Annotated in this window: 105 protein-coding genes, 9 tRNA genes, 2 rRNA genes, 2 pseudogenes and 2 riboswitches (1 of these 120 only partly in view); of the genes and pseudogenes, 84 read left to right on the forward strand and 34 right to left on the reverse strand. The window is 46.4% G+C overall.

Annotated features, from left to right (window positions below; translation table 11 throughout):
* The 18 genes from MKY22_RS00905 to glmS form a co-directional block, all read left to right on the forward strand.
* Window positions 1-5, forward strand: a tRNA-Ile gene (locus MKY22_RS00905); it begins 72 nt to the left of the window's first position.
* A gap of 22 nt (window positions 6-27) precedes the next feature.
* Window positions 28-100: transfer RNA gene (locus MKY22_RS00910), tRNA-Ala, on the forward strand.
* Between the two features lie 117 nt (window positions 101-217).
* Window positions 218-3,131: ribosomal RNA gene (locus MKY22_RS00915) — 23S ribosomal RNA — on the forward strand.
* Window positions 3,132-3,178: 47 nt separating this feature from the next.
* Window positions 3,179-3,294: ribosomal RNA gene (gene rrf / locus MKY22_RS00920) — 5S ribosomal RNA — on the forward strand.
* 8 nt (window positions 3,295-3,302) lie between these two features.
* Window positions 3,303-3,377, forward strand: a tRNA-Asn gene (locus MKY22_RS00925).
* Window positions 3,378-3,379: 2 nt separating this feature from the next.
* Window positions 3,380-3,454 (forward strand) — tRNA-Glu (locus tag MKY22_RS00930).
* A 13-nt stretch (window positions 3,455-3,467) separates the two neighbouring features.
* Window positions 3,468-3,540: transfer RNA gene (locus tag MKY22_RS00935), tRNA-Thr, on the forward strand.
* 37 nt (window positions 3,541-3,577) lie between these two features.
* Window positions 3,578-3,661, forward strand: a tRNA-Tyr gene (locus MKY22_RS00940).
* 4 nt (window positions 3,662-3,665) lie between these two features.
* A tRNA-Lys gene (locus MKY22_RS00945) sits at window positions 3,666-3,738 on the forward strand.
* Between the two features lie 6 nt (window positions 3,739-3,744).
* Window positions 3,745-3,816, forward strand: a tRNA-Gly gene (locus MKY22_RS00950).
* A 9-nt stretch (window positions 3,817-3,825) separates the two neighbouring features.
* Window positions 3,826-3,901: transfer RNA gene (locus MKY22_RS00955), tRNA-Ala, on the forward strand.
* 211 nt (window positions 3,902-4,112) lie between these two features.
* The gene (gene rocF / locus MKY22_RS00960; protein WP_290776600.1) at window positions 4,113-5,021 is read left to right on the forward strand and encodes an arginase; all 909 of its coding nucleotides are present in this window, start codon (window positions 4,113-4,115) and stop codon (window positions 5,019-5,021) included.
* Between the two features lie 125 nt (window positions 5,022-5,146).
* Window positions 5,147-5,710, forward strand: a complete 564-nt coding sequence (sigW, locus tag MKY22_RS00965; RefSeq protein WP_023466660.1) for an RNA polymerase sigma factor SigW — start codon at window positions 5,147-5,149, stop codon at window positions 5,708-5,710.
* A 16-nt stretch (window positions 5,711-5,726) separates the two neighbouring features.
* A complete protein-coding gene (locus tag MKY22_RS00970; RefSeq protein WP_023466661.1) occupies window positions 5,727-6,347 on the forward strand; it encodes an anti-sigma factor in 621 nt (206 codons plus the stop codon).
* A 79-nt stretch (window positions 6,348-6,426) separates the two neighbouring features.
* Window positions 6,427-7,287 (forward strand): diadenylate cyclase CdaA, encoded by an 861-nt coding sequence (gene cdaA, locus MKY22_RS00975; protein ID WP_290776603.1) that lies wholly within the window; start codon window positions 6,427-6,429, stop codon window positions 7,285-7,287.
* Entirely contained in the window at window positions 7,287-8,573 is a 1,287-nt protein-coding gene (locus MKY22_RS00980; protein ID WP_290776606.1) for a CdaR family protein, read from the forward strand. The genes cdaA and MKY22_RS00980 overlap by 1 nt, the downstream gene beginning before the upstream one ends.
* A gap of 29 nt (window positions 8,574-8,602) precedes the next feature.
* Complete coding sequence (gene glmM, locus MKY22_RS00985; protein WP_029343107.1) at window positions 8,603-9,958, forward strand: phosphoglucosamine mutase; 1,356 nt, start codon at window positions 8,603-8,605, stop codon at window positions 9,956-9,958.
* Between the two features lie 412 nt (window positions 9,959-10,370).
* Window positions 10,371-12,167, forward strand: a complete 1,797-nt coding sequence (gene glmS, locus MKY22_RS00990) for a glutamine--fructose-6-phosphate transaminase (isomerizing) (RefSeq protein WP_341085900.1) — start codon at window positions 10,371-10,373, stop codon at window positions 12,165-12,167.
* Window positions 12,168-12,312: 145 nt separating this feature from the next.
* On the opposite strand, the pseudogene MKY22_RS00995 reads toward glmS, so the two are convergent.
* Window positions 12,313-13,268, reverse strand: a pseudogene (locus MKY22_RS00995) (IS30 family transposase).
* A 143-nt stretch (window positions 13,269-13,411) separates the two neighbouring features.
* Between MKY22_RS00995 and MKY22_RS01000 the strand changes: the two are divergent.
* Window positions 13,412-14,782, forward strand: coding sequence for a Tn7-like element transposition protein TnsE (locus MKY22_RS01000; protein WP_341085901.1), 1,371 nt, complete (start codon window positions 13,412-13,414; stop codon window positions 14,780-14,782).
* 63 nt (window positions 14,783-14,845) lie between these two features.
* On the opposite strand, the gene istB is transcribed toward MKY22_RS01000, so the two are convergent.
* On the reverse strand, window positions 14,846-15,604 hold the full coding sequence (gene istB, locus MKY22_RS01005; protein ID WP_341085887.1) for an IS21-like element helper ATPase IstB: 759 nt from the start codon (window positions 15,602-15,604) through the stop codon (window positions 14,846-14,848).
* Window positions 15,604-17,139, reverse strand: coding sequence for an IS21 family transposase (gene istA, locus MKY22_RS01010; RefSeq protein WP_341085885.1), 1,536 nt, complete (start codon window positions 17,137-17,139; stop codon window positions 15,604-15,606). The genes istB and istA overlap by 1 nt, the downstream gene beginning before the upstream one ends.
* A gap of 214 nt (window positions 17,140-17,353) precedes the next feature.
* On the opposite strand from istA, the gene MKY22_RS01015 reads away from it, so the two are divergent.
* From MKY22_RS01015 to MKY22_RS01060, 10 genes are all read left to right on the forward strand, one after another.
* Window positions 17,354-18,874, forward strand: coding sequence for a class I SAM-dependent DNA methyltransferase (locus MKY22_RS01015; protein WP_341085902.1), 1,521 nt, complete (start codon window positions 17,354-17,356; stop codon window positions 18,872-18,874).
* The gene (locus MKY22_RS01020; protein WP_341085903.1) at window positions 18,864-20,060 is read left to right on the forward strand and encodes a restriction endonuclease subunit S; all 1,197 of its coding nucleotides are present in this window, start codon (window positions 18,864-18,866) and stop codon (window positions 20,058-20,060) included. Before MKY22_RS01015 ends, MKY22_RS01020 begins: the two co-directional genes overlap by 11 nt.
* Before the next feature lie 3 nt (window positions 20,061-20,063).
* Window positions 20,064-23,174 (forward strand): type I restriction endonuclease subunit R, encoded by a 3,111-nt coding sequence (locus MKY22_RS01025; RefSeq protein WP_341085904.1) that lies wholly within the window; start codon window positions 20,064-20,066, stop codon window positions 23,172-23,174.
* 66 nt (window positions 23,175-23,240) lie between these two features.
* A complete protein-coding gene (locus MKY22_RS01030) occupies window positions 23,241-24,011 on the forward strand; it encodes a DUF6414 family protein (RefSeq protein WP_341085905.1) in 771 nt (256 codons plus the stop codon).
* Entirely contained in the window at window positions 24,001-25,086 is a 1,086-nt protein-coding gene (locus MKY22_RS01035) for an AAA family ATPase (RefSeq protein ID WP_341085907.1), read from the forward strand. Before MKY22_RS01030 ends, MKY22_RS01035 begins: the two co-directional genes overlap by 11 nt.
* A 47-nt stretch (window positions 25,087-25,133) precedes the next feature.
* Window positions 25,134-25,883 carry a phospholipase D-like domain-containing protein gene (locus MKY22_RS01040; RefSeq protein ID WP_341085909.1) on the forward strand — a complete coding sequence of 250 codons (750 nt, stop codon included), beginning with the start codon at window positions 25,134-25,136 and terminating at the stop codon, window positions 25,881-25,883.
* Between the two features lie 227 nt (window positions 25,884-26,110).
* Window positions 26,111-26,677, forward strand: a complete 567-nt coding sequence (locus tag MKY22_RS01045; protein WP_341085910.1) for a hypothetical protein — start codon at window positions 26,111-26,113, stop codon at window positions 26,675-26,677.
* A 23-nt stretch (window positions 26,678-26,700) separates the two neighbouring features.
* Window positions 26,701-27,468: an alpha/beta hydrolase gene (locus tag MKY22_RS01050; RefSeq protein ID WP_214728930.1), complete on the forward strand. Its 768-nt coding sequence runs from the start codon at window positions 26,701-26,703 to the stop codon at window positions 27,466-27,468.
* A 38-nt stretch (window positions 27,469-27,506) separates the two neighbouring features.
* A complete protein-coding gene (locus MKY22_RS01055) occupies window positions 27,507-28,106 on the forward strand; it encodes a short chain dehydrogenase (RefSeq protein ID WP_341085915.1) in 600 nt (199 codons plus the stop codon).
* Between the two features lie 115 nt (window positions 28,107-28,221).
* A protein-coding gene (locus tag MKY22_RS01060) for an IS3 family transposase (protein ID WP_341085916.1) occupies window positions 28,222-29,549 on the forward strand; the annotation gives its coding sequence in 2 pieces (ribosomal slippage) (window positions 28,222-28,621 and window positions 28,621-29,549; 1,329 coding nt in all).
* Between the two features lie 59 nt (window positions 29,550-29,608).
* Here MKY22_RS01060 and MKY22_RS01065 read toward each other — a convergent pair.
* Window positions 29,609-29,782 carry a hypothetical protein gene (locus MKY22_RS01065; RefSeq protein ID WP_023466676.1) on the reverse strand — a complete coding sequence of 58 codons (174 nt, stop codon included), beginning with the start codon at window positions 29,780-29,782 and terminating at the stop codon, window positions 29,609-29,611.
* A gap of 129 nt (window positions 29,783-29,911) precedes the next feature.
* Here MKY22_RS01065 and MKY22_RS01070 point away from each other — a divergent pair, with 129 nt between their 5' ends.
* From MKY22_RS01070 to MKY22_RS01085, 4 genes are all read left to right on the forward strand, one after another.
* Window positions 29,912-30,472 carry an isochorismatase family protein gene (locus MKY22_RS01070; RefSeq protein ID WP_341090043.1) on the forward strand — a complete coding sequence of 187 codons (561 nt, stop codon included), beginning with the start codon at window positions 29,912-29,914 and terminating at the stop codon, window positions 30,470-30,472.
* Between the two features lie 13 nt (window positions 30,473-30,485).
* Window positions 30,486-30,968, forward strand: a complete 483-nt coding sequence (locus MKY22_RS01075) for a GNAT family N-acetyltransferase (RefSeq protein ID WP_214856328.1) — start codon at window positions 30,486-30,488, stop codon at window positions 30,966-30,968.
* Window positions 30,965-31,858 carry a phosphotransferase family protein gene (locus MKY22_RS01080; RefSeq protein ID WP_341085920.1) on the forward strand — a complete coding sequence of 298 codons (894 nt, stop codon included), beginning with the start codon at window positions 30,965-30,967 and terminating at the stop codon, window positions 31,856-31,858. The genes MKY22_RS01075 and MKY22_RS01080 overlap by 4 nt, the downstream gene beginning before the upstream one ends.
* Before the next feature lie 64 nt (window positions 31,859-31,922).
* Window positions 31,923-32,915 carry an NAD(P)/FAD-dependent oxidoreductase gene (locus MKY22_RS01085; protein WP_341085921.1) on the forward strand — a complete coding sequence of 331 codons (993 nt, stop codon included), beginning with the start codon at window positions 31,923-31,925 and terminating at the stop codon, window positions 32,913-32,915.
* Window positions 32,916-32,978: 63 nt separating this feature from the next.
* Here the strand turns inward: MKY22_RS01085 and MKY22_RS01090 are convergent, their stop codons facing one another.
* Window positions 32,979-33,311, reverse strand: a complete 333-nt coding sequence (locus MKY22_RS01090; RefSeq protein WP_369814222.1) for a winged helix-turn-helix transcriptional regulator — start codon at window positions 33,309-33,311, stop codon at window positions 32,979-32,981.
* Window positions 33,312-33,433: 122 nt separating this feature from the next.
* Here MKY22_RS01090 and MKY22_RS01095 point away from each other — a divergent pair, with 122 nt between their 5' ends.
* From MKY22_RS01095 to MKY22_RS01140, 10 genes are all read left to right on the forward strand, one after another.
* A complete protein-coding gene (locus MKY22_RS01095) occupies window positions 33,434-34,288 on the forward strand; it encodes an SDR family oxidoreductase (RefSeq protein ID WP_341085922.1) in 855 nt (284 codons plus the stop codon).
* A gap of 74 nt (window positions 34,289-34,362) precedes the next feature.
* Entirely contained in the window at window positions 34,363-35,217 is an 855-nt protein-coding gene (locus MKY22_RS01100; protein WP_341085925.1) for a PPK2 family polyphosphate kinase, read from the forward strand.
* A 194-nt stretch (window positions 35,218-35,411) separates the two neighbouring features.
* Window positions 35,412-35,837, forward strand: coding sequence for a DMT family transporter (locus MKY22_RS01105; protein ID WP_214856320.1), 426 nt, complete (start codon window positions 35,412-35,414; stop codon window positions 35,835-35,837).
* A gap of 12 nt (window positions 35,838-35,849) precedes the next feature.
* A complete protein-coding gene (locus MKY22_RS01110; protein WP_341085926.1) occupies window positions 35,850-36,512 on the forward strand; it encodes a Crp/Fnr family transcriptional regulator in 663 nt (220 codons plus the stop codon).
* Between the two features lie 12 nt (window positions 36,513-36,524).
* A complete protein-coding gene (locus MKY22_RS01115; RefSeq protein ID WP_290748479.1) occupies window positions 36,525-36,995 on the forward strand; it encodes a DMT family transporter in 471 nt (156 codons plus the stop codon).
* 2 nt (window positions 36,996-36,997) lie between these two features.
* Window positions 36,998-37,699, forward strand: a complete 702-nt coding sequence (locus MKY22_RS01120; protein ID WP_341085930.1) for a YjjG family noncanonical pyrimidine nucleotidase — start codon at window positions 36,998-37,000, stop codon at window positions 37,697-37,699.
* Between the two features lie 107 nt (window positions 37,700-37,806).
* Window positions 37,807-38,244 (forward strand): GNAT family N-acetyltransferase, encoded by a 438-nt coding sequence (locus MKY22_RS01125; protein WP_290776650.1) that lies wholly within the window; start codon window positions 37,807-37,809, stop codon window positions 38,242-38,244.
* Window positions 38,245-38,331: 87 nt separating this feature from the next.
* Complete coding sequence (locus MKY22_RS01130) at window positions 38,332-38,814, forward strand: GNAT family N-acetyltransferase (RefSeq protein ID WP_313351487.1); 483 nt, start codon at window positions 38,332-38,334, stop codon at window positions 38,812-38,814.
* A 98-nt stretch (window positions 38,815-38,912) separates the two neighbouring features.
* Complete coding sequence (locus MKY22_RS01135) at window positions 38,913-39,980, forward strand: YcjF family protein (RefSeq protein WP_290776655.1); 1,068 nt, start codon at window positions 38,913-38,915, stop codon at window positions 39,978-39,980.
* 40 nt (window positions 39,981-40,020) lie between these two features.
* Window positions 40,021-40,665 carry a peroxiredoxin-like family protein gene (locus MKY22_RS01140; protein WP_290776658.1) on the forward strand — a complete coding sequence of 215 codons (645 nt, stop codon included), beginning with the start codon at window positions 40,021-40,023 and terminating at the stop codon, window positions 40,663-40,665.
* A 75-nt stretch (window positions 40,666-40,740) separates the two neighbouring features.
* Here the strand turns inward: MKY22_RS01140 and MKY22_RS01145 are convergent, their stop codons facing one another.
* Window positions 40,741-41,859 (reverse strand): glycosyltransferase family 4 protein, encoded by a 1,119-nt coding sequence (locus MKY22_RS01145; protein WP_341085933.1) that lies wholly within the window; start codon window positions 41,857-41,859, stop codon window positions 40,741-40,743.
* A gap of 193 nt (window positions 41,860-42,052) precedes the next feature.
* Between MKY22_RS01145 and ypfJ the strand changes: the two genes are divergently transcribed.
* Both ypfJ and MKY22_RS01155 read left to right on the forward strand, forming a co-directional pair.
* A complete protein-coding gene (ypfJ, locus tag MKY22_RS01150) occupies window positions 42,053-42,895 on the forward strand; it encodes a KPN_02809 family neutral zinc metallopeptidase (protein WP_056064528.1) in 843 nt (280 codons plus the stop codon).
* An 83-nt stretch (window positions 42,896-42,978) separates the two neighbouring features.
* Window positions 42,979-43,146: a hypothetical protein gene (locus tag MKY22_RS01155; RefSeq protein WP_290776663.1), complete on the forward strand. Its 168-nt coding sequence runs from the start codon at window positions 42,979-42,981 to the stop codon at window positions 43,144-43,146.
* A 63-nt stretch (window positions 43,147-43,209) separates the two neighbouring features.
* On the opposite strand, the gene MKY22_RS01160 is transcribed toward MKY22_RS01155, so the two are convergent.
* From MKY22_RS01160 to MKY22_RS01170, 3 genes are all read right to left on the reverse strand, one after another.
* Window positions 43,210-44,372 (reverse strand): IS3 family transposase gene (locus MKY22_RS01160; protein ID WP_341085934.1). Its coding sequence is split into 2 segments (ribosomal slippage): window positions 43,210-44,096 and window positions 44,096-44,372, totalling 1,164 coding nucleotides; the frame shifts between segments, so codons are not numbered across the junction.
* 132 nt (window positions 44,373-44,504) lie between these two features.
* Complete coding sequence (locus MKY22_RS01165) at window positions 44,505-44,873, reverse strand: nuclear transport factor 2 family protein (RefSeq protein WP_029343141.1); 369 nt, start codon at window positions 44,871-44,873, stop codon at window positions 44,505-44,507.
* Window positions 44,874-44,895: 22 nt separating this feature from the next.
* A complete protein-coding gene (locus MKY22_RS01170) occupies window positions 44,896-45,378 on the reverse strand; it encodes an Rrf2 family transcriptional regulator (RefSeq protein WP_341085937.1) in 483 nt (160 codons plus the stop codon).
* Window positions 45,379-45,586: 208 nt separating this feature from the next.
* Here MKY22_RS01170 and cydD point away from each other — a divergent pair, with 208 nt between their 5' ends.
* The 3 genes from cydD (at window position 45,587) to MKY22_RS01185 (ending at window position 49,786) form a co-directional block, all read left to right on the forward strand.
* Window positions 45,587-47,317, forward strand: a complete 1,731-nt coding sequence (gene cydD, locus MKY22_RS01175) for a thiol reductant ABC exporter subunit CydD (RefSeq protein WP_341085938.1) — start codon at window positions 45,587-45,589, stop codon at window positions 47,315-47,317.
* Window positions 47,314-49,023 (forward strand): thiol reductant ABC exporter subunit CydC, encoded by a 1,710-nt coding sequence (gene cydC / locus MKY22_RS01180; protein WP_341085939.1) that lies wholly within the window; start codon window positions 47,314-47,316, stop codon window positions 49,021-49,023. Before cydD ends, cydC begins: the two co-directional genes overlap by 4 nt.
* A gap of 124 nt (window positions 49,024-49,147) precedes the next feature.
* Complete coding sequence (locus MKY22_RS01185) at window positions 49,148-49,786, forward strand: cyclase (protein ID WP_341085940.1); 639 nt, start codon at window positions 49,148-49,150, stop codon at window positions 49,784-49,786.
* A gap of 40 nt (window positions 49,787-49,826) precedes the next feature.
* Here the strand turns inward: MKY22_RS01185 and kynB are convergent, their stop codons facing one another.
* From kynB to kynU, 4 genes and pseudogenes are all read right to left on the reverse strand, one after another.
* On the reverse strand, window positions 49,827-50,450 hold the full coding sequence (gene kynB / locus MKY22_RS01190) for an arylformamidase (RefSeq protein ID WP_290776677.1): 624 nt from the start codon (window positions 50,448-50,450) through the stop codon (window positions 49,827-49,829).
* Between the two features lie 13 nt (window positions 50,451-50,463).
* Window positions 50,464-51,304, reverse strand: a pseudogene (gene kynA / locus MKY22_RS01195) (tryptophan 2,3-dioxygenase).
* A 23-nt stretch (window positions 51,305-51,327) separates the two neighbouring features.
* On the reverse strand, window positions 51,328-52,707 hold the full coding sequence (locus tag MKY22_RS01200) for an amino acid permease (protein WP_152995538.1): 1,380 nt from the start codon (window positions 52,705-52,707) through the stop codon (window positions 51,328-51,330).
* Between the two features lie 10 nt (window positions 52,708-52,717).
* Complete coding sequence (gene kynU, locus MKY22_RS01205) at window positions 52,718-53,995, reverse strand: kynureninase (RefSeq protein ID WP_341085944.1); 1,278 nt, start codon at window positions 53,993-53,995, stop codon at window positions 52,718-52,720.
* Window positions 53,996-54,103: 108 nt separating this feature from the next.
* On the opposite strand from kynU, the gene MKY22_RS01210 reads away from it, so the two are divergent.
* The 3 genes from MKY22_RS01210 (at window position 54,104) to MKY22_RS01220 (ending at window position 55,602) form a co-directional block, all read left to right on the forward strand.
* Window positions 54,104-54,733, forward strand: coding sequence for a TetR/AcrR family transcriptional regulator (locus MKY22_RS01210; RefSeq protein WP_341085945.1), 630 nt, complete (start codon window positions 54,104-54,106; stop codon window positions 54,731-54,733).
* 49 nt (window positions 54,734-54,782) lie between these two features.
* Entirely contained in the window at window positions 54,783-55,235 is a 453-nt protein-coding gene (locus MKY22_RS01215) for a DUF4385 domain-containing protein (protein ID WP_056064504.1), read from the forward strand.
* Between the two features lie 67 nt (window positions 55,236-55,302).
* Window positions 55,303-55,602, forward strand: coding sequence for a hypothetical protein (locus MKY22_RS01220; protein ID WP_290776688.1), 300 nt, complete (start codon window positions 55,303-55,305; stop codon window positions 55,600-55,602).
* Between the two features lie 79 nt (window positions 55,603-55,681).
* Here the strand turns inward: MKY22_RS01220 and MKY22_RS01225 are convergent, their stop codons facing one another.
* From MKY22_RS01225 to MKY22_RS01235, 3 genes are all read right to left on the reverse strand, one after another.
* Window positions 55,682-56,878 carry an MFS transporter gene (locus MKY22_RS01225; protein ID WP_341085949.1) on the reverse strand — a complete coding sequence of 399 codons (1,197 nt, stop codon included), beginning with the start codon at window positions 56,876-56,878 and terminating at the stop codon, window positions 55,682-55,684.
* Window positions 56,879-57,240: 362 nt separating this feature from the next.
* The gene (locus MKY22_RS01230; protein ID WP_290776331.1) at window positions 57,241-58,302 is read right to left on the reverse strand and encodes an acyltransferase family protein; all 1,062 of its coding nucleotides are present in this window, start codon (window positions 58,300-58,302) and stop codon (window positions 57,241-57,243) included.
* On the reverse strand, window positions 58,299-60,065 hold the full coding sequence (locus MKY22_RS01235) for a CDP-glycerol glycerophosphotransferase family protein (protein WP_341085952.1): 1,767 nt from the start codon (window positions 60,063-60,065) through the stop codon (window positions 58,299-58,301). Before MKY22_RS01235 ends, MKY22_RS01230 begins: the two co-directional genes overlap by 4 nt.
* Before the next feature lie 298 nt (window positions 60,066-60,363).
* On the opposite strand from MKY22_RS01235, the gene MKY22_RS01240 reads away from it, so the two are divergent.
* The 3 genes from MKY22_RS01240 to MKY22_RS01250 are packed head-to-tail and all read left to right on the forward strand — an operon-like array spanning window position 60,364 to window position 63,333.
* Window positions 60,364-61,077 (forward strand): IspD/TarI family cytidylyltransferase, encoded by a 714-nt coding sequence (locus MKY22_RS01240; RefSeq protein WP_056064491.1) that lies wholly within the window; start codon window positions 60,364-60,366, stop codon window positions 61,075-61,077.
* Complete coding sequence (locus MKY22_RS01245) at window positions 61,074-62,099, forward strand: ribitol-5-phosphate dehydrogenase (RefSeq protein ID WP_214728876.1); 1,026 nt, start codon at window positions 61,074-61,076, stop codon at window positions 62,097-62,099. Before MKY22_RS01240 ends, MKY22_RS01245 begins: the two co-directional genes overlap by 4 nt.
* 31 nt (window positions 62,100-62,130) lie before the next feature.
* Entirely contained in the window at window positions 62,131-63,333 is a 1,203-nt protein-coding gene (locus tag MKY22_RS01250) for a CDP-glycerol glycerophosphotransferase family protein (RefSeq protein ID WP_214728874.1), read from the forward strand.
* A gap of 120 nt (window positions 63,334-63,453) precedes the next feature.
* Here MKY22_RS01250 and MKY22_RS01255 read toward each other — a convergent pair whose 3' ends face one another.
* The 4 genes from MKY22_RS01255 to MKY22_RS01270 form a co-directional block, all read right to left on the reverse strand.
* Window positions 63,454-64,011 carry a nitroreductase family protein gene (locus tag MKY22_RS01255; RefSeq protein WP_341085957.1) on the reverse strand — a complete coding sequence of 186 codons (558 nt, stop codon included), beginning with the start codon at window positions 64,009-64,011 and terminating at the stop codon, window positions 63,454-63,456.
* Between the two features lie 125 nt (window positions 64,012-64,136).
* A complete protein-coding gene (locus MKY22_RS01260) occupies window positions 64,137-64,694 on the reverse strand; it encodes a hypothetical protein (RefSeq protein ID WP_023466728.1) in 558 nt (185 codons plus the stop codon).
* A gap of 130 nt (window positions 64,695-64,824) precedes the next feature.
* Window positions 64,825-66,516: a DHA2 family efflux MFS transporter permease subunit gene (locus tag MKY22_RS01265; protein WP_341085958.1), complete on the reverse strand. Its 1,692-nt coding sequence runs from the start codon at window positions 66,514-66,516 to the stop codon at window positions 64,825-64,827.
* 12 nt (window positions 66,517-66,528) lie between these two features.
* On the reverse strand, window positions 66,529-67,185 hold the full coding sequence (locus MKY22_RS01270) for an HlyD family secretion protein (RefSeq protein WP_056064483.1): 657 nt from the start codon (window positions 67,183-67,185) through the stop codon (window positions 66,529-66,531).
* A 192-nt stretch (window positions 67,186-67,377) separates the two neighbouring features.
* Here MKY22_RS01270 and MKY22_RS01275 point away from each other — a divergent pair, with 192 nt between their 5' ends.
* Window positions 67,378-67,983: a TetR/AcrR family transcriptional regulator gene (locus MKY22_RS01275; protein ID WP_214856276.1), complete on the forward strand. Its 606-nt coding sequence runs from the start codon at window positions 67,378-67,380 to the stop codon at window positions 67,981-67,983.
* A 42-nt stretch (window positions 67,984-68,025) separates the two neighbouring features.
* On the opposite strand, the gene MKY22_RS01280 is transcribed toward MKY22_RS01275, so the two are convergent.
* The gene (locus MKY22_RS01280) at window positions 68,026-69,117 is read right to left on the reverse strand and encodes a diguanylate cyclase (protein WP_341085959.1); all 1,092 of its coding nucleotides are present in this window, start codon (window positions 69,115-69,117) and stop codon (window positions 68,026-68,028) included.
* A 213-nt stretch (window positions 69,118-69,330) separates the two neighbouring features.
* Here MKY22_RS01280 and MKY22_RS01285 point away from each other — a divergent pair.
* A protein-coding gene (locus MKY22_RS01285; protein ID WP_341085934.1) for an IS3 family transposase occupies window positions 69,331-70,493 on the forward strand; the annotation gives its coding sequence in 2 pieces (ribosomal slippage) (window positions 69,331-69,607 and window positions 69,607-70,493; 1,164 coding nt in all).
* Between the two features lie 54 nt (window positions 70,494-70,547).
* Here the strand turns inward: MKY22_RS01285 and MKY22_RS01290 are convergent.
* The gene (locus MKY22_RS01290; protein ID WP_290748404.1) at window positions 70,548-71,003 is read right to left on the reverse strand and encodes a MarR family winged helix-turn-helix transcriptional regulator; all 456 of its coding nucleotides are present in this window, start codon (window positions 71,001-71,003) and stop codon (window positions 70,548-70,550) included.
* A 165-nt stretch (window positions 71,004-71,168) separates the two neighbouring features.
* A riboswitch (Lysine riboswitch) is annotated at window positions 71,169-71,357 on the forward strand.
* A 131-nt stretch (window positions 71,358-71,488) separates the two neighbouring features.
* Here MKY22_RS01290 and MKY22_RS01295 point away from each other — a divergent pair.
* The 6 genes from MKY22_RS01295 (at window position 71,489) to MKY22_RS01320 (ending at window position 79,568) form a co-directional block, all read left to right on the forward strand.
* Window positions 71,489-72,970, forward strand: coding sequence for an amino acid permease (locus tag MKY22_RS01295; RefSeq protein WP_341085961.1), 1,482 nt, complete (start codon window positions 71,489-71,491; stop codon window positions 72,968-72,970).
* 552 nt (window positions 72,971-73,522) lie between these two features.
* Window positions 73,523-75,283 carry a solute:sodium symporter family transporter gene (locus MKY22_RS01300; RefSeq protein ID WP_341085962.1) on the forward strand — a complete coding sequence of 587 codons (1,761 nt, stop codon included), beginning with the start codon at window positions 73,523-73,525 and terminating at the stop codon, window positions 75,281-75,283.
* Between the two features lie 33 nt (window positions 75,284-75,316).
* A complete protein-coding gene (locus MKY22_RS01305; RefSeq protein WP_251136740.1) occupies window positions 75,317-75,526 on the forward strand; it encodes a hypothetical protein in 210 nt (69 codons plus the stop codon).
* 69 nt (window positions 75,527-75,595) lie between these two features.
* Entirely contained in the window at window positions 75,596-76,543 is a 948-nt protein-coding gene (gene msrA, locus MKY22_RS01310; protein ID WP_341085966.1) for a peptide-methionine (S)-S-oxide reductase MsrA, read from the forward strand.
* A 67-nt stretch (window positions 76,544-76,610) separates the two neighbouring features.
* Window positions 76,611-77,906, forward strand: a complete 1,296-nt coding sequence (locus tag MKY22_RS01315; RefSeq protein WP_341085967.1) for a DUF2252 domain-containing protein — start codon at window positions 76,611-76,613, stop codon at window positions 77,904-77,906.
* 225 nt (window positions 77,907-78,131) lie between these two features.
* Window positions 78,132-79,568, forward strand: coding sequence for an amino acid permease (locus MKY22_RS01320; protein ID WP_214856267.1), 1,437 nt, complete (start codon window positions 78,132-78,134; stop codon window positions 79,566-79,568).
* 47 nt (window positions 79,569-79,615) lie between these two features.
* On the opposite strand, the gene MKY22_RS01325 is transcribed toward MKY22_RS01320, so the two are convergent.
* Both MKY22_RS01325 and MKY22_RS01330 read right to left on the reverse strand, forming a co-directional pair.
* Window positions 79,616-81,277, reverse strand: coding sequence for a glycerol-3-phosphate dehydrogenase/oxidase (locus MKY22_RS01325; protein WP_035411477.1), 1,662 nt, complete (start codon window positions 81,275-81,277; stop codon window positions 79,616-79,618).
* 33 nt (window positions 81,278-81,310) lie between these two features.
* Complete coding sequence (locus MKY22_RS01330; RefSeq protein ID WP_290776350.1) at window positions 81,311-82,279, reverse strand: Gfo/Idh/MocA family oxidoreductase; 969 nt, start codon at window positions 82,277-82,279, stop codon at window positions 81,311-81,313.
* 57 nt (window positions 82,280-82,336) lie between these two features.
* On the opposite strand from MKY22_RS01330, the gene MKY22_RS01335 reads away from it, so the two are divergent.
* The 3 genes from MKY22_RS01335 (at window position 82,337) to MKY22_RS01345 (ending at window position 84,100) form a co-directional block, all read left to right on the forward strand.
* Window positions 82,337-82,603: a DUF5327 family protein gene (locus MKY22_RS01335; RefSeq protein ID WP_214856262.1), complete on the forward strand. Its 267-nt coding sequence runs from the start codon at window positions 82,337-82,339 to the stop codon at window positions 82,601-82,603.
* A 60-nt stretch (window positions 82,604-82,663) separates the two neighbouring features.
* Window positions 82,664-83,314, forward strand: coding sequence for an SDR family NAD(P)-dependent oxidoreductase (locus MKY22_RS01340; protein WP_341085973.1), 651 nt, complete (start codon window positions 82,664-82,666; stop codon window positions 83,312-83,314).
* A 93-nt stretch (window positions 83,315-83,407) separates the two neighbouring features.
* Window positions 83,408-84,100 carry a thermonuclease family protein gene (locus MKY22_RS01345; RefSeq protein WP_341085975.1) on the forward strand — a complete coding sequence of 231 codons (693 nt, stop codon included), beginning with the start codon at window positions 83,408-83,410 and terminating at the stop codon, window positions 84,098-84,100.
* 39 nt (window positions 84,101-84,139) lie between these two features.
* On the opposite strand, the gene MKY22_RS01350 is transcribed toward MKY22_RS01345, so the two are convergent.
* From MKY22_RS01350 to MKY22_RS01365, 4 genes are all read right to left on the reverse strand, one after another.
* On the reverse strand, window positions 84,140-85,117 hold the full coding sequence (locus tag MKY22_RS01350; protein ID WP_341085978.1) for a cation diffusion facilitator family transporter: 978 nt from the start codon (window positions 85,115-85,117) through the stop codon (window positions 84,140-84,142).
* Window positions 85,118-85,149: 32 nt separating this feature from the next.
* Window positions 85,150-85,935, reverse strand: coding sequence for an SDR family oxidoreductase (locus MKY22_RS01355; RefSeq protein WP_214728855.1), 786 nt, complete (start codon window positions 85,933-85,935; stop codon window positions 85,150-85,152).
* Between the two features lie 17 nt (window positions 85,936-85,952).
* Window positions 85,953-86,804, reverse strand: coding sequence for a GRP family sugar transporter (locus MKY22_RS01360; protein ID WP_174514744.1), 852 nt, complete (start codon window positions 86,802-86,804; stop codon window positions 85,953-85,955).
* 142 nt (window positions 86,805-86,946) lie between these two features.
* Window positions 86,947-88,575, reverse strand: a complete 1,629-nt coding sequence (locus MKY22_RS01365; protein ID WP_341085980.1) for an ABC1 kinase family protein — start codon at window positions 88,573-88,575, stop codon at window positions 86,947-86,949.
* 165 nt (window positions 88,576-88,740) lie between these two features.
* Between MKY22_RS01365 and MKY22_RS01370 the strand changes: the two genes are divergently transcribed.
* Window positions 88,741-89,346 (forward strand): trimeric intracellular cation channel family protein, encoded by a 606-nt coding sequence (locus tag MKY22_RS01370; RefSeq protein ID WP_023466752.1) that lies wholly within the window; start codon window positions 88,741-88,743, stop codon window positions 89,344-89,346.
* Between the two features lie 2 nt (window positions 89,347-89,348).
* Window positions 89,349-89,717 carry a DUF423 domain-containing protein gene (locus tag MKY22_RS01375; RefSeq protein ID WP_029343179.1) on the forward strand — a complete coding sequence of 123 codons (369 nt, stop codon included), beginning with the start codon at window positions 89,349-89,351 and terminating at the stop codon, window positions 89,715-89,717.
* 95 nt (window positions 89,718-89,812) lie between these two features.
* Here the strand turns inward: MKY22_RS01375 and MKY22_RS01380 are convergent, their stop codons facing one another.
* Complete coding sequence (locus MKY22_RS01380) at window positions 89,813-89,962, reverse strand: hypothetical protein (RefSeq protein ID WP_023466754.1); 150 nt, start codon at window positions 89,960-89,962, stop codon at window positions 89,813-89,815.
* A 92-nt stretch (window positions 89,963-90,054) separates the two neighbouring features.
* Window positions 90,055-90,831 (reverse strand): hydrogen peroxide-dependent heme synthase, encoded by a 777-nt coding sequence (gene hemQ / locus MKY22_RS01385; protein WP_341085986.1) that lies wholly within the window; start codon window positions 90,829-90,831, stop codon window positions 90,055-90,057.
* 345 nt (window positions 90,832-91,176) lie between these two features.
* On the opposite strand from hemQ, the gene pta reads away from it, so the two are divergent.
* From pta to MKY22_RS01445, 12 genes are all read left to right on the forward strand, one after another.
* Complete coding sequence (pta, locus tag MKY22_RS01390; RefSeq protein WP_029343181.1) at window positions 91,177-92,163, forward strand: phosphate acetyltransferase; 987 nt, start codon at window positions 91,177-91,179, stop codon at window positions 92,161-92,163.
* 70 nt (window positions 92,164-92,233) lie between these two features.
* A riboswitch (purine riboswitch) is annotated at window positions 92,234-92,333 on the forward strand.
* 75 nt (window positions 92,334-92,408) lie between these two features.
* Window positions 92,409-92,993 carry a xanthine phosphoribosyltransferase gene (locus tag MKY22_RS01395; protein ID WP_029343182.1) on the forward strand — a complete coding sequence of 195 codons (585 nt, stop codon included), beginning with the start codon at window positions 92,409-92,411 and terminating at the stop codon, window positions 92,991-92,993.
* On the forward strand, window positions 92,990-94,291 hold the full coding sequence (locus MKY22_RS01400) for a nucleobase:cation symporter-2 family protein (RefSeq protein ID WP_341085991.1): 1,302 nt from the start codon (window positions 92,990-92,992) through the stop codon (window positions 94,289-94,291). Before MKY22_RS01395 ends, MKY22_RS01400 begins: the two co-directional genes overlap by 4 nt.
* A 221-nt stretch (window positions 94,292-94,512) precedes the next feature.
* Window positions 94,513-95,889, forward strand: coding sequence for an amino acid permease (locus MKY22_RS01405; RefSeq protein ID WP_341085992.1), 1,377 nt, complete (start codon window positions 94,513-94,515; stop codon window positions 95,887-95,889).
* A gap of 120 nt (window positions 95,890-96,009) precedes the next feature.
* Complete coding sequence (locus MKY22_RS01410) at window positions 96,010-96,309, forward strand: rhodanese-like domain-containing protein (protein ID WP_023466762.1); 300 nt, start codon at window positions 96,010-96,012, stop codon at window positions 96,307-96,309.
* A 155-nt stretch (window positions 96,310-96,464) separates the two neighbouring features.
* Complete coding sequence (locus tag MKY22_RS01415) at window positions 96,465-98,069, forward strand: methyl-accepting chemotaxis protein (protein WP_341085994.1); 1,605 nt, start codon at window positions 96,465-96,467, stop codon at window positions 98,067-98,069.
* Window positions 98,026-98,829: a hypothetical protein gene (locus MKY22_RS01420; protein WP_341085996.1), complete on the forward strand. Its 804-nt coding sequence runs from the start codon at window positions 98,026-98,028 to the stop codon at window positions 98,827-98,829. Before MKY22_RS01415 ends, MKY22_RS01420 begins: the two co-directional genes overlap by 44 nt.
* Window positions 98,826-99,269 (forward strand): GDYXXLXY domain-containing protein, encoded by a 444-nt coding sequence (locus MKY22_RS01425; protein ID WP_341085997.1) that lies wholly within the window; start codon window positions 98,826-98,828, stop codon window positions 99,267-99,269. Before MKY22_RS01420 ends, MKY22_RS01425 begins: the two co-directional genes overlap by 4 nt.
* A gap of 372 nt (window positions 99,270-99,641) precedes the next feature.
* The gene (locus MKY22_RS01430; RefSeq protein WP_341085999.1) at window positions 99,642-100,499 is read left to right on the forward strand and encodes an SAM hydrolase/SAM-dependent halogenase family protein; all 858 of its coding nucleotides are present in this window, start codon (window positions 99,642-99,644) and stop codon (window positions 100,497-100,499) included.
* The gene (locus MKY22_RS01435) at window positions 100,496-101,047 is read left to right on the forward strand and encodes an ECF-type riboflavin transporter substrate-binding protein (RefSeq protein WP_341086000.1); all 552 of its coding nucleotides are present in this window, start codon (window positions 100,496-100,498) and stop codon (window positions 101,045-101,047) included. The genes MKY22_RS01430 and MKY22_RS01435 overlap by 4 nt, the downstream gene beginning before the upstream one ends.
* A gap of 70 nt (window positions 101,048-101,117) precedes the next feature.
* Window positions 101,118-102,821 carry an ABC transporter ATP-binding protein gene (locus MKY22_RS01440; protein WP_290776376.1) on the forward strand — a complete coding sequence of 568 codons (1,704 nt, stop codon included), beginning with the start codon at window positions 101,118-101,120 and terminating at the stop codon, window positions 102,819-102,821.
* Entirely contained in the window at window positions 102,812-103,636 is an 825-nt protein-coding gene (locus MKY22_RS01445; protein ID WP_341086002.1) for an energy-coupling factor transporter transmembrane component T family protein, read from the forward strand. Before MKY22_RS01440 ends, MKY22_RS01445 begins: the two co-directional genes overlap by 10 nt.
* Before the next feature lie 61 nt (window positions 103,637-103,697).
* On the opposite strand, the gene MKY22_RS01450 is transcribed toward MKY22_RS01445, so the two are convergent.
* From MKY22_RS01450 to folE2, 4 genes are all read right to left on the reverse strand, one after another.
* Window positions 103,698-105,491, reverse strand: a complete 1,794-nt coding sequence (locus MKY22_RS01450) for a carbon starvation CstA family protein (protein ID WP_290776379.1) — start codon at window positions 105,489-105,491, stop codon at window positions 103,698-103,700.
* A gap of 139 nt (window positions 105,492-105,630) precedes the next feature.
* A complete protein-coding gene (locus MKY22_RS01455) occupies window positions 105,631-106,326 on the reverse strand; it encodes a LytR/AlgR family response regulator transcription factor (RefSeq protein WP_214729667.1) in 696 nt (231 codons plus the stop codon).
* On the reverse strand, window positions 106,307-108,073 hold the full coding sequence (locus MKY22_RS01460; RefSeq protein ID WP_341086011.1) for a LytS/YhcK type 5TM receptor domain-containing protein: 1,767 nt from the start codon (window positions 108,071-108,073) through the stop codon (window positions 106,307-106,309). Before MKY22_RS01460 ends, MKY22_RS01455 begins: the two co-directional genes overlap by 20 nt.
* Window positions 108,074-108,183: 110 nt before the next feature.
* Window positions 108,184-109,089 carry a GTP cyclohydrolase FolE2 gene (folE2, locus tag MKY22_RS01465; protein ID WP_035411393.1) on the reverse strand — a complete coding sequence of 302 codons (906 nt, stop codon included), beginning with the start codon at window positions 109,087-109,089 and terminating at the stop codon, window positions 108,184-108,186.
* Between the two features lie 329 nt (window positions 109,090-109,418).
* Here folE2 and MKY22_RS01470 point away from each other — a divergent pair, with 329 nt between their 5' ends.
* The 5 genes from MKY22_RS01470 (at window position 109,419) to MKY22_RS01490 (ending at window position 115,251) form a co-directional block, all read left to right on the forward strand.
* Window positions 109,419-110,276: a TerC family protein gene (locus tag MKY22_RS01470; RefSeq protein ID WP_214861633.1), complete on the forward strand. Its 858-nt coding sequence runs from the start codon at window positions 109,419-109,421 to the stop codon at window positions 110,274-110,276.
* 165 nt (window positions 110,277-110,441) lie between these two features.
* Window positions 110,442-111,206 carry a TerC family protein gene (locus MKY22_RS01475; protein ID WP_029343196.1) on the forward strand — a complete coding sequence of 255 codons (765 nt, stop codon included), beginning with the start codon at window positions 110,442-110,444 and terminating at the stop codon, window positions 111,204-111,206.
* A 51-nt stretch (window positions 111,207-111,257) separates the two neighbouring features.
* Window positions 111,258-112,391 carry a YfbR-like 5'-deoxynucleotidase gene (locus tag MKY22_RS01480; protein WP_290776387.1) on the forward strand — a complete coding sequence of 378 codons (1,134 nt, stop codon included), beginning with the start codon at window positions 111,258-111,260 and terminating at the stop codon, window positions 112,389-112,391.
* Window positions 112,392-112,402: 11 nt separating this feature from the next.
* Window positions 112,403-113,590: a multidrug effflux MFS transporter gene (locus MKY22_RS01485; RefSeq protein WP_445298361.1), complete on the forward strand. Its 1,188-nt coding sequence runs from the start codon at window positions 112,403-112,405 to the stop codon at window positions 113,588-113,590.
* Window positions 113,591-113,689: 99 nt separating this feature from the next.
* Window positions 113,690-115,251 (forward strand): IS3 family transposase gene (locus tag MKY22_RS01490; protein WP_341086024.1). Its coding sequence is split into 2 segments (ribosomal slippage): window positions 113,690-114,320 and window positions 114,320-115,251, totalling 1,563 coding nucleotides; the frame shifts between segments, so codons are not numbered across the junction.
* Window positions 115,252-115,343 lie beyond the last annotated feature (92 nt).

Genomic DNA, 115,343 nt, shown 5'->3' on the forward strand with positions numbered 1-115,343 from the left:
CACCATTTCCATTATAATTTCAATCCTGGGGCCTTAGCTCAGCTGGGAGAGCGCCTGCCTTGCACGCAGGAGGTCAGCGGTTCGATCCCGCTAGGCTCCATTTGTCTTGTCCTTTGGATAAGGCACTCGCACCTTGAAAACTGAAGACATCAACAAGACATCAAACTTTTAATTAACCATGTCATTTAAGACGTGTGTTCTTAGAATACCAACGCTAGATCAAGGTATGAAGGGCGTACGGTGGATGCCTTGGCACTAGGAGCCGATGAAGGACGCGACGAACAGCGATATGCTTCGGGGAGCAGTAAGTATGCTTTGATCCGAAGATTTCCGAATGGGGGAACCCACCATCCGTAATGGGATGGGACATGTTACATGAATACATAGTGTAGCGTGAGGCAGACCCGGGGAACTGAAACATCTAAGTACCCGGAGGAAGAGAAAGCAAATGCGATTCCCTGAGTAGCGGCGAGCGAAACGGGAACAGCCCAAACCGGAGAGCATGCTCTTCGGGGTTGTAGGACACTCTATACGGAGTCAAAAAGGAAGACAGTAGGTGAAGGACCTGGAAAGGTCGGCCGAAGAAGGTGACAGCCCTGTAGCTGAAACTGTTTTCCCTCCAGAGTGGATCCTGAGTACGGCGGGACACGTGAAACCCCGTCGGAATCCGGGAGGACCATCTCCCAAGGCTAAATACTCCCTAGTGACCGATAGTGAACCAGTACCGTGAGGGAAAGGTGAAAAGCACCCCGGAAGGGGAGTGAAATAGATCCTGAAACCGTATGCCTACAAGTAGTCAGAGCCCGTTAACGGGTGATGGCGTGCCTTTTGTAGAATGAACCGGCGAGTTACGATAACGCGCGAGGTTAAGCCGATGAGGCGGAGCCGTAGCGAAAGCGAGTCTGAACAGGGCGTTCAGTGCGTTGTCGTAGACCCGAAACCAGGTGATCTACCCATGTCCAGGATGAAGGTCAGGTAACACTGACTGGAGGTCCGAACCCACGCACGTTGAAAAGTGCGGGGATGAGGTGTGGGTAGCGGTGAAATGCCAATCGAACCTGGAGATAGCTGGTTCTCCCCGAAATAGCTTTAGGGCTAGCCTCGAGGTTGAGAGTTCTGGAGGTAGAGCACTGATTGGACTAGGGGCCCCCACAGGGTTACCGAATTCAGTTAAACTCCGAATGCCAGCAACTTATACTCGGGAGTCAGACTGCGAGTGATAAGATCCGTAGTCAAGAGGGAAACAGCCCAGACCGCCAGCTAAGGTCCCAAAGTGTATGTTAAGTGGAAAAGGATGTGGCGCTGCCTAGACAGCTAGGATGTTGGCTTAGAAGCAGCCACCATTCAAAGAGTGCGTAATAGCTCACTAGTCGAGTGGCGCCGCGCCGAAAATGTAACGGGGCTAAACATACCACCGAAGCTGCGGATTCCGTAAGGAATGGTAGGGGAGCGTTCCAAACCGCTGCGAAGCTGTACCGGAAGGAGCAGTGGAGCGTTTGGAAGTGAGAATGCCGGTGTGAGTAGCGAAAAGAGGGGTGAGAATCCCCTCCGTCGAAAGCCCAAGGTTTCCTGAGGAAGGCTCGTCCGCTCAGGGTTAGTCTGGACCTAAGCCGAGGCCGAAAGGCGTAGGCGATGGATAACAGGTTGATATTCCTGTACCGCCGATCCACCGTTTGAACAATGGGGGGACGCAGGAGGATAGTGACGCATGCGGATGGAAGTGCATGTGCAAGTTTCAAGACCGTCTGATTGGCAAATCCGTCAGGCACCAAAGTCAAGGAACGACGCGGAGTCCCGTAGGGACGTAGGTCACGATTTCACACTGCCAAGAAAAGCCTCTAGTGAGGGGGAAGGCGCCAGTACCGTAAACCGACACAGGTAGGCGAGATGAGAATTCTAAGACGCGCGGGATAACTCTCGTTAAGGAACTCGGCAAAATGGTCCCGTAACTTCGGGAGAAGGGACGCTCTACATGAGTAGAGCCGCAGTGAATAGGCCCAAACGACTGTTTAGCAAAAACACAGGTCTCTGCTAAATCGCAAGATGACGTATAGGGGCTGACGCCTGCCCGGTGCTGGAAGGTTAAGGGGATGGGTTAGCGCAAGCGAAGCTTTGAACCGAAGCCCCAGTAAACGGCGGCCGTAACTATAACGGTCCTAAGGTAGCGAAATTCCTTGTCGGGTAAGTTCCGACCCGCACGAAAGGCGTAACGATTTGGGCACTGTCTCAACGAGAGACCCGGTGAAATCATAGTACCTGTGAAGATGCAGGTTACCCGCGACAGGACGGAAAGACCCCATGGAGCTTTACTACAGCCTGATATTGAGGCTTTGTGCATGATGTACAGGATAGGCGGGAGACGTCGAGCCCGGAGCGCCAGCTTCGGAGGAGTCACCCTTGGGATACCGCCCTTCATGCATAGAGTCTCTAACTCGCAGCCGTGATCCGGCTGGAGGACCGTGTCAGGCGGGTAGTTTGACTGGGGCGGTCGCCTCCTAAACAGTAACGGAGGCGCCCAAAGGTTCCCTCAGAATGGTTGGAAATCATTCGTAGAGCGCAAAGGCAGAAGGGAGCTTGACTGCGAGACCTACAAGTCGAGCAGGGACGAAAGTCGGGCTTAGTGATCCGGTGGTTCCGCATGGAAGGGCCATCGCTCAACGGATAAAAGCTACCCTGGGGATAACAGGCTGATCTCCCCCAAGAGTCCACATCGACGGGGAGGTTTGGCACCTCGATGTCGGCTCATCGCATCCTGGGGCTGGAGTAGGTCCCAAGGGTTGGGCTGTTCGCCCATTAAAGCGGTACGCGAGCTGGGTTCAGAACGTCGTGAGACAGTTCGGTCCCTATCCGTCGTGGGCGCAGGAAATTTGAGGAGAGCTGTCCTTAGTACGAGAGGACCGGGATGGACGCACCGCTGGTGTACCAGTTGTTCCGCCAGGAGCATCGCTGGGTAGCTACGTGCGGACGGGATAAATGCTGAAAGCATCTAAGCATGAAGCCCCCTCCAAGATGAGATTTCCCTTTGAGTAATCAAGAAAGACCCCTCAGAGACGATGAGGTAGATAGGTCACGGGTGGAAGCATGGCGACATGTGGAGCTGAGTGATACTAATCGGTCGAGGCCTTGTTCTAGCAGATGCTTGTTGATGACTTCAGTTTTGAGGGCGCGAGCCCGATCGTCTGGTGACGATAGCCAAGTGGTCACACCCGTTCCCATGCCGAACACGGAAGTTAAGCACTTGAACGCCGAAAGTAGTTGGGGGCTTCCCCCTGTGAGGATAGGACGTTGCCAGGCATATTTATTCCGCAATAGCTCAGCGGTAGAGCAACCGGCTGTTAACCGGTAGGTCGTAGGTTCAAATCCTACTTGCGGAGCCAACGGCCCGTTGGTCAAGCGGTTAAGACACCGCCCTTTCACGGCGGTAACACGGGTTCGAATCCCGTACGGGTCACCATTATACTTTTTGTGCCGGTGTAGCTCAGCTGGTAGAGCAACTGACTTGTAATCAGTAGGTCGCGGGTTCGACTCCTGTTGCCGGCACTGTTTTTTCTCAATTGTATAAGTTCCTAGACAAACTGGGGGGGTAGCGAAGTGGCTAAACGCGGCGGACTGTAAATCCGCTCCCTCGGGTTCGGCGGTTCGAATCCGCCCCCCCCCACCATGTCGAGCCATTAGCTCAGTTGGTAGAGCATCTGACTTTTAATCAGAGGGTCGCAGGTTCGAATCCTGCATGGCTCATTTCTTGCGGAAGTAGTTCAGTGGTAGAATACGACCTTGCCAAGGTCGGGGTCGCGGGTTCGAATCCCGTCTTCCGCTTTTTCTTTCGGGGCCTTAGCTCAGCTGGGAGAGCGCCTGCCTTGCACGCAGGAGGTCAGCGGTTCGATCCCGCTAGGCTCCACCAATTTTATTTAAAGATCTTAAGCGAGTTTCGTTCGTCTTAAGTTTTTTTTATATGAAATGCCAAGCATAACCAGAGTACGTACGCAAGAACACCGTGATTCCCTTCACGGTGTTTTTTTGTATATTCATGCGTTTTTTTGTTGAGTTGAACCACTTGTTTGTTACCGCTTACAATATATGTAGAAGTGACTATGACATAGGGGGAATATCGTATGAACATCGCGTATATCAGCGTACCGTACCGTTATGGACAAGGAAAGCCAGGCACTGAACACGGACCTGCTGCTGTCGAAAAAGCGGGTCTACTCGCGACACTCGAAGCACGGGGACAAGAAGCAGTACGCTACGGGGAAGCGGCTGTTTTATCCGAGGATGCGGCCCGAGAAGAAGATCCGAAGCTGAAACGTCTTGAAGGCGTCGTCCATACGACGAATGACTTGCATCTAATTGTACATGATGCGTTATCGGAGCAACGTTTTCCGTTATTAGTCGGTGGTGATCACAGCATGGCGATCGGAACGATTGCAGGGTTACGTCAGACTGTACCACGTCTTGGAGTCATCTGGTTCGATGCACACGGTGATTTGAATACACCGGAAACATCACCGTCTGGTAACATCCACGGTATGCCGCTCGCTGTAGCCCTTGGGGAAGGACATCAGCGTTTAACCGAAGTCGGAGGAACCGATATCAAGTTGCAACCGGAACATCTCGTCTTCATCGGATTACGTGACGTTGATCCAGGAGAACAAGAGCTGATTGATCGTCTTGGTATTCGTGTCTATGATATGGAAGCAATCCGAACTCGGGGAATGGACGCGATCATGGAAGAAGCGATTGCCTATTTGAAGGAAACGACGGATGCGTTCTATCTTAGCTTTGATATGGATGGTCTCGATCCATCACTCGTCGTCGGTACAGGAACACGTGTCGCTGACGGTATTTTCTTAGACGATGCGAAGACAGTGCTCAAGCATTGCGCAACGGCAGAAGATTTCATTGCAGCTGAATTCGTTGAAGTGAATCCGTTGCTTGAAGAAGGAAACGGAACAGCAGAACTTGCGAATGAACTGATCGGAGATCTACTTTTGGCAATGGAAACACATCGCTTAGTAAAATAATGGATAGAACTTGAACTCTTTTCATCGGGGTTCAAGTTTTTTTTGTTACAATTTAAAAGGAGATGAAACATTTATCGGTCGACTTCGTATAAGAGATTGACCGCATAGAGCGGGGGGTATTCAAAGTGGAAGAAACGACACTACGCTTAATTGAGCGAGTGAAGCAGGGAGACCGTGATGCATTCGCGGCACTTGTTGATCTATATAAGGAAGGTGCCTTTCTTGTGGCTTTCCGCGTCTTGCGCGATCGAATGGAAGCGGAGGATGCGACACAGGAAGCCTTCATCCGTGTATTTACGAAGATTGATTCGTATAATGCACAATGGAAGTTCCGGACTTGGTTGTACCGAATCGTCACGAACGTATCGATTGACCGATTACGGAAAAAGAAACCTGACTATTCTCTTGATGCTGAGATGTCAGGTACTGAAGGACTGACATTGTATTCACAACTCGAGAGCAAGGACACCTTGCCGGAGGACCAAGTGGTCGATAACGAGCAACGAAACGAAGTTGGGGACGCGATTGCAGCTTTACCAGAAAAATACCGTGTCCCACTCGTCCTGAAATATGTAGAAGATCTTTCGCTAAAGGAAATCAGTGAAATGATCGAATTACCTGTCGCTACTGTCAAAACTAGAATTCATCGTGGACGAGAAGCGCTGAAGAAGCATTTTGCTAAACGATGAGAAGGAGGAACTCACCATGTCACGAGAGCATGTACATGAACGGATCCAGGATTATTTAGACCAAAACCAACCACCTGAGGAATTCGAGCGATTAGAAGCAGAGTTACGAGAAGTAGACGCGATGGACGAGTTCGAAGAGTATCGGCTCCTTGATGCTCGACTGCGTCAACTTCCAGCGCCTAAATTATCGGCAGATTTTACATCCCGCGTGCTGGCACAATTGCCTGAACAGGTGGAGACGCCAAGCGCTGCTTTGCTACACCAACCGCAACCGTCTCGTTTTGGAGGTAAGATGAAGCAGTACCCATTGCTCGCGGCAGCGGCTGTTTTCTTACTCTTGTCGGTCGGTAGCCTAGGTGGTTATATGGCACAAGAAGAACATGACTTATCCTATACGAATGCACCAGGTATCGTCGCTCAAAATGGCGAGGTCGTCGTCCCGAAAGGCGTCACGGTCGATCAAGATCTATATGTCGAAGGTGGGAACGTCCGAATCGAAGGGAAAGTCAATGGCGATGTCATGACCGTTGACGGGAAAGCTTACACGGCGAGTGCTGGTAGCGTGACCGGAGAAATCAAGGAAATTGATCAATTATTCGAACGCGTTTGGTACGGAATCAAGCGTCTATTTCAATAATCAGCTGGGACGAGTCGAACTCGTCCCTTTGTGCTATAATGGAAACTGTTTAAATCAGATGAGTTAGGGGGCACGGTTGGTGAATTACTTCAGCTGGCAACCACTTCAATTTCAATTGTTGAAACTGGGAGAAAACGTACATTGGTACGATTATATTAATGACGTGATTGATATTGCGGTCGTGACTTTCGTCATTTACCGTCTCATGATCATTGTCAAAGGAACAAAAGCAGTCCAGCTCATTAAAGGGATCTCGGTCATTTTGATCAGTTGGTTCTTGAGTGGCTTTTTTGGACTCAAAACATTGCAATTCTTATTGAATCAAATCATCACCTACGGGTTACTGGGGATTATCATCATCTTCCAACCCGAACTAAGGCGTGGACTGGAACACTTAGGACGAACGAGTAAATTCTTCTCACGTAGTGCCATCAGTGATGAAGATGAACAAGTTCGAATCGTCGATGCACTCGTATCGTCTGCCCAGTACATGTCAAAACGTCGTATCGGAGCACTCGTGACGATTGAACGCGAGACAGGACTAAGTGAATACGTGGAGACGGGCATTCCGCTCGGTTCACAAATCACGAGTCAGTTGCTGATCAACTTGTTCATTCCGAATACACCCTTACATGATGGTGCCGTCATCGTCCAGCAAGGCAAGTTAGCAGCAGCCGCTTGTTACTTACCGCTGTCTGAGAGTGCACATATCTCAAAAGAGCTTGGAACACGTCACCGTGCTGCCATCGGTGTCAGTGAGGTGACGGATAGCGTCACGCTCGTCGTCTCGGAAGAAACGGGTGGTGTCTCACTCGCTATCAATGGACGTCTGTACCGGGAACTCGACGAAGAATCATTACGGACAAAGTTACTTGAGTCGATCGTCAAGGCCGAACCGACGAATACTTCCTTCTTGAACTGGATGGGGGCGAAAAAATAATGTTCGAAAAGTGGTTCAATGAACGCTGGTTTTTACGCATCGTTGCCGTCGCCTTAGCCGTCATGTTGTATTTGATGGTCGCAGGTTCGAATACGACGGGAAAAAGTGATGCTGCTAGTCTATTACCGATCGCAGGACAAGGTTCGACGAAATTTGACGTGCCGGTCACGGTCCAGTATGATGAATCGCAGTGGGTCGCCTATAATATTCCAGATAGTATGGAAGTGACCGTCAAAGGTCCGTCGAGTAGCTTGACGATGCTCCGGCTCGTCCAAGATTTTGGATTATCGATTGATTTGAAAGGACTCGACCCTGGCTATCATCGTGTCCGTGTCACAGCAACTGGCTTCGGAAAAGATGTCGAGGTGACACCAAAACAGGAGACGATCGAAGTTTTCCTCGATAAGAAGATTACAAAGGAAGTACCGGTACAAGTCGCCTTACTCAATAAAAATAAAATCGCTGAAGGATATGTCGCTGGGGAAGCGCAGCCGAACCAACAAACTGTTGAAGTCACGGGAGGCGCAGAGAAGTTACAGGCGATTTCAGCGATCCAAGTACCGATCGATGTGACCGATCGGGCAGAGACGTTCAAAGAGACGTTCAATGCTAAAGCGACTGATACGAACGGGAATACGATCAATGCATCTTATCAACCGGAACAATTAGAAATCACAGTACCGATCTATAAGGAAAGTAAGACGGTACCGATTAATGTGAAGACAAAAGACAACGTCAAAAAGGGGTATACCGTCGTCAAGATTGTTCCTGTCACGACGGAAGCTCGTCTATATGGAACAAAAGAGGAATTAGAGCGCATCGGTTCCGTCGATACGGAAGCGGTCTCGCTCAAAGGATTGACGAAGACGACGGAAAAAACCGTCAAACTCGTCGAACCGGAAAACGCGACGGCGATGGATCCGACACAGGTCACCGTCAATATCGTCGTCGAAAAAGAAAATGCCAATTCGACGACAGAAACCGTCGAGGATCGAGCGGAGAAAACGATTCCGGGTGTGACGGTCACGTTGAATGGATTCGATGAATCAAAGTATACGATTGATTATAATCAAACGATTGATGTCGTCGTCCGTGGGAAAGAATCTGATTTAGCATCGATTGATGCGACGGATATCAAAGCGGTCATCGACGTGACAGGATTAAAAGAAGGAACGCATGGATTGCCGATCTCGTATCAGACATCAAAAGCCTTTGATGTCCTGCGTCCGGATAATATGGATGTCACATTAAAAGCGATTCCCCTGACATCGATTCCGACCAATTAAAACAAATTAGTGAAATGAGGAAATAACACATGGGTAAGTATTTTGGAACTGACGGCGTACGCGGCGTCGCAAACGTAGAATTGACACCGGAACTAGCATATCGCCTCGGTCGAACAGGTGGTTACGTGTTGACGAAACACGAAAGCACACGACCAAAAGTCTTGATTGGACGCGATACACGTGTTTCTGGTCAAATGCTTGAGAACGCACTCATCGCTGGTCTTTTATCAATCGGTGCAGAAGTCATGCGTCTTGGTGTCATCTCGACACCGGGTGTCGCGTACCTGACAAAAACGATGGATGCGACAGCCGGAGTCATGATCTCTGCATCGCACAATCCAGTTGAAGATAACGGGATCAAGTTCTTCGGTTCAGACGGCTTTAAGCTCGATGACGCAACAGAACTTGAAATTGAAGCATTGCTCGACGAAGCAGAAGATACATTGCCACGTCCAGCCGGAAAAGAACTCGGCTTCGTTCATGATTACTATGAAGGGGCTCAGAAATATCTCCACATGCTTCGTCAGACATCGGATGAAGATTTCTCAGGCATCCATGTCGCGATCGACGGCGCACACGGGGCGACGTCAAGCCTCGCACCACGTCTATTCGGTGACTTGGAAGCGGAAGTATCGACGATCGGTACAACTCCGAACGGACTCAACATCAATGATGGTGTTGGTTCGACACACCCTGAACATCTTGCTGCCTTCGTTAAGGAAAAAGGCGCAGATGTTGGTTTATCGTTTGATGGAGACGGCGACCGCTTGATCGCAGTCGATGAGAACGGCGATATCGTGGATGGCGATAAAATCATGTTCATCTGCGGGAAATACTTGAACGAACTCGGTCGTCTGAAAGACAACACGATCGTTGCGACGGTCATGAGTAACCTCGGTTTCCATAAAACCGTCGAAGAAAACGGGATGACGGCGCTTCAAACAGCGGTCGGTGACCGTTATGTCGTCGAAGAGATGCGTAAGAACGACTATACACTCGGTGGCGAACAGTCTGGTCATATCATCTTCATGGATTACTCAACGACAGGGGACGGCATGTTGTCGGGCGTCCAGTTGTTGCAAATCATGAAAGCGACAGGGAAGAAGTTATCGGAACTCGCAGCTGAGATGCCGATCTTCCCACAACGTCTCGTAAACATCCGTGTTTCAGACAAAAATGGCGCAATGAGCGGTCCTGCCGTGCAAGCGATCATTGCTGAAGTCGAAGCAGAGATGGCGGGGAACGGACGGATCCTCGTTCGTGCGTCAGGAACAGAACCACTCGTTCGTGTCATGGCAGAAGCTCCGACACAAGAAGCATGTGATGCATACGTCGAACGGATCGCGAACGTCGTTCGTGAGAACTACGCGTTACAAGAAAACTAAGTAGCCCGAAGCAGAGCGATTGCTCTGCTTCTTTTTTTACAATTATTTTAGAAAAACAGATTGAGATTTTTACAAAATATAGGGATTATACGTATTGATTAGAAAAATATCGGGAATAGTTACAAATACGTTACCTTTCTTGCTTTTTCAGATTAAAGTTCGTATGATGGTGAAGTCGGACAGAAACGGGGTCAGACGGAAACAAGAAGCGCCAGGGCTTTCTTCATAGGATGAAAGCTGACGAGGTGGAGGTTTATCGAATCATTCGGCGGATGCCTCCCGGTACCAGATCCATACCGTAAATCGTTCTGAAATCGTTCAAGTGATTGGACGGACAAACAGACCGATCGGGATCCTCTCAACAAGAGCCGTTTCCTCTTTAGGGAAATACTTGTAAATGGAGAGATGTAACATGTGCGGAATCGTAGGTATGATCGGACAGGTCAACACGAAGGAAATTTTATTAAAAGGTCTCGAGAAGCTCGAGTACCGCGGCTATGACTCGGCAGGTCTTGCGTTCGTCAACGACGGCGTCCAAGTCCACAAAGAAGTAGGCCGGATTGCTGCGCTACGCGAAGTCGTTCCTGCAGATGCAGACGGCACAGTCGGAATCGGACACACACGCTGGGCGACACACGGTGTCCCAAGCGTACCAAACGCGCACCCGCACCAAAGTGCGTCAACACGTTTCACACTCGTGCACAACGGTGTCATCGAGAACGATGAGCAGTTGAAAGCAGAATTGAATGTCGATCTCCTCAGCGACACGGATACAGAAGTCATCGTTCAGATGATCGAAAAGAACTTCAACGAGACAGGTGACGTCGCGGAAGCATTCCGTCAAACACTCCGTGTCTTGCACGGTTCGTATGCCCTCGCATTGATCGATGCTGAAAATCCAGACGTTTTGTACATTGCGAAAAACAAATCACCACTTCTCGTTGGTCTCGGTGACGGTACGTTCAACGTCGTCGCATCAGACGCAATGGCAATGTTACAAGTAACGGATCAATTCATCGAGTTGCATGATGGCGAGATGATCATCTTGACGCGTGATAGCGTCACGATCCAAGATCTCGATGGGAACGTTCAAGAGCGTGAAGCATACACGGCTGAAATCGATGCATCAGACATCGAAAAAGGAACGTACGCGCACTACATGCTCAAAGAGATGGATGAGCAACCAGCGGTCATCCGTAACATCGTTCAAAAATATCAAAACGAAGCAGGCGACATCACACTCGACCAATCGGTCCGTGATCTCGTACTCGGTCGTGACCGTGTCTATATCATTGGTTGCGGAACAAGCTACCATGCTGGTTTGATCGGGAAACAGTTGATCGAACAAATCGCAGGCATCCCGACAGAAGTGCACATCTCTTCTGAGTTCGGATACAACATGCCATTATTGACAGAGAAACCGCTCTTCCTCTTCCTTTCACAATCAGGTGAAACAGCGGATAGCCGTGCCGTTCTCGTCGAAGCGAAGAAACTTGGTCACCCGGCACTGACGATCACGAACGTTCCAGGATCAACATTGTCACGTGAAGCGAACGCAACATTGTTGCTCCACGCGGGTCCAGAAATCGCCGTTGCTTCAACAAAAGCGTATACAGCTCAAATCGCTGTCCTTGCTGTCCTTGCGTTTGACCTTGCTCAAGCGAAAGGGGTTGCCGTCAACTTCGATCTCATGAAGGAACTCGGTAAAATCTCAAGTGCGATGGAATCGGTCATGTCTCAAAAGGATCGTTTCCAAGAAATCGCGACAGAATACTTGTCTGAGTCACGTAACGCGTTCTTCATCGGTCGTGGACAAGATGCATACGTCGGGATGGAAGGTGCATTGAAACTCAAAGAGATCTCGTATATCCAAGCAGAAGGATACGCGGGTGGAGAGCTCAAGCACGGTCCGATCGCTTTGATCGAAGACAACACACCGGTCATCGCGCTCGTGACACAACCACATGTTCACCTCAACAACCGTGGGAACGTCAAGGAAGTCGTCGCACGTGGTGCAAACGCGTGTGTCATCGCAGCAGAAGGTCTTGAATTGCCGACGGATGCATTCGTCATCCCAGCAGTCGAGCCACTCTTGTCACCGCTCTTGTCTGTCTTGCCACTTCAATTGATTTCATACTACGCGGCACTCGGTCGCGACTGTGACGTCGATAAGCCACGTAACTTGGCGAAGTCAGTAACGGTTGAATAAAATTTTTAAATGTATGTAAGGAAAGTGTAGATTTTAAATAAAGTTATACCGTTTTGAAAAAAGTCATACTGTTTTTAAAAAAGTTGCACCGTTTCGCCCCTTTGGATCAAACTAATTCAAAGGGGTGTTTTTATGTGACGGTTTGTCAAATTAAGCGCAACACTTCTTCGGAAAAGACCTCGTATGCAGTTTTCCAATCCAAACACTTTCTTGGGCGATTGTTGATTCTAGAAAGTGCGTATTCTAATTCTGTCTTGTTGATCATTCCAAAGTTGGTTCCCTTTGGGAAGAACTCACGGAGAAGACCATTGGCATTCTCATTGCTGCCACGTTGCTATGAAGAATAGGGATCCGCGAAGTACATCGGGATACCAAGAGAGTCCTGTATCCGTTCGTGACAGCTGAACTCCTTACCGCGATCCGTCGTCATGGTTTGAAACGCTCCCGATGGGAAAGAAGAGTAAAGTGTTCGGATGGCATGTTCCATCGAGTGAGAAGAACGATCGACCATCGGTAGTACGATATAGAACCGACTTTTACGTTCGATGAATGTCGCGACACATGCCTTTGTCTGCCCTCGTCCTGATACGACAGTATCCAACTCCCAGTGCCCGAACGTTTCTCGACCCCGGACGTCCGATGGACGTTTACTGATCGGAAGCCCGATGTTGAAGCGACCTCGTGTCTCACGTGGCTTTTGGCGCTTTCCTTTTTGTCGTAAGACGCCTAAATCGCTCTTGATGAATCCTTTATATATATGAATCCTTTATATATCCATCGATAGATTGTACTGTACGATGGTCCCTGTTCGTGAAAGAGCCGTCAGGCGATCTGTTCGGGAGACCATGTCTCTCGCAGTTTCGAAAGGATGCGTGAGCCAAGCGAAGCGCTGAACAGCGTGCGTGCTCCACAATTCTTTTTTTGCATCTCATAACGCCGTTCGGCGTTGATCGCATTGTAGGAGGGATTCCGTTTTAGTTCACGTGAAATCGTAGACGGCTGTCGACCGAGATGCTGAGCGATCTTTCACATTGAAAATCCAAGCTCTAGATAAGTTTCTATTTTGACTCTTTCTGATGTGGTAAGATGAACATAGCTCATAACGAATCCTCCGTTGAATTTTGTGTGGTAACTCTATTCTACACGAGGTTGTTATGGGTTTTTTTGTGTTTTCAGCTAGGTGTTGCACTTAATATTACAATTCGTCTAATGGTAAAACAGAAAAGCTTTTATTAGATTGGGGAATGCTACCGTTTCTAGCTATCCAGCACTCATATGTAGATGGAATAGTTAGCGAAAGTATTGCTCCTGCACCTACAGAAGAAATAGAAATAACGATTTATCCTAATCAAGTTAAATATTTTGAAAGTGAATGGAAGATTTTAAATACAGAAGAAAAGACTAAATCAACTGGTTTTAAATTTAAATACAGAAACCAGATTTATATATTGCCATTAATTGAAAGTATTCGAAGTATATTAGCACCCAATCGTTTTTTACTTTATCGTTTGCTAGAGATGAATAATTCTTTTTTAAATTATTTTATAGAAAGTCAGTGTGACAATCATCTTCATATTGATTTTAATTCTACGTATGAAAAGAAGTACACAAAAAACGATTTTTTATTTCAATTGTTATGGGTCATTACAAATCCTGATATACGTAATTTATATATGAATATTGGCTATACCTTTGTAGATACGGGAAAGCTGAAATTTGAATGGACGATAGATCAACCAATTGTTATTAAAGCTGTAATTAAAAAAAGAATGAGCAGTGATTTAATTCTAAGAATTCTTTCTGTGCGAAATAAAGAAATTCCGTATGATAAGGTATCTTTTACACATCCAGAATTCACAACAAAAGAGAAAAGTAGTGAAACGAAGAAACACACATTTGTAAAAAGTGATTCAGTAGAAGAACCATATGAACTTGATCATGAAGATGCAGGTGCTAGTGAAGAATTTGATTTGATTCCAATAGATAATCAATATCATGATTACACGAATTTACCTCAACTAAAAAAAATGACGACTAGCACAAGTAAACTTAGAGAAGACAAGAATGAACATACAAAGCAATTTAGGATAGAAGATACCAACAAGCGTACCGTCGCAGGTACGGGAGGAAATAGTTTAATAAGGGGAATCGAATTAATTGGTATACATGAAGCTTCAATGACGGGGGAACTAGGAGAGTTTATAAAAATATTAAACAAATTAAATGATTTTCCTGACGTTCAGACAGTCGACGTGGAAATTGAAGAGTTACCAACTTTTGAAGACAGTAGAAAGTTTAGTTTTTTAGATGATGGAATCACAAGAAGAAAATATGCTTTAGGAAGTGTTCAACTTTTTAATGGACATCATTATTTCATTGTGGAAATTGAACGTGAGTATAAATCTCTCGCGATGCTTATTTTAGAAGCCCAACAAAGAACTCGGTGGGATATCGTTATTGAGCAATTACTAGAGAATTTGGTCAAAGATAATGGTGCATGGTTGAAAGAATCGCTGAAAGAGGTTGAAGATAAGGGAGTGACTGTACAAAAGGCAAAGCATAGTAAGAAAAATTATGAACATAGGGCCAAATTATTATTATCTAAAATCATATAAATTAAAAAAATTGAATATATGTCGACGTCAAGTAGAAATTGACGTTTTCTGCTCGATTGATATTTACACTTCTGTTGAAAATAAATTCTTACGATTTCTCATGCGATGACTGTCGTCATCGCTATGAATCACTTCGACACGATGTAAGAGACGGTCTAATATTGCAGTTGTGATTCCTTGATCACCAATTAGTTCGCCCCATTGATCCGGACTTTTATTCGAGGTTAGAATAATTGAGCTTCGTTCATACAGATGATTGATAAGATGGAAGAATAGATTAGCTTCTCTCTGATCCATCGCCATATACATCAAATCGTCAACGATGACGAGATCGGATTCTCTCAAACGCTTTAGTTGAACTTTAGACTTATTAGAAAACTCCTCCGATTTCAATAAGTGAATCAACTCACCCATCGTAACGAAAAATACTCTGTATCCACGTTGGACAGCTTCTAATCCCAAGCCGACTGCTAAAAACGTTTTGCCGACGCCAGGCGGACCGAGTAGGATTAAGTTATAATGCTGCTCGAGCCAACTCAATTCGATCAACTGCTTCAATTGTCGGCCCGTCAGGGCCGTTTGTTCATCAATTTTAAATTCTGATAATGGCTTCAAAAAAGGGAAGCGAGCCCATTTCATACGTCTTTCTAAGCTCTTCGCTTCTCGTTTCTCCCGTTCATGACGTGTGATGGCTTCGAGAAACTCTAGATACGTCCAAGATGATTTCTCAGCTTCTCGTAAAATCTGTGGAAGCGCATCGGCGGTCTCCGCCAATCTCAACTGTCTGAACTGCTGTTGTAAGTCTGTCACGGTCTGATTCATCACACGTCTCCTCTCAAGATACTGACATACGTACTTAACGGACGTGTGTTCACTTGGATATCAGAAACATGTTTTCCGATGGAATGGACACGTGATTCCGCGATCGGACTCGTATTCGAACTCAGGTAACGTGCGACGTCTCGAAAGTCATTCGCGCTGTATAGCTTCTCCTGTGTACATTTCTCGAGTGACTGGTCCAATTGCGGACCATAGTCATGGATGACATTTTCGATGATCGCTAACTGCTCACGCTTGTAGCGCGGAAATTTTTTGCAGAGTTCTTCCAAGTAATGCGTGGCTTTTTCCTCATCCGTAAAGTGGCCGGTCAGATGTTGTTTAAGCTCGTCGATGCCATGTGAACGATCCCTTAGATGATGACGGCTCTGAATCAATTTCCCTCTTTCTGAACTGACGGGATGATCCGCAATCACTTTCCCTTCCGGCTGTGTCCGGATGAGCAGTCGGTTAGCGTCAGTCAACTCGATAAAGACGGTGTTGGCCGCATAGGAAGAATAGGTCCCGAGAGGGACTGAATAACGGTTGGAACGGTATCGAATCGTATTGTCCTTGCTAACGTTCCTTGCTATACTCGACACATGGGTACTTTCATATGAGAGTAACGAACGGACCGGTTGTAAGTGTTGTTTTTCGAAGGAGAACACTTCAGCTGGTCTTTTTTTCGTTGTCTGATGGACATTATGATTTCCTGTCCGTGCTAGCCACTGCGACGCCCGTCGATTCCAATCTTCGATGTTCGAATACACACGGCTATCCGCAAAGTTTCCTTTGATATACTTGACGACGTTCTCGATCATTCCTTTAGATTCTGGGTCCGCACGCCTGCACAAATGGACGTTGAATTTTCTTTGCTGCACATATTGTTGGAATTCAGAGGTCAATAGGAGTTCACCTGCATTTTCACTGACCGCAATCAGATGATCTTGATCGTAGACAATTTCGGTTGTCCGTCCGCCGTAAAACTGGAAGGCATTCTCATGACAACGTATAGCGTCTCGTGTCGTGAATGGTCTGTTCTGCCACTCCATATACTTCATGCGAGAGTGAGCGAGCACGAAAGCGATGAAGTATAACTTGATTTCTTTGTTACTCTTCGTTCTTTGCTTCGTTTCTCCCCAGTCAACTTGGAGTTGTTTTCCCATCGGTTGTTCAGGAATCGCCTCGTATTGGCGTACCTTCCGTTTTTTATCGATTTGATTTACTTCGCGTATTTCTCTGACATACGTCCTGACGGTGCTTCCACCGACTAGAAGTTCCGGATATCTTTCCAGTAACCAATCATGGATTTGAGCGCTGCTGAGGTGTGGGAACTCCTCTAACCAGGCTACTATCCAGTCTTTGTACGGATCCAACTTTTTGACCCTCGATTGCGATAACTCTTCTGAATGACTTTTCACTTCTTCGAAAGTCATGTTCAAATACTTATAGACCGTAGGTCTTGAGATTTTAAGTTCTTTTGCAATTTGAGCAATCTTAAATTTTTTTTGATATAACTGATGGATTTTGATATGTAGCATTAACTTTTCCTCCAACGTTTTTCCCTCCAGATCAAATAATGACAATCACTATTTTACTAGAGTTCTAAATAAATTGAGCAAAAGTGTAAAGCGTCATCGAGCAAAAACCGTCAACTAAATTCTAGCGGTTACAATATATTGTTATTTGCAATTTTTCATGCTGGAAAATTGATATAATAGGCATAGAAAATACATGGCTACAGGAGAAAACAACATGGCGACAGCAAACTTAGGATTTGAAGAAAAGTTATGGAAAATGGCAGATAAATTGCGAGGGTCAATGGATTCTGGCGAATATAAAAATGTGGTATTAGGGTTATTATTTTTAAAATACGTATCTGATGCATTTGAAGAAAAATATGCGGAGTTAAAAGCAGATGAATGGGCAGACGAGGAAGACCGTGATGAATATGTTGCGGAGAATATTTTCTTTGTACCAAAAGAAGCGCGTTGGTCATTCATTAAAGACAATGCAAAAAAACCCGAAGTAGGTCAATTAATTGATGCTGCAATGGTTGCAATTGAGAAAGAAAATCCATCATTAGTGGGGGTATTACCTAAATCATTTGCACGCCCAGAATTAGATAAAACACGCCTTGGCGAAACAATCGACTTATTTTCATTCAAGGTCGGTGATGAAGAGAGCCGTGAAAAGGATGTTATCGGTCGTGTTTACGAATATTTCTTAGGTAACTTTGCAAGCGCAGAGGGCAAGAATGGTGGCGAGTTCTACACACCATCTTCAGTCGTTCGCTTACTAGTTGAAATGCTAGAACCATACAAAGGCCGTGTATATGACCCTGCATGTGGCTCTGGTGGTATGTTTGTACAATCATCTAAATTCATTAAAGAACATCAAGGTCGTATTGATAACCTGTCTGTATATGGTCAAGAGTCTAATCCAACGACATGGAAACTTTGTAAAATGAACTTAGCAATTCGTGGGATTGATGCAAACTTAGGCCCACATCACGCAGATACATTTTTAAATGATCTACATAAAGGCTTAAAAGCTGACTACATTATGGCGAATCCACCATTCAATATTAAAGATTGGGGTGGCGATAAGCTACAAGATGATATGCGCTGGCAATATGGTATTCCTCCAGAAGGTAATGCCAACTATGCTTGGGTACAACATATGATTTCAAAATTAGCACCGGCTGGTGCAGCAGGTTTCGTTTTAGCGAATGGCTCGATGTCTTCTAACTCAGGTGGCGAAGGGGAAATTCGTAAAAACTTAATTGAAAATGACTTAGTGGAATGTATTGTTACACTACCAGGTCAGCTATTTTACTCAACGCAAATTCCTGTATGTTTATGGTTCGTATCGAAAAATAAAGTGAAGACAGGCAAACGTGAACGCAATAATAAAATTCTCTTTATTGATGCACGTAATTTAGGATTTATGGCAGATCGTACGCATAAAGAATTTAGTGATGAAGACATTCAAAAAATTGCTGGTACGTTCCATGCGTGGCGTGGTACGAATGAACAAGAATATACGGATGAATTAGGTTTTTGTAAAGAAGCAACAGTTGAAGAGGTACGAAATAACGATCATATTTTAACACCAGGACGTTATGTAGGTTTAGCAGAACAAGAAGATGATGGCGAACCATTTGAAGAAAAAATGGCACGTTTAACAAGTGAATTATCAGCGCAATTTGCAAAATCGAAAGAATTAGAAGAACAGATTCGTAAAGCATTAGGTGGTATTGGGTATGAGATTTAAATTAGAATGCTATGAATTACAAGAATTAATGAAAATAAAGTACGGAAAGAATCAAAAAAAAGTGGAAGATGAAAATGGTGAGTTTCCCATTCTCGGAACAGGTGGTGTGATGGGGTATGCTAATAAATTTTTATATGATAAGCCTTCTGTTTTGATTGGTAGAAAAGGTAGCATTAGTAAAGTTAAATATATCGATAAACCTTTTTGGACAGTAGATACATTATTTTATACTGAAATAAATGAAAATAAAGCGTTACCTCTATATATCTATTATTATCTTTCACAAATAGATTTTAATTATTATAACGAAGGTACTACCATACCTAGTCTTAGAACAGAAACTTTAAATAAAATCGAAATTTATTTACCAAATATTAAAGTTCAAAATAAAATAGTGGATTTCCTTTCAAATATCGATAAGGAAATCGAATTAAATACCAAAATTATATCTAATCTCGAACAACTTTCTCAAACTCTTTTCAAACACTGGTTCATCGACTTCGAATTTCCAAATGAAGAAGGAAAACCGTATAAATCAAGTGGTGGAGAAATGGAGGAAAGTGAGTTAGGGGAGATACCTAAAGCATGGGAAATTTACAATGTAAATGAATTTGCAAAAAGTATTTCTAATAGTATTAATAAAAAAGAAAAGCAATATGCAAAATTCCTTAACACCTCTGATGTGTTAGACGGAGAAATAGCTGATGTCGATTTTCTTCCTACTAAAAACATGCCGGGCCAAGCAAAAAAGTTAATTGAACAAAATGATATATTGTATAGCGAAATTCGTCCGAAAAATAAAAGATATGCATATATACAAATAGAAAATGCTGATGATTACGTTGTGTCTACAAAATTAATGGTATTGCGAACAAATGAAGAAATTCTTTCAAGTAAATTATTTTATATATGGTTAACTATGCAGAGCACTATCAATGAATTAAATCAGATTGCTGAAAGCAGATCAGGAACTTTCCCTCAGATTACATTTTCTATTCTTTCAAAGTTCAAATTAGCATTACCACCTAAAAATCTTATGGATGCTTTAACTGCTACTGTTACCCCATTATTAAATGAAATCTATGAATTAAGGTCAGAAAATAAAAAGTTAGTCGAACTCCGCGATATCCTACTCCCAAAACTATTATCGGGTGAAATCGAAATCCCTGATAATTTGGAGGTATAAGACATGTTTAAATACAATGAATCAGAGTTAGAAGGGGCAACACTGGAATGGTTAGAGGAACTAGGGTATGACATTGTGGAAGGTCCAGATATTGCACCGGATGGTGATAATCCAGAGCGTGATAGTTTTCAAGATGTTGTCTTAGTTGATCGTTTACGTGACGCTTTGCGAAAGATAAATCCAACACTTGCTGTAAAAATCATTGAAGAAGCTGTTCAAAAGATTGTGGCGAATGCTTCGCCAAATTTAATCTTGAATAATAAACAATTCCACAAGCTTGCGACGGATGGTATTGAGATACAAGTACAAGGAGAAGATGGTTATAATCCGACTGTTTCTGTCTATGTGTTTGATTTTGAAAATCCACAAAACAATGATTTTATGGCAGTTAATCAGTTTACGATTATTGAAGGACAATCAAATAAACGTCCCGATGTACTTGTCTTTGTTAATGGCTTACCTATTGTTGTGATGGAGCTCAAAAATGCGACAAATGAAGATGTTGATATTTCAGATGCATACAATCAAATCCAAACGTATAAACAAGCAATCCCTACACTATTCCGTTACAATGCCTTTTTGATTACGAGTGATGGTATTAATGCGCGTGTTGGCTCTCTTACTGCGAATGAAGAACGTTTTATGAAATGGCGTACGGTTGATGGTACTTCATTAGCCAGTCCTGCTGAACCGCAACTTGAAGTAATGATTAATGGAATGTTAGAACCTCGTCGATTACTGGATATTATTCAAAACTTTATTTTATTCCAATCAGATGGTGAAAACACATTCAAAATTTTAGCTGCCTATCACCAATATCATGCGGTGAATAAAGCAGTTGAAAAAGCACAAGTAGCAACTGCGGAAGATGGTGACCATAAGATTGGTGTCGTTTGGCATACGCAAGGTTCTGGTAAAAGTTTATCGATGGTGTTCTATGCAGGGAAACTGATTAAAGTGATGAATAACCCAACATTGGTGGTTTTAACAGACCGTAATGATTTAGATGATCAGCTGTATAAAACATTCTCGATGTCGGAGGATATTTTACGGCAATCACCAAGCCAAGCGCAGTCTAGTGATTCTTTACGTGAATTACTAAATGTAGAATCAGGAGGCATCATTTTTACGACATTACAAAAATTCTCACCTGATGAAGAAACAGGTGAGATGCCATGCTTAACAAACCGTACAAATGTTATTGTCATGGCTGATGAAGCACATCGTTCACAATATGGTTTCGGTGCAGCATTATCACAACAGAAAGATCACGAAGGTGAAGTGAAGTATGGCTATGCGAAATATGTTCGTGATGCATTGCCGAATGCTTCATTCATTGGATTTACTGGGACACCAGTAGAATCAACAGACCGTAATACACCAGCAGTATTTGGTGAATACATTGATGTGTATGATATGTCACAGGCTGTAGAAGATGGTGCGACAGTTAAGATTTTTTATGAGTCACGTGTTATTCCTTTAGAATTACCAGAGGGATTAGCAATTGATGGTGATTATGAAGATATTACAGAAGATCAAGAACTATCGACAAAAGAAAAACTAAAGTCAAAATGGTCCCGTTTAGAAGCAGTAGCTGGTGCTGGTTCGCGTGTCGAAAAAATGGCACAAGATTTAGTACATCACTATGAAGAACGTGGAAAAGCGATGTTTGGTAAATCAATGATTGTCGTCATGTCGCGTCGCATTGCGATTGATTTATATAAAGAAATTATTAAACTACGACCAGAATGGCATTCAGATGACGATGATAAAGGTGCTATTAAAATCGTTATGACAGGTTCATCTAGTGATCCTGTAGAATGGCAGCCGTTTATCGGTAATAAAAAGCGTCGCGAATTTTTAGCGCGTCGTATGAAGGATAATGATGACCCATTAAAAATCGTCATTGTGCGAGATATGTGGCTAACTGGATTTGACGTACCTTCAATGAATACGATGTATATTGATAAACCGATGAAAGGCCATAACTTAATGCAAGCTATCGCACGTGTAAACCGTGTGTTTAAAGATAAACCAGGTGGCTTAGTTGTTGATTATATTGGTATTGCAGATAATTTAAAACAGGCATTAAAGCAGTATACAGATAGTGACCGTGAAACAGCCGGGGTTGATACAGCTCTTGCAGTAGATGTCATGTTAGAAAAACATCAGCTTATTTTAGAATTGTTATACGGTCATGATTATTCAGGCTTTAAATCCGAAAAATCATCGCAACGGATTAAAGCAATTGTCAATACAATGGACTATGTCATTGGACTAGGTGAAGAAGAAAAGAAACGCTTTTTAGATACCGTAACGGAATTATCGAAAGCATATGCTTTATGTGCGACGACACAAGAGGCAGAGGAATTAAACGATGAAATTGGTTTCTTTAAAGCTGTAAAAGCGAGTATTGTGAAAACAATCGGTGATGGTAGCAAAAAGAAAACAGCTACTCAAATGGATGCACAAATTAATCAATTGATTTCAAAATCGGTTATCTCTGAAGATGTTATTGATATTTATAAAGAGCTTGGACTAGAGAATCCCGATATTTCGATTTTATCCGATCAATTTTTAGAAGATGTTCGAGCGTTACCACAAAAGAATTTAGCAGTAGAATTACTGAATCGTTTATTGAATGGCAAAGTGAAAAATGTGCAGCGTAGTAACTTAATCAAGGCGCGCAAGTTCTCGGAAATGTTAGCGAACTCACTAAACAAATATAATAAACGCACAATTGAAACGTCTAAAGTTATTGAGGAATTAATTGAATTAGCGAAGGAAATGGACGGGGCTTATAAACGTGGAGAAGATAATGGCATGGTCATGGAAGAAGTCGCATTCTATGACGCATTAGCTTCACATGATACAGCCGAACAAGTTTTAGGGGATGATACGTTAAAAATCATCGCCCATGAATTAACTCAGTCCATCAAAGAAAATATGAGTATTGACTGGAATCTACGTGACTCTGCACGCGCAAAAATGCGTGTGATGGTCAAACGATTACTGAAGAAATACGGCTACCCGCCAGAAATCAGTAAGCAAGCAGTTGAAACAGTAATTGAACAAGCAGAGCTAATGTCAGAACAGTTGGCGTTGGAGTTATAAAGTTAGAAGGTCATTAATGTAGTATTAAATAAATACTTACAATAATGATTTTTTTGGAGGGTAGATATGCAGAAAATTATATATTTTGATGAAGGATCAGCAACAGATATTTTACAAATTGAATATGGTGGAGAACTAATTTCAGTTGATGAGGACAAGGGTACATTCCATTTTGGAGGTAAAGCAGAAGTGTCAGCGGAAGTAGGTGCAGGTACTAGTTTCTTTACAGCAATCAAAGCGGCTTTTAGTACAAAGGTAAGTACTGATATATCTAATTCAAAGGATTCGCTTGTTAGCAAAACTATTTCTAATACTATATTGGCTGATTTTTATAAACTAAGTAATAAGTTAAAAGAAGAAAATAAAATATCAATTTTTGAGAATTACAAAATTAGACCTATAAAGAATTCTTTTGCATTTTTAAAAATGTACACTCCTTATATGAAGATAATAAAAGAAGGTTCACCATTACTAGCAGAAATGGACGATTTTGATATTCTTAATTTTGATGAGATATTAGAAAGTGCAAAAGGATATTATGAATTACTTGCGTATAAAGATGAAAAAAAAGTAATATTTAGATTTAATATTAAAGAGTTTAAAAATGCTTATAGTTTAATGGATTTATTGAGAATGCAGCTTAATTATTATGCAGTTGAAGTGGGATTAGCAAAAGAAAAAGAATTTAATATTGAAAATGAAATGGACATTGATTCGCAATCTACTAGAATTACAGCGAGTGAAATTTTAGAAGGTGGACAAAATAATTCGGAAGAAACTTTAAAAGTTTATGATGTTATTTTAGCCGGTGTGGAGGCAAAAATAATTGAAGATTAGTATTTTTAATGGTCCTAAAAAGGAATTTGACAAGATAATACCTAAAGAAAACTATTTAACTCTTGCAATGTTAGTTAGACTAATTGATTCAAAAGAGAGTTCAACGGAGGATTTGCTAAATCAGTATGATTTTCTTGTAATACATTCGGATGAGTATGCAGGTGTAGCAGATTTTTTTATTGAAGGATTTTTAATTTATAGTTTATTATTTGCTGAAAAATTAGGTTATGATGAGATACATCTTCATAATCCACCAGCAAAAATATTACATCAGATAGAAATTTCCAAAAACAACTTAGATGTTACAGTATGCAATCATGAATATAAAAAAATAAAGATAGAGCATTTGAAATCTATAAAAAATGATTTTGATAAAGTTATTTATGGACAACAAAATGTGAAAAACGAACTTTTAACTTCATTATATAGTTTAACAAATGAAGGGACAAAAAAGCCTACAGTGATTATGTTTTATGGTCCAACAAGTGTTGGGAAAACCGAAACAGCTAAGTTTGTAAATAAGGTTATAAATTCAAATAAAACTTTGTTTAGAAAACAATTATCTATGTTTCATAGCGAAAATTTTATGAATTATATATTTGGGGATAAAAGTAGTTCTTTCGCTAAAGATTTATTAGATAGAGAAACAAATGTTATTTTATTAGATGAGTTTGACAAAGCACATCCTATGTTTTATAGCGCATTTTATCAATTGTTTGATGAAGGAGTATATACCGATAAATTTTATGATGTGAATTTAGAAAATATTGTTATATTTTGCACTTCTAACTATTTAAATGAAAATGAAATAAGGAAAAACCTGGGGGATCCGATATATTCTAGATTTGATCATTTTATTAAATTTGAAGAACTTAATAGGGCAGCTAAAGAAGAAATTATTGATAGCGTGTATGCAGAAGAACTAATCAAATACAATAAAGAGGATCAAAAGCTGATTAATGAACAAAACATAAAAAATAAATTAAAGGAACGATCATCAGCGTTAAATAATGCAAGAGAAATCAGGAAAATTATGATTCAAGTAATGTCACATATACTTATTGAAAAACTTTAAATATAATTTTGAAATTTTTGATTATAAAAATAAAAGTGGGTGAAATTATGAATGAAAGCCAATTTTTGAGAACAATGATAGAGACTTTAAAATGGGATGGAGAAGACTACGAGCATAGAGAAAAAATACTTAGCATTTTACGTTATGCCGAGATAGATTTTGAAAAGACAACAAATTTCACCAGAAAATCTTATCAGTATTATGAAAATATAATCATTAGAATAAGAATACCGATGTTGAAAGAAGCAAAAAGATTAATTGAATCTTTTAGAAAGTTAGTATCTTATATTTATAGAGAGACAGAAGAATATGCTTTAGGAAGTGTGCTTATTAAGCCTAAACCTGTTGAAGGGCAAGATATTGATAGAAATGAACATTCTGTTGCGTTTGAAGAAATCCGAGAAGAAATTATACAAGGTATACGAATTGCAAAATATGTTATTTGGGCGTCTATTGCATGGTTTACAGACAGAGTAATTTACGAAGAGCTTTTATCTAAGAAAAAAGAAGGAATACAGATTAGAATTGTGACTTCAGACGTGTCTAACAATGATAGATTAAAAAACGAATTAATACGTGACTTCAATGCTTTATTTGTACCTGGATTTGGAGCTTATGGATATAATCTTGTACATAATAAATTTTGCATTGTGGATTTCGAATTTGTAATGCATGGCTCGTATAATTGGACCTATGCTGCTGAGTATAATGATGAAACTTGGATTACTTCAATAGATAAAGAACTTGTTGCCGAATTTGCGGAAGAATTTAAGAAACTATATATAAAATATCTTTAGTTTAAATTTGTATACATTAAGATTTTAATCAATCTTTTTTATAAAAACAAAATGTCTTAAATAGGAAACCCACGCATTTTGATCAAACTTTGTTCAAAACGTGTGGGTTTCTTCTATATATAAAACCAACGTTTGCCACATCCTTTTAATCAAACTTTATTCCAAACCAACACGATAGGCGCGAAAGTGTCTGCCGTTTGGGGTTTTTTATATAGGAGGACAACAAGATGAATCGATGGATCGCCGCATTTCCTAAACGATATGAACAGGACGTCCGAATCGTCCAAGCGTGTCTACCGTTTGCTTGGACGCGTTTATCACCCGGGGCGATCGAAGTAAATACAGAGCACGACCAGATACAGATTCCGACTCGCTTATATGTACCAGAGGTTGACTCGGAGCGGATTAAACAACTGACGTCGACTCAAAAAACGATGTTATTTTGCCTTTACACCCGTCACCATGATGGTCACATCCGTGAACGTTATCTCCGTCAGTTACTCAAAACAAATCAACAAGATGAATGGATACTCATCTATATTCTTGAACTTGCTAGTGAATACGTCTGTGAAATCGTTGATATCATCGTACCCGCAATCGAGCAATGGGATCTGGAAGTGAAGCGGCGATTCGTCTCCAATGATCCGGCATACATGAAGCGGATCGAAGACCGGATGATCAGTTACTGGAATGCTTATTACCGCTCAAATAGCGAACGACGATCTGAAGCGAACTACCCTGGCTTTCAGATTATAAAATCGTTACGGGAGAATACTTCGGTGGAGGAAGTGTGAAGAGATAAAAAGGAGATGCGCGCATGATCACAAAATCAAAGGATCTGTACTTAGAAGGACCCGGACCTGCTGTTTTGCTGTTACATAGCTTTACCGGGAGTGCGAACGAGATGCGGGGACTAGCTCGTTTTTTACATGCAGCCGGCTATACCTGTTACGCGCCTAATTATGCTGGGCACGGGGAATCGCCGGAGCGCTTGTTTGCGACGACGATCGAAGACGTCTGGCAGTCCGCGCAAGACGGATGCGCCTTTTTACATGAGCAAGGGCACAAAGACTTCTTTTTGATTGGGCAATCACTCGGTGGGGTGATGGCTCTTCGACTGGCAGAACAGTCAGGATGTGCCGGACTCATCATACTCTCGACGCCGATTCTTGAGCGGACGATTGCCGGACTCGAGCACCGCGTCCTTCGTTATACGGAACGGTATTTTCAATTTGACGATCGTTCGCCGGAGTGGATCGCAGACTTTGTCGACCGTCATTTTCCACGCCCAGAAAAAGACTTACGAGCACTGCAACAGTTCATCCTCGACACAGGAGTCGTCTTGCCGAAGATCACACAGCCCATCGCTCTATTCCTTGGCGCCTTAGATGATGCCGTCTATCATGCAAGTCTCGAGCGAATCGAAACGACAGTGCCGAGCCGAGATCAGAAAAAGGTCCTTCTTCCGAACAGTAAACATCTACTGACACTCGATCGGGATAAACAACGTTTGTTCGAAGAAATCCTCATCTTCTTGAAGACGCATCCGGTAGAATCCTTGAAACCATCATCTGCTGTGCAGTAGGCTAAATAGGTAAGCGATACGTGAAAGGGGAAGGGATCATGCGAATTTTAGTAGTAGGAGCAAGCGGAACGATTGGGCAGGCAGTCGTCGAACGGTTGAGTGAGCGTCATGACATCATTCGTGCCGGACGAAGCGGAGCGGATGTGCAAGTCGACATCACATCAGAAGAAAGCATTCGGGCGATGTATGAAACAGTCGGTTCTGTTGATGCTGTTATCAGTGCCACAGGTGGCGCTCATTTTGGTCCATTGCCGGACTTAACACCGGAGCTTAATCAAATTGGAATCGACAGTAAACTAAAAGGTCAGGTCAATCTGGTCCTACTTGGTTTACCGTCAGTACGAGACGGAGGAAGCTTTACGCTGACGACCGGCATCATGATGGACGATCCGATTCGCCAAGGCGCATCTGCTGCTCTTGCGAACGGTGGGGTTAAAGCGTTCGTTCATGCAGCAGCAATCGAGATGCCACGAGGTATTCGAATCAACAGCGTCAGTCCGAACGTACTGATTGAGTCGCTCGAGAAGTACGGACCCTTCTTCCGTGGTTTTGAAGCCGTTCCGGCGTCACGTGTCGCGACCGCGTTCGAAAAGAGTGTCGAAGGGGCGCAGACGGGGCAAAATTACGAAGTCTATTAAATAAAAAAGCAGGTAGCGAAAATAAACTGTACCCTGAGTAGTAGACACTAAAAAAAAGTCTACTGCTCAGGGTTTTTGTGTACACTGGACTAAATCATATTGGGAGTGAATTCGAGTGTCGAAGAAGATGTTTACGTCAAAAGAAATAGATGCGCTAGCCGCAAATCCTTACGTTAAATCTGTGAGCCCGAAAGGGATCACGTATACAGATGAGTTCAAGGAACTCTTTATAGCACAGACGTTGGAAGGGAAGTTCCCTGTGGAAATCTTCCGGGGATGTGGATTCGATGTGGAGGTACTCGGTGAACGGCGTATGAGTTCTTGTAAAAATCGCTGGACACGGGCTTACCGAAAAGATGGGGTAATGGGGCTACGCGATACACGATCAAGTAATTCAGGAAGGTGGAGAGATAGAGAACTGTCTACAGAAGAACGGTACGCGAAGCTCGAGGCCGAAAACAAGCTGTTGAAAGCAGAGGTCGAACTATTAAAGGAGATCCGCCTGGCGGAAGGGAGAGGAAAGCTGGACTAAGCACATCGCAAAAATATGAGCTGATTCAAGGTGTCATCATCAAGCACAAAATGAAGGGGATGGTCAGCCATCTCTGTCAGGTGGCCGGGGTGTCACGTCAGGGATACCACGCCTATTTCTCGGAACGGAGGAGACAGATCAGACAGGAGCGCGAATCGAGAGACATGGCTCTTCGTGACTTCGTTCTGAAGGCGTTCCACTTCAAGAAGCGCAAGAAGGGTGCTAGGCAGATCAAGATGGTGCTGTCTGGTCATTTCGGTGTGACGATGAACCTGAAGTGCATCCGACGTATCATGCGGAAATACAACATCGTGTGTCCAATCCGTAAGGCGAAACCATACAAACGGCTCATTAAGGCGACCGCCGAGCACCGGGTGGTGCCGAACCACCTCAAACGCGAGTTCAAACAGGGCACGCCCTATAAGGTGCTTCTCACCGATATCACCTACATATTTTACGGGAACGGTAAGCGGGCCTATCTTTCGACCATCGTGGATGGTTCGACCAATGAGGTATTGGCGCATCAACTCTCTGAGAACATCAATCTCGACATTGTATTGGACACGTTGAAGCGTTTACGGAAGAACCGGAGGATTCGCTTGGACAAGGACGCATTCATCCATTCAGATCAAGGAGGGCACTACACGAGCCCGACCTACCAGAAAGAGGTGAAGCGTATGAAGCTAGGTCAATCCATGTCCCGACGGGGCAACTGTTGGGATAACGCTGTCCAGGAATCATTCTTTGGGCATTTCAAGGATATCGTCGAGTTAAAGGCCTGTACCACGTTCGATTCACTACAGCGTGAAATCCGAAAAGCCATTAACTATTACAACCATCATCGTTATCAATGGAACATGAAAAAGATGACTCCCGTACAGTACAGGAATCATCTCCTTGAAGCAGCATAAGTTTTTTTATTAATGTCCTTTACATGGGGTACAGATTAAAAAATCGCTATCTGCTTTTTTTACAGACCGGATAGGACATAACGTTCGATCCCGAATAGTAATAGAGTGATCCCGAGACAAATGAGTAAGTTGCGTACGAACCAGCGACCTGTCATCGTCCGGTTCATGATCAGTTTCTCCAGTGTCAGATTGACGAGAAGCACACATAAGAAGATGACGCCAAACCAAATCATCCAGACACATCCTTTCCTTCTTCTTAACGAATCCAACAGCTAAAAGGTTTCGCGTCTGTCAGGAGCAGGAAATCATTCAGATGAACGGGAAGGAAACAAGCAGTCGATTTTACAAGGAGGAACATGACGATGAAACAAGCGGTGCTAGTGATTGATTTTCAACAGGAACTTGTTGACGGGAACACGGAAGAACGTCCGGTATACTTAAAAGAACAAGTCGCGCATGTCATCGAAGCGGTCGTACTCGAAGCAGACGATCGGAACATCCCGGTCGTTTTCATTCGGGATCTGGACGTCGCTGGCGGAACAGGACCCGGGTTTGCAGTCCATGACTCGATTCCCGTTCCAGCGTCCAGTGTCACGTTCGATAAAGCGGCGACGAATGCGTTTCATGGCACCCCCTTGCTCGATCATCTACAGCAAGCATCGATTGAACATCTGATCGTCTTAGGCTGTAAGACGGAACACTGCATCGATACCGCGGTGCGCAGTGCGACGGTGCACGGCTTTGATGTCACACTCGTCGCCGACGGGCATACGACGAACGGCTCCGATGTCCTGACGCCGGAGCAAATGATCGCCCACCACAATCAAGTCTTGCATGGTCATTATAACGTCGAACACTTTGCGATCGTTCGTCCGTCAACGGAAGATGTCTTCACCCCAACCCACAATGACTACCGGACATGAAGAGGAGAATAAGATGATTGAATTACGAAAAATGACAGCGTCCGATTACGATCGCTACGCAATGCTCGTTCAAGACGATCGTGTCATGCGTTACATCACGGAACAGGCATTAACAGACGCAGAAACGAAACAACGCTTTGAGCGAATCCTTGAACAACAGCAGCACGACCGACTCGGATCGTATTTGATTTATGCCGAAGAGACATGGATTGGAATCGGGCACATGACCCGAAGTCAAACGCAACCGTTCGAAGCAGAGCTCGGTTACATGCTACTACCCGATCAGTGGGGACGCGGATACGGCACAGCGATTGCAGAGCGTCTCTTACAGTTAGCGACAGAAGAAGAGCTACAGGTCGTCACGGCGACGATTGATCCAGCACATGAAGCGTCGCGCCGTATTTTGATCGGATTAGGTTTTGAATCGACCTATGTTGGACCGATTGACGGTCTACCAGGTGAAACGCTACAGAAAATAGTGGGAACGACGGAATGACGCGAGACGAATGGATTGAACATTTTCAACTCGACGTCGCAGCATGCGCGACTGTCGACGAATCGTATAGTTCTGAAGTCGATCGTCTCATCCTAACGGATGGTCAGGTCGTCTTCTTGAAGCGCCCGTATACGGCTGAAAAGTGGTACCGGGAACGTGGCTGGATTCATGCACTAGAAGAATTTGTACCCGTGCCGCACATCTTAGCTGAAGCAGCTCCCGGGCAGACGACCGGGGCGTTCGTACTTGCTGCCTTACCGGGACAGGCACCGGTCACGATGACTAAAAAATTGGCGTACGAAATTGGTCGAACGCTCGCAATGCTGCATACGTGTACAGGAGAAGCTTACGGCGAGTATACGGAAGATGGATTTTATGCCTATCCGGTTCAGGACTGGCGACGCTTCCGGAATGAAAAACTCGATGGATTCATGCCGTTCATCACGTCCGAACTCGACCCCGTTTTTTTAGAGAACATCCAAACAGAGTTAGTCAGACGAGAACAGTCGTTACCGGAGCCGTCACGTCCCGTTGCCACACATTGTGACTTCCGCCTAGCAAATTTACTGACGGTAGGTGATCAAGTCACAGGGGTGATCGATTTCGAGACGACCCGCTACGGGGCCGTCGAGATGGACTTCACGAAGATCGTCCGTAATCTCAATACGTTCGATTCCATTTACGTAACGGCATTTCAAGAAGGATACGCGACGCTACACCCAGACGTGCCAATCGAGACGTATTTGGCATACTATCGTTTGTGGGAAGCACTCACGGCCGTCGGGTGGTGCATCAAACGTGGACTAGAAGAGCACCAGGCGTTCTTTGAGGAGAACATCGTGCTCATCAAGCAGGAATTACAGACGACGAGCATATCGGACGGGTATTGATTCACCCATGTCTTGGAAGAAACCTCTATACTTAGGGAAATGAGGAATATGAGGGGGAAGTAAGATGACAGGGAAACGAATCGGAATCATCGGCGGTGGACTCGCCGGGATTTTTGCGGCACGTCAATTGCAGGCAGCAGGACATGCTGTTGAAATCATCGAAAAAAGCCAGAGCGTCGGGGGGCGAATGGCGACTCGTCGGATTGATGAAGGAACAGCTGATCATGGTGCCGTCTTCTTCACGGTTCGGACGGAAGAGTTGGGACACGAAGTCGACGGATGGCTTCAGAAGGGATGGGTTCGTAAGTGGTTTGGAACGGATTTTCCACGCTATGTCGCGACGAACGGCATGAATCAACTCGTACAAGCGATTGGTCGAGGGATTCCCGTCCAGTTGAATGAACAGGTCACGCATATTACGGCAATGGAGGACGAACTCGTCACACAAGCGACGGATCATCAAGGTGTGTATGATGCGTTACTTGTGACGGCGCCTGTACCGCAAGCATATGAACTGTTGCAGGCTTCTGATCTGGCGCTCGGAGAGGACGATCATGAGCAGTTACGCCAAGTGACGTTCGAGCCGACATTCGTGGGTCTGTTTGAAATCGAAGAGCGACTGACGATCGGGGAAGTTGGCTTACAAGACGAACAACTCGTCGATGGGATGTTAAAGCTCGTCAATAATGCCGAGAAACAGATTTCGAAGACGACACTCCTGAGCGTCTATATGACAGCTCGCTTCAGTGAAGACTGGTACGAGCGCCCAGAAGAAGAGACACTCGCGGAAGTCGAGCATCTGTTACAACAGCAACTCGGACCAGTGACGATTATCTCCCGCCAGCTCAAGCGTTGGCGTTACGCTCAGGCACGCGCAGTTTACCGGACACCGCATTTGAAACTGTCGTCACATCCACTTTGGCTTGCTGGTGATGCGTTCCTTGAAGCCGATGATGCATCAGGGCGGACGCGCGTCGAGAGTGCTGTCATCTCCGGATTACGCGTCGCAGAAGCGATCGACACCCACTTACGTCAGACGGTGACAGCAACGGAATGAGAACGACAACATGCATTTCTTTTCTGAATCGAGAAGAAGCGCATGTTTTTTTGTTACTCACGATCATTTCACCTGAAAGTGTTGTTCACTCCAGGCTGCCATGTGATCAAGAATTGGTAAAAAACTATGACCAGCATCCGTTAGAGAATATTCAACACGAGGGGGAACTTCGCCAAAGACGTGCCGTTGAATCAACCCATCCGCTTCAAGCTCACGTAGCTGACGTGTCAATGTTCCCTTAGAGATACCTGTTAATTGTTGCAGTTCATGAAAACGATGTGTCCCGTGTGTCAGGTGCCACAGCAAGATGATCTTCCATTTGCCAGCGACCATCTGTTGGACCCGAGTGACTGGACAGGCAGTGCGTTGATTGGTCGTTGTATCGAATACAGCCACATTCATCCTCTCCCATTGGTTCGTTTTGAGGGACCTAGTTTCAGATAAGTGCCTACTTTTTTTAGTGTATCACCTAGCGTATCATGAAGAACAACATCAAACTTCAAAGGAGTGGTTTCATCATGAAATGGTTAATTACTGGAGCAACCGGAAAATTAGGCGCGCGGATCGTGCAGCACCTCAGTGAACAAGTCGGCAACGAACATGTAGCGGTTAGTGTCCGCGATGTCGAAAAAGCAACAGCGCTTGCAGCACAAGGAATCGATGTCCGATACGGAGACTTTGATCAGCCCGAAACACTCGGACAAGCGTTTCAAGGAATCGATCGATTGTTGATCATTTCGACGGACGGTGAAGAGGCGACTCGGATCCGGCAACACCAAGCCGCTGTCACGGCAGCAAAAGAGGCAGGCGTCAAGCTGATCGGCTATACGAGTATCGCCAATGCAGCACACAGTACAAACGGACTTGCTCGAACGCATCGTGTCACAGAGGAAGCGATTCAAGCGACAGGTATCCCGTATGTCTTTTTCCGTAACAACTGGTATCTCGAAAATGAACTCGGAACGATTGACGCCGTCGCGCAAGGCGCAGACTGGTTAACGGCAGCAGGCGAAGGGAAAGTCGGATGGGCGTTACAAGATGAGTATGCGCTAGCAATTGCGACGGGACTGACGCTTGAGCATCCAAACCCTATCTATGAACTATCGGGTCCGTTGCATACACAAGCAGAACTCGCGACTGCAGTCGGAACAGTGCTTAACCGATCGGTCGCTTTAGATGAAGTAGATGGCACGACCTATAGTGAGCGGATGCAAGCAGCTGGCTTACCTGACTTCTTGATTCCAATGCTGACTGGTATCCAGGCAGATATCGCAGCAGGGACTCTGGCAGTAGAAAGTACTGATTTTGAAGCATTACTTGGTCGTCCCGTGACGACACTTGAAGAGGGAGTTCGCCTTCTTTTGAAAAAATAAGTTCATCTGAACGTTTTCAGGGTGAGTGAGTTGGGTAAACCCCCTTTAGAAGCAATTAAAGGAGGAGTCCTACCATGAAACTGTCATCCTATCGTGTTAAGGAAGGCGAGCAAGTCTCGTTTTCGAATTACCCGACATCAGAAGAACATAAAATTTCGGAAGCAGAATTGCGAGAGAAACGGATTCCAAAAAGTGTTGAGACGTTACAAGAGTTACATTGGCGTTTGCATGCCGAAGAGAAAAATGGCGTCCTCGTCATCCTGCAAGCGATTGATGCAGCAGGGAAGGATGAGGCGATCAGCTATATCTTTTCTAACTTGAACGCACAAGGACTCCGAACGATTTCCGTCAAAAAACCGTCGGATACGGAGCAAAAACATGACTACCTATGGCGAATCCACGAAGGACTACCGGAAAAAGGGGAAGTCGGCATCTTAAATCGCTCCTATTATGAGGAAGTCATTGCACCACGAATCCATGATTTGCTCGAGGAGGAAGAAAAGCCGGATGACGGAGATGTGTGGCAGATGCGCTACCGTCAAATCAATGACTTTGAACGCTATCTCGTCGAGAACGGCTTCCGGGTCGTCAAGTTTTTGTTTCATGTCTCAAAGGAGGAGCAACGGCAACGGCTGTTGACTCGTCTGAAAGATCCAACGAAAAACTTCGAATTCTCGTTTAATGACATTGAGGAACGCAAGCACTGGGACGAATACCATGAGATTTTTGCTGAGCTTGTCTCAGCGACATCGACATCGTATGCACCGTGGTATATCTTACCGGCAGATGACGAATGGTATTCCCGCTATATCGTCACTGAAGTCATGAATGACGTCCTGAAGGAAATTGATCCGCAATATCCGAAGTTGTCGGAAGAGGATCAGGAACAGCTGGATGAAGCGATTAAACGACTGGAAGAAGAAGCATAAAATATTTAAACACATCAAAAGCGATTGTTCTCTTGCTGAGAACAATCGCTTTTTTGATACACTTGGAGTTGTATGAAATTGTATTTACTCATCATGATTTCTAAACTTCTGAACATCTCAGGACAAATGTCCTGTTCAAATCAGAAAGACTCTCGTTAAATGAGAGTATCATGGAACGAGAGAGGAGTATGTACATGCGTGGTGTCTTATTTGCGATTGCTGGTGGCTTTTTCTTAACGCTTCAAAGTGTTGCCAATGCCCGGATTAGTCAAACGATCGGGACGTGGCAAGCGGCAACGATCACCCAAATGACCGGGTTCATCGTTGCGATCCTCTTAGCGATCGTCTTACGGGATCGCAGTTTTTCAGCGATGCGACGTGTCAAACCGCTTTATCTGGCAGGAGGTGCCTTTGCAGCGATCATATTATTCAGCAACATGACGGCTGTCCACCGGATGGGCGTGACCTTGACGATTTCGCTCTTTTTATTGGCGCAATTAGCGCTTGCACTCTGGATTGACGGAAGAGGCTGGTTTGGTGTCATGAAACGTCGACTGCGGGGACCGCAGATCATCGGCATCTTGATGATGATTGCGGGGATCTTCATCTTAAAAAGCTAAGGAGGAGAAAGCGTGACGAACATTGTAACCTATTTGGAACGGTATCAGTTAACGCATGTCTTTGATGCATCGTTACGCAAAGCGATGCACATCCAGACGTTCGCACCGGGAGAGACCTTATGTCGGCAAGGCGATGTTGCGCATGAACTGTACCTGCTCGTCGAAGGCAAATTGAAAATCACGCATATGTCGGCAACGGGGAAACGTCTCGTGTTGTCCTTCAAGCATCCGTTTGATCTCGTCGGCGATATTGAGTTCGTCCGAAAGATTGATTTGATGAACACGGTCGAGGCAGTGACACCAGTGACCGTCTTACGGATCGCTTATCCGGATTTAGAAGAGGCACGTGTACATCATTCTGCCTTTTTATTATTTTTACTCGAGACAATCACGAAAAAGTTTGAATTAAAATCGCATACGCTCAGCTTCAATCTGTTGTACCCGGTTGAAGTTCGGCTAGCCAGTTATTTGCTGTCGATGACACCTGATACGGATGCTTTTGCGAGTAAGGAACTGGTCGATGCGGCAGATTTGATCGGGACGAGCTACCGTCATGTCAACCGTGTCTTACGTCAGTTCGTCGACGATGGGTTGATTCGCAGAACGCAGCATACGATTGAGATCATTGATCGAGACGGATTGATGGAGCGCGTCGGAGAAAGCATTTACGAATGAAAGAGGTGCAACATGGTTACGGGAATCATCCTTGCCCTTTGTGGGGGCATGCTCGTTTGTATTCAAAATACGTTTAACGCAAAAGTCAAAGAACATGTCGGTGCTTGGGCGACGACGACGCTAGTCCTTGGACTCGGGTTCCTCGCTTCACTGACGATTGGTTTGATCGTCGAAGGGTCACAATTGTTTGCACTCGAACAGGCACAAACCTGGTTTTGGTTCAGCGGAATCATTGGTGTCGGTGTCGTCCTCTGTGTGACGCAAGGCGTTCAACAACTCGGGCCAAGTCGTGCCATTTCGATCGTCATGGTATCGCAAATCCTGTTTGCCTTGCTGTGGGACACGCTCGGCTGGTTTGGTTTACAGACCGTTCCGTTTACGTGGACGAAAGCACTTGGTGTCCTATTGATTGGTGGCGGCGTTCTGTTATTTCAACTGGGCGGGAAAACAACGACTGCACAACGCTTACGAAAAGGAGCTTGAATATGTTTTACACGACAGTATTATTCGATATTGACCATACACTACTTGATTTTGAATCGACGGAACGGATTGCCTTTCGCCATCTGCTCGAGCAACAAGATCTAACGTGGACGATTGAGCGAGAAGCGCGCTACAAGGAAATCAATCACGCGCTCTGGAGAGCACTCGAACGGGGTGAAGTGACACGGGAGGAAGTCATTCACTCGCGATTCGTGACGTTCTTTGCGGAAGAAGGACGAGAAGTCAACGGACGAGAAGTTGACGAAACGTATCGCGGATACCTCGCGCAAGGGACGGAATTGATTCCGGGTGCGACTGCCCTGTTAGAGCAACTAGAAGGGAACGTCGAGATGTACGTCGTCACGAACGGGATTTCAAAGACGCAACGCGCGCGACTTGATGGCGCCGGATTAACGGACTTCTTTAAAGCGATTTTCGTTTCAGAAGAGACAGGTTTTCAAAAGCCGATGGCAGGATTTTTCGATCATGTGTTTGCGCGGATTCCACAATTCGACCCGGCGCGAACGATCATTATCGGAGATTCCTTGTCAGCTGATATTGCAGGTGGCAATCAAGCTGGTATCGCAACATGTTGGTTTAATCCAGAAGGAAAGCCGGCAACGGATATCAAGCCCACGTTTACGATTACCTCTTTAGCCGAACTACCTGCAGTGCTTGAAAACGCAGCAGTCCTTCAACAATGAATCAAATCAGCCGATAAGAAAGAGAAGGAAAGGGGGCGATCACCGTGCAACGATGTGATCAACAGACGCTGGAGGCAACTCCCGTCTAATTAAAAGGGGAAATGAACATGATTCAACTCGTACCGGTAACAGCAAAAAATTGGGAAGCTTGTTGTGAGCTGACGCTGACAGCAGAACAGCAGGACTTCATGGAAGCGAATGTCTATTCGATCGCGCAAGCGAAGTTCGAACCATGCCTTGTCCTTCGGGCGATTATGATGGACGATACGGTTGTTGGTTTTGTGATGTACAACACGGAACTAGAAGAACTCGACGGTTACTGGATATACCGCATCATGATTGATCAGGCGCAGCAAGGGAACGGGATCGGGCGATTAGCGATGCAAGCCCTGATTGAAGAGATGCGAATGTTACCCGCAGCAAAACGAATCGTCGTCGGCTATCGACCAGATAATCAGGCGGCACACCGTCTGTATGCGAGTCTCGGCTTCATCGACCACGGGGATCGATTCGGTCGGGAAATGGCAGTACGATTAGAAGTATAAAACTTGATGAACCGTCGATTAAACAGGAGACTCCTGACATGCTGTCGAACTAGAATCAGCATGTGAGCAACAAAGGAGTCTGATGAGATGAAAGTACGTCAAATGACAGCGGACGATTACGAAGAAGTCGTCCGGATTTACGAACAAGGGATAAAGACGGAGAACGCGACGTTTCGCACGGAAGCATTACCGTACGAAGAATGGACGGGACATCACCATGAACACAGTCGTCTCGTTGCGATCGAAGGCGAGCAACTGCTCGGTTGGGTCGCATTAAGTCCATTTTCTTCGATTCCAGCATACGCTGGTGTCGCTGAAATCAGTCTTTATATCGCGGAAGAAGCACGTGGTAAAGGTGTCGGCACACGCTTGATGGAAGACGTCATTAAAGCAAGTGAAGCAGCAGGCATCTGGACCCTGCAATCGCAAGTTTTTCCGGAAAATCATGCGAGTCTGCGCCTTCATGAACGTTTTAATTTTCGCGAAGTTGGTCGCAGGGAGCGAATTGGTCGGCTCGGAGGCAGATGGCGCGATACGGTATTGCTCGAGCGACGCAGCCCATATCTCTAAAATTCGGCAAGTGGACGCAATGTTCCCTTGCCTTCTTTGTGTTGAAAGCAAGGGATAACGGGAAAAGACAGATAGCAGAAGAAGGGGGAGGGATCACGATGGATGATTTTTTTGGTGAAGGACTTGAGACCAATCAGCAAAAACGGAAACGTAAACTGGAGGAAATTTTTGATCAGTCATTTGAATCGGAGCGACGGGATTTCAATCAATCGTTGGAGCAGGACGTGACGGTTGCCCTGATCGGAGACGTCAATGCGGGAAAATCCTCGACCTTGAACGCGATTCTTGGTCGTGAAGTGGCAACGGTCGGAGCACGCCCAGGTGAAACGGTCCGGATCGATCAAGTAAGGCAGCACCCGGAAGATAAAGTCATCTTCGTCGATACACCAGGATTGAATGATGCCAATACACAGAACTCGGAAGCGACGTGGACGTACTATCAAAGTGCCGATGTCATCCTTTACTTTTTAAATGCGGCAGGTACTGTTTTATCTGAGACGGAGACGAAGAATTTCCGTAAGATCTATCAACATAACCAAAATGTCTTGATCGTCGTCACGAAGATGGATGCGACGGATGATGTCGACACGATCGTCCAGCATATTGCAGAAAAACTACCAGGACCAAAAATCATTCCCGTATCAGCACGAGAAGGAACGAACATCGATTGGCTCCGCCGGGAGGTCCTCGATATCTTAAAAAAGTTCGACAAGGATAATGTGTTCGTTCGCCAGATGGATCCGACCGTTCGTGGGAAGATCGCCAACAACTGGATCGTGGGTGCCGGAACAGCTGCTGGTGCAATCGGTGCCGTCCCGTTTCCAGGAGCTGATATCATTCCGTTGACTTCAATTCAAATCGGCTTGATGCTCAAGTTATCAAATCTGTACGAACGGCAGTTATCCAAAGAGAGTGCGAAGGAGTTGCTTGTCGTGACAATCGTCGGAAACTCCGGAAAGACTGCTTTTCGGCAAATGGCGAAGCTAGTTCCGGGATATGGTGCCGTCATTGCCGCGGGAGTCGCTTCGACCGCCACCCTTGCACTCGGATACGGAACGAAATATGTCTATGAGAATAAGCTCGAATTAACACCGGAACAACTAATGGGGTTCGTCAAACGATTCCGAAAGAAGGCGGAGGAGTCGTCAGAAGAGACAAACGAGTAATCTCCTTGCTATTCCATACAGCAATGAAGGGGGAGAACATATGACACGACTACTCGAAGAAATCAAACAATATCAATCGAAATTCCGACAAAAGGCACCTGCTGAGAAACAACGGTTGATGGCGGAAGCGACAGCTGAACTGGCTGCTTCTGGAGTCGTACAAGGTCTAGGTGTCGTTGACACAATCCCACACTTTACATTACCCATTGTATCTGGAGAACCAGTCGCAATCGAGACATTACTCGAGCAAGGTCCTGTCATCTTGACGTTCTACCGGGGTGGCTGGTGTCCGTACTGCAATCTCGAGCTTCGCGCTTACGAACGGGAGATCGAACGGATTCGCGCACTTGGTGCAATCGTTGTTGCAATCAGTCCGGAGACGCCTGATTTTGCTGAACAAACAGCGGATAAGAATGGCTTGAGTTTCCCTGTCTTAAGTGACGTTGATTTACATGTATCCCGTCAATTCGACCTCGTGTTTGACTTACCGGATTATTTGATTGAGATTTACAAGGCATCAGGACTCGATGTTGCGAAGCATAACGGAAATGATGACTGGCAACTTCCTAAACCGGCAACGTTCATTATTGAGACAAGTGGTGTGATTCGTTTCGTAGAAGTGCCATCGGATTATACGAAACGCGTTGATCCAGAGCAGATCATCCCAAAACTTGAACAGAATTAAAAGCATGAAGATTAATTCAAACGGTCTAGCTTCTCTCTACTTGTTGGGAGAAGTCAGACCGTTTGAAGTTTACCTTTATTTTGTATCAAGCAGTACTTGTCTCAACCATTCTTGAAACTTGAGATCAGTCTGTTGCCAGTCCATTGCCCGTGCAAAATGATGAGCGGAGGTACGAATGGCTTCGTACTCCTCTGGATCTCGGAAACAAGCTCGCATTTCGGCAGCGAGTGCACCAGGTGTTTTGTTTTTAGCCATGTAGCCTGTCATGCCATACTGAACGGCGTCTCGGACACCAGGAGCATCATATACGATGGACGGTGTTCCGACAGCTGCCGCTTCAATTATAGGAAAACCCACGCCTTCGCGTATAGAAGGGAAGAGGAGAGCGGTGGCACGACTCATCATGCTGCGCGTTTCTGTTTCAGTGATTGAATCGTAGTATGTGATAGCATCCTTCACTTCTTTAGGAAGGGGAAGTGTAAGGTATTGCAAAAGATGAGAGCTGTTACGAATACCAATAAGCCAGAGGCGTGTCTCAGGAAACTCACGTTGGACCATAAGGAATGCCCCAATCGTATCTTGAAGTTCTTTTTCGTTCAGACGGTTGATATATAGAAAGGTTGGAACATGTTCTTTTAACTCCCATTCCTGTTCAGACCACGGGGAAAAGGAAAGTCCTGGCGGCAACATCGTGATATGACTGTTAGTAAAACCAGCACTTTGTAGTTCATCTACAACAGAGGGGCTGATAGTCAAGGCATGACTATCTTTATACCAGCTTAACCGTCGAGTCTCTGTCCATTCGCCAAGCTTTGAAAAAGGAAACACAAGCGTCGTCGACCAACGTTCACGAATCAATTGATAAAGAAATAAAGTTCGTTTATGACGTGGAACATAAAATGGTCTGAAGAAATGAAACCCATTCAAATGATCCAGAACTAAATCAATCGTTTTAGCATAAGACCAGTAATAATAAAGTGCATATGGAATAAGAGAAGCTGTCGTACCATAACGGAGGTAAGTGATACCATCTCGATACTCCGTCGGTGATCCGCCCTTGAATGAGACAGACAAATGGGTAACTCGGTAGGTAGTACTGACACGCCGCAACATTTCATGAATAAAAGTTTCAGCTTCTCCGGCTTGTGGATGTCGAGCATCACGCCAAGATAAAAAAAGTAGATGAGGTTTCATGTCGTACCTCCTTTGCGTAGAAAAAATTGGATCCGAAAGATCGGTTCTGCTACTAATCTTCTCTACAGTAGAAGGATATTCCTAGAAAATCCTTCAAATCAAATGACTTCTGTTTCATCTATGATGTCCTGAAGCGTTACGTATAAAAGCTTTTGGGTAAAGAACAATAACGAAACAGGTAGGAGGAAAACGCATGAAATGGAAGGGAAGAGAACGGAGTTCGAACGTCGAGGACCGGCGGGGAATGGGTGGGAAAGGAATCGCCGGTATCGGCGGTGGTGTCGGGATCATCCTGCTGATCGTCATCACTTTGATGGGTGGTAATCCAACTGAACTACTCGGAGACTTAACCGGTGGGGATCAGCAAAATACGACGTATGAGGAAACAGCGCAGGAAAAAGAAGCAGCGGACTTCGTCTCCGTCGTCTTGGCCGATACGGAACGAGTCTGGACGAAAGAATTTAAAGAAGATGGTAAGACCTATAAAAAACCGACACTCGTCTTATATACGGATCAAGTTAGTTCGGCTTGCGGACAAGCAGGGAAGTCCGTCGGTCCCTTTTACTGTCCCGGTGATCAGAAATTATACATTGATTTAAGCTTTTATGATGAACTGCAGACGAAATACGGAGCACCGGGCGATTTTGCGATGGCGTATGTCATTGCGCATGAAGTCGGGCATCATGTCCAGACGTTACTCGGAAAATCGGATGAGATCATGCCACTTCGAAAGCAAATGAGTGAGGAGAAGTTCAATAAATACCTCGTTCGATTCGAGCTACAGGCAGATTATTATGCCGGCGTCTGGGCGCATCACGCGCAAGGAGAAAACTTGCTCGAAGAAGGCGATCTTGAAGAAGCGTTGACAGCAGCCAATGCTGTTGGGGACGATACGTTACAAGAGAAAGGACAAGGATATGTCGTACCGGAAAGTTTCACTCACGGCACATCGGCGCAACGAGAGCGTTGGTTCCAAAAAGGCTTTGATAACGGCACGATCGAAGGTGGAGACACATTCAAAGCGAAGAATCTATAAAACGAAGTAAAGACATACCTTTTGAAACATTTTCCAGTCGTTTCCGTAAAGAAGAGAGAAGGATTCAAAGGGGAGTGTCGAAGTTGAAGCACATCAGTCTATTTTTGTTGCTGTATACGGCTGTCGTCGTATTGACGTACATCGTGTCACGATTTGCGCCAAACTTGTTGGTCTACATGGTCTATATCGCGATTGCGTCGTTACTCGTCATCACGGGCTACTTGCTGAAGCGACTCGTAATCAAACGTTAGAAATCAAAAAAACTGTGTTCTTAGACTGACCTAGCAATATGAGACACATATAAAACACCTTGATTAGGCTGCCTGTACACCGTATTTTTTCGGTGTCAGGTAGCCTAATTTTTCTTGGATTCGTTCTTCGTTATAGTAATTTAAGTAATTAGTAACGCGTTCAGAGACCTCATGGTCTCTTAGTGAATTAAATTTGACGTACTGGAATTCCTCGGACTTTAAATTAGAGTGGAACGATTCGATAACTGCGTTGTCCCAACAGTTTCCTCTACGAGACATGCTGCTTGTTAGGTGATTCCTTTTAACGAATTCTTGAAAGGCGTATGACGTATAGACACTTCCTTGGTCCGAATGAAGGATGACCCCTTCGGGATAGTTTCGATTCTCAAGCGCTATCTTCAACGTATCAATCACAAGAGACGTTTGTTGATGCTCGTATAACTTGTATGCGACGATTTCGTTATTAAAAAGATCCATGATGGTGGAAAGATATTTCGTCGTGCTGCCGTATTGGATATAGGTGATATCCGTCACCCACTTTTGATTCGGTTTACTTGCTGTGAAATCGCGCTTGATGAGATCCGGTACCGTTATGATGCGCTCACCTTGAGACTTCCATCTTCGCTTCGGCTTGATCCGACATTGGAGATGGTGTTTTTGCATGATTTTCTGTACGGTATTCCGATTGGCTTTTAACTGATAGATTTGCTGTAATAATGCCTTTATTTTTCGATGTCCATTCCGATACTTCGTCTGTTTACTTAGTTCAATGACGGTTTTTTCGAGCACCGAAGGTGCTTTCACAGATTCCTTAATCCAACGGTAATAGCTTGCTCTTGGTACATTCAAAGCGCTAAGAATGGCGGTGATTGTATACTTTCTCCGAAGAAACTCTACAATTTTTAAGACTACTTCTTTCTCAACTCTCTTTCGATTTCCATGTACTTTTTTAAGATTTCATTTTCCATCTTCAGATGTGACATTTGTCGTTCTCTCTTGTCATCCTCACTCGCAGAATCTGGACCATGTCCATAGGTATATTGTTTACCGATTGGCTGATCAAATCGATAATGTTCGTTAGAGCGATACCATCTCATCCATGTTTTGATTTGAGATTCATTTTTGATTCCGTACTTCTCCATGATTTCTCTCGTCGTTAACTTACCACTCAGCTTATCTTTGACTACTGCCCATTTCACTTCACTTGAATATACGTTTTTGCCCATGCAAAAACACCTCCGATGTTAGTACTTTTTAAAAGTGTACCACTCCGAAGGTGTTTTATATTGTCTCAAAATTTTAGGTTAGCCCATTCTGCTTAAAAGCGGGACACAGTTTTTTGCTGATATGAACTTACCTTATGAACGGAACATCGTCGGATCATCTGGAACGTTCTCCAGGTAAGCGATCCGTCCGTTTTCATCGAGACGTGCGATATCTTTTCCGTCTTGCGTGAAGACACTACCGTCTGCCCGTTTTCCGCAAACTGCCCAGCGTGTTTCATACGTTCCTGGTGTTGTTTCTTCCCAGCCCGCATACATGTGCTTAATGTCTTGATTCGCTGTAAACACATGACGGACGAACTGTTTCCAGGCGTCGATGCCATGCTTTGGTTGTCCGTTCAGAACGAACGTGATGTCTGTCGTGAATAAGGAAACGAGATCCTCAAAAGCTTGTGCGTCCGTGCGTGACGCGTCGAATAAGTCAAAATAACGATTCAATACCATAGTAAAAACCTCTTTCTGTTCATTAAAGTGTCATCATCCGGTCTGTGATTAACGCATGCAACCGTTCTAAATGTTTCGGTGGACAGGAGGCATCGATTGCTTGACGGATCGATCCGATCGATTCGCGCTTTAAAGTCGATTGCCACGCCTCTTCCGCCTCTGTCATCAGATTCGAGAGTAGACCGATTTCCTGTTCCTGAATTCCCATCAAATCCTCGAAGACACCGCTTGACGCATACAACGTCTGCTTGCCTTCGATTGCTTGATAAACGTCAAAGATTTGAATTTCGTCTGCCGGACGCCGTAAGCGAAAGCCCCCTTTGACGCCCGGTACGGAATACAACAGATCCGCCTGAACGAGTTTTCGTAAGAGTTTTTGAAAATAGGTTGGCGAGGCACCGAGTTGCTGGCTGATGAATTCACCGGACAACACAGCGCGATCCGGAAGAAAGGTCAAGAGCAACATCGCGTAGACGGATTGCTCGACCCCGGTTTTCATTTGCATGAGAAGTCTCCTTTCGTCAAACGTGGATAATATTTATCCATAATAGTTTCATTCGAAAGGATTGTCGAGTTTTATGCTCTCACAAAACCGTCACACCTTTTCGACAGCATCTGCATGGCATCCCCGTTCCAGATTCGATATACTAAATGTACGATATGTGAAAATATTCACTAAAAGTCGTTCACACTTTGTGAAAGGACGTTTGTATATGAATCCATTAAAAGGAATCGTCGAGATTCCACGCAGTATTCTCATTCAATTCATCATTGCAGCTTTCCTGATGGGGGTTGCGGTCGTCGGTCAATCGTTTGGTATCGTGTTGACGGTCGATCGGATTTTCTTGAAAGAACAACCGTTTGAAGCCGTCATTCCGTTACTACTTGTCGTCCTCGGGATGCTGTTGCTCCGGGTCGCCGTGACGTATTGGAACGGTCGTCTCGGTACGACGTTATCGGCACACATGAAGCAGGCGCTTCGGGAAGCGCTCGTTGCGAAATACACGGGTCGTTCGGTCGAGATGATGCTACAAGGGCAAGCGGGACAGAAGGTCAGTGTCTTGCTCGACGCTGTAGACGAGATGGACAGCTACTACAGTCAGTACTTGCCGAAAGTAGTCCAGACGACGATTGTTCCCTTGATGGTCTTGATCGCGGCATTCAGCTATGACTGGATCACCGGTCTCGTCATGATGATTACGGCACCGTTCATTCCGTTGTTCTACATCATCATCGGCATCATGACGCAAAAGCGGGCCGATGCTCAACTCGAGAAGATGACGGCATTCTCGGGAACGTTCCTTGATACGTTGCAAGGACTGACGACCTTGAAGTTATTTGGTCGTGCGAAACGACAACGTGATGTCATCGAAAAAAGCAGTCTTGATTTCCGTGATGCGACGTTAACGGTTTTGAAGCTCGCCTTCTTATCGTCGCTGATGCTTGAGTTCATATCGATGCTCAGCATGGGAATGATTGCACTTGAAGTCAGTCTGCGCTTGATTTTGTTCCAAAGCATTACCTTCATCCCGGCGTTCTTGATGCTCGTGTTGGCACCAGAATACTATCTTGCCTTAAAAGAGATGGGAGCTGCCTTCCATACGGGACGCGGTAGTGTCGCGGCAGCGAAACAAATCGCAGCCGAACTAACAGCAGACGATCGTCCTGTTGCCTTCGGTCAATCAGAACTTTCGATGAACCGTCCACCACGAATCGTCTTGGATGAAGTTGATTTTACGTATCAAGAAGGACGCTTTGCCTTACAAGACGTGACACTTGCGATTGAACCGTATCAAAAGGTGGCGTTGATCGGTCGCAGTGGTGCCGGTAAGTCGACTGTCTTGCAGTTGATTGCCGGACTCGCGGATCCAAAAGAAGGACGGATTCTGCTTGACGGGATTAATCGCAGTCAGGTGGAGGAAGCGAGTTGGTTCCGTCAGTTGAGCTACATCTCGCAGCATCCGTATCTGTATGCCGGAACGCTGGCAGAAAACATTGCGATCGGTGAACTCCGTCAAGCAACGCCGGAAGAAATCTTTGAGGCGGCACAGGCAGCAGGACTCGAGGAGTTGATTGCGACGTTACCTGAAGGGATTGACACAGTAATTGGAGAAGGCGGACGTGGTCTATCAGGTGGCGAGAAACAGCGCGTTGCGTTGGCACGAGCGTTCTTGAAACGACCGAACGTCATCGTCTTTGATGAACCGACGACAGGACTCGACGTCAAAACGGAGCGACTGCTCCAACAAGCGATCGAACAGCTTGGACAAACAGCGACAGTCATCACTGTCGCACACCGCCTGCATACGATCGAGCGCTCAGATCAAATCGTCGTCCTCGACGGCGGACGAATCGTCGATTGTGGTACGCACGATGAACTGCTTGGACGTGATTCGGAGTATGCCCGGATGCGTAGCGTCCAGAGAGGGGAGGAAACACGATGAAGGAACTATTAGGAGTCTTTCGATTGATGGTGCATCAAAAACGCGATATCGCCTGGTCGATTTTCTTCGGTGTCCTCGCTGGAGTGACGGCGGTCGGGTTATTCGCAGCAAGTGGTTACCTGATTTCAAAGGCAGCCTTATTGCCACCGATTCAAACACTTGCCGTCCTGATTGCGCTACAAAAAATCTCGAGTCTGACACGTGCCGCCAGTCGATATGCGGAACGTTATTATTCGCACCGGGCGACGTTTACGATCCTCAGTGATATCCGGACGTCGTTCTACCGGAGACTCGAGCCGCTCGCGCCAGGAATTTTCGGCAAATACCGGAGTGGGGATTTACTTGCCCGGATCGTCGGGGACGTCGAGAGTCTGCAAAATACGTTTTTACGTGTTCTCTATCCACCGATTGTCTTGTTGCTTGTCTTCTTCTGTACGATCTTTTTCGTCAGTTTCTTCTCGTGGACGATTGCCGGGATTCTATTACTTGGTTTGATTCTGACCGGTTTCTTGATTCCAGGTTGGTTCGCGTACCGCGAACAACGTTTCGCACGTTCGGTTCGTGTCCGCCGTGGTGATCTTTCAACAGAAGTGACAGAGCTGTTCCAGGGCTATCGTGACTTAAAGATTTACCAGCAACTTGATCAAAAAGAACAGGACTTGAATGCCGTCGCGAAACGGTATGTCGAGGAAGAAAAACGTAATGGGCTACATGCCGTCTCGAACTTGGCCTTGAATACGATGGTGACGCTGATCATCTCTTGGCTCGTTCTTGGTGTCGGCGCCTATCTCGTCGCGAGTGGACAGCTCGAAGGGGTCTTCCTCGCTTTACTCGTCATGACATCGCTGACCGTTTTTGAAAACGCCGCACCGATGGCGATTTTACCGGGCTTTTTCGAAGATAGCCGGCATGCTGCGAAACGACTTGATGAAGTCGTGACCGAGCAAGAAGAGCCAACTTATGACACGTTTGTTCTCGATCAGGCACCATCCTTTGAAACGAACGCGTTGACGTTCACTTTCCCTGATGCACCGCGTCCGGTCTTACGTGACGTCACCGTCTCAATTCCTGCCGGCAAGAAGACGGCGATCGTCGGGGCGAGTGGTTCCGGGAAATCCACGTTACTTCAATTGATGTTACGGATGTATCCAGCGGACGGATTAACAATTGCAGGTCAAGAGAGTCAGACGGTTGATCCGGAAGGACTGTGGCAACACGCAAATGTCGTGCTGCAACAGAATCATTACTTTTATGGAACGCTTCGCGATAATCTATTGCTTGCGAACGAAGCAGCAACGGACGAGGCGATGCGTCAAGCACTCGATGATGTTGGGTTAACGACGTTCGAATTAAACGATCGTGTATTTGAAAAAGGCGAGAACTTGTCTGGAGGAGAAAAACAACGCTTAGCGATTGCTCGTGTGCTTTTGCGGGAAGCGTCGCTTTACTTGCTTGACGAACCGACGTCTTCCGTTGATGCTTTGACGGAACAGATGATTCTCGATCGATTGTTGACACGAGCGGAGGACGCGACACTTGTCCTCGTCAGCCACCGGTTAGCGGGTCTTGAAGCGATGGATCAAATCATCGTCATGGATCAAGGTCACGTCATCGAAGTCGGAACATATACCGAATTGATGGCGCGACAAGGAGCGTTCTATGAATTAAAACAAATCGAACAGTCCGTGTTTGCTCCGATTGGATAAAGAGATAGGATTGGCGATGACCCAATGTGGTACATCGCTTTTTTAGTTTATAAGGGAGAACCGAAAAAGACATGACAGTCTACCTCTGAAATGGTAAAGTCTAGAAAAAGTGTGGAGGGATTTCATGCATATCGAACAATCATCCATCGTCGTCGATCAGACGACCGTTTCATATGATCATTTTCAAATGGGATCCAAACAGGTTTGCTTCTTGATTTCGGGAGCATCTTATTTGTACGATCATCCTTACTTCTACTACAGCCGGATGGCACTACTAGCTCGAGACATCGATGTCATCTGTATCCACTATGTGACAGAAGATTTATTTTCGATGTCAGACACTGAATCGAATACCTGCATGACACGTCGAGTCGACGCTGTCGTCTCTGAAGTGCTGGCGACACATACATACGAAAACGTTCAGTTCATCGCAAAGTCGTTAGGAACGATTCCGCTAGCGGCATTGCTTGCTAAGCCGAGTCTACAGACAGCACGCTTTGTCTTCTTAACACCCGTCCTGACTGAAGTGGCCGAACAAATCGCCAATTCGTCGCAAGGTGGACTCCTCGTCATCGGGACAGCCGATAAGTTTTATGATGAAGCGGCACTTGAAACGTGTCGCACCTCACAACTGACGATTGATATCATGGAAGGAGCGAATCACTCCTTGGATCAAGGATTCGAGGTCGATCAATCACTTGCGGTCCTAGGACGTGTCGTTCGTCAAATCGAAGCCAGTTTGTTCGAACCACTACCTAAGTAACAAAAAATCCGTCCAGCAGAGAGCCTGCTGGACGGATTTTTTAGTATGGACGAAGTAAGGCACGGACTGGACTACCGTCGCCGTCGACGAGCGGAAGTGGAACAGCGTTGAGGTGGTAATCACCAGGCGTGATCGCATCAAGGACGAGTCCTTCAAGGATATGGACTCCATGCTGCGCCAGTGCGTGATGGGCCGCCATTTCCTTGCTATCGATCGCATCGACGCTTGGTAAGTCGAGACCAATCAGCGAAATCCCGAGTTCTCCGAGACGCTCAGCAAGACTTGGCGTCAAGACGGGAATCGTTTCTGGGAAAGTTGATTTGTCGATCCAACCATCTGTTTTGATGATCAAGCGCTGGACATCATTTAGCTCAAAGCCATCTAAATCAGCGGCTGTGATTTCTGTACGACCTGGTAAGTAAATGACGCGCGCATGTCCGATGTAGAGATCCGGATCAAGATCGACGATTTTTTGTCCGGCATCGTCAAAATGAAACGGCGCATCGACATGAGTGCCAGTATGCAGACTCATCGTTACCTTTCCGACGTTAACGGAACCGGTGTCTGCCTTATTCCATGTCAATGTCGCTTCAAACGGTGTATCTCCCGGCCACGTCGTGACGTGGCGATCAAGTGGTTGTGAAACATCAATCCATCGTGTCATCGCTTCATCCTCCTCATAATGTCGTGCGGACTGACCACAGTTCCGGGAAGAATCGGTGGTCGAGCACACGTCGTAGATAACTGACGCCAGAAGAACCGCCTGTTCCTGGCTTTTGTCCGATGATCCGTTCGACGGTACTCATATGGTTAAAGCGCCACATCTGCTGCTGGCTCCCGATATCAAGTAGTTTTTCACCGAGCTCATACAGATCCCAGTATTGTTCGACATCCCGATAGACGGTCGCCCAAGCTGCTTCGACACTTGCATTCGGCGTCCAGTCTTGCGTGACGTCACGATCAAGGACGGATTGGTCGATCGGTAGCCCATGGCGCGCCATCGCCCGGATCGTTTCGTCGTAGATGCTTGGTGTCTTCAAATCTTCCAGCAACATTGGATAGAGTGTTTCGTCATGCACATACACTTTTAAGCATCTGCTCATTCTTAAAACCGAGCGCAAATTCGATTTGACGGTTTTGATACGATTGGAAACCGGATGAGTGACCAAGCGCGTCACGGAATTCCAGATATTCGGCAGGGGTCAAGGTCGACAAAACATTCCACGACTGAATCAACTGGTGCTGAATCTTTGAGATACGTGCGAGCATCTTAAACGATGATTCGAGATCATCGTTTGCGACCGCTTGCGTCGCTGCTCGCATCTCATGCAGGATCAGCTTCATCCAGAGTTCGCTCGTTTGATGAATGATGATGAACAGCATCTCGTCATGATGCCCCGATAAGCGATGTTGACTCGTAAGCAATGGATCTAGTTGCAAATAATCCCCGTAGGACATATCTTTTTTAAAATCCGTTTGAATCGATGCTTCAATAGACGTAGGATCTGTCTTTGTCATTCCCATTCAGCCCCTTTATCATGTTAATTCAGTTTTCGTTTTTCAGCGGTCTGTGGTTGTTCCGGATGCGCCCGTTTCCAGAAGAAATAGGCGATCGATAAGAACACTAACCACGGTACACCAAACTTCAAGACGATTTGGAAATCCGTGAACCATGTCGTTAGTACGAGTGCGAATAACAACAATGCACCGAGGGCAGTCAGATAGGGATAGCCCATCATCCGAACCGGTAACGTCCGTCCACCTTCACGTTCCCAGGCTTTACGGAAGTACAGATGGGAGATGAAAATCATGAACCATGTGAAAATCGCCCCGAACATCGAAATCCCCATCATGAATGGATAAGAGACGCTCGATTGACTGCTGATGATCGCTGCGAGAAAAATGCCGAGTGTCGATAAGGCGAGTGCGAAGAGTGGTACACCTTTTCGATTCAAGCGTCCAAATACTTTTGGCGCATACGTTGCCTTCGATAACGAATACATCATCCGTGTCGAAGCGTACAGTTGACTGTTCATCGCAGACAGCGCCGCTGTCAGGATGATGAAGTTCATGATACCGCCTGCATATGGAATCGATAGCATCTCCATTACTTTGACGAACGGACTTTGATCGACACCGCCTGCTTGTTGCCATGGGACGATCATCAACATCAAAGCAATCGTGACGACATAAAACGTCGAGAGGCGGAAGACCGTCGCTTTTAATGCTTTCGGTACAGCAACATCTGGATCCTTCGCTTCACCAGCAGTGACGGCAATCAATTCTGTTCCGAGGAAGCTGAACAGGGAGATGAAGATCGCGATCCAGAGACCTGAGAAGCCGAACGGCATGAATCCACCGTCATTTGTGAAGTTTTGAGGACCAATCTCAGGACTTGGACTACCGATGACCAAGTAGGCGCCAAGCAGGATGAATAGCAAGATGGCACTGATTTTAATGACTGAGAACCAGTATTCGAAGGTCGCGAACGTATTGACTGTCGTGGCATTGATGTAAATCAACGCGGCAGCAAATACGAGAATCCAGACGACCCCGGGAACGTCGGGGAACCAGTATTTCATATAGATAGCGATCGCACTGACCTCAACGCCGATCGCGAGAACGTTTGCGATCCAGTATGAATAGCGGACGAGAAAACCCGCATATGGACTAATGTATCGTTCGGCAATCGTACCGAACGAGCCAGATGTCGGATGGGCGACCGTCATTTCAGCGAGACAGCCCATTAAAAGTAGGACGATGAAAGCGCCGACTGCGTAACTGATCAGAACACTCGGTCCGGCAAGTCCGATCGCAAGTCCACTTCCGAGGAAAAGACCGGTTCCGATCGCACAGCCCATTGCAATCATCGTGAGTTGGCGTGTCTTGAGTTCACGTCGTAGTTCAGTAGGTTGTTCCATGGTGTACTCCTTAAGCAACGACTTCGCGTTCATTCGCGAAACGTTCGTATTCTTTATCTTTCATGATTCGTTTAAGTGTCGCGACGACGTCATAGACATCGGTAAACGTATTGTAGAGCGCGACGGGTGCTAGACGGACGATGTTTGGTGCCCGGAAATCGGGAATGATCCGATTTTCCTTGAGTGCTTTACAGATCCGTGCCGCTTCCGGGTGCTCGAGGCTGAGATGCGCCCCACGGCGTTTATCGTCGATCGGATTTCCGATGACGAAACCGTACGGTGTGAGTTCCTGCTCGACGAGTTCCATCATGTACTGCGTCAACGCGAGTGATTTTGTCCGAACGGCTTCGATACCGACTTCGTCAAACATCTCTAATGCACCGATTTGTGGAGCAAGACTTAAGACGTGTGGTGTCCCGATTTGGAAGGCACCGGCATGCGCCGCCGGTGTCATCGTATGATCCATATCGAACTGCTTATCCTTCCGCGAACCAAACCAGCCCGTCAGACCAGGCAACGTTCCGAAATGACGTTCGTGGACGAATAATCCGCCAACCGTTCCAGGACCACCGTTCAAGTGTTTGTAATTACACCAGTAGGCAAAGTCGACGCCCCAGTCATGGAACGCGTGGGGAACGGCTCCGACGGAATGACAACCATCAAAACCAATCAGGATGCCACGGTCGTGTGCCGCCTTCGTCAAACGCTCCATATCGAGAATTTGTCCACTTCGGTAAAGTACCGCCGGCAAGACGATTAACGCGATATCATCCGTCATCGCGGCGATGATATCGTCTTCTTCTAAAAAGCGACCGTCCCGACTCGGTACTTGGATGAGATGTGTCTCCGGATCCAGACCACGTAAGCGAAGTTGGCTTTGGAGGGCATAGATATCCGACGGGAACGTCAGCGCATCCGCTAAAATCTTATCTCGTCCTTCTGTTGGTTGGAAGAATGTCGCGACGAGTTGATGGAGATTGACGGTCGTCGAACCAGTGACCATGACTTCTTCAGATTGTGCGCCGACGAGCGGAGCGTTGAGAGCAGCGAGACGTTCCGATAATTCAAACCAAGGATGACGTCCTTTCATCCAGCCATCGATTCCGAGTTCTTTCCAGTCTGATAGCGACTCGAGCAACGTCTTCTCGGCACGCTTCGACAATAAGCCGAGCGAGTTTCCGTCCATATAGATACTACCCGGTTGCAGATAAAACTCATCACGATAGGCAGCGAGTGCATCTTGCTCATCCCGAGCAACAGCATCGGTCCGTTTTGCTTGCAGTGTCATACGTCATCCTCCTCAAATGAATGCTCAATCAATTTTGACAAAAGCGTAGCAAACAAATTGACATTGTGTCAATATTGTCGAATAGAGAAAACAAAAGGAGTGAAGGATATGTCATCTTCTCAACCAGAAAAAATCGATAAACGTCATCTGCGCACGGTGCGGACACGCGAGAAACTGTTGAGTGCGGCACGTGACGTCTTCTTAGAACAAGGGTTTCAAACGGCAACGATTTCACAAATCATTAAACAAGCTGGCGTCGGTTACGGAACAGCCTATGTCCATTTCGAAGGGAAAGATGAGCTGCTCGTCGTCCTGATGGAAGATGTCATGAGCCGCTTCCACGCGATCGCGGAACGAACATTCAAACCGACGACGCCGCTCGAGGCAAAGGAACGCATCGTGACGCAAGCGACGGATTTCTTACGTCTCGCGGAAGAAGAACGAGCGATACTACGGATTGTGGAGCAAGCAATCGGCGTGTCTTACATCGTCCGTGCGAAATGGAAAGCGATTCGGGAACGGTTCATTGATCGGATCAGTCAGGATATCCAGTATGCGCAGGAGACAGGACTTGCGCGGCAGGATGTCGACTCGAAACTCGTCGCCCGTGGTTGGTTCTTCGCGAATGAGATGTATTTATTCGAAGTCGTCCGCGAAGAGGCGACAGGGACGATCGAAGAGATCGCGCACGTCTTAGCGACGATTTATACGCAAGGACTCTACCGGATCGAGGATTGATGAACGGACGGGAAGGGAACGTTTCGAAGTAGAAGGGAGCGTGACCGGGATGGCGTTTGATTACGATCTCGATTTCAAGACGACGGATTTTCGTAAGGAGCCGGAAAAGTACCGGGTTGGACGCGGGGAGCAAGGGGTCTTACTCGTCGAACCTTACAAAAGTGAGATTTTGCCGCATTGGCGTTTTAAGACGCCGGATATCGCGAAGGAATCGTCTGAGAAAATTTATGAGATGTATTTAGCTTATAAAGAAGACGGGGACTTCGTCGGCATGGATATGGCGCGGAAGTTCATTCAGATGGGACATACGCGCGCACGACGTTACGCGAACTATAAGGGTGGGCGTAAATATAAAGATAAAGAGACTAAAGAATTGCACACGCGCGAGATCGACGAAGAAAAAGCAAAATCTGCGGCCATCTTCCAAGAAAAATGGGATTTGATCCGGGCGGATGAAGAATACCTTGAACTTAAACGTGCGCATCAAAAGCAATACGGATAAGTCAGTTCAAAATAAAGGGAATCCATTCAAATCATGCGATACTGAAAAGAAAATGGGAGGTATCGGTATGAACCGTTGGTGGGTTCCACTGTATCCGATTGGTCTGTTTTTACTGGTCGATCACTTTTTCTATAATATTTCAGTGACATGGCTTATCGTGCTTGGTGTCGTGAGCATCCTGTTGAGTGTCCGTCCGAAGCGACCATCCTTTTCTTCGTATCGTCCGTTAATGATTGGGACACTTTTAATCGGCTGCGGTCTGATGCCGTGGTTGACGCTAGATTTTACAGGAATCGTCTTCGTTTTCTTGTTAACAGAAATCGTTGCGAAACTGCTTGTGTCAAGAACAGAGGAACAATCCATATGACGGACGAATATCGTTAAACGAAATAGCCTCGACTGCTCTGTCCGATGGGATGGAGCAATCGAGGCTATTTTTGATTCGTTTAAGAACTTTGTTCGACCTTGGCAATCAATCGTGCTTGACGTTTTTGCCAGATGAATGATCCAATGAACGTCACGACGAGGAAAATCAGACCGAGTGCAAACGGATAGAGAATGTTGACGTCATACAGGACACCCGCAAGCGTCGGTCCGAGCACGTTCCCGATGCTCATGTAGGCGTTGTTCATTCCCATAGCAAAGCCTTGCTCATTACCAGCGAGTTTTGAAATCATCGTATTCAAGACGGGACGTAAAATCGATGTCGCAAGGAAGATGACGAGAGTGATCGCAAAGAATCCACCGTAACTTGATGTCAATAATGACAATAGGAAGCCGAGCGCTGCGATGAACAGGAATAGGTTCAAGACCTTTCCTTCTCCGAAACTACGAGATAACTTATCGACGATGAAGATTTGAGCAATGACACTGATGATCCCGGTCGACGTCACCATGATCGCGATGTCTTTCGGTGAAGCACCGAATTGATCATCGACGAATAGACCAAGTACTGATTCGTATGCCATGAGACCAAAGCTCATGACGAGTGTAATGACGAGCGGGACGAAGTACGGTTTCTTAAACGACGTTCCGAGTTTCTTGAGCATCGAACCTTCGTCTGGTGCCATCGCTGTCGCATCGTGTGTTTCGCTTTCTTGAAGTAACAGAACGCTGAACAAGACGGCTGCCCCCGAGACGATCGCTGAGACGAGGAGTGGCAATTTTAAGTCATACTCGGCAAGGAATCCACCGATTCCAGGACCGATGACGATTCCGAGTGACATCGCAGCTGAGACGTAACTGTTTCCTTTTGCGCGTTGATCCATCGTCGTGATGTCCGCGACGTAAGCAAAAATTGCTGGAATCAGGAGTGCAGCACCGGCACCGCCGATTGCGCGCGAGATGTAGAGGACCGTGACGGAATTGGAGAAGTAGAAGACAAACATCGAGAGCGTCAAGCCGATCAATCCATAGATGATCATCTTGCGACGACCGTATTGGTCCGCCCATTTTCCGGCAATCGGTGACATGACGAGTTGTGCTCCGGCAAAGATGGCGATCATTAACCCAGCCGCCGTCCCACCTTGTCCAATCGAAGCTAAGTAAGCGGGTAGAATCGGAATGATGATCCCGAAGCTCCCGACCGCAATAAACATATTGATCATGAGGACCGTTAATTTTTTTCGTTGATCCGCGTGCAAGGGGACCCCTTCTTTCGACCCGCTTTCTGTAAGCGGTTATTTGTTTCACCTTCATTATCTTAGATTCAAGCTAAAGCGCCTGTCAACGCAGACGAGTCGAGGATTCGAAAAAGGGGCTGACTCAAAAAAGAATGACGCGTCTTTTCACGCCCTTCCCTCAGGCGAGACACAAGCCAGTTTTCCTGCTTCATTCAAGCAGAAAAACGGGTCTTGTTTGTCTCTGACAGCGCATAAATACGCTTTTCCTGTAGGAGTGGCGTGTGACGCGCCATTCTTTTTGTTACGAGATAAGGGTGGCAGATCATCATTCTGCCACCCTTATCTTTGTAGAGACTGACTTTTGAGTCAGCCCCGGTTCAGACTTATTGTTCTTTTTTTAATAACCATTTGATGTTCGGTGACAGCAACGGTCGGAAGATTGTCACGACGGGTCGACTCGACAGCAACCAGACGAATCCGGTAGCGAGCAAGAAGGACAATCCAATCAGTAACAGTGGTGATTCCGTAATGGCTGGTGGAACCGAATCACGGAACAAACGGACGATGAACGAGTGAATCAAGTAGATCGCAAGTGTCTGGATACCGATCTGGTCGAACCGATCTCCAAATGACCGGTGCGGCACGAGCAACAAGACCGAGAAAATCATGATCGTACTGACAGCATAGAGGAACAATTGAATCGCTGCTCCCTTCAGAAGCGAGACTTCAAATTCCCCGTAGGTGTCGCGGTAGAAGAGCCAGACCGTATCAAATCCGTTTTTTGTACAGACAATCATGAAGACGACAATCAAGAGCGAGACGATTAGTCCGGTCAGTCGACCGATCGGTGCCGTCATCTGCTTTCGCCAGCCGGCGTCAGTCAGCCAACCGCGCTCTTTGACGAGGTAACCCATCAAAAAGAACGGATAAAAACTGACGACTTTTTGTAACGACAGGAAGTTCGTGATTGAATCTGGGTTGGCATTGATCAATAACGCAAATAAGACACTCACGATCAGCGGGAAGCGCATCACCCGGAATGCCGGTGTGACGGTTTGCCAAATGATGATTCCAAGCAAATACCAAAGCGTCCAATTCGGAACGAGCGGATGGAGTAACCCATCGAGCATCTCACGTAAGGAATCATCCTGCGTGTAGGACAAATAGATTTCGTGAATCGATTGCCAGATGAAATATAGGGCAACGAAGGCGAGGATGCGTTGCGGTCGAACTTGTTTGAAAAAGTAGCCGCTCATGAAGATGAAGGCGGGCATGTGCAACAAGTAAATGACGTTATACGCCATCCTCACACTATCGTTTCCCGGTAAATCACGGAACGTCTCGATCAAATGACCGAAGACGACCATGAAGATGAGTAAGACCTTATAGTTCCCAAGCCAATGATCGTACGCTGGTGTGGTCACTGGTTTGATGGAGCGATTCATTTTTTCTCACCCAGCAGGATTTGATCAACGAACCGGGCGCTCGATTTCCCGTCTTGATGTTCAAAGAAATATTCTGCGAATGCTTTGACGTTATGCATTTCGAAGTCCTTGTTTTTAATCCGTTCAATCAACTCTTCTGATGTCTTGACGATTGGACCCGGAACGAATTCCTCGAAGTCGTAATAGAAATCACGTTTTGAGATATAGTCCTCAAGGTCATACGCGAAGAACAACATCGGTCGATTCAATAGGGAGAACTCGAAACACGTTGATGAGTAATCCGTAATCAAGATGTCTGAGACGAACAGCAACTCATTGATTTCACGATGATCCGTCAAATCGAGGAAGAAGTCGGCGTAGACTTCTGGAATCTCCATCCGGCGACGGATGAATGGATGCAGTTTAAGGACGAAGACGTACTCCTCATGAAGTGCTTCGTACAGCGCATCAAGATCGAGTTGATCAAAATCATAATAGGCACTCTTCGCACCATTTCCTCGGAACGTCGGCGCGAACATGATGACTTTCTTTTGCTTGAAGATGGGATATTCCTCATAGATACGTGCTTTTGCTTCCTCGATGAACGGTTGATCGAAGAACATATCCGTCCGTGGAATACCGGTCGCGATGACTTGATCTTCCCGTAATCCGAAGCCTTCTGCATAATGACGGGCGACATTATGGGAGCTGACGATGGCTTTCGTGTAGTTTCGATGACTGAGCGAGTTTGCGCTTGGACCACCTGGTTTTCCGAGACGGCTGTACCCGAATGTCTTGAAGGCGCCAACGGCATGCCAGACTTGAACCAAATCACTGCCTTTACGAATATTCAACGGATAGATCATCGGATAGAAGTCATCGACAAGAATCGTCTTTGCTGTCGCTAAATGGTATGGCAAGGTAAACTTGTCACGCCAATCACGACGAGACTGGAGATTCGGTTTGAAGAAGGTCTTCACATCGAGATCAAGATCGCGACGTTTGACTTCATCTAAGATATAAGCAAAGTTCCCACTGATATCACTCCGTGAATCCGAAGCGAGGATGACTTTGTTCTCTTGGATCGGTTGCGTCCATTTCGTGACGTTATAAATCGCTTTAAATGTGAAACGGCGGAACTTGAACGCGCGCTTCTTCATGTTCTTCTTCCACTTCTTATAGCGATCGATGACTTGGATTAGACGTTTCGATTCGCCTTTCTTCAGGGAATGGAAACCTAAAGAGTTGCTGTATTCCGAATACTGCACGACAAGTTCATATTCGAGTAAGATCAAGGCGTTACTATGTTTTGTATCGACGCGGTAAGCGACTGGGATTAACGAACGCGTATCACCAAAAGGCGCTTCATGTAAGATCGTCTTTCCTTGGACGATGGCGAAGAACGCATCAAAATAGCCCATCGGCAATGGACGACCGGTCGGCGTGATATGATTCAGGTTCAATTCGCCTGTAAAGGACTCTTCCGTCCAGTCACCTTCGAACGGAAAGCGGCAAATGAACGTCCGTTTGTTTCGTTTATTACGGAAGACGATGGCACGTTCAAGCGGTACCAATGCTTCGGCAGGTTCAGACTGAATATACTCATCGTCATGTTCCTCAAGTTCAGGTTGCTGTTGCGATGTAGTATTTTCAAATAACGTTTGTTCGGCACGCAAAAAATCAGCCAATCCACTTAAACGTGCTTCGAAACGAAACGTCGTTCCAGCTAATTCCAAGTAGGTGACCTCAGCATGTAAAGTGGGGGTCAGTGTCTCTTCGATCAAAACCATCTCTCCTCGCTTGAATAATTACAATGCATTTACACAATCATGATAGATTTTTAAATTTTACGTGAACATAGTATAGTGAAACTAGAAATCACCACTCATTATATCGTGAGACATTAAAATTAATAGGGATTTCTTTATTTTTTTGTGTTTTTGTAAAATAATACTTCAACACAGACTGCACTGTTACACATACCCTGAACGCTAGGGAAAGAAAACCGAAATTCGATTATTTCATAAGGGAGGGAAGCAGGTCGTCTCGTTTGGAAGAGCCAACGAGACACTGCGCCAGAAGATGATTTATGCAGCCATTTTAGCTGGAGGAAAAGGAACACGGATGGGGAATGTCGATCGACCGAAACAATTCTTATCGATCGGAGAACGTCCAATCATCGTCCATACAGTAGAGAAATTCCTATTACATGAGGATTTTGACCGCATCATCATCGTCACACCGACTGCTTGGATTAACTATACGCGCGATATTTTGGAGAAATACATTGGAAAAGATGAACGCCTCGTCATTACACCGGGTGGGCAGGATCGAAATGAATCGATCATGGCAGCGGTGAACTGGATCGAAGAGAAAAACGGTCTGTCTGAGGAAGATATCATCGTCACACACGACGCTGTCCGTCCGTTCTTGACACACCGCATCATTAAAGAAAACATTGAAGCAGCGCAAGAATTCGGTTCATGCGACACAGTCATTTCAGCAATCGATACGATCGTCGCGTCAACGAACGGTAAAACGATCACGGATATTCCGGTTCGTGATCAAATGTATCAAGGGCAGACACCACAAAGTTTTCAGATCACGAAGTTGAAATCGCATTATGAGTCGCTTTCAACGGAAGAGCGAGCGATTTTGACGGATGCGTGTAAGATCCTTCTTCTGAAAGGGGAAGATGTCGCGCTCGTCACAGGGGAACTGTTCAACATTAAAGTGACGACACCATACGACCTACGGATTGCGAATGCTATCTTGAAGGAGCGGATTCATCAATGATTAACCAAGTCTATCAACTCGTCGCCCCGCGTCAAATCGAAGTGACGTATGATGAACGGTCATTGAATACTGATCGTGTCGTCGTGCGTCCGACGTATTTGTCGATTTGTCACGCGGATCAACGCTACTTCACGGGTAGCCGTAGTGCGGAAGTATTAGCGAAAAAATTACCGATGGCCATGATTCATGAAGGCATCGGAAAAGTCGTACATGATCCGAGTGGAACATTCAAGAAAGGAACACTCGTCGCGATGGTGCCGAATACGCCGACGGAAGAAGATGACATCATCGGTGAAAACTACCTGCGTACGAGTCGTTTCCGTTCGAGTGGGTACGATGGCTATATGCAAGACTATGTGTTCTTAAAAGCAGATCGCCTTGTCGAGGTACCGGCTGATCTTGATCCTGAAGTCGCGGCATTCACTGAGCTCGTCAGTGTAGCGGTCCATGCCTTGACTCGTTTCGAAAAGATTGCCCATCCGCGTCGGGAGACGTTCGGAGTGTGGGGGGATGGGAACCTTGGCTTCATCACAGCACTCTTGCTACGTAAGTTGTATCCGGAAGCGAAATTACTCGTCTTTGGCAAAACACAGTCGAAGCTTGATTATTTCTCGTTTGCAGACGAGACGTACCACATCGACCAGATTCCAGCCGATGTCTCCTTCAACCACGGTTTTGAATGTGTCGGGGGAATTGGCAGTCAATATGCGATCAATCAGATGATCGACTACATCATTCCGGAAGGCACGATGGCGTTACTTGGCGTATCAGAGGATGCCGTCGCGATCAACACGCGGATGATTCTTGAAAAAGGACTTCGTGTCTACGGTTCAAGTCGGAGTACACCGGCTGATTTCGCACGGACGATGGAATTGTATCAAGCACATCCTGATATTCCAGCTTATTTATCGAACCTGGTTTCAGGCGTATTCCAAATTCGACAAATCGAAGATATTCATAAAGCGTTTGAAAACGATTTGACGAACCGGTTCGGAAAGACGGTCATGGAATGGTGCATGTAACGATGTGCGCTGAAAAAGAGGAGAATCGTCTATGAAACAAAAAATTCGGTTATTGCAACGACGGACGGTTCACTATCTGCTTGCTATGACGTACTGGTTGACGAAACGGTTACCGATTCAACCGAAAAAAGTCGTCTTTGCGACGTATCGTTCCGATCGTCTTGTCGATAACTTTCGTGCCGTCTACGATGAACTCGAACGACGCGACTTAGGGTATGAATACGTTTTTTTGTTAAAGCGATTCCCTCAATCGTTGGCGGGGCAAATCCAATACGTCTTTCATATGATGCGGGCGACGTACGAATTAGCGACTGCTCGTTACTTCATCATTGATGACTATTATTACCCTGTCTATGTGTCGTCCTTACGGAAAGGAACAGAAGTCATTCAGCTATGGCATGCTTGTGGAGCCTTTAAAAAGTTCGGTTATAGTGTGCTTGATAAATCCTATTCGCCGGATGACGATTATTTGAAGATGGTCCAGATTCACCGGAATTATAGCAAGGTCTATGTTTCCGGTGAAGCGTGTGTTGCACCATATGCGGATGCTTTCGGAATGGAGCAGAAACGGATCTATCCATTAGGAGTTCCACGGACGGATCAGCTACTGAACACAGCACGCCAAGCCCGTGTTCGAGAAAAGTTGTATGACCGATATCCAGAATGGCGCAAAAAACGAATCATCTTACTCGCGCCGACGTTCCGAGGAAATGGACAGACAACGGCACATTACGATCAAGAGCTTGATTTTGAGAAGTTCCGTCGTGAGCTTGGACCGGATACAGTGCTCTTGCTTCGCATGCACCCGTTTGTTCTCAATCCACCCGTCGTACCGGACGCGTATGCGGATCAAATCATTAACATGACAGACTATCCGGACATCAATGATCTGATGCAAATTGCGGATATTCTGATTACGGATTATTCGTCTGTCATCTTCGAGTTTGCCTTGTTGCAGAAGCCGATGATTTTTCTCGTCAACGATCTGCAGTCGTATAAAGCAGAACGCGATTTCTACTTCCCATATGAAACGTTCGTACCGGGACCAATCGTGTCGACGTTCGAAGACGTCATTGCTTGGATTAAACGTGGGCAATTCGATACACAGAAAATCGAGACATTTGCGAATCAGTTCTTTACGTATCAGGACGGAGAAGCGACCAAACGAATCGTCGACCATATGTTATATGACACGATTCCAGAGGCGCCTGTCTATACGAAAACACCAGTGTGAATACAGAAAAACGTTCCGATTGCGTCTCCGTTTGGGGAGAGAGACGTCATCGGAACGTTTTTATTTTTGAATTGGGGCTTGATTGGCGCGAGCAGGGGTAGCTCGCAGAATGCGCACCTCTTAAAAGTGCGTCAACTTGTCCTTTGCGGACGTTCTAGGTTTGACAGGTGGAACGATGGCAGGCCAGCCGATTTGAATGACGCCGAGAACGCGTTCGTTTTCAGAAGCGTCAACGAGTGAGGCATACTCTGGTGTGAACCAGTGTTTTCCGCTCTTCCAGCAACACCCAAGACCTCGTTCTGTTGCTACTAACTGCAGATTTTGAATCATCGCAGCTGTTGCAAGTGTATCCTCTAGCTGTTGATCCGGTGTCCCTTGTACCTGACAAAGTACCGTTAAATAAACCGGGACTTCCCGTAATTTTTGTTCAGCCTGTTGACGTTGTTCAGACGTTTTCGTCTCGAATTGACCACGCGCTGTCAGTAATTCCATCAAGGCATCGACATACCGTGTTTGTCGGTCTTCGATTGCGAGAACAAAGCGCCAAGGCTCTCGTAATTTATGATTCGGGGCATAAATCGCCGTGTGGAGTAATGCTTCTACCAATTCGATCGGAACGGATTGTTCCGTATAAGACCGGATCGACCGGCGTGTTTCAATCACTTGTTGGGCATGCATCCGTTTCATCTCCTCACTGAGTACTTTTTCACTATAAATGATAACGATTATCATTGTCAACGTTATTTGTCAGAAAACAAAAAAAGACGATTCCCGAGAGGAAATCATCTTTCGTTGCATTCGGATTAAGAGGCTTTTCGTTCCTCGTCTTGATCTTGAGCAACAGTCGTTAGTTTCTTTTTCATAAGACGAATCCGATATAGGGCAAATAGATAATGGGCGAAATAGATCGTAAAACCAAGGAAAATCGTTAACGCTACATGAATTTGAACGCCGGGAACAGCATGAAGCTGAATGAAGAGCAAGACAGCCATTGCCATCGTATAAAGCACCATTTCCACCGATTGTGGCATGACGCGTTGACGTTTTAAGAAAAAGGAACGCATGAGTGGCAGGACGACGAGACTGACGAGACGATCAACCAGTCCGATGACGAGCACGCTGATCACCATTGCCAAACCATTTTCAAAAGCGATTAACCGTGGGAAGACAAGATAAGTGACGAGTAATAGTGGTCCAACTAATAAAAAGATTGAAATCGAGGCACGTGCGAATACGAAGAGCCCGTTGACACTTGTTAAAAAGGCACGAACGATCTTTTGTGACCAAGGGGATGGTCGACCAACTTGCCAAGCAAAACAACAAGCAAAGATGAACGCATAAAATTGCAGAAAGGCAACCATAAAGCATCTCCTTTAGATATGAAACTCATTGTCCCTAGTGTATCGATTTTAAGGCTGAAGTGCAAAGAAGAACTTTTCGTAAAGTATAAGAAAAGACCAGCTGATAGGACATCAACTGGTCTGTCGTCAATCAATCCAGATTCGGTTCTTTTTTTCCGTGCAAGAAGAAGGACAGAATCAGTGCAAGCGCAGATAAAACGGTCGCAATCCAGAACGCATCGGTGATCCCTTGGATTGTTGCTTGTTTCGTCAGCATCGTAAACCAACTCGTCGAAGCGGCTTGTGAGCTACCCAGCTGTTGTCCAAGATCGTTTAAATGTTGTGAAAGCGTCGGGTCGAGCGTCGTAAACTGATTCGCGTCGTCTGCCAAGTGAGCCGTCGTTTGACGGGTCATGACGGTGACGAGAATTGCCGTTCCGATGGAGCCGGCGACTTGACGAAGTGTGTTTTGGGTCGCGTTTCCATGCGGGATCATCTTCATCGGTAAAGCGTTCATACCGGCAGTCATGATCGGCATCATGATGAATGCCATACCGAATGACCGAAGCATGTAGATGCCCATGATGGAATAATACGACGTATCCATGTTCAATTGCGTCAATTCCCATGTCCCGTACGTCATCAACGTCAAACCGAAGATAGCGAGCGGACGAATACCGAAGCGGTCAAATAAACGACCGGCAATCGGTCCGGTGATACCCATGATCAGTGATCCGGGTAAAAGGAGAAGACCTGAATCGACCGGTGAAAAACCGCGAATGCTTTGAAGGTAAATCGGTAAAAGTAACATCCCACCGAACAACGCCATCGTGACGATGACGTTGATGAAGAGGGTGAACGAAAATTCCGGTACTTTCAACACACGAATATTCAACATCGGATCTTTCATCGACAGCTCACGCATCGCAAAAGCAGCAATTCCGATTAAGCCGATGACGATCGTGCTGATGACGATCGGGCTATCCCAGCCGTCATTCCCGGCTTCACTGAATCCGTAAAGGAGACTCCCGAATCCGATCGTACTGAATAAGACGCCCAGTGCGTCAAAAGAAGGTTTCGAGAGTGGCTGCGTCAGGCGGAACCAAGCCGTACCGAGTAACAACGTCACTAATCCAAAGAAGGACATCGCATAAAACATGACGTGCCAGTCATAGTTTTGGATGACATATCCCGTGATCGTAGGTCCGACAGCAGGAGCCAGAATCATCGCGATTCCGAGCATTCCCATGGCAGCGCCACGCTTATGCGGTGGGAACAATGTCATGAAGACATTTGATCCTAGTGGCATTAAGATACCAGCACCTGCCGCCTGAACGACACGCCCGATCATCATGACCGGGAAGTTCATCGCCATCGAACAGATGATTGATCCAAAGAAAAAGAGTGTCATCGAAGCGAGGAACAACTGGCGGAACGTATAACTGCGCATTAAAAAAGCACTGATCGGAATCAAAATCCCGTTGACGAGCATGAAACCTGTCGTCAACCACTGGGCAGTGGACGTCGACACGTTGAAGTCATTGATTAGAACCGGTAACGCGACATTAATCAACGTTTGGTTCAAAATAGCAATGAACATACCAATCAGTAAGACCGTCAGTACTTTCGGAATACTGACGTTTTCAGTCGATACTTGTTTTGAAGGTGCTGCGACTGGTGGTGTCACGGTCATCGTCGGTTCCGTCTCGAGGGACTCCTCAAGTGTTGGTCCGTCAGTGGCCAGTGCGATGTCGGATTGACGATTCCGGCGGGCGATCCAGTTGACGCCGATGATGATCAGAATCGTGAACGCACTGTATCCGAACAAGAAGGTAGTAGACATGAACGTCCCTCCTTAATCCTTATGAATGCGGACGGTCACATTCATACCAGGTCGAATGTCTAGTGATTTTTCTTGCGAGAGTGATACTTTAACTGGAATGACTTGTGCGACTTTCGTGTAGTTCGCATTTCCGTTTGAAGAAGGCATCATCGAGAACGTCGAAGCTGTCGTCATTCCGATCTGTTCCACTTCACCAGAAAGTGTCGTGTCAGGATAGCTGTCGACATACACGTCAACGGTTTGTCCGACTTTGATTTCATCGATTTCTGTTTCTTCGATGTTCGCTGTGACCCAAAGGTCGTTTAAGTCAAAACCATAGGCAAGTGGTGTACCGGCTGCGACGAAGCCGTTCTTTGTCGCCATCGACTGAACGATCGTTGCCTTCGCAGGCATCGAAACAGAAAGATCTGTTGGTTTTTGTCCAGCTTGCGCAGTCATGATGTGACCAAGTGTTGCACCGCTGTCGAGCGATTCGCCTGTTTTAGCAGACCAGTCCGTTAATTTACCAGCGCTTGGGCTAGCAATCGTTATCATTTTGCCATCGATTTTCGCATTGTCTGTTTTGACATAGCTCGTTGCTTGATCGTAATAGTAGTATCCGACGACCCCACCACCGATCAAAACGATGAGTGTAACGATATTAATGATTAGTAATTTTTTCATACTCATGGGTGTGTTAGCATCCTTTCTTGTGTACAATCGATTCAAAAAAAGTACTCCTCTGGGGGGAGGAGTAATTAATATAGTTAATTATATGGATAGTTAGATAACAAACAACCAACAGTTTCCGACAAAATGTTGGAAAAATAAATGATAACGGATTCATTTTTAAAAAGATGATGGAAAAGGAGTGAAATGCACATGAAAGAGAGCCGTGATCCACGACCAAAACGGTCACGTGACCGTATTACGATGGAATTGTTTCGTTTACTGAAGACAAATAGCTTTTCGAGCATCACCGTCAAGATGCTTACGGATGGGGCGGGTGTGAACCGCTCGACCTTTTATGCGCACTACACAGATAAATATGATTTGCTTGACCAAATCGTTGAGGAACAGATGATGGCGCTCGAACAAGCGATTCGGATTACAGGTACAGGCACCGTATTTCCGACAGTCGAGCAGGTGAGTCATTATTTTGCTCGTTTGTTCATTCACATTGAAGAAAATGAATTATTCTATCAGACGATGCTCGTTCAAGGACCGATCAAAACGTTCATCTCTCGTTTTCTTGATACATTGAAAGAAAATTATCGCCTCGTCTTTCGATCCCAAGTCGCAGAGGATGCGACTTTCGTCGATCGGGATTTGTTACTGAACTATGTCATTGGTGGACAGTTAGGATTATTGATTTCCTGGTTACGAAACGGTCGGCCATATTCATCCGCATATATGGCGGAGCAATTGAGCCGGATGATCGTCTTTGGAACGGTTGAGAGTATCGGTTTTCCTAAAGAGACGGAATGAGGACGTAAAAAAGACACTTCCCTGCGGAAGTGTCCAATCAGTTTAAGCCTGTCGGAATGCGAGTTCTTTCGTATAGATCGTACTCCGATTCCGTCCACTTTCTTTTGAATAATACAACGCTTTATCTGCCTGTTGTAATGCTTCAAGTGACGTATGCGAACCACTGGAATGTGAAATCCCAACTGAGATCGTAATTTGTAGATCAGGTACATCTGCTGTCGAGAACAGGTTACGTGCGACCGTCAGCCGAGCTAGTTCTGCTATTTTTTGCGCTTCTTTCGCCGAAGTACTTGGTAAGATGATTAAAAATTCTTCACCACCGTACCGTCCGACGAGGTCGTCTGGACGCGTCAAGGAAGCGAGAGTCATGCCGAGTTGACGTAGGACATCATCTCCGGCGTCATGACCATATGTATCATTGACGTGCTTGAAGAAGTCGATATCAATCAAGACAAGTGAATACCCTTGATCCGTTGAACCGACAAGTGACAGTGAATCATCGAGACGGCGCCGATTGGCAAGTCCGGTCAAAGCATCCGTCATCGCTAGTTTTTGTTGATACTGAATGTTTTCGAAGTGACGGCGTAATTCCGTCAGCAGTCGAAAAGCAACAAAGCCAGCTAATAGATTAAAGAAGATATAAGCGATTGAAATTTTAAAGAATGTCGACCAACTGTTTGTCAGGATATAGATGGCAGGTAACGAATAGAGAACACCAATTGACACCAATAATTGAAAATGGCGTGTCGAGACATGAACGAATCGACGTACGATTCCGATCGTCGTAATGATTAAGACGATAATCAGTGTGGACAGATAAAAACCCTCCATTTGATCGACGGGTGTCAAAAAGTAACGTGTCCCGATGATCATTATACCGGCGACGATGGCGCTCGGGAAACCACCGAATAGCATAGCGATCGCGACTGGGATGATTCGTAAATCCACACGGGCGACATCGATCTGAATACCATTGAATATCAACAAAACTGCAATCAGACCACAGACACTTCCCAATATGAGGCGTGTACTCCAGCTGGAGTTCAGCGAAATACGTGGTCGATTCCGAAATGGTAAGAATAAGAGAGTAATCGTCGTGAACAGTAGACAAAAGTTAATGATGAATTGATTCATGATGGACAACAAATCCTCCCAACTCCCCAGCTAACAGATTTCCATATATATACTCCAGTATACTCATCTAGGTAACGGTTAGACAGAGGTAAATGTTTAGATAAAACATAAAAAACGGTAGAAAATCTGGGCTAACCTAAAATTTTGAGACAATATAAAACACCTTCGGAGTGGTACACTTTTAAAAAGTACTAACATCGGAGGTGTTTTTGCATGGGCAAAAACGTATATTCAAGTGAAGTGAAATGGGCAGTAGTCAAAGATAAGCTGAGTGGTAAGTTAACGACGAGAGAAATCATGGAGAAGTACGGAATCAAAAATGAATCTCAAATCAAAACATGGATGAGATGGTATCGCTCTAACGAACATTATCGATTTGATCAGCCAATCGGTAAACAATATACCTATGGACATGGTCCAGATTCTGCGAGTGAGGATGACAAGAGAGAACGACAAATGTCACATCTGAAGATGGAAAATGAAATCTTAAAAAAGTACATGGAAATCGAAAGAGAGTTGAGAAAGAAGTAGTCTTAAAAATTGTAGAGTTTCTTCGGAGAAAGTATACAATCACCGCCATTCTTAGCGCTTTGAATGTACCAAGAGCAAGCTATTACCGTTGGATTAAGGAATCTGTGAAAGCACCTTCGGTGCTCGAAAAAACCGTCATTGAACTAAGTAAACAGACGAAGTATCGGAATGGACATCGAAAAATAAAGGCATTATTACAGCAAATCTATCAGTTAAAAGCCAATCGGAATACCGTACAGAAAATCATGCAAAAACACCATCTCCAATGTCGGATCAAGCCGAAGCGAAGATGGAAGTCTCAAGGTGAGCGCATCATAACGGTACCGGATCTCATCAAGCGCGATTTCACAGCAAGTAAACCGAATCAAAAGTGGGTGACGGATATCACCTATATCCAATACGGCAGCACGACGAAATATCTTTCCACCATCATGGATCTTTTTAATAACGAAATCGTCGCATACAAGTTATACGAGCATCAACAAACGTCTCTTGTGATTGATACGTTGAAGATAGCGCTTGAGAATCGAAACTATCCCGAAGGGGTCATCCTTCATTCGGACCAAGGAAGTGTCTATACGTCATACGCCTTTCAAGAATTCGTTAAAAGGAATCACCTAACAAGCAGCATGTCTCGTAGAGGAAACTGTTGGGACAACGCAGTTATCGAATCGTTCCACTCTAATTTAAAGTCCGAGGAATTCCAGTACGTCAAATTTAATTCACTAAGAGACCATGAGGTCTCTGAACGCGTTACTAATTACTTAAATTACTATAACGAAGAACGAATCCAAGAAAAATTAGGCTACCTGACACCGAAAAAATACGGTGTACAGGCAGCCTAATCAAGGTGTTTTATATGTGTCTCATATTGCTAGGTCAGTCTAATCTACCGTTTTTTATGAAGACGAAGTGAGCGTATCCTCATCCATCGTCAGTAAAATCTTATCGAAGACGCGAATCATCGTTTCCAGTTCTTCTTCTGTTAAAGTTCCGAAGCGATCTTGTAAATAGTTTCTTCGGACGACCTCGAGTTCCCGAAAAGCACGCTCTCCGTCATCCGTCAAAGCAAGGACAATCGAGCGACGATCTTCCGTCGAACGCGTCCGTGTGACATATCCTTGTTTATAGAGCTTATCCGTTAAAGCAGTGACTTGACTCGTCGCCAGCTCAAATTGTTCCGCAAGAAGTGTCGGACGCTGGGGACCGTTTTCTGAAAGACTCCGTAAGATGAAAAATTCGCTTCGGGTTGCTGTTCCTTCAAATAGTCGATTAAGTTCACGTCGCAGGGTACGAAGAATGACACGCATTTGTTCCTCGAGTCGGTAAGTCAGCAAATCACGTTCCTGTGGCATGCAAGCAGCATCCTTTCTCTCAGTGGACTTCTATCATTTAGTGTACTAAACATATCGGATTTTTACCATATACTACCCCAGATTCAAAAAAGGCAATTGACAATTTCGTGGCGGTTTGTGTAATATGGCGTAGTAATAACTAATTTAATTCAGTTCTCACTCAACCAGTGGGATGGAGGTTGCAGTTCTTAAGAGTACGGTTATGGATGTCGTCAAGCGACAAATGAAGTGACCTGAAAGGAAGAATTGCCGAAATCAATCATCGCTTTGAAGATGATCGATTGGGATTAGGTCGAATAGGTCTAATACTGTCACAAGTCGGGTATCACTCACTTGTGGAGAGCTATCTTTCACGACGGTAGAATGAGGCGCATCCATTTTATTATGTTGCGTTCTCATCTTCCATCTGGAAGATGAGGGCGCTTTTTGTTTTTTCATTCAAAAAGTGTCCTCTCAAAAATTTATTAAAGAGAGAAGCGAACGAAATGAACAATCTAGATGTGAAACAAACAACAGATTCGACAGCAGAAGGATTAAAACGTGGATTACAAGCCCGTCATATGTCAATGATCGCCATCGGTGGAGCGATCGGAACAGGACTCTTCATTGCGTCCGGTGCTTCCGTCGCAGCAGCAGGACCAGGTGGGGCGCTCCTATCGTATGCAATCGTTGGTCTGATGGTCTACTTCCTCATGACAAGTCTTGGTGAAATGGCAGCGTATATGCCGGTCGCTGGATCCTTCTCGACCTATGGAACGAAATTCGTCGATCCATCATTCGGCTTTGCACTTGGCTGGAACTACTGGTACAACTGGGCAGTCACGATCGCAGTCGAACTCGTCGCAGCACAAATCGTCATGACGTACTGGTTCCCGGACGTTCCTGGGTTTTACTTCAGTGCCTTGTTCCTCTTACTCATGATTGGCTTGAACTACTTCTCCGTTAAAGGATTCGGAGAAGCGGAGTATTGGTTTGCGATGATTAAAGTCGTCACCGTCATCGTCTTCTTAGTCGTCGGTGTTGCGATGATTTTTGGTGTCTTTACATCGGAGCCACCGGTTGGCTTTAAAAACTTTGCTCTTGGCGATGCGCCGTTCGTTGGTGGAATTCCTGCCGTCATCGGTATCATTCTCGTTGCCGGATTCAGTTTCCAAGGAACGGAACTGGTCGGGATTGCCGCGGGTGAATCGGAAGATCCGAAAAAGAATGTTCCAAAAGCAGTCAAACAAGTCTTCTGGCGTATTTTGCTTTTCTACGTCTTCGCGATTTTCGTCATCGGAATGCTCATTCCATATACGAGCCCGAACTTGGTTTCCAATGACATTACGGACGTCGCGGTTAGTCCGTTTACGCTCGTCTTTGAAAAAGCGGGTCTTGCCTTCTCAGCAGCACTCATGAACGCCGTCATCTTGACGTCTGTTCTATCTGCCGGAAACTCAGGTATGTATGCTTCGACTCGGATGCTTTATACACTTGCTCGCCAAGGCGATGCACCGAAGTTGTTCGCGAAAGTATCGAAAAACGGTGTACCGCGTAACGCTTTGCTCGCAACAGGAGCAGTCGGTGCGCTCTGCTTCTTGACGTCAATGTTTGGTGGACAAGTCTACTTGTGGTTACTCAATGCTTCCGGTATGACAGGCTTCATCGCATGGCTCGGGATTGCAATCAGTCACTATCGTTTCCGTAAAGGATTCCTTGCGCAAGGTCACTCGTTGAAAGACTTACCATATGTTGCACCAGCATTCCCATTCGGTCCGCTGTTCGCCTTTGGTCTTTGTTTCCTCGTCATCGTCGGTCAAAACTATGCCGCATTCCTCGCGGATCAAATTGATTGGGTCGGAATTGCCGCAACGTATGTTGGTATTCCATTATTCCTTGCCTTTTGGTTAGGACATAAATTCAAAAACCGGACGTCAATCGTTCGTTATGACGAGATGGACTTCCAGGAACATCCACGTCAATCATAATGTGTGAACCACCTTCTATAAATGAAGGTGATTGAGATTGAAGACAAAGTGCAATTTTTCTCTGATGAGTCTGGTGAGAAAGATTGCGCTTTTTTGTTCGTTTCGAATCGTTTTCCTGGGACAAGCATCGCGCCGCTTCGCTTCGCTGCAGGGTCGCTCTTGCTTGTTTTTCCCTAGGAAGCGATGTCGAGTGAACAAAACGCTTTTTCGATTCTCCTTCCGGGTATAAAGAAGAAGGACACGTTACACGCCGCCACTCCTACAGGAAAAAGCGCAATTTTGCGCTGTCAGAGACAAACAAGACCCGTTTTCCTGCTTGAATGAAGCGGGAAAACTGGCTTGTGTCTCGCCTGAGGAAAGGGCGTGAAGACGAGTCATTTTTGAGTCAGCCCATTTTTCTGCAATCGGAACCACCTTTTATAAATGAAGGTGGTTTTTTATTCCCTTAAATGAAAACGTTTTCTAAAATATAGTTTTGAAAAAGTATAAAAAAGGAATCAATGAATAAGTATTCAAAAATAGAAATATGAATAAAGAATAGGGGGAAGACGCATGACTACATCTGAATTATTTTTCACATTAGGTTCTGCAGCGTTTTTCATGTTGCTCGTTGCCTACATATCCTATCGATTGACGCGTGGGAAAACACAAGGCGTCGATGAATACTTCTTAGCCGGACGAGGATTAAGTGGCGTTTTCATTGCCGGATCGCTACTGCTGACGAATTTGTCGGCAGAACAATTAATTGGACTTAACGGGCAATCCTTCATGGGAAACATGTCGAGCATGGCGTGGGAAGTCACGGCAGGATTTGCTGCGATTATCATGGCCATCTATCTGCTCCCGAAGTTTCTCGGGCTTGGGATCTCGACGTTACCGGAATACTTAAGTCACCGGTATGACGAGACGGTGCGCCGGATGACAGTCTTACTCTTTTTGCTTGGATATATGTGCGTCACGATTCCTTCGATGCTTTATTCAGGTGGGATAGCTGTCTTGCAGCTGTTCGATGTTCCGGAACTATTTGGTCTTAGTTATACGCAATCCCTTTGGTTAGTCGTCTGGATCGTTGGGATCATCGGAGCAATTTATGCGATTTTTGGAGGACTACGTGCGGTGGCTGTCTCAGATACCTTGAACGGGATTGGGCTCGTCTTCGTCGGATTCCTAGTTCCGGTACTCGGCTTTATCACACTGGGTAACGGGAATTTACTTCAAGGGATGAAGACGATTGCGACTGTGCAACCGGAGAAGCTGAACGCAATTGGAAGTTCAACCGATGCCGTTCCGTTCTTCTCGATTTTCACGGGTATCCTATTTGCGAACTTATTTTATTGGTCACTCAATCAATATGTCATTCAACGTGTGCTCGGGGCAAAAGATTTGAAGGAAGGACAGAAGGGCGTTCTCATGACAGGATTCTTGAAGTTATTAGTTCCAATCTTCATGCTGATTCCTGGGATCATTGCCTATCACTTGTATGGGAACACACTAACGAGCGGTGATTTATCTTATCCTCGACTCATTACGGAGTTACTGCCGGTCTCGCTGATGGGATTTTTCTTGGCTGTCTTACTCGGAGCTGTCTTCAGTTCGTTTAACTCGTTGCTAAACAGTATTGCGACACTTTTCGTCCTCGATATCTATCAGCCGGTGTTTGCGAAAGAGGCGAGTGACGAACATTTGATTCGTGTCAGTAAATGGTTCGGAACGATCGTTGCTTTAATCTCTTTCGTCATCGCACCATTCTTGATGTACGCGCCGGACGGCTTATGGAGTTTGATCCGACAATTCACAGGATTTTTCAACATTCCGATTCTCGTCATCGTATTAATGGGGATTTTCATGAAACGAATTCCGGCGATTGCGGCGAAAATCGTCATTGTCTTTCACGTGTTCGCGTATTACTTATTCGTCTTCGGTTTCAAACAACTGTTCGGCTGGGATCATGGCATTAGCTATATTCATGGATACGGTATTCTACTCGTGATTGAAGTGCTATTCATGGTATTCATGGGGTATCGTTACCCAGCCGTCCAGTCAAGAAAGGTCAATCGACGACAGTCTGTCGAGCTCACTCCATGGAAGTTCGCGATTCCAGTATCGATCCTATTATGTACATCAATCATTTGGACGTACGTTCTGTTTTCAAAGATCGGACTGGCTTCGACAGCAGGTGTCGTGTCGAGTTGGTTCTGGCAGGTCACGTTAGGACTTGTCATTGCGACGATCGTATTATGGCGTGTGTCGCTAAACGCTTGGGAGGCGAAGTACCGGACCTATCTCGAAGAAGAGTACCGTCAAGTCGAATAATCCTCTCGCAGAAGGCATGACATATCAGGTAAGATGAAAGAAAAACAGGAGGCGATCTTCTTGAATTACTGGTACCACTTTAAGCGTGCCTTCCTACCGATCGCATTATTGCTTGTGACGCTTGCCTTGTACCAAATGATTTATCGTTTGAATAACATCTGGTATTCGTTTGGAGGACTTCTTCTTGTCTTTGCGGCGATTTACTTCGTCATGCGTCGTCTAAAAGCGAACCCAGAGGATTGAATGAGCAGGAAAGTTGAGTCCATTCTCTGAACGCGGTAAAATAGACACATACAGAGGAGGGGAAGATAGATGGCAAAAGCAATATTTGCAGGTGGTTGTTTCTGGTGCATGGTCAAGCCATTCCATAAATATGATGGTGTAGAGCAGGTCATTTCAGGATATACCGGTGGTCATACAGAGAACCCGACTTATAAAGAGGTCTGTTCGGAAACGACAGGTCATTTGGAGGCGGTTGAAGTCACGTACGATCCGTCCGTCATTACGTACGAAGAATTACTCGAGATTTTCTGGCGTCAAATCGACCCGACAGATGGCGGAGGTCAATTCAATGACCGTGGTGAATCCTACCAACCGGCTATCTTTTATGTCGATGAAGCACAGCGTGAGGCAGCTGAACGTTCGAAAGCAGAGCTTGACGCATCAGGACGCTTCTCACGTCCGGTCGCGGTAGAGATTCGTCCAGAAAAGCCGTTTTGGCCAGCCGAAGAATATCATCAAGATTATTATAAAAAGAATCCGTTCCGTTATCAGATGTATAGTGTCGGCTCAGGTCGCGCGAAATTCATCAAGGATGCGTGGAAGGATCACAGTAAGGAAAAAGAACTGAAAGAACGTCTGACACCGATTCAGTATAAAGTCACACAAGAGAACGGGACGGAACCCGCTTTCCGTAACGAATACTGGGATGAAGAACGTCCAGGTCTTTATGTCGACATCGTCGATGGCACACCACTCTTCACATCAAAAGATAAATTCCAGTCAAACTGTGGTTGGCCGAGCTTCGCTAAACCGATTTCAGAAGACAAGACGGAAGTCGAACTCGACACGAGTCACGGGATGACGCGGACGGAAGTGCGTTCTGCGAATGCAGATAGTCATCTCGGTCATATCTTCGATGATGGTCCGACCGAACTTGGCGGTCTTCGCTATTGTATCAACTCAGCAGCGTTACGATTTATTCCGCTTGAAGAGCTTGATTCGGCAGGATATGGGGAATATAAAAAACATTTCGAGTAACATGTAAGGAGCAGTCAAACGATTTCGTTTTGACTGCTCTTTTTTCAAATGGAAGGGAGAGAATCGAATGTTTCGACCCATATATGAAGAGATTCGACAAATGACGATTGCGAAGGTACTTGATTTTTACGATCATGAAATTCGTCAGCTCAATGAGCAAGCACGTCAGGAAAAGTACGACAAGATGAGTTTGAGTCCATTTCGCTTTTTCCGCGGGAGTTCACATCTGTTTTATTATGACGTGACGCGAATCCCTCTTGGTTTTGATACACCTCGTGATAAACCGACGTGGATTCAAGGCGATCTTCACTTTGAGAATTTTGGTGTTCATGGCAATGCGAAGGGAGAGATCATCTACGATATCAATGATTTTGATGAAGGGTACTTAGGATCTTATTTATATGATTTGATTCGCATGGCGGTCTCCGTCCGGTTGTTCGCTGAAGAGGCAGGATACGATCCGACTCCTGCGATTCGAAATTATGTTCTCGAATACTTACACGATTTAAAAAAGTACGCTCTCGGAAAAGATCCGAGTGATGTCTGCTTTACGCGGGATAATACAAAAGGACCAATCAAGAAGTTAATCAAGAAAGCAGAAAAAAAACGTGAAGAATTAATGGGGGAGCGAACAGAACTGGTAGATGGCGTGAGACGATTTTGTACACTCCCGGATATGGAAGCAGTAGATGACGCGACACGAGCAGCAATTGAATCTGCCTGGCCTTCCTACATCGAGACGATCGACACCGAGGATCGCCGTGAGGAATCGTTCTATACGATCAAGGATATCGTTCGTAAATTAGACAGCGGAACAGCATCTATTGGTCTCGAGCGCTATTACATCTTGATTGAGGGCGAAGGGGGAGAAGAAGATTTGATTCTTGAGATGAAACAAGCGCAAACGTCTGTCCCTTCGTTATTCCTGCCCGTTTATCGTCCAGAAGCAGAAACCGTTCATCAAGGGAGACGGGTCATCACGTCGCAAAAGGCGATGCAGGCACATGAAGATCCATATCTTGGTTATCTGACGATTGAAAAAAAGGAATATTATGTACGCGAGCGCTCACCGTACAAGAAAAAACTAAAGGCGAAGCATATAAAAAGTCAGGAAGACCTTGAGAACGTGTTATGTATTCAAGGTCAAATTACCGCGAAAATCCATGCGCGGGCAGATCAAGATGCGGGACTTCAAGAAAAAATATTAACCCATCATGCGGATGTTGAAATCATTCAAGCTATCGGTGTCTCAGACACTGCTTTTTTGGAGCAGATCGAGCGTTGGTCAGAAGCTTATGTCATGCGAACAAAGCTGGATTACCAAGTGTTTTTAGAATGGACGAAGACGTGGAAAACGACTTAAAACGTGGACTGAAAAAGGAGAAAAATATCGGTATGTAACATCTGTTGCATACCGATATTTTTGAAGTGATTTTTATTCTTTAACAGATGAAAGCGTCACGCAAAAAACAAATAGGTATAATGACCTATATCAATTTATCTGAAAACTTCGTAAATTTTTGATTAAGTTCTTACGGACGACTCGCTTCGTAAGACAAATCACAACGGATATAGGGGGAAGTACATCATGAGTTTGACGCGGAAAAAAGATGTTTCCGCTATGATTGCTGCAAGTAAACGCAACAGTGGACTTGCTCGAAATCTTGGCGCGATGGATTTAACGTTTTTAGGAATTGGCGCCATCATCGGTACCGGAATCTTCGTTTTGACGGGAACAGGAGCGTTGACTGCAGGGCCAGGACTTATCGTATCATTCATTCTATCTGCCATCGCCTGTGGTCTAGCTGCTCTTGCTTACGCTGAATTTGCATCAACGATCCCGGTCAGTGGATCCGTCTATACGTATACGTATGCAACGATGGGAGAGGTCTTCGCTTGGATCATCGGTTGGAACTTGATTCTCGAATATGGACTCGCCTCCAGTGCCGTAGCAGCCGGTTGGTCAGGTTACTTCCAGTCTTTACTCGCAGGATTTAATATCCATGTGCCGACAGCTCTCTCAGCAGCTCCAGGAGCAGTAGAAGGAGCCAAGACATACTTCAACCTTCCAGCCTTCCTGATCCTCTTTGCCATTACGGCATTGTTGTCGATGGGAATCAAGGAAACGAAACGTGTCAACAACATCATGGTCGTCATCAAATTAGCAGTCGTCGTGTTGTTCATCGTCGTCGGTGTCGGCTACGTTGAACCATCAAACTGGACACCATTCACTCCATTTGGTTGGGGAGGCGTCTTCTCGGGTGCTGCGATCGTCTTCTTCGCGTACATCGGTTTTGATGCTGTTACATCAGCGGCGGAAGAAGTCCGTGATCCACAAAAGAACTTACCACGTGGTATCATCGGTTCACTTGCTGTCTGTACAATTCTTTACGTCATCGTCGCAGCCATCATGACAGGGATCGTCCCTTACAAACAATTCGCTGGTATCGATCACCCGGTCTCACTTGCGATTCAAATGGCAGGTCAAAACTGGGTCGCTGGTTTCATCGATCTCGGTGCGATTCTCGGGATCACAACGGTTATTCTCGTCATGACATACGGAATGGTGCGTCTCGCGTTTGCGATCTCGCGTGACGGGATGTTCCCTAAAGTATTCTCCGAAGTGCATCCGAAATACCAAACACCATTCAAGGCGACTTGGATGATCGGACTTGGTAGTTCACTCGTCGCTGGATTCGTTCCACTCGATGTCATCGCGAACCTCGTCAACATGGGTACACTCGCAGCATTCGTCTTGATCTCTGTCGCTGTCTTGATTCTTCGTAAGACACAGCCGGATCTCCCACGTGCATTCAAATGTCCGGGTATGCCATATGTGCCAATCGCAGCAATCGCTGCATGTCTCTTCTTGATGTTCAACTTGAAACTCGAGACATGGATTGCTTTCGGAATCTGGCTTGCAATCGGTTTAGTGCTTTACTTTACGTTTGCGCGTAAGCGTTCGAATCTACACCCAGGAAACATGCCGGCAGCGGAACTTGCTGCTTCAAAAGAAGAAGAGTAAACACATCAAAAGACCCGGTCGCCTTCAGGCGATCGGGTCTTCTTGTGTTAGGAAAGTGGAACAGGACCTTTGACGCGAACCGCGTCAAATTCACGACGAATGCTTTCATTGGCTTTCGCTTCATCTTCTGCCGACCAGCCGAGTTCACTACGCATCAGGGCAAGAACACCGTCTGCGTATTGTTCAGCATGAGGGAAATCAAAGAAGACGGCTGAAGCACGACGGTTCAAGAAGTCACCGGGTTGCATGACGAGCTCTGCTTCTAGACCATACAGAAGGGCACCGAACCAGTGTAACGGTAATTGATAACGAGCGGCTTCGTCACCGCGTGTCCGAATCAATTCAAAGACACGCTCGACATTCGTACCGTAGCGCTGGATGAGCCATGTCGTCTCATTCGGTGACAACCCAAGTGCTTCGCCTTTTGGTTGTTGTTCCTTCATGTAACGCGCGAATCCTTTACTTCCTTGTGGATGACCACCACCAAGCAAAATATCGTGCGTACGGGAAGCAAGATAAATTCGATTTTCTTCTGTCTTGAATTGCTCCGCGACCATATCGATGATTCGTTCCGCCATTTTCCGGTACCCAGTCAACTTACCACCGGCGATTGACATCAGACCGGATTTCGAAACGAAGATTTCGTCTTTTCGGGACAGTTCACTTGGATCTTTTCCATCTTCATGAATGAGTGGACGTAGTCCAGACCACGTTGATTCGACATGCTCAGGTCGTAACTCGACGTTGAACATTTGATTCGTTGCCTCTAGGATGTAGTCCTGATCCTCGACGGTGACACCAGGCTCAAGAATATCTCCTTTATAGTTCGTATCCGTTGTTCCGACATACGTTTTCCCTTCACGTGGAATCGCAAAGATCATCCGACCGTCTGGAACATCGAAGTAAACGGCTTGTTGCAACGGGAAATGTACTTGATCGATGACGAGATGAATCCCTTTTGTCAGGTGTAAAGACTTTCCAGATTTCGAACCGTCTTTTTCGCGCAGTTCATCGACCCAAGGACCCGTCGCATTAATGATCTTCTTCGCCCGAATCGTATACGTTTTGCCACTTAAGACGTCACGGACTTCGACACCAACGACTTTTCCGTTGTGGTAGACAAGCGATTCCGCTTTCGTATAATTGACGGCACGTCCGCCGTAACCGATGGCTGCTTTTAAGACTTCGACCGTCAGTCGAGCATCATCCGTTTTATATTCGACATACCGACCACCGCCGACTAAATGCTCTGAGCGTAACAGTGGTTCGTAACGTAATGTTTCTTCTTTGCTAAGCATCGTCCGACGTTCATGGCGTTTGACACCAGCGAGTTGATCATAGACACGTAAGCCGATCGAGGTCGAGAAGCTACCGAATGTACCACCTTCGACAAGTGGAAGCATCATCCACTCCGGTGTCGTCACATGCGGTGCGTTCTCATACACGATGGCACGTTCTTTCCCGACTTCGGCGACGAGTTTAATCTCGAATTGCTTCAGATAACGCAATCCACCATGGACAAGTTTCGTCGATCGGCTCGATGTCCCTTCGGCGAAGTCCTGCATTTCAATCAAGCCTGTTCGCATGCCGCGACTTTGTGCGTCAAGCAGAATACCAGCTCCCGTGATACCGCCCCCGATGACGAGAACGTCTAGAAGTTCTTGTCCCATCTCTTCTAACCATGCTGTCCGTTCCGTACTTGAAAACATCTTGTCTTCCCCCTGTTCGTCTGAAATGAATAGTTAGTCTACTTCTATCCATGTACCCACTTTTGCACTCTTTTGAGCACGATCAATGATTTTCATGACGAGTTCAGCCTGTTTCGCAGAGACAGGTGGTGTGGTTCGCTTACGGATGGCTGGAGCGAGATCCGTATAATAATCCCCAAAATGACCGGAAACAAAAGGGAAGTCTTGCAGAGGTCCATTTGCTTCAGCCAATTGATAGGTCGTCCGTTTTGTATCGACTTCATCAACGAAGTAACTCGCCTGTGTTCCGTGCACCATCAGGGAGGGACCAACAGCTGGAACGATGGAACCGATATGCAAAATAGCGCGTCGCGTGCCAAAGGCTAAAATTAGATGTGTATAGTCATCAACGATCCCATCTTGTCGTTGAATCGTTTGATCACAAAAGACACGGTCTGGAATTTCATCGAAGGCGATGAGTGCTTGATCGATCAAGTGTGAACCAAGGTCGTACAATAGTCCGGCACCAGGAACGTCCTGTTCGCGCCAACGCTCCTGCACATCGGGACGGTAACGGTCATAATGCGCTTCGAACGTCTGGAGCGTACCGAGTCGTCCAGATTTCAATAAGGTCATCAGCGTCCGAAAGTCCTTCGTGTACCGCCGATTATGATAAACTGTCAATAACCGACCGTGTGTCCGTGCTAGTTCTGTCAACGTTTCGGCTTCTTCGAGCGTGACGGTGAACGGTTTCTCGACAAGTACATCACAGCCCGAGAGCAAGGCGAGACGCGCGAGTGGATAATGCAGATCATTTGCCGTCGCGATGACGACTAAATCGATTTGTTCCGCTTCAAGTAATGCTTCAAGTGTCGGATAGACAGGGAGCGTCGCATCGTACGTAGCGACCGCTTCCGGGCGACTCGACTGAACAGCGACCAACTGATAATCAGGTGCGTGTAAATAAGGCGCATGCAAATGTTCACCGGCAAGACCAAAACCAACTAATGCGGTACGAATCATAGAAAACACATCCTTTTCAAGTTCATACCCTCAATCTACCATAAGGAGGAATACAAGATGATTACCGAGCAACACATCATCGAAAAGATGCGCCAAGCGATGCAACGTATTGACCAAACAACAGGAGCTGCGCAAAAAGAACAGATTGCAGCGATGAAGGCTTATTGTGAATTACTCCTTGAATCCGAGGCGACGCCAAGTTCGACAATATCGCTTCCTACGTCAACGCCTCAGGCAACCCCAGCAGTCGATCCGATGTTAGCGCGTTTCATGGGTGTTTCGCAGGAAAAAGAAGAAAAAGGCACTTCATTGCTCGATTTTTGAATGAAATGACGCAATTCAGGGAATAACCATCACAGTTAAAATAAGAAAGGGAGATACGTCATGAAAACAGTCATCGTCATTGGAGCAGGACCAGGAAACGGATATGAAATCAGTAAACGATTTGGGCAAGAAGGGTTTCAAGTCGTTTGTGCGGCGCGGACACAAGAAACGCTTGCAGCCGTCATCACGGAACTAAAAGAAGAAGGGGTAGAGGCGGTGGGGGTAGAATGTGATGCTTCTCGAAAAGCCGATATCGCATCACTCATCGAATGGACAGAGGAGCAGTACGGACAAGTTGATGTCTTAGTCTATAATGCTTCGATTTTACATCAAGCGTCTGTCCTTGAAGTCTCAGCAGAACAGATTACGAAAGAGTTCGAAATCGATGTGCTCGGTGCACTGCATGCCGCACAACTCGTTGCTCCGTCGATGCAAGAACGGAAAGACGGCGCGATCCTGATTACTGGAGGCGGCGCTGCGATGCAAGCGATCAAATCGTTGCCAGGGCTTTCAATCGGGAAGGCAGGCGTTCGACAAGTGACGCATATGTTACATGATACATTGAAGGAAGACGGTGTCTACGTCGGAACTGTCACGATTGCCGGAGAAGTGAAGCGTGGCACGGCACTTGATCCAAAAAATGTGGCGGAAGCGTTCTATCAACTTTATACGAACCGAAATGAAGTCGAAACGGTTCTATCAGCAGACTAACGAATAACCAAGATAGCATATGCGGGTTCGGGCTTTGACCGGATCCGTATTTTCATGGAAAGGAGCGAAACAAAAGTGAGACGATACGCCATGATGAGTCTACTTTTTCTATTCGTTCTCATCGGTTGTGCACCAGAAGAAACCGATGTGCTTGGCATCAAACAACCGGATGACGAAAAGGTCACGAAGGCGACGGTCGAGCGCGTCATCGATGGGGATACGTTAAAAGTAAAGTTGGCGGATGGAAAAACGGAGGACGTTCGTCTACTCCTTGTCGATACACCAGAAACCGTCAAACCGGATACACCGGTTCAACCGTATGGAACGGAAGCTTCAGCGTTTACGAAAGAGACCTTACCGAGCGGAACAGCTATTCGGTTGGAGCGTGATCATTCCCGGACCGATGGATACGGAAGATTACTCGCATACGTCTGGTACGGTGATAAGATGTTGAATCAGGAGTTACTTCGAAAAGGGCTCGCACGTGTAGCGTTCGTCTATGAGCCGGATACACGTTATGTCGATATGTTTGAACAGATCGAACAGGAAGCCAAGCAGTCGAAGAAAAAGATTTGGGAGCACGATGGCTACGTCACAAATCGTGGCTTTGACGCTCAAGCGATTACAGAAACGAAATCCTGCGAAATCAAAGGCAACATCAATCGGTCAGGTAAAAAAATCTACCATGTACCGGGAGGGCAGTCCTACGATGAAGTGAAGCCGGAGCAACGATTCTGTACGGAAAAAGAAGCAGAAGAAGCCGGATTCGTCCGCGCTACACGCTAATGAATGCAAACAAAAAGCCATCTACCGATGGCTTTTTGTTTATTCTACAGGTGGTGAGGGAGATTGATACTGTTGTACTTTATCATCTTCATCAAAGGAGATCGTGACATCGGTGACCCCTTTAAGAATTCGAATTTGCAGTTCAAGCCGGTCCTTGATGTCGTCCACTTGGGCAATCGTTAAGTTAGGATCCACTTCAATCTCTGTCTCGACATGGAAGTGATCCCCTTCCTTGATGACTTCAAGTTTTTCGATATCCCGAACGGCCTCATCACGTAAGAGAATTTCACCAATTTTAGCAGTCAGTACTTCATCAATTTCACCGAGCGCACCGGCAGCGTTTTGAATAAAGACATTATAAACGACGTAAAACATCATCAGACCAATCAAAATCGATGCAATGCCCTCTGCTTGATAAAACGATGTGTAGTGTGAAATCAGAACGGCGATGATTGCGATGATACCACCGAGAGTCGCAACAAGATCTTCCATGAAGACAAGACGTGTAGCTGGTTTTGCCTGCCCAAGATGGGTGAAGCTTTGACCAACGAGTGTCAACCCTCTAGACTTAAGCCCGGTTTCATGAGCAATCTCGATCATCGCTTTATAAAAGACGCCGACTTCGAGTACAACACCAATTCCAAGTGCCGTCAAAATGATCCAAAGCCCAGTCGTCTCTTCGCCAGGACCATGTGTGATATGCAAGATGCCTTCCCGGATCGTCTCATACGCAAGCAACGCGACGACGATGATTGCAGCCAGTAACACGAGGTTAACAAGGCGACCGAATCCGTTCGGAAACCGTTTCGTCGGTGCTTTTTTACTGAGAGCAGAACCGATATAGACGAAAAACTGATTCGCCGCATCGCCGATTGTATGCATCATTTCGGCAAACATCGCCACATTCCCAGTCAAGATATAAGCGACGAACTTGATGATAGCAATGATTGTATTGACGACAGCAGCAGCAAGTGCTGACTTATTTCCGCGACGGATCAATGAGAAAAAAGTGGTCATGAGCGGTTCTCTCCTTGTCTATTCAAAATAGGTTAACCGCGTCCTGCTTGGAACGACGGATAAAGTGTCATCCCGCCGTCCGCAAAGAGTGTGATACCTGTAACATAACTTGCTTCGTCAGATGCAAGCCATGCGGCAACGGCTGAAATTTCCTCGGGTTTTCCGATATTGCCCATTGGAATCATGCTCTCGACTTCTTTTCGTTGTTCCGGATCTTCGAATTTTTCAGCATTGATCGGTGTATTGATCGCACCAGGTCCAATCGCATTGACCCGAATGCCTTTTGGTGCATATTCCATCGCAAGAGTTTGTGTCATCAATTTGACGCCACCTTTACTCGCAGCGTAGTGGACGAACGTTGGCCATGGAATGATTTCATGAACACTCGACATGTTGATGATGCTACCTTTGACATCGTGTTCGACGAAGTACTTCAGTGCTTCACGCGCACCGAGGAATGCACCTGTTAAGTTGACGTCGATGACTTTTTGCCAGTCTTCGAGTGACATTTCATGAGATGCTGACGGCATCTCGATTCCCGCATTATTGACGAAAACATCTAACTGACCAAAGTGTGCGACAGTCTCTTTGACGAGGTTGATCATATCGTCTTCCTTCGAGACATCTCCTTGGACGATCAGGGCTTCGCCACCCTGTTCTTTAATAGATTCAGCGATTTTCTTCGCTTCTTCCGGGTGACTGCGGTAGTTGATGACGACACGCATGCCTTCTTCTGCATAGCGGCGAATGACAGCTTCACCGATTCCCATTGATCCACCTGTTACGATGGCGACTTTTCCTTTTAAACTTTCATACATGATGCTTCACTCCTTCATTATTGTTTCGTAAATCCAATCATGATTCCGCCGGCAACGACTAAAATACAACCGATGATGACAAAGGTCATCTCTTTCTTTGTCTTCGTTTCTTTCAGTAAGAGGACACCGCCAATCGTTGAGATGACGACCCCTGTTTGGGAGAGGGAGAAGCTCGTCGCGACCCCGACTTTTGCTGTGGCAAACAGTAAAGCGACGTTCCCGACAGCCCACATGAGTCCACCAACCGTATTGCCGGCTGTTTTTTTCGTGAAGAGATCTCCTTCTCGTAAAGAAAGAAGAATCGCACTCACGACCATCCCGACAGCTTGTGGTAAGACTGCTTCCCAGCCATTGATATCGAACCAACGGGCAATGACGACGTAGCCGACATACCCGACAGTCGAGATGAGGAGGAGCGTCAGACCTTTTCCTATATTCTCATCTTCTTTACTCTTATCTTCCTTGTAAGACGTGAAAGCTGCTCCGGCAATGATCAATACAAGGGCACTGATTCCGAGAATCAACGCAGTTGTCGTTGACCACTCTCCGAAAGCGAGAACACCGAACAATGATGTTCCGACGAGTTGCATTCCTGTTGAGATTGGCATCGTCTTTGAGACACCCATCTGACGAAAGGCAGCAAACTGATTTTTTTGACCGAGCGCCCAGAAAGCACCAGAAAAGAATCCGGCGACCCAAGCAGTCGTCGACAGCTCTGGGCTGACAAAAAAGAAGGTGACGATCGCGAAAAGCAACGCACCCAGAGTCGTACCGATAATTTGTTGCGCCGTTGAACCTCCGATTTTCGAGACGACGAGCGGCAACGATCCCCACATCAATGCAGGAACGATGGCAATTAAAATATCAATCAAGTGTTTCACCTCTCCTTACTATTATCTCTCTACTTGAAGCTGTACCCGGCGAGACGCGAGGAAAAACCTCGAAGCGCGAAGAAGAGTTATTCTGAAATAAAAAAACGCCCACCGAAGTGAACGTTTACTGGTATTTCGTTTATCGGAACGGTTCGTCAGCAATCCGAACGATTTGTCGTCCGATTCGGTGACCATTCCATAAAGCGATGACCGCAATCGTCAAGGAAATCCCCATGACATCGTACTGCGTAAAATAATAGCCGAGATAACTAAAAGGTAGGCTGATGATTCCGACGAGTGAACTCGTCCACTGCCGGATTTTGAGTGATTCGATGTTCGCGACGCGAGAGAACTTTTGTTGCTCCATGATCCGCCAACGCGTCGGTTCGCTGAGAGCGTCGTTGACAAGGCGCGGGAAGGCAAGCAATCGCGCACCGTAGGATCCGGCAATCTGTAGGTAACGATTTTGGTTTTTCCCTTCGTCATCGAGCCAACGTCGAACCATTGGCTTGGCTAACTCGAGTAGATTGATTTGTGGTGAAAGAATCTGAAGGATCCCAAGAATCGTCGAGGCAGCACGACCGAAGAACGCGAACTCGGCAGGAAGCTGGATCGGTTCGTTTCGGACGAGCAATTCGATATCGGATAAGACCTTCTCAATCAGCTTCGTATCGACGTTTTCCATATCACTCTCGAGATAGAACGTGACCGCTTTTTCAATCGCTTGTCGGATGTTTTGCTTATTCGCATTCGGCAACAGGAATCGTAAATCTTCGAGACCATCGACGATTGCATCATAATCTAATGTGACGAGGGATTGGAGGATTCGTTGAATCGCTCGCATGTCATCAGGCGTCGTCGCTCCAATCATTCCGAAATCTAGCAAAACAATTTTGCCATCAGACTGGACAAGGACGTTACCTGGGTGTGGATCGGCGTGAAATTTCCCACCGAACAGTAATTGCTCACCAGCGTTTAAGAATAAATTACGCGCTAGTTCGTCACGGTCAATCTGATGTTCTGCTAAATAATCGAGGTCGGTGATACGTGTCCCGTCAATCCATTCCATGACGAGCACCCGATTCGTACAATGTTCTTCATAATAACTCGGAATATAGATGACAGGATTCGTCTCGTACATCTTTTTAAAGTAGAGACCGTTTTTTAATTCAGTTCGGTAATTCAATTCATCACCAATGACGAAGACCATTTGGCGGTACAGACTTTGTAGATCAGTCGATTTGTTTAATGACGTCCGACGTAACATGGCGATGACGATGCGCATGGCACGGAAATCGGTCTTGATGATTTGTTCGATATTCGGTCGCTGGACTTTGATCGCGACTTTTTTACCGTTTGATTTTAAGGTTCCGCTGTACACCTCACCAATCGAGGCAGAAGCGACAGGACGGGGACTGATGTCCGAGATAATCTCTTCAATCGGCATGCCCCAATCTTCTTCGATGGTCTTTCGTGACTCTCCGAGTTTACTTGAAGGTACTTTATCGACCAGTTCGGTCAGTTCCATCAAAACGGATGGTGAGAACAAATCGGCTCGAATCGATAAGAACTGGCCGAGCTTGATCAGTAATCCTTCTAGCCGTAATGCTTTTTTCTTATAGTCACGCGCAATCCGGATCATGATGCGCTCAAACTCTTCGTTGTTCGTACCTGGCCGGTTTTTCCGGGTGAATCGATAGATCGTAAAAATGTAACGTGCGAACATCGTCACGATGACGACGATGCGATAAAGCGCCCAACGTTTCATACGGTCACCTAGCTTCCTGTACAGTTTGTTTCAGTATAGGTTACTTTACCTAAAAACGTCACTCGCAAACGGTCGAAACGGTGACAGAAAATTAATGCTTTACGGAAACTAAAAAGAGAGTATAGTAAGTATTGGAATTTCTTTGTAGAAAGGTGAAATGTGCGCATGTCCTGGGACTTATTGAATATCATCGGCACGGTCGCTTTTGCGATGAGTGGTGCGATTGTTGCGATGGAAGAAAAATATGATTTATTCGGTGTTTGGTTACTTGCTTTGATCACAGCATTCGGCGGCGGTGCCATTCGCAATTTACTGATTGGTGTACCGGTATCCGCTCTTTGGTCGCAAGGTGGTCTCTTCTTAGTCGCAATTCTCGTTGCGTTGTTGATCTTCATGTTACCCCAGTTGTTTTTGCCGCACTGGACACGTTGGGGCGTCCTCGCGGATGCGCTTGGGTTGTCGGCGTTTGCGATTCAAGGTGCTTTGATGGCGACAGCAAAAGGATTGCCACTGTCAGCGACGATTTCGGCTGCTGTTCTAACTGGTGTCGGGGGTGGAGTGATTCGTGATTTGCTGGCGGGTCGGAAACCGCTCGTCTTGCATAAAGAGATTTATGCGATGTGGGCTGTCATGGCAGCACTCGTGATTGATCGTTTCCAATTGACGAATCCTCTACATTTGTTCACATTGCTCGGACTCATCACTGTTTTACGTATGCTATCGTATTATTATGAATGGAATTTACCAGCACGACGCTTAGGGGGAGAATAAGCATGAAAGTATTCATTATGATTGGCGCGATCTCGATGATGTTATCGGTCGCACTAGGTGCATTCGGTGCACACGCCTTAAAAGATATGCTAACGGAACGGATGCTTGCGAACTGGCAGACAGGCGTTCTTTACCAGATGGTACATTCGCTCGGTATCCTAGCACTCGGGGGACTCTTATTAAAAGTATCGATTCCACAATGGTCGTTGGCTGCATGGCTGATGCTCGCCGGAATCGTGTTCTTCTCCGGTAGCCTGTATGTCATGGCATTGACGAACGTAACGAAACTGGGTGCCATCACACCAATCGGTGGCGTTTTATTCATCGCAGCATGGATCTTTGTCGCAATTGGCGCATATAAAGGATTATGAGGTTCGACCGTTTTTCTTCCGTCATGAAGAAGAACGGTTTTTTTATACGAAAAACGCCCACTCGATATCGAGTAGACGAAAGTATCAAAACGAATTCATCGTTTTGTCGTTTGTGTCTTGTTTAGCTTCGATAATGCTTGCTCGTAGCGATCCAGTACGCGATCTGCAACCGGTTTCAGCTCTTTTGAAAGCACAGCGAATTGCAATTCACGCGATCGTGTCGATCGGTTCATAGCATTCCCCATGGTAATTCCTCCTTACGTCATTCAACCTACTGTTTTATAGCCGCAAGGAGTATATTCCCATGAGATATTTCAATCAAACGTCATTCAACACATTAAAGTGCAAAATGAGTATTTAATTGATCACTTTCGAGACGGTTACCGATGAAGAACTCACCAAATTCTCCGTACTTCGCGCTGACTTCGTCAAAACGCATTTCGTAGACGATTTTCTTGAACTGAAGAATATCGTCTGAGAAGAGCGTAACGCCCCATTCCCAATCGTCAAATCCAGTTGATCCACCGATGATTTGCTGAATTTTCCCAGCATAACTCCGCCCAATCATACCGTGACGATACATGAGTTCTTTTCGTTTCTCCATTGAGAGCGTGTACCAGTTGTCGCCATCGCGACGTGACTTGCTCATCGGGTAGAAGCAGATGTGCTTCGCTTGCGGCAGAATCGGATAGAGACGATCACGCACGTACGGATTTTCGTATGGGTTCCCTTCGCCTGAACCACGGTACGTACCGAGTTCGACGACAGAGACGTAAGAATACGTCGGGATCAAGTAATCATAGAGATCAAGTTTCTGCATTTTGACTTCGACGTCTTGGATTTGTTCCATTGTTGGACGAAGAACCATCAAGACGAGATCGGCTTTTTGACCGATGATTGTATAGAGTGCGTGGCTTCCGTCTTTTGTCGCTTCGACATCAGAAAGCTCTGAGAGGAAAGCTTGGAACTCTTCAATCATGCGCGCGCGGTCTGTCGCGTCGATTTGTTTCAAGCGTGACCAATCGATCCGGCGGAAATCATGTAATGTATACCAGCCGTCGAGTGTTTCAGCGGCTTGTTGCGTAGCAGTCGGTTCAGATGTTTGATGTTGCATGGGATGACCTCCTGAGTCTGAAATAAGTTGTCTTTTTCCATATCCTATCTTATCACATTCTATTGAAACGCTTCGCCCGAAAAGGTCATTATCCATGAGATCGTAACACATGAAAAAAGCAGAGAGTGGGTAAAAGGGGAAGGGGAGATCACTTTGCTTGGAAATAGTCTCTGTATCATTCTTGAAAATGACTGTAATAGTCGGTAGATATGGCTTCAGTGCTTTTGTTAGATAACTTTTTTGCAAATTGTTTTAACAACGATTGAGAACTGTGTATAATAAACGATGGAAAAGAAAATGGATCAAATCGACGACGTCGTGTTTACCTAAAAAGGAGAGAAACTCATGCAATTATTCGATATGTTAGAACAAAAGATTAAAGCGCACCAACCGAAAATCGTCTTCCCAGAAGGAATTGACGCGCGTGTTCTTGGCGCAGCTGTCCGTTTGAAGAAAGACGGTCTCGTCACACCGGTCGTCATCGGACCACGTGTACAAATCGAAGAAACAGCAACAGCAAACGGAATCGATGTCACGGGCCTTGATACGATCGATCCTGCTTCTTACGCTGGAATTGATGAGCTCGTCGCATCGTTCGTTGAGCGCCGTAAAGGGAAAGCAACTGAAGAGCAAGCACGTGCTGTCATCTTAAAAGACGTGAACACGTTCGGTACGATGCTCGTTCACACAGGACAAGCAGAAGGTCTTGTATCGGGAGCAATGCACGCAACAGGCGATACAGTTCGTCCAGCACTTCAAATCATCAAAATGCAAGAAGGCTATAAAAAAACATCAGGCGTCTTCATCATGGTACGTGACGAAGAGCAATACGTCTTTGCAGACTGCGCGATCAACATCGCACCGGATGCAAACGATCTAGCAGAGAACGCAATCGCATCTGCGAAAACAGCAAAAACATTCGGTATCGATCCGAAAGTGGCATTGCTTAGCTTCTCGACAAAAGGTTCAGCAAAATCACCAGAGACAGAGCGTGTCGTTGAAGCAACTCGTATTGCTAAAGAACGTGCACCGGAGCTTGCAATCGATGGCGAACTTCAATTCGATGCTGCATTCGTTCCAAGCGTCGCGAAATCAAAAGCACCAGAATCAGATGTCGCAGGTCAAGCGAACGTCTTCATCTTCCCAAGTCTTGAAGCTGGAAACATTGGCTACAAAATCGCCCAGCGTCTTGGTGGATTCGAAGCAATCGGTCCGATCCTTCAAGGTTTGAACAAACCGGTCAACGATCTTTCACGCGGTTGTAACGAAGAGGATGTCTACAAACTCGCGATCATCACGGCAGCACAAGCGGTCGAAGAACGCCAAGCCTAAGCACGGTTTGAAAAAGTCTTTACTTTTTCGCTAAACCCCGTACAATGGTACACATCACGAAAATCACGAAACGTAAACGTATAGCAACGCTCGTATAATAGTGGGAATTGGCCCACGAGTCTCTACCGGATCGCCGTAACGGTCCGACTACGGGTGGTGAGTTACTGCTCTCTTTTTTGACGTACAGTGGCTGCCCCCGGGTAGCGGCTGTACGTTTTTTCGTTTTTAAAGAGGAGAATGCATGTATGAAACGTCTACACGACATGATTAATCAAGAGGGAATCGTCTTATCGGATCAAGTATTGAAAGTGGATGCCTTTTTAAACCACCAGGTCGACCCGACCTTGATGTGGGAAATCGCCTATGAGTTCATGGACCGCTTCCAAGATGCCGGTATCACGCGGATTTTGACAATCGAAGCAGGTGGTATTGCCCCGGCAATGATGACGGCGCTCCGTTTAGGTGTACCAATGGTCTATGCCCGTAAGACGAAATCCGTCACCTTGAATGAAGGGACGATTTCAGCTGAAGTCTTCTCGTTTACGAAACAACAGACGAGTACGATTACGGTTGCAGAAAAATACCTGCAACCAGGTGAGCGTGTCTTGATCATTGACGATTTCCTCGCAAACGGGGAAGCGGCATTTGGTCTTGCTCGCCTCGTTGAACAGGCAGGTGCAGAAGTTGCCGGTTTTGGAATCGTCATTGAAAAGTCGTTCCAACCGGGACGTCAAAAACTGATCGACGCTGGATTCCGTGTCGAGTCACTCGCTCGCGTGGAGTCGTTGAAGGACGGAAAAGCGACGTTCGTCAATTCGGTGACCATATGAGACTATCAAACTTCAAAGCCGCTAGTCTCGGACTTCAGCATGTGCTTGCGATGTACACCGGAGCAGCTGTTGTTCCGCTGATCGTCGGGAGTGCGATCGGATTGTCGGGAGAAGAACTCGCTTATTTAGTGGCGATTGATCTTTTCATGTGTGGCGTAGCGACCTTATTACAAGTACTCGTCACGAAATACACAGGTGTCGGTCTTCCTGTCGTGCTCGGTTGTACCTTCACGGCAGTCGGTCCGATGATCGCGATCGGTAGTCTTCAAGGGATCACGGCGATTTACGGTGCTTTGATTGCGAGTGGGCTGATCATTCTCGTCATCTCAGGCTGGTTCAGTAAGATTGCAGTCCTGTTTCCGCCAGTCGTCCTTGGTTCTGTCGTGACGATCATCGGCATTTCCTTGATTCCGGCTGCAATCAATGACATCGGAGGCGGACAGGGCGCGAAGGACTTTGGTGACGCACGTTATCTCGGACTCGCTGGACTGACGATCGTCTTGATTTTAATCTTGAATCGCTATGGAACTGTTTTCTCAAAAGCAGCAGCCGTCTTGATTGCTGTGATGATCAGTACACTCGTTGCGTTCGGAATGGGGATGATCGACTTCAGTCCGGTGGCGGAAGCGTCATGGTTCCAAATGGTGACACCGTTTTACTTCGGTGTACCGACATTCAATGCGACCGCTATCTTGACGATGACGCTCGTGGGTCTCGTCTCGATGGTCGAATCGACAGGTGTATTCTTGACACTTGGTGAGATCACGGATCGTCGCTTGACGGATAAGGATCTAGCGCGTGGCTACCGGGCAGAAGGGGTTGCAACGATCGTTGGCGGTATCTTCAATAGTTTCCCGTATACGACCTACAGCCAAAACGTCGGTCTGGTTCAGTTGACTGGCGTGAAGACACGTAAAGTCATCTTATTTGCGGGCGGATTTTTAATCTTGCTCGGCTTCTTACCAAAAGTGGCGACGTTTACGACATTGATTCCAAAACCCGTCCTGGGTGGGGCAATGTTGATCATGTTCGGAACGGTCGCAGCGACCGGGATTCGTATTCTGTCCCGGGTCGATTTCTCGAAAAATGAACACGTCATCACGGTGGCACTCGCGCTCGGAATTGGTTTAGGAATCAGCATGAATCCGGAGATCGTAGCCGGTCTCCCGTCACAAATCCGTGTCTTGACGGATAGCCCAATCGTCGCGGGATCGCTGACGGCATTATTACTGAATGGCATCTTCCGATTGACCGGGAAGTCCGAGACAGCAGATGTACCACTTGCTAAAGTTGATTAACAATTGTAACTTTCCGAAAGGAGCCATCCTGTATACTATTTAGTAGCAGATGGTTCCTTTTTTTATATTGCTATTGTAATCAGAATATTCCGAGTATGTGGATTTGGTGAGAAATATTGGATGAAAACGTTTACAAAATCGACACATCTTTTTTATACTGACAACGTAGCGGTAAGGGGAACTGCTAAGAAACAAACAGAGACGGGAAGGACGTCGTAAAAATGAAACAACAGACAGAGTTGAATCGGGGACTGGAAGAACGTCATATTACACTAATGTCGCTGGGGGCGGCAATCGGTGTCGGACTCTTCCTCGGGTCAGCGAAAGCGATCCAACTGGCAGGTCCAGGGATCTTACTTGGTTATCTGATCGGTGGTATTATCATCTTCATCATCATGCGAGCACTTGGGGAGCTTACGGTGCGGGAGCCGGTAGCTGGTAGTTTTGCGGAGTATGCCCGGAAGTATGTCAGTCCATTAGCTGGTTTTTTAACAGGTTGGAATTATTGGTTACTCTGGATTTTTACGTGTATGGCGGAAATCACAGCAGTCGGTATTTACATGAAAGTATGGTTCCCGGATTCCCAGGGCTGGGTATGGGCACTAGCAGCACTTGTCTTGATGACGAGCATCAACTTCATTGCTGTTAAATTTTATGGTGAATTCGAATTTTGGTTTGCGTTGATTAAAATCGTCGCGATCGTCGCCATGATCATCTTAGGAACTTTGACGATCGTCATTGGTCTTGGGAACGGCGGCACACCAGTTGGGATTTCGAACCTGTGGTCACATGGTGGATTCCTACCGAACGGGTTCACTGGTGTACTTCTTGCCATGCAGATGGTCATGTTTGCGTTCTTAGGAATTGAAGTGATTGGGGTCACAGCAGGGGAAGCGAAGAACCCGAAGAAAACGATTCGAAAAGCTGTTAACAACGTCTTCCTTCGGATTTTAGTATTCTACATCGGTGCGCTCTTCGTCATTTTATCGATTTATCCGTGGGATCAAGTCGGAGCGAACAATAGTAGTCCGTTCGTATTACTATTTGATTCACTTGGTATTCCAGCAGCAGCCGGCATCATCAACTTCGTTGTCTTAACGGCAGCACTCTCGTCATGTAACTCCGGTATCTTCTCGACAGCCCGGATGATGATGAACTTATCCGAGAACAGTGAAGCACCACGTCGTTTCTCGAAAATCTCGAAAAACGGTGTCCCGGCACTGGCGACGATTCTTTCAGGTGTCGCGTTGCTCGTTGGTGTCGCTTTGAACTACTTCTTACCGGAAGACGTCTTTGCGATCGTTACGAGTATCGCGACGTTTGGAGCCGTTTGGACGTGGGCGATGATTCTGATCGCCCAGATGCGGGCGCGGAAAGTACATGGTTCAGCAGAATTCGCTGTTCCGTTCTTCCCGGTCGCCAACTATATCGCCCTCGCGGCACTTGCTGGTGTCATCGTCTTAATGGCATTTGACGCAAGTACACGCATCGCTTTGGTCGTTGGACCATTGTGGTACGCGATTTTGATTGCCGTCTATTATGCACGGGGAATGCATAAGGAGACACGTCAATCGATCCGGAAAGCATCAGGGGAATAATGAAACGGGCGGATCCGCAAGCGGGTCCGCTTTTTCATCACTTCGTTTCAAACGGTTTCGTTTTGTTTTGATGATGAATTTGCTACACTTACGGCAGAACCATACAGGAGGTCATACGAAATGAAAACGATTCATGTAGACGAGTTACAAGAGCGATTAGAGGCAGGCGAGGCGTTACACGTCGTTGACGTCCGGGAGCAGGATGAATACGATGCAGGACATATTCCGAACGTCCGCTTCCTTCCGATGTCTGAGATCGGTGAACGCTATACGGAGCTGCAAGAAGGTGAAACCTACTACTTAATCTGTAAAGCGGGCGCACGGAGTGAAAATGTCGGTCGTTTCCTCGAGCAATATGGATACGACATCGTCAACGTCGAAGGCGGCATGATGAACTGGAAGGGCGATCAAGAAGCATAAGGGTAAGGTCTACCAAGGAAGACGACTCCATACGGGTCGTCTTTTTTTCATGTGAATCAATGAACGATTATTATTTTTACTATGAATATTCTTCGCTGTTCTTCCAATAAAGAAGATAGAATAGCGAGTCCTTGCACTCGGGAATGGAGTGACACATGGAACAAAAGATCAAACGCACGATGAGCATCAAACAAAAATTAATTCTGACATCCATTCTCCTATTAGTAATTCCAGCGCTCGTGATCGGATTTGTTGCCTACAATCAGGCGAAACAAACGATGACGGAGCAAATTCTACAATCGGCACATGGTGGAGTCGATCGGATGAACGACGAGATTCAGAATATTATTGATCCGATGCGACGCGATGTCGCCTTTTTTGCGGACCGGATTGACGGAACGCTCTATCAAAAAGGAAAACAAAATACAGCGTTAAAGGAAAAAATGACGGAATACCTCGACATGCATCCGCAGGCAGCGAACATCTACTTCGCGACGACGGAAGGGGATATGAACATTTTCCCGGAACAGGTCATGCCTGAGGATTATGACCCACGTGAACGCCCGTGGTATCAGTCAGCGGAAGCAGCAGGTGGAAAAGTCGTCATCACCGATCCATACGTCGATGCGGCCTCGAACAAGATGATGGTCACGCTCTCGCAGACGACAGGCAACGGAAGAGGTGTCGTCGCGATTGATGTCGATGTCGACCGCATCGCGGAAATCGCGAAAAAGATTAAAATCGGCAAGGAAGGTTATGTGACGATTCTCGATTCGAATAAAAAGTTCGTCACGCACCCGACGTTAAAACCAGGTGAAAAAGCGACAGGGAACTGGGTTGCACCACTCTATGCGGATCCAGCCGGACAATTTTCGTATGAATTCGAAAATGAAGGCAAACAGATGGACTTCATGACAAATGACCTGACGAAGTGGAAGATTACCGGAACCCTGTACGATCATGAAATCACCGATGCGACGTCGAGCATTCTTTGGACGACACTTGCTGTCATTGGCGGAATGTTACTCGTCGCAGCCGTCTTCATTTACTTCATCCTTCGCTCGATTCTTCGCCCACTCGGTCATTTGACACGTGAGGCAGAACGGATTCAGTCTGGTGATTTAACGGAACCGGTCATCGTTGAATCAAACGATGAAGTTGGACAGGTCGCACAAAGCTTTAACGTCATGGTCGACTCACTCCGCTCGATCATCATTAATCTCGATCAGTCAATCACACAAGTGGCCGGTTCGTCACAGGAATTAATGGCGAACTCTGCTCAGACGACGTCCGCATCGGAACAGATTGCGGGATCGATTCAACAGGTCGCAGCGGGGGCCGATCAGTCAAAACGTCAACTCGATGCGAACGCGGTCTCGCTCCAGTCGATTACAGCCGGCATCATGCGGATCGCTGAGAGCTCAACAGATGTGTCAGAGCTATCACGTTCAACGGCAACAGAAGCTGAGAACGGAACGGTTGCTGTACTGCAAAATGTTCAGCAGATGAAAGAAATCGATGCCGATCGGCTGGAAAATCGGACTTGTCGTAGCACTCATGTGGATGTGTTACATCATGGCGGATCTTTCGGAACGTCGTCGTGTTCTTCATCCGGTCGTCTTTCGAATCGGTGGAATCCTAGCGTTTGGCGCCTCGATTCTCGTAGTTGTTCAAAGTTTTCACTTGCCGATGGAAGGATCATTGCTCAGTTGGTGTATGTTTGTCGCCGCATTAGTGCATTATATGCTTTGGCGTCATGAAGCATACGGTGTCGTAGCCTTCCTTTCCGGATGGACGATCTTCACGAGTCTCGGTGGTTTTGGTCAAGAACAGGCGAGTTATCTCGACTGGACATCGTTCGGTCTGATGGTCGTGCTGTCGTTCAGTTGGTTTTACTTCAGCCAACGTCTGCCATCGCTTTTGTTTAGCTGGCTGTTTCTCTTCTTCAGTGGTCTCTCCTTGTTTCTCCTTGTATCATATGACGGATTTCTGTGGCCGGTCTGGTCGCTGTTTTTACTCGTTCCAGTTCTCTGGCTTGTTCGTGAGGAGTCCAATCGTCGGATCGTCGAAATGGTCTATCTGGTCGTCGCTGCCATCAGTTCGATCGTCTATCTGTCTGTACGTGCGGAATCAAATGCCGCATTACCATCCATGACAGAAGCGATTCTGCTAGCTATCGTATCCATCGGGTTAGGAATTTTCCTCTATCAAAAACGTCACTCCTTATTGTTTATCGTTCCGCTTGGATTCGTTGGAGTCCTGTGGCTTGATGAACAGGCCATTCTACTCGCTATTCTCGTTGAACTATCCGCGCTACTGTATCTGTTGTATCAAGAACGTCGTCATGCGATCATCTGGCCAGCCTTCCTCTATTTCATTCTCGTTCAACTCGCGATATACGTCATCTATGCGTGGGATCGTTTGAACATGTCTTTGTTTTTCCTCATCGGTGCGCTCCTCATCTTCCTATTGTCCGGTGTCTTATGGTGGTTACGCCGTAGAGGAGGTGTGGCGTCATGAAGCGCTATTTAATGCCTGTATTGCAGACGTGCGCCGTTGGTCTGTTGATCGTCAGCTTTTTTGCGACCTCCTGGTTCGGAACATCGTACTGTTTTCGGGCAGAGCCGTTTGATCCGTTTGATCCCGTTTACGGTGAATACGTGATGCTTCAGTATCCGGATTTAAAACCAGGTCCGACGATTCAAAATGGGCGTGTTTATGTCAGCTTCAAGACAGATGCTTCTGGTTATGCTCAAATCGACCGGATTTCGAATGAACGATTCTTCGGAAGTGTTGCTGGCGACTATTACGATCAATACGTGTCGATTCCACAGTTGACGCAATATTATGTCGAACAGGGAAGCGGAAAACAATACGAGAAAGCTAAAGCACTAGAAGTCCGTGCGGATGTGTCACCATGGGGAACGATCCGGACGACGAATTTAAAAATTTCTGAATAAAAAACCTTGCGTCAGCAATGAAACGGTTGTACTATTAATTTAAATTTTCAGACAACTAAATCTGCATGCGTAGACGGGAAGAGTAGAGTGATCAGAAATCGATAGAGAGTCTCTGTTGCTGGAAATGAGACGATTTCGTCATTTGAAGATGGTCCCGGAGCAGTCGGAAGAACGTGAACCGTGTTCATCAGTAGAACCGACCGGTAGGACGGATACCGTTAGCATTCCATGGAGTCTCGTACTCCTAGAGGTGGCTGAACGTGAGTTGAGCCATGAACGAAGGTGGTACCACGTGATCAGACATCACGTCCTGAGAGATGAGGGCGTGGTGTCTTTTTTGTGGGGACGTTCGCGCAGGAGGAGGATGACGAGATGGCAGAAGCATTGGTATTGCAATCAGACTTTGGCGTGAGTGACGGGGCAGTGAGTGCGATGTATGGAGTAGCCCACAGCATCAATCCGGAGATTCGGATTTTTGATTTGACGCACGACATTCCACCGTTCCACATTTGGGAAGCGTCCTATCGGTTACTGCAGACGGTACCGTACTGGACGGAGCAAACGGTGTTCGTTTCTGTCGTTGATCCAGGAGTCGGATCAAGTCGAAAGAGTGTCGTCGCGCGGACGCATGCGAATCAATACATCATCACACCGGATAACGGAACGTTGACGCATCTTTGGCAAGCCGGATACATTGCTGAAGTGAGGCAACTCGATGATCGACGGCATCGCTTACCGCGGATGGGGGAATCGTATACGTTCCACGGACGAGATATCTTTGCCTTCACGGGAGCTCGATTATCAAGCCATGTCATCACCTTCGAGGAAGTGGGACCCATTTTACTTGCTTCGGACATCGTTTTGCTCGACCGGACAGTTGCCTCGTCGTCGGATACCGGTGTTACTGGTATCGTCGAGATTCTCGATGTTCGCTTCGGAAATGTCTGGACGAATATTCCGGTCGCTCTCGTCCGTCAGGCGGGTCTCGACATTGGCAGCCACGTCAAGGTAATGATTTCGTATCGGGAACGAATCGTCTATGAACAGACACTCCTCTTTGGTCATTCGTTCGCCGACGTACCAGTCGGTTCAGGCGTCGTTTACATCAATTCGCTAGATCAGATTGCTCTTGCCTTGAATCAAGGTTCGTTTGCGCATGCATTTGAGGTTGGGATCGGAAATGATTGGAGTGTTAACGTACAACATATTAAAGGAGGAGATCGAACATGAAAGGATTTACGACAAAACAGATCGTCGCAACCGGGATCGGAGCAGCTGTATTCATCATTTTAAGTCGATTCGCTGCGATTCCGACAGGCGTACCGAACACGTCGATCGAGACAGCCTATGCATTTCTCGCATTCATGGCAGTTTTGTTCGGACCGGTCACAGCCGGTTTGATTGGTTTAATCGGTCATGGATTAAAAGATGCGATTTTATATGGTTCCCCGTGGTGGAGTTGGGTCATCGTCTCCGGCTTCGTCGGGTTTGGCATCGGATTGATCGCTAACCGGATTCGTCTAGAAGAAGGCGGATTGACGACACGCAAAATCGTCTTATTCAATGTCACACAAGCCATCGTGCAAGCGATCGGTTGGATCATCATTGCACCGGTACTCGATATCTTAATTTACTCGGAGCCAGCGAATAAAGTCTTCGTCCAAGGTGCTGTCGCTGCGACATCAAATATCTTGACAGTCGGTGTCATTGGAACGTTGTTACTCGTCACCTATGCCAAAACAAGAAGTAAAGCAGGCAGCTTGAAACGCGAAGTTTGACCGAATGAGCTATGATCCTGTGCGAAGAGTCGGCAGGATCATAGCTCATTTGGCTTGGGGGGAGAAAGACATGACAAACGTGATTGAATTTCAGGATTTTTCATTTACATATCGGAGTCAGTCGGAACCGACACTCCGGCAGATTCAGTTAACGATTCAAGCAGGAGAACGCGTCTTAATCGTTGGACCGTCGGGTTCAGGAAAAAGTACGCTCGCCCAGTGCATCAATGGGTTGATTCCGTTCTCGTACCCGGGAACGTGGGAAGGACAGGTCTTGATCAAAGGACAAGATGCCCGGGAGTTATCGTTATTTGATCGTTCGTTGCATATTGGCACGGTGTTACAGGATCCAGATGCGCAGTTCGTTGGTTTATCGGTTGGCGAAGACATCGCCTTTGCGCTCGAGAACAAACAGACTAGGCGACCAGAAATGCAGGAAATCGTCGAACGCGTCGCACGAATGACGGATGTCGAGGCGCTCTTGCACGCACGATTGAATGATCTATCAGGCGGACAACGGCAACGGGCAGCATTAGCCGGAGTCCTCGTCGAAGATGCGGACATTTTACTGTTTGATGAACCGCTCGCGAATCTCGATCCGGTAGCGGGACAAGAAGCGATGGCGCTTATGGATCGACTGCAACGTGATACGAACCGCACACTGATCGTCGTCGAACATCGAATCGAGGATGTACTCGTCATTCCGTTTGACCGCATCATCGTCATGGTCGATGGGGAAATCATTGCCGATGACCATCCGGATGTCATCTTAAGCAATGGCGTGCTTCAACAAGCGATTTTACGTGAACCTCTCTATGTCAGTGCCGCGCGCTGGGCTGGGCTTGCCGTTCAACCTTCAGATCAGCCGAGCCGCATCGACCCCTTTTTAAAGCAGTTCAATCAGACGGACGTGTTGGAGCGTTTAGAGGAAGCGCCTCAAAAAGAGACTGTAACCTCTACTGCATGGCTCGAACTTGAACAGTTGGCGTTTCATTATCGCCAAGGAACGCCGGTGCTTGAGAACGTGACAGCCTCTTTTCAAAAGGGAACGCTGACGACGATCGTCGGTCAGAATGGTGCCGGGAAATCCACGCTTGCGAAAGTGTTGAGTGGTTACCAACGGACGACAGGTGGTCGGATCCTACTTGACGGAACCGACATCACGAACCAATCGATCGCAGAGCGGGCGGGGGCGATCGGATTCGTTCTGCAAAATCCGAATCATATGATTTCGAAGCACCTCGTGCAGGAGGAAATCCGCTACGGGATGCAGGCGCTCGGATTAAGTGAGGCGGAAGAAAACGAGCGTCTCGAGCAGACATTACGTCGTTGCGGATTATATCCGTTTCGTAATTGGCCGATTCAAGCACTGAGTTTTGGTCAGAAGAAACGAGTGACGATTGCTTCGATTCTCGTTCGACGACCGGATATCTTGATTCTCGATGAACCAACAGCCGGTCAAGATTATCGGCATTATTCGGATATGATGGACTTTTTAGAAGGATTGAAGCAGGACGGGATGACGTTACTCATCATCACGCATGACATGCATCTCGTCTTAGAATACAGCGATCAAGTCTGCCTCGTGCAAGCCGGGCGTATTCGTTATGCTGGGACATCATTTGGACTGCTGAATCAAGAACAATTACTGCATCACGCCCATTTAAAACAAACATCACTCTTTACGATAGCGCAATATCTTGATATAGACCCGGAACGATTCGTCGAGTCCGTGATTACGACGGAGCGAAAGGAGCGGGAACAATGGCTGTAGAAATGCTTGGTTATATTGAAAAAAAGTCACCGATTCATCGTTTGACGGGAACGACGAAACTAATCGGATTCTTGTTATTTACGACAGCGACGATGTTCACCTATGATACACGTGTCTTACTTGTGATGGGGTTAGTCAGTATCGTATTATTCCGCTTGTCGCGTATCCAGTTTCGGGAAGTCCGGTTCGTCTTGATCTTTACAGCGCTATTCGTCCTGATTAATGCACTCGCCGTTTATCTGTTCGAACCAGAGCAAGGCGTAGCGATCTACGGATCGCGTCACGTCTTACTTGAAGGAATCGGACGATTTACGGTGACCGCAGAACAATTATTTTATCTGTTCAATTTAATCTTAAAATACAGTGTGATTGTTCCGATTGCTGTGTTGTTTCTCGTGACGACCCATCCGACGGAGTTCGCTTCTTCGTTGAATCGGATTGGTGTTTCGTATAAGATTGCCTTTGCGGTCTCCTTAGCGCTCCGTTACATTCCGGACGTTCAAACGGATTTTCGGACAATCGCGAATGCTCAGGAAGCACGGGGGATTGCCGTCTCACACGGTTCCGTTTGGCAACGGGCACGTAATAGCATCCAGATTTTACTTCCGTTGCTATTTACGAGTTTGGAGCGGATTGAGACCGTCAGTAATGCGATGGATCTCCGTGGATTCGGTGCCGGACGAAAGCGGACGTGGTACAACCAACAGACGATGACACGAATCGATTATGTCGCGATCGGCTGTGTGCTACTTTTGACGGTTTTGTCATTCGTCGTTACTTTCTATGATGGTAATCGCTTTTATAATCCGTTTTAAAAATGAGATACGAAAAAGGCAGTGGATGCGTCCACTGCCTTTTGTCATATGACCAATCCGCTTACGCAGATCGTTTTTGATTTTCCCAACGTGGTGAATTCAACAGTTCAATCCATTTCTTGACGGCTGAGATCGTGATGACAATCGCGAGCAGTCCCATCGTTACGGACAAGACCGTATTCAAGATGCTGAAACCTGGAGAATCGGGATTCGCATAGACGTTTGCGACCATCCAGATATCCGCGAACGTTACTGTGATCAGAAGATAGACGAGCGGGATGAACGTCGTCAGGGCATAGACTTTTTTATCGGCGATTTTCAAGATGATCGTCGTTCCGATGATCAAGCCAATCGACGCCATCAGCTGATTCGATACCCCGAATAATGCCCAAATCGAACCGATGTCACCTGAGAACAAGAGATAGCCCCAGAAGAATGTTCCGAGTGCTGAAGCGAAGATGGCACCTGGAATCCAGTCGACACGTTTGAGTGGTTTGTAGAACTCTCCGAAGAAATCTTGAATCAAGTAACGGGCGACGCGCGTTCCGGCATCGATTGCTGTTAGGATGAAAACCGCTTCGAACAAAATAACAAATTGGAAGAAGAATCCGGCAATCTCTTTAAACCACGGGATGGCGCGGAAGATGAACGTCATACCGACAGCGAGTGAGACGGCACCACCTGTTCGACCTGCCAAATCAAGACCGATTTCACGGGATAGATCATCTAGATAGACTGTGCTCATACCGAGCGTCGCGAATACTTCTGGTGTTGAGTTGATGGCGAAGTAATCACCGACTTCAAGCGATGTCGCAGCGATCAATGCCATGACGGCAACAAGACATTCGACAAGCATAGCACCGAAGGCAACGGGTTTGATGTCGCTCCATCGATTGATCATCTTCGGTGTCGTACCAGAACCGACGAAAGCGTGGAAACCAGAGATTGCACCACAGGCAATCGTGATCGAGATGAATGGCCAGACTGGACCAGCGATGATTGGACCACCACCATTAACGAATTTCGTGAATGCTGGGAATCGAATGTCTGGGTTGATGATGAAGACACCAACGATCAAGGCAAGGAAGACACCGATTTTCATGAAACTCGATAAATAGTCGCGAGGTGCGAGTAAGAGCCACACTGGCAGTGCAGCAGCGAAGAATGCATAAATCGGTAAAGCAATTGCGAGTTGACGGGATGAAAGATCGAACCAGTCACCGATGAATGTTTCCGTTAACTGAGGACCAAAACCAATCGCAGCTAGAATAAGTAGAAAACCAACTGTTGAAGCAAGTGCTAAATTGCCACCTTTACGTAAGTAAATCCCAACGAACATCGCGATTGGAATCGTCGAGAAGACAGCGAATGTACCCCATGGGTTATGTTCCAGGGCATGCAAGACGACCATCGATAGACCAGCCATCGTGATCGTGATGATGAAGAGCATCGCCAGACCGGCACAAAAACCAGCGACTGGTCCCAGCTCTTTTTTAGCGACTTCAGACAGCGACTGACCGTCTTGGCGCATCGAGGCAAAAAGAACAACCATATCATGGACCGCTCCACCGATGACGGCACCGATCAAGAGCCACAGTAAGCCAGGGAGATATCCGAACTGTGCAGCAAGGACAGGTCCGACGAGTGGACCGGCAGCAGCGATTGCTGCGAAGTGGTGTCCGAACGAGACCCATTTGTTCGTTGGGACGTAATCTTTTCCGTCCGCTAATTTATGAGCGGGCGTTTCGCGATCATCTTTGATTTTTAAGACTTTCGCGGCCATGAACGTGCCGTAGAGACGATACGCGATTAATAAGATACAGATGACAGCAATAACGATTGGAGTAGCGCTCATCTAAAATTCCTCCTCTTGAATGAACTATGATGGATTTAGTATACAAGTTATGGAAGCGCTTTCTTTGATTTTTAGATGAGTTGTCGGTTTCGTTCGATGAAAGGTTGAAAATGGACCTTGAATCACAAAAAAGAAGCGCTCAAATACCGAGCGCTTCTTTCAGTAGTTTGACATACGTCCGGCTGACTGGCACATCAATCTGATGAATTTTTAAATTATAGGCTCCGTTGAACCAAGGTTCGATGGCATCGATTGCTGATAAGTTGACGAGGTACGAGCGATGAACTCGTAAAAAGCGATGATCTTGAAGCTTTCGTTCGAGTTCGAGTAAGGTCTCGTTCGATGGATACGCATGGTGCTCCGTGACGATCTTCGTCTTCCCGTTCTCAGCGACGATGTAATCGATATCTTGAGGAGACAATAATTTCAGTTGTTCGCCCGTCTCAACGGCTAAACGTTCAAGTCGAGGTGCTTTTTTCGGAAGCGGTCGCGCAACTTTTTCAATCGCACGGACAATCCGTGCCGGATCATACGGTTTTAAGATGTAATCATAGGCATTGAGCTCAAACGCTTCAAGCGCATGAGCATCATATGCCGTCACAAACAAAAGAGCCGGAGGACGTGGCATCGATTTCAAGCGTTTGGCGACTTCAAGACCGCTTCCGTCCGTTAGCTCGATATCGAGAAAGACTAAGTCGGGTTGAAGGGAGCGAACGAGTCGTTCAGCTTCCTCGACACTGCCGGTTTCCCCGACGACTTCAAGACCGGCTGCGGTCACGTGATAACGGAGCTCATCGCGTGCGAGCGGTTCATCTTCAATCAACAAGGTGCGCATGCTGGATCTCCTTTCTGACTTCAATCGGGAGACGAATCGCGATCGTCGTGCCGTTTTGACCGTCACTCGTGATCGTAAACTGTCCCTTTTCACCATATAAACTTCGAATCCGTTCTGCCGTATTGAATAATGCGGTACCGGTGCCCGAGGACGGAACGACTTCTCGACCGAGACGAGCAAGGCGCGAAGCGTCAATCCCGCGTCCGTTGTCGACGACTTCGAGACACAGCTGGTCTGCCTCACACCATGCCGTCACCCCGACATATCCTGTCTGTTCAGAAGAAAACGCATGAAGGAACGCATTTTCGATCAACGGTTGTAAGATGAACGGTGGAACGAGTAAAGACGTCGTCTCGTCTGCTAAATCAATGTCGAGAAACGGACGATTCGGAAAACGAGCGGCTTCAAGCGATGTGTATGCTTCGATGTGTTCGAGTTCCTTTTGGAGCGGAATTTTCGTCGATCGTGCGCCTTGGAGGTTACTGCGGAAGAACGTCGACAATTCGAGCAACAACGTGCGTGCTTGTTCGACATCCGTCCGGCACAGTGCATAAATCGTATTGATCGCATTAAACAGGAAGTGGGGATGGATTTGTGCTTCGAGTGCCCGGATCTCGGCATCTTTCAGTAAACCGGCTTGCCGCTGGGCGTTCCCGAGTGCCAGTTGTGTCGAGAACAGTTTCGCTAACCCTTCAATGAGTTCGACTTCGACGGCGTCGAGCAATTCAGCATGAGGATAATAGACTTTCAACGTCCCGATCGTCGTTTCCCCGACGATAAGCGGAGCGATGATGCCAGCTTGAAGCGGACAATCCGTTACGGGACAGCCGATATCGAGTCGTTCTGTCACAAGACGGACTTGTCCGTCCTGCAAGACATGCTCGGTCGGTTTCGTCGTCCAGTGACTCCCAGCTTGATGGTGATCGCTCCCGATACCGATATGGGCCAAGATGACGGAACGATCCGTCAGTGAGACGGCTTCGGCTCGCGTTTGTTGCAACAGAATTTCCGCGACAGCTTCTGCCGTATGAATATGTAGACCACGCGTCAGATGCGGAAGCGTCAAATCGGCGATATGCAACGACCGTTCTGCTTCTCGTGCCCGAACCGTTTCCTCTTCTCGCGCAGCAAGGCGGATGATCGATAAGAACAACCAGACACCGAGGACGTTGATCAGTGTCATCGGTAAGAAGATGAACTGGACGAGTTCGACTGCCGCATCAAAGGGTCGGGCGAATAGTAAAATCAACGACATTTCAAACAGCATTAAAAAAGCAGTCAGACACACGGGCAATAATGCTTGGCTACTGAGACGGTCGCGCCAATAGGAGCGTAAGAGACCGCTGACACCACCGGCGATGACGGTCGAAAGCGCGCAAGCGAACGCTGTGAATCCGCCGAGGGAATACCGATGAACCCCGACGATCAATCCGGTCATCAATCCACCGAGCGGACCAGCAAGCAATCCGCTGATGACGACGATCATCGTTCGTGTGTTTGCAATCGCTGATGTCCCGTCGACTTCTTCGAGCCAAGCATGGGGTAAGAATTCAGCTAAGTCGACTTTGACCCCTGTATAGTTGCTTAAAATGCCGTACGTCGCAAAAAATAGGACGAGGACACGGAATTGCCAGCCTGCTTCCGGTTGACGTAGCAACCTTCGTGTCGGTCCCCACTGGGCGAGGATGAACGCTAAGATGATCATGATACCGAGTCGTTCGAGTAAAAAAGGAATCAGTTCCAACATGTGCATTCCTCCATTCGAGTTAAGTGTAAACGCTCGCAAAACGGAGAGCAATGCCGGTATACAAAAAAAGCCGTACTCGCTCGGTTTAAGAGAGAGTACGGCAGACTTACTTATTGTGCGTCTTTATCGAACGTGATCCGTGCGATCGCGTCATGTTGGTGAATCGTTTCTTCGTTACGGCATTCGACGTAGAATGAAGCGATTGGGTCCATTTCGTACAGGTCAGCAGCAATCAAGCGAACCATGTCTTCTACGAAACGTGGGTTTTCGTATGCCATCTCTGTCACGCGTTTTTCATCCGGACGTTTGAGTACCGGGTGAAGTGGGGCAGAAGCATTTGATTCAGCCGCATCAAGCAATGATTGTTTCCAGTCAAAGTCTTCTGCTTCATCACGTAACGAAGCTTCCATCGTGACGTAGCCACGTTGGTTGTGGGCACTGTACTCGCTGATTTCTTTCGAACATGGGCAAAGTGTCGTGACGTTGATCGTCAAGCCGACAGATAATGTCGCTTCATTCGTTTCCGTGTTGACGCTGACCGTTTGCCATACTTCGGCATTCATCAACCCACTAAGTCCCGTTGCAGGTGCTTTACGTGTAAAGAACCATGGGTAACGGATCGTCAATTGACCTTCTGTTTGTTCCATACGGTCCGCTAAATCACGCGCGAATTGAATGAGTGATTCATTCGTAACTGTCCAACCTTCGTTGTGGTATTGATCAAGTTGTTCCGTTAAGCGACTCATGTTGATCCCTTTACGGTCTTGTACGAGTGACGTCGACAACTCGAACGTTGCGACTGTCGCTTGTGTTTTGTCCCCGTCTTGGATGACGACAGGATGTTTAACGTTTGAGATTCCAACAGCGTCAAGTGCGAACAGGAAGTTCTTCGGTGTATTTTGCAAGTCGACCATTTTATCTTTTTCAGTCGGTTTTGTTCCTTTGATTGGTGGTACCGAACCGAATAGCTTATGGCGCTCTTCTTTCGTTGGTAACGTAATCGGGTAGGTAGACATATTTATGGGCCCCTTTGTCCTTTTGTAGTGTTTCAATAGTAATAACATGACAGGAATGCTAGAGACGAGCAAGTCTGATGATTCCGCAAATGTGTTTCATCGTTTCATTACTAGAAGTATTGTCTTGAATTTTATCATGAACGTTCGATAAACGAAACTCGCACGACTTAAAATCAACACATTCTATAGCTACAGGAATAACTTACTTGCAATCGGGTACACTATCCTATACTATATGTTCAGGTGAACGTGTAATCATTGTTTTTTAGTCATGGTCAATAATTGAAGTTTTTTTATTTTACAGGTAATTAAAGAAAGGGATGACAGAGATGGATTGGCAGTTACTATTACAGTATGCCTGGGTCGTACTCGTCTTGATCGCGCTTGAAGGATTACTTTCGGCAGATAATGCACTCGTACTCGCGGTCATGGTCAAGCACTTACCAGGAGAACAACAAAAGAAAGCACTTTTTTATGGACTAGCTGGAGCGTTCGTCTTACGATTCGCGGCATTGTTCGCGATTTCGTTCCTCGTCGACATTTGGCAAATCCAAGCACTTGGAGCGGCGTACTTGCTCATCATGGGACTACGGCATATTTATAAGACCGTTAAAGCCAGGAAGCTCGGTGAGAACCATGGGGCTGAAAATGAGCTAGATGAAGAACCGAAGTCGGAGGAGCCAGTTTCAAAAGGTGAATTCTGGCGGACAGTCGCGAAAATCGAATTCGCAGACTTAGCGTTTGCTGTCGATTCGATTCTTGCAGCAGTAGCACTTGCCGTTGCCCTTCCAAACTGGGGATCAGGTGAAATCGGTGGTTTGAACACAGGTCACTTCATCGTCATCTTAACAGGTGGTTTGATGGGTGTCGTCTTGATGCGGTTCGCAGCACGTGTCTTTGTTAAATTACTCGCAGATCGCCCAGGTCTTGAGACAGCAGCCTTTGCAATCGTCGCCTGGGTCGGTGTGAAGCTAGCCGTTCTGGCGCTTGAACACCCGAAATACCACGCATCAATCGAAGGAACGATCTTTGAATCCTTGAAGCTTCCTGAAGGATTCGCCCACAGTACACCGTGGCAGGCATTCTTCTGGACAGTCATGGTCGGTCTTGCTCTTTGGGGTTGGTTCTCTTCACCAAAAACGAAACCAAATCCAGATGCTGAAAAGAAAGTTGATCAAAACTTATAAGAAATGGAAACGATCCGTCGATGACGGGTCGTTTTTTTGTGTTAGGTTTTCTTAAACAATGGGAATAAAACACAAGGTTAAGTACTTGAGTCGAGCTTGTATCTTTTTCTTTCCGGACGACCGGCATATAATAAATAGACTGAACAATAAAGGGGATTCGTTAGTATGGATATTGGATTAATTACACAGTATGCGACCGTCGGGCTCGTACTGATCATTTTGCAAGGATTACTATCCGCCGACAATGCGATGGTCATGGCGGTCCTCGTCCGACCGTTACCAGACGACCAACGTAAAAAGGCGCTTTTCTATGGCCTCGTCGGAGCACTCGTCTTACGTTTCGTGGCAATCTTCTTTGCTTCGTACTTAGCGACGATTTGGGAACTTCAAGCACTCGGGGCGATTTACCTTTTCTACGTCGCGTTTAAAGGAATCGTCGAGGCGCGATCGAATAAACACCAAGTACCGGACACGATTGCCTCACAAAAAGCCTCACCGAACTTTTGGTGGACGGTCGTTAAAGTCGAGTTCTCTGACTTAGCGTTCGCTGTCGACTCGACACTTGCTGCTGTCGCCATGGCAACGACATTACCGATGATTGGTGGAACGATCGGTGGTCTGAATACAGGACAATTCTGGGTCGTCTTCTTCAGTGGGATCATTGGTCTCGTCATCATGCGTTACTTCGCGAGCTGGTTCGTCGTCTTGCTCCAAAAGCGACCAGGCATCGAAGAAGCTGCCTTTTGGCTCGTCGCATGGGTTGGTGTAAAACTGGTCGTCATGACACTCGCGCATCCGTCAATCGACGTCTTGCCGCATGAGTTTCCAGAGAGTACACTATGGCAAACGATCTTCTGGGTCGTACTTGCTCTGATTTTAATCATTGGTTGGTTCCGTAGCGGAAGCAGTTCAACCAAATCAGCAAAATAATACAATGGCGGGCAGGGTACTCTCTGTCCGTCTTTCGTTAGGAGAGATTTCATGCAAAACGGTAATTTCATTCGGATGCTGACGCGGATGCAAAACGTTCCACGGTGGGATGAATATGCACCACGTTTTCCGGATAACGCAGCTAGTCACAGCTTTCGTGTTGCCTTATTCAGTTTGATGGCAAGCTATTTAGAAGAAGCAGACGGGCAACCACCAGTCGACCGCCAGACATTGCTCGGAAAAGCTCTATTCCATGATATGAATGAAGTCATCACTGGACCCATTAAACACCGGACAAAAAAAGAACCAACGTTACATGCACACATTCAGGCAATGGAACAACAAGCAAGTGAACAGCTCGTTGCCTTACTCTCAAAGTCGCTTCAACCAGCGTTCACGACATACCTCGTACATGCAGAAGATGAATCACCGGAAGGACGGATCGTCGAAGCCATCGATACGTTCGATGCGATGTTGTACGCACGAAGGGAAGCACGGATGACAGAGTCCGTCTTTTTCGAACAAAAGGCAGCGGAATTACAGGCTGTTCTGGAACGACATCCACTCGTTTCGATCCGTCGCTTGACACAGTCGGTCATGGAAGAGGACAAGATGTCTCATTTCATTGAAAACGTCTTGATGATGGATACGATTCGGCGCTGGAAAGGACGTTTCAACACGATTGATGATAACGACGCGACACATGCGTTTCGAGCAGCCTCGCTTGGTATCTTCAATGGTCTGATTGAATCAGAGAAGTACGGCGTCACGATCGACATCGAAGAAGTCGTCTCGCGTCTCTTGTGTCATGATCTCGTTGAAGGAACGACAGGAGATGTTCTTGGACCTGTCAAACATGCGACACCGGTCACAGCAGCAGCCTTCGAAGCTTACGAACGGGCAGAAGGAGAGACGTTGATTAATAATCTACCGAAAGAAATCCGAGCACCGTTCCGTCGGTTCGTCGTTGAAGCAAAAGACGAGACATACGAGGGACAGATGGTCGATGTGATCGATAAACTCGACGCATTGATTAAAATGAATATGGAACGGAAGTTGAACGGGGTCGAGTATGAGACCGGTTACCGCGCACAACTCAAAAAGGTTCAGATGACATATGAAAATCCATCGGTCGTCTTTTTCCTCGCTTATGTCCTGCATGATTTGGATTACGTGACGTCATGACGAAAGAAACCATGACCTCACGTCGCTTAACGTTGATCTTGATCCTCGGTTCACTCGCTGCACTTGGACCGCTCTCGATCGACATGTATCTACCTGCTTTTCCGGATATGTCACGCTCATTTGATGCGAGTGCATCACTAATCCAATTGAGTTTGACCGCTTGTATGCTTGGGATGGCACTCGGACAGTTGATTGTTGGTCCGCTGAGTGACGTTCGCGGTCGTAAACGACCGTTGATGGTTGCTCTGCTCGCATATCTGCTCGCGTCTCTCGCCTGTGCGATGGCACCGACAATCGAAGTGTTGATCGCGCTTCGATTCATCCAAGGGGCAGCTGGAGCGTCAGGAATCGTCATTTCCCGGGCAATCGTTCGTGACTTGTTTGACGGACCTGAATTGACGCGGTTTTTTGCTGCCTTGTCACTCGTCAACGGAACAGCACCAATTCTCGCACCCGTCATCGGTGGACAAATGCTTCGGTTCGGTGACTGGCATTTCGTCTTCTACTTGCTTGCGATTTTAAGCACGATGATGTTACTTGCTGTCGCACTCCGTTTACCGGAAACACTTCCGCTTGATAGACGTGTTGAAGGAAACCTGACGACGACGTTGAAGACGTTCGGACGTTTGTTGACGGATCGCGTCTTCATTGGCTATGCGTTCGCGCAAGCATTCGTCATGGGCGCGATGTTCGCCTACATCTCGGGTTCACCGTTCGTCTTACAAAATATTTATGGCGCTTCGCCGCAACAGTTCAGTTTTTTGTTCGGTTTAAACGGAATCGGAATTATCTTAGCAGCACAAATCGCCGGTCGTCTTGCGGGTCGTGTCGATTCAGAGCGGCTGATGCGAATTAGTTTGACGATCGTTGCGGGTGCAAGTATCTTATTGTTCCTCGCTTTGACGTTAACGAATCAGTTGATCTTCGTCATGATTCCACTATTCTTCGTCGTTTCAAGCGTCGGATTGATCTCGACGCTCGGTTTTACCTTAGCGATGCAAAATTACGGAGCAACGGCAGGCAGTGCCTCGGCTCTTCTAGGGCTCTTGCCGATGCTCGTCGGTTCTCTTGTGTCACCACTCGTCGGGATCATGGGAGAGCAGTCTGCTGTTCCGATGGGGTTGATCATCATGACCTTAGATTGCCTGGCGCTCATTCTCTATTATGGTCTGATTGTTCGTCGACCGAATCGTTCATAAACGCTAATTATTCAAAAACGTTTGTCCTCTGATATGCTCCCCAAAAAGTAGACAGTTGAAATAACAAAAACTGTCTACTTTTTGAAGGGAGCTTTTTCTATGACTAAATCTAAGTTTTCGTCAGATGAAAAACTACGAATTATTAAGATGTGTGAAGACCGAATCGACTCGATCAAATCGATTGCCTCGCTCTTCGAGCTTTCAGTCACCACCTTAAATAGATGGAGGACAAAATATCGTACGGGCGGCTCCATGGCACTTCGTAATCGAACAGAGTGGACGCGTTATCCGGAAGAACTGAAGATGAAGGCTATACGTGCAGTACTCGACCAAAAGGAATCGCTTATTAGCGCTACGGCACGGTTTGATATCTCGGATAGAAGCCTACTTGCGAAGTGGATAGAGAGGTATACTAGTCATAGTACTCAAGGGAAACCATTGAAGGAGCGATCCACTATGACTAAAGGTAGAACCACTACATTCGAAGAGCGTGTCCAGGCAGTCATGGACTGTATACAGAACAGAAAAGACTATCAAAGCATCATGAAGACCCATCGGGTCTCGTACCAACAAATTTATAGCTGGGTAAGAAAGTTCGAGAAGGACGGAATCGACGCACTGATGGACCGTCGCGGACGTCAGAAGCCAGTAGAAGAATTGACGGATACAGACCGTTTGGCGTTGGATCTGAAACGACTCGAGAAAGAAAATGAGCGTCTACGCATGGAGAACGATTTCTTAAAAAAGTTAGAGGAGATCGAGAGGAGGTCACGTTAAGTCAAATTCGTCTTCAAGATAAATATGAAGCCATTCAATCATCGGTAGAGCAATTTGGTTACCCGATCATCGCCCTGTGTCACCTCGCTGGAGTCTCGCGCGCTGCCTACTACAAGTGGTTACGCCGGATTGGTATACCACAGACTCGTGAGACGGAGAACATGAAAATCATCGAAGAGATGAACGAGATCCACCTTACGGTGAACGGAATCTATGGCTACCGACGGATGACATTGAACCTGAAACGTCGTTTCGGAAGAAACGTCAACGCGAAGCGTGTCCGTCGCCTGATGCATGTCGCCGGTATTCATTGCGTCATACGCCGGAAACGTCCTTTGTATATTCGTAATCGCCCTCAACAGACTGCAGAGAACATTCTGAACCGTGATTTCAACGCCGCAGGACCGAACCAAAAATGGGTGACGGATGTCACGGAACTGAAGTATGGCGCCTCTCAGAAGGCGTATTTGAGCGCCATTCTGGACCTATATGATGGATCCATCCGTGCCTTCGTTCTTGGGCATTCCAATAATAATCAGCTTGTGTTCGATACTCTTGAACACGCCCTACAGGGCGCATCCGGAAGTCGTCCCTTGCTTCATAGTGATCGAGGATTTCAATATACTTCTCATGCGTTTCGTCATATGACACGCGTGGCAGGCATTACACAAAGTATGTCTCGGGTTGGAAGATGTATTGATAACGGACCGATGGAGTCCTTTTGGGGAGCGTTGAAGTGCGAAAGTTATTATCTACATAAGTTTGCGGAGTTCGACGAACTCCGACTCGCAATCCAGAAATATATTTACTTCTACAATGAAGAACGATATCAACAACGATTAAACGGCTTGGCTCCATTAGAATACAGAGCGCAAGCCGTTTAAAGGATTTTTATTATTTGTCCTGTCTACTTGACAGGGAGCAGTTCACTCTGTATGGGACGAACGTTTTTTTTTTTAAATGAAAAGAAAATAAA

Source organism: Exiguobacterium sp. FSL W8-0210 (assembly GCF_038006045.1).
Lineage (GTDB): Bacteria > Bacillota > Bacilli > Exiguobacteriales > Exiguobacteriaceae > Exiguobacterium_A.

Excerpts from the sequence above, each read along its gene's own strand:
- MKY22_RS01085 (WP_341085921.1), top strand. The coding sequence starts at position 31,923 with ATGACAGGGAAACGAATCGGAATCATCGGCGGTGGACTCGCCGGGATT.
- MKY22_RS01405 (WP_341085992.1), top strand. The coding sequence starts at position 94,513 with ATGAAACAACAGACAGAGTTGAATCGGGGACTGGAAGAACGTCATATT.
- MKY22_RS01440 (WP_290776376.1), top strand. The coding sequence starts at position 101,118 with ATGACAAACGTGATTGAATTTCAGGATTTTTCATTTACATATCGGAGT.
- MKY22_RS01425 (WP_341085997.1), top strand. The coding sequence starts at position 98,826 with ATGAAGCGCTATTTAATGCCTGTATTGCAGACGTGCGCCGTTGGTCTG.
- MKY22_RS01115 (WP_290748479.1), top strand. The coding sequence starts at position 36,525 with ATGGTTACGGGAATCATCCTTGCCCTTTGTGGGGGCATGCTCGTTTGT.
- MKY22_RS01320 (WP_214856267.1), top strand. The coding sequence starts at position 78,132 with ATGAGTTTGACGCGGAAAAAAGATGTTTCCGCTATGATTGCTGCAAGT.
- MKY22_RS01350 (WP_341085978.1), bottom strand. The coding sequence starts at position 85,117 with ATGACCACTTTTTTCTCATTGATCCGTCGCGGAAATAAGTCAGCACTT.
- MKY22_RS01480 (WP_290776387.1), top strand. The coding sequence starts at position 111,258 with ATGCAAAACGGTAATTTCATTCGGATGCTGACGCGGATGCAAAACGTT.
- MKY22_RS01455 (WP_214729667.1), bottom strand. The coding sequence starts at position 106,326 with ATGCGCACCTTGTTGATTGAAGATGAACCGCTCGCACGCGATGAGCTC.
- MKY22_RS01475 (WP_029343196.1), top strand. The coding sequence starts at position 110,442 with ATGGATATTGGATTAATTACACAGTATGCGACCGTCGGGCTCGTACTG.
- MKY22_RS01230 (WP_290776331.1), bottom strand. The coding sequence starts at position 58,302 with ATGAATCGCTCCATCAAACCAGTGACCACACCAGCGTACGATCATTGG.
- hemQ (WP_341085986.1), bottom strand. The coding sequence starts at position 90,831 with ATGCAACATCAAACATCTGAACCGACTGCTACGCAACAAGCCGCTGAA.
- MKY22_RS01065 (WP_023466676.1), bottom strand. The coding sequence starts at position 29,782 with ATGATTTGGTTTGGCGTCATCTTCTTATGTGTGCTTCTCGTCAATCTG.
- glmM (WP_029343107.1), top strand. The coding sequence starts at position 8,603 with ATGGGTAAGTATTTTGGAACTGACGGCGTACGCGGCGTCGCAAACGTA.
- MKY22_RS01300 (WP_341085962.1), top strand. The coding sequence starts at position 73,523 with ATGACTACATCTGAATTATTTTTCACATTAGGTTCTGCAGCGTTTTTC.
- msrA (WP_341085966.1), top strand. The coding sequence starts at position 75,596 with ATGGCAAAAGCAATATTTGCAGGTGGTTGTTTCTGGTGCATGGTCAAG.
- MKY22_RS01070 (WP_341090043.1), top strand. The coding sequence starts at position 29,912 with ATGAAACAAGCGGTGCTAGTGATTGATTTTCAACAGGAACTTGTTGAC.
- pta (WP_029343181.1), top strand. The coding sequence starts at position 91,177 with ATGCAATTATTCGATATGTTAGAACAAAAGATTAAAGCGCACCAACCG.
- MKY22_RS01395 (WP_029343182.1), top strand. The coding sequence starts at position 92,409 with ATGAAACGTCTACACGACATGATTAATCAAGAGGGAATCGTCTTATCG.
- MKY22_RS01210 (WP_341085945.1), top strand. The coding sequence starts at position 54,104 with ATGTCATCTTCTCAACCAGAAAAAATCGATAAACGTCATCTGCGCACG.
- cydD (WP_341085938.1), top strand. The coding sequence starts at position 45,587 with ATGAATCCATTAAAAGGAATCGTCGAGATTCCACGCAGTATTCTCATT.
- MKY22_RS01325 (WP_035411477.1), bottom strand. The coding sequence starts at position 81,277 with ATGTTTTCAAGTACGGAACGGACAGCATGGTTAGAAGAGATGGGACAA.
- MKY22_RS01485 (WP_445298361.1), top strand. The coding sequence starts at position 112,403 with ATGACCTCACGTCGCTTAACGTTGATCTTGATCCTCGGTTCACTCGCT.
- MKY22_RS01445 (WP_341086002.1), top strand. The coding sequence starts at position 102,812 with ATGGCTGTAGAAATGCTTGGTTATATTGAAAAAAAGTCACCGATTCAT.
- MKY22_RS01460 (WP_341086011.1), bottom strand. The coding sequence starts at position 108,073 with ATGTTGGAACTGATTCCTTTTTTACTCGAACGACTCGGTATCATGATC.
- MKY22_RS01305 (WP_251136740.1), top strand. The coding sequence starts at position 75,317 with ATGAAAGAAAAACAGGAGGCGATCTTCTTGAATTACTGGTACCACTTT.
- MKY22_RS01185 (WP_341085940.1), top strand. The coding sequence starts at position 49,148 with ATGCATATCGAACAATCATCCATCGTCGTCGATCAGACGACCGTTTCA.
- folE2 (WP_035411393.1), bottom strand. The coding sequence starts at position 109,089 with ATGTCTACCTACCCGATTACGTTACCAACGAAAGAAGAGCGCCATAAG.
- MKY22_RS01075 (WP_214856328.1), top strand. The coding sequence starts at position 30,486 with ATGATTGAATTACGAAAAATGACAGCGTCCGATTACGATCGCTACGCA.
- MKY22_RS01095 (WP_341085922.1), top strand. The coding sequence starts at position 33,434 with ATGAAATGGTTAATTACTGGAGCAACCGGAAAATTAGGCGCGCGGATC.
- kynU (WP_341085944.1), bottom strand. The coding sequence starts at position 53,995 with ATGACACTGCAAGCAAAACGGACCGATGCTGTTGCTCGGGATGAGCAA.
- ypfJ (WP_056064528.1), top strand. The coding sequence starts at position 42,053 with ATGAAATGGAAGGGAAGAGAACGGAGTTCGAACGTCGAGGACCGGCGG.
- MKY22_RS01055 (WP_341085915.1), top strand. The coding sequence starts at position 27,507 with ATGCGAATTTTAGTAGTAGGAGCAAGCGGAACGATTGGGCAGGCAGTC.
- MKY22_RS01265 (WP_341085958.1), bottom strand. The coding sequence starts at position 66,516 with ATGTCTACTACCTTCTTGTTCGGATACAGTGCGTTCACGATTCTGATC.
- MKY22_RS01420 (WP_341085996.1), top strand. The coding sequence starts at position 98,026 with ATGTTTGTCGCCGCATTAGTGCATTATATGCTTTGGCGTCATGAAGCA.
- MKY22_RS01050 (WP_214728930.1), top strand. The coding sequence starts at position 26,701 with ATGATCACAAAATCAAAGGATCTGTACTTAGAAGGACCCGGACCTGCT.
- MKY22_RS01165 (WP_029343141.1), bottom strand. The coding sequence starts at position 44,873 with ATGGTATTGAATCGTTATTTTGACTTATTCGACGCGTCACGCACGGAC.
- MKY22_RS01380 (WP_023466754.1), bottom strand. The coding sequence starts at position 89,962 with ATGGGGAATGCTATGAACCGATCGACACGATCGCGTGAATTGCAATTC.
- MKY22_RS01400 (WP_341085991.1), top strand. The coding sequence starts at position 92,990 with ATGAGACTATCAAACTTCAAAGCCGCTAGTCTCGGACTTCAGCATGTG.
- MKY22_RS01410 (WP_023466762.1), top strand. The coding sequence starts at position 96,010 with ATGAAAACGATTCATGTAGACGAGTTACAAGAGCGATTAGAGGCAGGC.
- MKY22_RS01125 (WP_290776650.1), top strand. The coding sequence starts at position 37,807 with ATGATTCAACTCGTACCGGTAACAGCAAAAAATTGGGAAGCTTGTTGT.
- MKY22_RS01330 (WP_290776350.1), bottom strand. The coding sequence starts at position 82,279 with ATGATTCGTACCGCATTAGTTGGTTTTGGTCTTGCCGGTGAACATTTG.
- MKY22_RS00980 (WP_290776606.1), top strand. The coding sequence starts at position 7,287 with ATGTTCGAAAAGTGGTTCAATGAACGCTGGTTTTTACGCATCGTTGCC.
- cydC (WP_341085939.1), top strand. The coding sequence starts at position 47,314 with ATGAAGGAACTATTAGGAGTCTTTCGATTGATGGTGCATCAAAAACGC.
- MKY22_RS01450 (WP_290776379.1), bottom strand. The coding sequence starts at position 105,491 with ATGAGCGCTACTCCAATCGTTATTGCTGTCATCTGTATCTTATTAATC.
- MKY22_RS01430 (WP_341085999.1), top strand. The coding sequence starts at position 99,642 with ATGGCAGAAGCATTGGTATTGCAATCAGACTTTGGCGTGAGTGACGGG.
- MKY22_RS01040 (WP_341085909.1), top strand. The coding sequence starts at position 25,134 with ATGAATGAAAGCCAATTTTTGAGAACAATGATAGAGACTTTAAAATGG.
- MKY22_RS01025 (WP_341085904.1), top strand. The coding sequence starts at position 20,064 with ATGTTTAAATACAATGAATCAGAGTTAGAAGGGGCAACACTGGAATGG.
- MKY22_RS01135 (WP_290776655.1), top strand. The coding sequence starts at position 38,913 with ATGGATGATTTTTTTGGTGAAGGACTTGAGACCAATCAGCAAAAACGG.
- MKY22_RS01260 (WP_023466728.1), bottom strand. The coding sequence starts at position 64,694 with ATGGTTGCCTTTCTGCAATTTTATGCGTTCATCTTTGCTTGTTGTTTT.
- MKY22_RS01355 (WP_214728855.1), bottom strand. The coding sequence starts at position 85,935 with ATGTATGAAAGTTTAAAAGGAAAAGTCGCCATCGTAACAGGTGGATCA.
- MKY22_RS01270 (WP_056064483.1), bottom strand. The coding sequence starts at position 67,185 with ATGAGTATGAAAAAATTACTAATCATTAATATCGTTACACTCATCGTT.
- MKY22_RS01015 (WP_341085902.1), top strand. The coding sequence starts at position 17,354 with ATGGCGACAGCAAACTTAGGATTTGAAGAAAAGTTATGGAAAATGGCA.
- MKY22_RS01020 (WP_341085903.1), top strand. The coding sequence starts at position 18,864 with ATGAGATTTAAATTAGAATGCTATGAATTACAAGAATTAATGAAAATA.
- MKY22_RS01200 (WP_152995538.1), bottom strand. The coding sequence starts at position 52,707 with ATGGAACAACCTACTGAACTACGACGTGAACTCAAGACACGCCAACTC.
- MKY22_RS01240 (WP_056064491.1), top strand. The coding sequence starts at position 60,364 with ATGATTTATGCAGCCATTTTAGCTGGAGGAAAAGGAACACGGATGGGG.
- MKY22_RS01120 (WP_341085930.1), top strand. The coding sequence starts at position 36,998 with ATGTTTTACACGACAGTATTATTCGATATTGACCATACACTACTTGAT.
- MKY22_RS01145 (WP_341085933.1), bottom strand. The coding sequence starts at position 41,859 with ATGAAACCTCATCTACTTTTTTTATCTTGGCGTGATGCTCGACATCCA.
- MKY22_RS01340 (WP_341085973.1), top strand. The coding sequence starts at position 82,664 with ATGAAAACAGTCATCGTCATTGGAGCAGGACCAGGAAACGGATATGAA.
- kynB (WP_290776677.1), bottom strand. The coding sequence starts at position 50,450 with ATGACACGATGGATTGATGTTTCACAACCACTTGATCGCCACGTCACG.
- MKY22_RS01170 (WP_341085937.1), bottom strand. The coding sequence starts at position 45,378 with ATGCAAATGAAAACCGGGGTCGAGCAATCCGTCTACGCGATGTTGCTC.
- MKY22_RS01470 (WP_214861633.1), top strand. The coding sequence starts at position 109,419 with ATGGATTGGCAGTTACTATTACAGTATGCCTGGGTCGTACTCGTCTTG.
- MKY22_RS01130 (WP_313351487.1), top strand. The coding sequence starts at position 38,332 with ATGAAAGTACGTCAAATGACAGCGGACGATTACGAAGAAGTCGTCCGG.
- MKY22_RS01000 (WP_341085901.1), top strand. The coding sequence starts at position 13,412 with ATGCTACCGTTTCTAGCTATCCAGCACTCATATGTAGATGGAATAGTT.
- MKY22_RS00970 (WP_023466661.1), top strand. The coding sequence starts at position 5,727 with ATGTCACGAGAGCATGTACATGAACGGATCCAGGATTATTTAGACCAA.
- MKY22_RS01280 (WP_341085959.1), bottom strand. The coding sequence starts at position 69,117 with ATGAATCAATTCATCATTAACTTTTGTCTACTGTTCACGACGATTACT.
- rocF (WP_290776600.1), top strand. The coding sequence starts at position 4,113 with ATGAACATCGCGTATATCAGCGTACCGTACCGTTATGGACAAGGAAAG.
- istB (WP_341085887.1), bottom strand. The coding sequence starts at position 15,604 with ATGAATCAGACCGTGACAGACTTACAACAGCAGTTCAGACAGTTGAGA.
- MKY22_RS01335 (WP_214856262.1), top strand. The coding sequence starts at position 82,337 with ATGATTACCGAGCAACACATCATCGAAAAGATGCGCCAAGCGATGCAA.
- istA (WP_341085885.1), bottom strand. The coding sequence starts at position 17,139 with ATGCTACATATCAAAATCCATCAGTTATATCAAAAAAAATTTAAGATT.
- MKY22_RS01220 (WP_290776688.1), top strand. The coding sequence starts at position 55,303 with ATGAACCGTTGGTGGGTTCCACTGTATCCGATTGGTCTGTTTTTACTG.
- MKY22_RS01345 (WP_341085975.1), top strand. The coding sequence starts at position 83,408 with ATGAGTCTACTTTTTCTATTCGTTCTCATCGGTTGTGCACCAGAAGAA.
- MKY22_RS01370 (WP_023466752.1), top strand. The coding sequence starts at position 88,741 with ATGTCCTGGGACTTATTGAATATCATCGGCACGGTCGCTTTTGCGATG.
- MKY22_RS01415 (WP_341085994.1), top strand. The coding sequence starts at position 96,465 with ATGGAACAAAAGATCAAACGCACGATGAGCATCAAACAAAAATTAATT.
- MKY22_RS01290 (WP_290748404.1), bottom strand. The coding sequence starts at position 71,003 with ATGCCACAGGAACGTGATTTGCTGACTTACCGACTCGAGGAACAAATG.
- glmS (WP_341085900.1), top strand. The coding sequence starts at position 10,371 with ATGTGCGGAATCGTAGGTATGATCGGACAGGTCAACACGAAGGAAATT.
- MKY22_RS01375 (WP_029343179.1), top strand. The coding sequence starts at position 89,349 with ATGAAAGTATTCATTATGATTGGCGCGATCTCGATGATGTTATCGGTC.
- MKY22_RS01435 (WP_341086000.1), top strand. The coding sequence starts at position 100,496 with ATGAAAGGATTTACGACAAAACAGATCGTCGCAACCGGGATCGGAGCA.
- MKY22_RS01080 (WP_341085920.1), top strand. The coding sequence starts at position 30,965 with ATGACGCGAGACGAATGGATTGAACATTTTCAACTCGACGTCGCAGCA.
- MKY22_RS01105 (WP_214856320.1), top strand. The coding sequence starts at position 35,412 with ATGCGTGGTGTCTTATTTGCGATTGCTGGTGGCTTTTTCTTAACGCTT.
- MKY22_RS01045 (WP_341085910.1), top strand. The coding sequence starts at position 26,111 with ATGAATCGATGGATCGCCGCATTTCCTAAACGATATGAACAGGACGTC.
- MKY22_RS01245 (WP_214728876.1), top strand. The coding sequence starts at position 61,074 with ATGATTAACCAAGTCTATCAACTCGTCGCCCCGCGTCAAATCGAAGTG.
- MKY22_RS01250 (WP_214728874.1), top strand. The coding sequence starts at position 62,131 with ATGAAACAAAAAATTCGGTTATTGCAACGACGGACGGTTCACTATCTG.
- MKY22_RS01215 (WP_056064504.1), top strand. The coding sequence starts at position 54,783 with ATGGCGTTTGATTACGATCTCGATTTCAAGACGACGGATTTTCGTAAG.
- MKY22_RS01365 (WP_341085980.1), bottom strand. The coding sequence starts at position 88,575 with ATGAAACGTTGGGCGCTTTATCGCATCGTCGTCATCGTGACGATGTTC.
- MKY22_RS01315 (WP_341085967.1), top strand. The coding sequence starts at position 76,611 with ATGTTTCGACCCATATATGAAGAGATTCGACAAATGACGATTGCGAAG.
- MKY22_RS01140 (WP_290776658.1), top strand. The coding sequence starts at position 40,021 with ATGACACGACTACTCGAAGAAATCAAACAATATCAATCGAAATTCCGA.
- MKY22_RS01100 (WP_341085925.1), top strand. The coding sequence starts at position 34,363 with ATGAAACTGTCATCCTATCGTGTTAAGGAAGGCGAGCAAGTCTCGTTT.
- MKY22_RS01255 (WP_341085957.1), bottom strand. The coding sequence starts at position 64,011 with ATGCATGCCCAACAAGTGATTGAAACACGCCGGTCGATCCGGTCTTAT.
- MKY22_RS01275 (WP_214856276.1), top strand. The coding sequence starts at position 67,378 with ATGAAAGAGAGCCGTGATCCACGACCAAAACGGTCACGTGACCGTATT.
- MKY22_RS01295 (WP_341085961.1), top strand. The coding sequence starts at position 71,489 with ATGAACAATCTAGATGTGAAACAAACAACAGATTCGACAGCAGAAGGA.
- MKY22_RS01030 (WP_341085905.1), top strand. The coding sequence starts at position 23,241 with ATGCAGAAAATTATATATTTTGATGAAGGATCAGCAACAGATATTTTA.